We start from the raw sequence: 115,343 nt of genomic DNA on the forward strand, positions 1-115,343 counted from the left end.
CACTCTCCACCTAAGCAAAATCCGGTTTCTAAGCAAAGTCCTTGACTACACAGTAGTAACAACTCGCCCCCAAACTATAGAAAATTCTGCAGAAAGTACAGCAATGTGGACTCTGAACACTTATATCCCCCTATCGCCCGTGAGAGTGATAGGGGGGATATAAGTGTTTGATGTTTTCTGGTGTTTTAAGGCATTACAATCCAAAAGCCTGACGGTACTTTACGGGGGACATCCCCTCGAACGTTCTGAACACTTTAATGAAATAGCTGGACTGGGCAAAACCGGACTGAGTCGCAACCTGAGCAATGGAGAGTCCAGTAGAAACCAGTAGAAGCTTGGCTCTGGCCAGACGACAATCCGTTAAATAACGGTTTGGTGTTTTGCCCATAACCATTCGAAACAGCCGTAGAAAATGATAACTGCTGTACCCGGTTAGTCTTGCCATCGACTCCAGTGACCAAGGGCGGGCACATTCGACATGAATGATATCTGCGGCACTGCGGATAGACTGCCTGACCTCGTGCGGTACTGAGCCGTGAAGCGGTTCGGAGTTCTGCAGCAATTTCACTAGAAGCTCGTACAGAAGCGCGGATAGTCTTGGCTCACTACGTGTTACATAGGAAGCGCTCAGCAAATACATTTCCTCGAATAGCTCATCCAGCTTAGCGTCCAAATCAAAAGTGAACAGGTATGCACTAGACTGGTCCACTTCTTCTAATAAGGGGAGTACAATTTGAGTGCTAAAATGAACCCAACGAACATCCCAAGGCTCTCCGGGATCAGAGCCGTACTGCTGGTAGGCGCCTTTAGGGTAAAGAAATCCTCGTCCTCTGCTCATTGGAATACGTTCGCCCTCATGGAATACATAACCCTCCCCACCAAAGATTAAATGCAGGTTATAGCTTCCCAGGAATCCTTCACTTCTTCTCTCGGTATGCTGTGGAAAGTGACTGTAGTGTCCCAAAAATTCAGGATAACAGACATATTTTGAAAAAGCTGGTGTCGGCAAATACCATTGTTTCTTCATGTTATATGGCACTCATTTCTGTCGCGCATCAGAGCGCTAGTTGGATTGAGGTAATTAACGCAAGATAGTTATATGATCGCAATATTTTGTTATATAAGCCTTGTTAATACTGATACTACAATAGAATTATAAAATACTAAAAGCATATTTTTAATACTTTGGAGGTAATCATGAAGAAACCTGTCGCAACAGAAAAATTCGAGCTTGGCGTCTGTTATTATCCGGAACACTGGCCGGAAAGCATGTGGGAGGACGATTATCGCCGAATGCGAGAACTAGGCTTTACAATCATTCGGATCGGGGAGTTTGCTTGGTCTATTTTTGAACCTGTCCAGGGTGAATTTCAGTTCGGGCTCTTTGATCGGGCGATTGATTTAGCTCATAAACATGGTCTTCAGGTTGTGCTCGGTACGCCGACGGCAACACCTCCAGCTTGGCTGACCCATAAGTATCCAGAAGTATTAAACGTGACGTATGAAGGCGTTACCCTTCAGCATGGTATGCGCCGTCATTATAATTACAGTAGCCCCAAATACCGTGAGCTGTGTGCTCGGATTACGGAACAGATGGCTGAACATTATGGCAATCATCCAGGTGTGGTCGGTTGGCAAATTGATAATGAGCTCAACTGCGAGATCAGTGAATTTTATTCAGAGAGTGACCATAAGGCTTTCCGGGAATGGCTGCAGCAGAAATATGTCACGCTTGAACGGTTAAACGAGGCTTGGGGGGCTGTTTTTTGGAATCAAAGTTATAGTGATTGGTCTCAGGTGTATCTTCCGCGTCCTACCCCATCACCCAAGCAGCCCAATCCCCATCAGGCTTTGGATGAAAAGCGGTTTATATCGGACAATACGATTTCTTTTGCCAAAAACCAAGCGGACATCATCCGTAAACTTGCCCCTAAGCAGTGGGTAACAACGAACGGTCTGTTCGGGCATCTCGACAGCCATGAATTGACAGATGAATTACTAGATTTCTTCAGCTATGATTCCTATCCGCAGTTCTCGACTATTTTTTATGATCCGAATGAGCGGAATCCGCTGAATGACAGAGGCTGGGGACTTTCATTATCTGTTGTCCGTTCTATTTCCCCCAATTTCTGTATTATGGAGCAGCAGTCGGGACCAGGTGGCTGGGTGAACCGGATGGATATGCCTTCTCCGAAGCCTGGACAGATGCGGTTATGGACCTATCAATCGATCGCTCATGGCGCAGATATGGTGCTGTATTTCCGCTGGCGGACAGCCACGATGGGCAATGAAATTTATTGGCATGGCATTAACGATTACCATAACCAGCCGAATCGAAGAGTACGGGAAGCGGGACAGATCGGTCAAGAGCTGGCGGGGGCAGGGCAAGCACTTATCGGCACCCGTAATCAGGCTAACGTTGCTATTGTTCGTGATTATGCTAATGAGTGGGATGGAGAGTATGATGTATGGCATGGTCCATTTATGTGGAAGAGCAATAAGGAGTGGTACAAGGCACTCCAGCGGAAGCATATCCCGAATGACGTACTCTATTTACGCAAAAAGACGACGCTGGAAGAGCTCGCACGGTACGATGTGCTTATCTATCCTCACCCGGCAATTATGACAGATGAGACAGCGTCGCTTCTGGATGAATATGTTCAGCAAGGTGGAAAACTGATCTTCGGATGCAGAACCGGCTATAAGGATGAACGCGGCCAATGCTATATGCGTCCTTTCCCAGGTGCTGCTAGGGATCTATGCGGGATCACAGTCGAAGAATTCACAATGGTTAAAGGTAGTCGTCAGCCAACGACGATTAGCTGGTCGGGTGCGGCAGAAGTGGTTACTAGGGCAGATGATTTTAATGATATTCTCCAGATTGAGGATGATTCGGTCGAAGTCATGGCGGTCTATGCCTCGGACTATTATGCAGGAAAACCGGCGGTTACAAGAAATCGTCGCGGCAAAGGCGAGGTTTGGTATTACGGAGCAGTTTTTAATGAACAAGCAGCGTCCATAATCATAGATCAAGTTGGCCTGCAGTCGCCAGTAGATTGGCTGGTGCTCCCTGAAGATGTAGAGCTGCAAGTTCGTAACGGGACTTCTTCCAGTTACACTTTTTTACTTAATTATAGTGAAGTGCCTGCCTCCATACATCTGCATGAGACCAAAACAGATTTACTGAGCGGAACAACATTATCGGGTGAGGTTACTCTGGAAGGCTTCGGTGTATTGGTATTGCATTAATGGAATGAATAAAAGCTAATGAAATAAGTAGAGTTACGTATTAGAGATCTAATATGTAACTCTATTTTGTTATAGGAGCTATTCAACAGGATACTTTTTAAATATAGTTATTAATTCCAACAAAATACAACGAGCAACAGGTACAATATAAAGAATATTCTAGATTTGAAGGAGGGAAGTCTTATGATCATTGAAGCTGAGAAAGTATTGTTGCAGTATTCGTTCATCGATCCAATCATTGAATTCATTAGACATAATGAGAATATTACATTTAAAGTGACCGACAAAACGGATAACAAAAATTATTTGTTACGCATACATAAACCAATATCTGAAGGGTTCTCAGGCTTACAACATACTCGAGATGGATTACAGGCAGAAATGTTTTTTCTGCGAGAAATCGATCAGAAGAACATACTGAAAGTTCAAAGACCTGTTGTAAATCAAAAAGGGGAATTGGTTACTGAATATAGTTCGGAGCAATTTGGGACTAGTTTGGCCACTCTTTTAGAATGGATCGAAGGCTCGACGCTAACCCAAGATGAAGATAACATTGAACAGATTGTTTATAGATTAGGTAGAAATCTTGCCAGTTTACATGAATTCTCACGAACGCTAATGCCCTTGGAGTTACATAGACCTGTATACAATGTCACAAAGATTGATGAAACTTTAATAGAACTTGGAAAGGGAACAGACAATGGAGCCCTTAATCAGGAGGATTACGAAGTTATTAGTAGCGTTCTACTCGTAGTAAAAGAACAATTAGCAGAGCTAGACGCTAGGGACAACTCATGGGGATTCATTCATGCTGATTTTCAACTGGGGAATGTCGTTGTGTCAGAACAAAATCCTATCTTAATAGATTATTGTTTATTTGGTTATGGTTACTACCTGTTTGATTTGGGCTCTGCATCCTCCATGCTGAAAAGTGAGCTCCGTAAAACGCTTTTGGAGGGTTATGCTTCTGAAACAAGCTTTTCGCTTGATGAGATTCGGTACATTGAAGGACAAATATTTATGGATATTTTTATTAGTTACGTATTTTTTATTCATGATCCTGAAAGAAACGGCTGGATAAAAGAGCACGCCTCCAAAATATGCAGCACCCTATGTCGCGATTTTCTTGAGGGGAAAGAGGTATATTATTCGTTTTAGAGATGATGTGATACTCTAATAGTGAATGATGAATGAAGGGACTGAACTATGCGCAGAGATCATTATTTTTAAACCAACTATTAAAATTTAATGGAGGTAAAAATAATGTTAACTACAGAGTTACACACAGAACGATTACATTTAAGAAAAATGAAGGTATCGGACTCGCCTTGTTTATTAAAAATTTGGTCTGATCCAGAGGTTACCAAGTTTATGAATATTGGTAATTTTACTGATGAAAATCAGGCAAAAGATATGATAAAACTTCTTGATGAATTTTCTCTAGATAACAAAGCTATTCGTTTCTCTATCATTGAAATGGAATCCAATGAAATCATAGGTTCTTGTGGTTTTAATTCCTTAGACTTTGAAAATGAGAAAGCGGAGATTGGATATGACATTGCTAGAGCATTTTGGGGAAGCGGATATGCTTCAGAAGCTATAAGTGCTTTGTTAGATTACGCATTCTCAACTTTGAAGCTGAATCGAATCGAAGCAAAAGTGGAACCCGAAAACGTGAATTCAGTAAAAGTCTTACAAAAGCTGAACTTTATGTTTGAGGGAACCTTAAGAAGGTATGAAAGAGTAAACGGAAAGTTTATAAATATCAATATGTATTCAAAATTAATAACAGATTGATGATTTAAGGCAGTTTTACGCAAAAACTTAAAATTTCCCAGAGGTTATATAGGTCTCCATAAGGAATAAAAACTTATACACTATAAATATAGGAGTTGACCAGATGGAGACAATTTTAACAGAGGGAATGATCTTGGATGACCTACTAAAAACATTTCATCGTTTATTCGGTTTGAATGTAATTGAAACTACTTCGATAAAACGAGGCTGGTTAAACTTAAAGTGGAAAGTTACGACGGATGCAGGGGAATTGTTACTTAAACAATACAATAAAGAAAGATATAAATTATATAAGTCAGAGGAGATATTGTTAGCACTCTCTCAACAGATTAGATTGTATGACCAAGGTCTAGCGTGCCCCAAAGTGCTATCACAGAATGAAAGTATTTTGCTTGAATCTGATCATGGAGAACGCTTCCTGGTGATGGAGTATTGCCAGGGAAAACTAATTTCACCAGGTAAAATCAATGTCCATCAAATATATGATTTAGGTCGAGCAACAGGAAAAATGCATCGATTGTTAAATGACGGGACACTTGGCATTAAAAATAGTCCGCAATTTATTCCTCCAAGTCGTGAGGAGCGTTTAGCACATTGGAACTCCGTTTGGGAAAAGACTAAGGGACTTGGTAAACCTCAGCTGCTTGCTGATATAGAAACTCAATTTAAAGCTACTGAAGAAATGAATATAGAACTACTCGAATTACTTCAAACAGGCTGGGCACATCGTGACCTTTGGGTAGATAATCTTTTATTTAATGATAACGGATTAGCTGCAATTCTAGATTTTGATCGACTAAAATATGACTATCCGCAGCTTGATGTAGCTCGTGCTGTGATGTCATGTGCCTTAGATGATAATTTAGATGTCTCCCTGGCTTCGGCGTTTATGGAAGGGTACAGTGAGGAACGCGACGTGGTAGAGGGCTATTTAACACATTCATTACAGTTGTTGTGGTATATGGAAAGCACATGGTGGATTAATGCTAACATGGATCAACATAGTGTGCCGCCAGCTCGCTTTGCGAAGGAAATGATTTGGCTTGCGGAAAATCAAAAAAATATGTCCGCTTTGTTAGGAAATCTTTAGACAGCGTAAAATTAACCACTATTCGTTAAGCTAACGGGTAACTATAGCTCAACTAAACAGCGACAGTCTAGGGCTTTGTCTCCACGTCCATGACTGCCGCTGTTTCTATTATTGAGGTAATTCGATAAGAACAAGACCTTTTTCCCCATAATCTACGTTGACTTGGGTTTGTCTCACCCCTATGATGATTATTAATATAAAATAAATGCACATTGAGGAGCGAAACATCATGGCTTTGGAGATCGAACGCAAGTTTCTGCTGCCGGAATTTCCGGAGCGGCTTATTCAAGAAGGCGAATTGAAGATTGTCACCCGGCATAATATCGATCAGACGTATCTGGCAATAGACGGCGGACAAGAGCTGCGTGTGCGTAAAATTACGGATCTGGACTCAGGTGAGGTAACGTATACACACACGTTTAAGGATGGCAAAGGGATCAAACGCGAAGAGATCGAATATTTTATCTCAGAGGGTTTATATCATCAGATGATTGAGGCAGTAAATGCGGTAGCCTTGGTCAAAGAGCGGATTACGGCAGTGTGGAATGACACAACGGTTGAGATCGACGTCTATTCTCAGCTGAAACTGTCCGTTCTGGAGGTTGAATTTGAATCTTTGGAGGAAGCGGAAAGCTTCAAGGCGCCGGAATGGTTCGGCAAGGATGTCAGCACAGAACGGCAGTACAGCAACAAAACCGTCTGGAAAGAGCTACAAAATAAGACAAAGAATTAACGGACTTTAGCGCGTAAACGTGGTAGTATATAGGGAAAACAGGCAACTATAAAGTGAAACTTATATTTATATATATTATATATAGAGGGGTTCAGGAGGATGAGCATGAAGTATATAAGCACAAGAGGCAATGTGGAACCTAAAGGCTTTATCGATACGGTGTTGATGGGACTTGCCGATGACGGCGGATTGATGGTTCCTTCCGAGATTCCTGTCGTTTCAGCAGCTACTTTGGAGGAGTGGAGAAGTCTTAGCTACCAGGAATTGTTCCTGAAGATTTTCGCCTATTACACTAATGATGAGATTCCTTTAGAAGATTTGCAGGACATGGTCAACACTAGTTATGGCAATTTCCGCACGCCGGAAGTAACGCCTATTCACCAAGTGAATGATTCCCTGTATGTATTGGAATTGTTCCATGGCCCTACTTTTGCCTTCAAAGATGTAGCACTGCAGTTTATGGGTGAGCTGTACTCGTATATTTCCAAAAAGCAGAACAAAATCATCCACATCCTCGGAGCAACCTCGGGGGACACTGGGGCGGCTGCGATTCAGGGCGTTCGCGGTAAAGAAGGAATCAAGATCTGTATTCTTCATCCGCATGGTAAGGTTAGTAAAGTGCAGGAGCTGCAGATGACTACAGTTGATGACAGCAATGTACTGAACCTGTCTGTTCATGGTAACTTTGATGATTGCCAAAAGGTGATCAAGGATCTGTTCGCGGATCTCGACTTTAAGAGTCGCTATCATCTGCGTGCGATCAACTCCATTAACTTTGTACGTATTCTGGCGCAGACTGTCTATTATTTCTATGCGTATTTGCATGTCGATGGCAGCAGCGAGAAGAAGATTAACATCAGCGTGCCTTCCGGCAATTTCGGTAATATTTTCTCCGGATATTTGGCGAAGCAAATGGGATTACCAATTAACAAACTGATTATTGCTACGAATGAAAATAACATCTTGGAGCGTTTCGTGAACACGGGTGAATACAAACCGGGCAGCTTCACAAGCACATACAGTCCTTCGATGGATATCCAAGTGGCGAGCAATTTTGAGCGGTATCTGTATTATTTGGTAGGCGAGGATTCCGAGAAACTATCCGCGTATATGTCCAAGCTGCAAACCGAAGGCAAGATTACGGTTGAAAGCGAGGCACTTCAGCAGGTGCAGAAGGACTTTGCAGCGCTTGGCGTGAAGAATGACCAATGCTTGAATACAATTGCTAAGTATCAAAAAGAATATAGCTACCTACTTGATCCGCATACTGCATGTGGAATCGCAGCTTACGAAGCTTTTAATGGCTCGGATGAGATAGGGATTACTTTTGCGACCGCACATCCAGCTAAGTTTGATGAGGCGATTACTCTGATTGACATTAAGCAGGAATTCCCGGCACAAATTAAAGCGTTGTTCGAGATGCCACAACACCAAACCGTAGTGGATCATGACAAGGATGAAATTGTGCGTCAATTGCAGGCTTTTTATAAATAAGTTGTAAATCCATATGGCTCAGCAGGCTCCTGTTCTTAAGTTAAGAATGGGAGCCTTTTTTAACGTTTCAGAAAATATATTTGGGGTCCCCGCAAAGTACCTGATTATGCATCGAAGCAAAGGCCCACTTTGTGGGGATGTTTTACTGCATCTTTCGACAAATAATGTCGCTGTTTACTATGAATAGTTTGATATCGACAAAAGATGAAGGAGTGGTGATTTTTTTCACAAGGTAGATCTATCGGAATTTGTCGGAAATTTGTCCTGAAAAGTAGACATGACTACCCAGAGAGTGAGAAAATAGCATATAGAGCTTTAGTAAGAACTAAAAAGGACGGGATTATCATGACAATTCGTTTCGGGGTCATTGGAACAAACTTTATTACAGACCGCTTCGTGCAAGCCGGCTTGGAGAATGAGGAGTTTATCCTGACAGCCGTGTACTCCCGCACAATGGAGAAAGGTCAGGCCTTTGCTGCAAAATATGCTGGAGCTACAATTTATACGAATTTGGAAGATATGGTTTCCAGTAAAGATGTCGATGCTATTTACATTGCAAGCCCGAACTCCATGCATGCTGAGCAGGCGATTATGTGCTTAAATCATGGCAAACATGTGCTCTGTGAGAAACCAGCGGCCTCAAACAGTGCGGAGCTTAGAGCAATGATTGAAGCCGCTCAGAACAATGATGTGTTGTTGGTAGAAGCAATGAAATCGACCTTCATGCCGAATTTCGGAGTGATCAGAGACAATTTGTATAAAATCGGCCAAGTTCGCCGTTATTTCGCGAGCTATTGTCAATACTCATCGAGATATGACGCCTATAGACAGGGAACGGTATTAAATGCTTTTAACCCAGCCTTCTCTAATGGCTCGTTGATGGATCTTGGTGTTTACTGCCTGTATCCTATGGTAGTGTTGTTCGGGAAACCGAAGTCTGTAAAGGCCGTGGGTCTAATGCTCTCTTCTGGAGTGGATGGAGAAGGAAGTATTGTCATGCAATATGATGATATGGATGCAGTTGTGATGCATTCCAAGATCGCTGATTCCTATTTGCCAGCCGAGATTCAAGGGGAAAGTGGTACAATGGTGATCGATAAGATCAACCAACCTTACCAAGTGAAGATTCATTATCGCGACGGAACCGTCGAGGAGCTTACGCAGCCTCAGGTATTCGAGTCTATGTATTATGAGGTTGAGGAATTTATCAACTTAATTAAGAATGGTGAACGGGAAAGCAGAGTTAATACACATGCGAATTCCTTGGCAGTAGCAGAAGTTATGGAGGAAGCCAGAGCACAGATCGGCCTCCGCTATGCCGCAGATCTATAAATAGAATGGGGAGCAGCACTTGAAGACTTTTAAAAAGGTATACATTGAGATAACAAGCGTCTGCAACCTGGCCTGCAGCTTTTGTCCACCAACCGCCCGAACGAAGAACTTTATGAAGCTCGATACTTTTAATACGATATTAGATGAAATTAAGCCACATAGTAATCATATTTACCTTCACGTAAAAGGTGAGCCATTGCTGCATCCCAAGATTGGTGAGCTGCTGGATGCAGCACATGCCAAAGGGTTCAAGGTCAATATTACTACGAATGGTACGTTAATTCATAAGGCTGGCCCTAAGATTCTCGGCAAACCTGCACTACGACAGATGAACTTCTCTCTGCATAGCTTTGATGGGCATGAGGGATCTGAGAACCGCGAAGGGTATTTGTCGGAGATTATTTCTTTTGTACGGGAAGCCTCCGCGCAAGGGGTCATTATATCCTTCCGGCTGTGGAATTTGACGGAGGATAATCTGACCAATCTGGAGAAGAATCGGAACCGTGAGACCCTTGCTGTGCTGGAGGAAGCCTTTAACCTTGATTTCAAGATCGAAGAAAAGGTTGTACCTGGCAGCGGCGTCAAGGTTGCCCCACGGGTATATCTCAATCAGGACCATGAGTTCCGTTGGCCTGCACTGAATGAGCCGGAAGATGACGGAAAAGGGTTCTGCCATGCACTACGCAGCCAAGCGGCAATCCTTGTGGATGGTACTGTTGTACCGTGCTGTCTGGATGGTGAAGGAGTCATTAACCTCGGAAACATTCATGAGACTCCTTTCTCAGAAATCGTAGAGGGTGAGCGAGCGAACAATCTGTTTTACGGGTTCTCTCGTAGAGAGGCAGTAGAAGAGCTGTGCCGCAAGTGCGGATATCGGCAACGGTTCGGGACTTGAGGATTGGAATATAAACAGAACCGGGACATGGCAATTTCATGAATCCTGGTTCTGTTTTTTAATTAACGGGAGTGTATATATAATAATAAGTCTTTATAGTCTCCACTTTGGAGCGAAGGAGGAGTATATGCTGAAATCGTTGGAAGCCATCACCTTATACCGTGAAGGAATACAAGATCATTTGGAGGATAACCTCTGGCTGAAGCTTATTGTCCAAGCCGAGGAGCAGATTGTAAATCTGGAGCGTGTGGAATCTCTGGAGGAGTTGGACCGCAGGAATCCCGTGCTGGATTATGTGGAACGCAGTTTGCAGCTTCTAGACCAGCTTCCCTGTTCGATTTGGATCAAAGAGCTTGTGGAAGAAACATTAATCTGGTCAGAAGCAGCTAAGGGTGGCACATTGAAGGAGAGGTTACTTTGGCAGGAGGAAGGCATTAACTGTTTTGTACATAACATTGGCTCCGCACAGTTATACGGGAAATATTTGAGCGGTAAGGTCTCTGACAAAAGCGCACTGGTTCATCAGCTTATTGAAACCCATGGACTGATAGGACAGCAAATCCGTGGGGAGGTGCCTCCGGAAGTAAATAAGCCGCTTCGTGATCTTGTGGAGGAACAGTTACTGACTGCCGAGGAACTTGAACGCTTGCTAACCGTACTCAATCATTGCATCATCGGAGCTGTATCCCCCGAGCTATGGCTGAATGTGGAGCATGAAGTGAAACAGCTTATTACTCTGATTGCATCCGGTGAACTTGCTAGTCCAATGCCGATGAAAGAAAGACTGCGCAGAATGCGGCTAGGTCCGATCTCTAGAGGAGAGGATTTCACTACGGAATGGGCAAAGCTGACACAGGAAGGCTTCCATGCGGAACGGTTGGAGTCTTTAAGTAACACTATCTTCTGGTATGTGGAATCTGCAATGCAGACGTTCTCGTTGGAGCAATTTCTGAAGGTGATGTTGTTTGCAGCTCAGAGGGCTCAGAATGAACCCCTACGCCATATCAGCTTCGAGCAGGTTATGAACAGCATTTACTATGACTACAAGGGTGTTAAGAAGATCAATGTTTATAAGAAACGGATTATAGAAAAATATTTATCGGAGCTTACATGGGAGGATATTGAAAAAGGGACTTTACCTGATGAGAATCCTCATCTAATGCTTCGTCCATATGCTAAGGAACATCTGCCAGACACAGTGTTTTTTCAGTTCCAATTCTCGGCAGCGGCAGAGAAGCTGATCGAATTCTGTATGGAAGCTGAAAAATCGCCCTTGTATGAACGTGCTGTGTTGCTGTTATTCGACTTGTTCGAGCTACGTAGAGACGCCTTCGACCGTTTTCATAATGAAGATACCTACTTAAGTCAAATGAATAATACCGCAGATTATAAGGCGGTGATTCTGGAGCATGTCATTGGGAAAAAAGTGCTGGATATCGGCCCTGGCGGCGGTGTGCTGCTGGATTTGCTGGAAGAGCGGATGCCAGAGGTTACCCCTATCGGCATTGATATATCGAGCAATGTAGTGGAAGCTCTGCGGCAGCGCAAGCAACGGGAAGGGCGTCAGTGGGAAGTCCTGCAGGGAGATGCGTTGAACCTTGAAGATTTCGTAGAGGCTGGAACGGTGGGTACGGTAATCTTTTCTTCGATTTTGCATGAGCTATATTCTTATGTGCCGCTTAATGGTAAAAAGTTCAATCATGACACCGTCTCGGCCGCCCTGCGAAGTGCTTTTGATGTATTGTCAGTGGGCGGGGCTATCATTATTCGCGATGGGATTATGACCGAACCCACAGCATTGCTGCGGAAAGTTCGCTTTCTGGAGGAGGACGGTATGGCGTGGCTGGAGCGTTATGCGAAGGATTTTGCCGGACGTCAGCTTCAGTATCAGAGATTAGGGGAAGAAGAAGTACTCATGCCTGTTAATGATGCCATGGAGTTTTTATATACGTATACCTGGGGCGAGGAGGCCTACATTCATGAGGTCCAAGAACAGTTTGGTTATTTTACCCCTACGGAGTTTGCCTCATTTATTGAACAGACTTTAGGAAAGCGGGCGAAGATTGAAGTCTTCCGGCATTACTTGCAAGAAGGTTATACCGAAGCGCTGCGCGATAGAGTAAGGTTCATGGATGAGAGCGGACAGGAAGTGGCCTTGCCAGACAGCACCTGCTTTATCGTGATTCGGAAGGAATAGTTGAAAGATAACATCATCTGCATATAAAAAAGCAATCGGCAACCCCTTTGATGTGGTAGAGGTCCGATTGCTTTTTCTATATAGAGATTTTGTCTTTGTTAGATTAGTATTTCTAGCTGCGACTTATCAGAATCTTCGGCTAAACGCTGAATTTCTTGGTAGGTGGCTAATTTCTCCGTCCGTTCCTGATCTTTAATTTTTTCTCCGGTGTCTTTTATGGTATCGCCTAACGTTTCATTCATTTCCGATATTCTATCTTCGATTTTGGATAACTGCTCACGTTTGGCTGTTGCAGAATGAGTAGAACGAGCTTCATCCGATTCGATTTCCTTGGTCAGAACTCTTGCCTCGCCATGCATCTTAGAATGGGTAGAAGAAACTACCTCCATTTGTGAAACATTTTGGCTTATAGCAACAATCGTATTCAATCTTTCGTTTTGTATCTCTTGCTCGGTTTTAGGTTCATCCGATAGATCTTCTTTTTGAGCTTTTTCTAAGTTCTTTTGTTGCTCTTCAAAGGTGTACTTCGCAATTTGTTGATCAATCGTTTGGAGCTGTTTATCGAATTCCTTAAGTTGATCTTGAATAGAATCAAGGTTATGTGAGTTTTTGGTGGTTCTTTCAATTAGGCTGTTCTTGCTATCGATGATACTCTGTTTTTGTTTAAGTAGAGGATCAACCATTCCGCTCATTTTAGATTGATTTTGAAAAGCTGCTTTTGCAGATTTACTTATCGATAAGTGGTCTCCGCTACCACTTGTCTTGCTGTTTGAATTTATGGTTTTATCGTTAGTTTGGTGACTAACAGCTACATTAAGTCTCGTTCCCATAGCAGAGGTCATTTTCGTTATATGCATAGCTCATTCTCCTCCTACGACGATAAGATCTATCTATAATATATCGGTAGATGAACAGGAAGAATTAACAAAGAAAGCCGTTAGCTAAGTCGAACAGCAAGATGTCAACGGGACCCCTTCCTAAACTCCGAAGGCGAGCATTTCATCGCTCTGCGAAACACTTTAATAAAATAGCTCACATTATCAAATCCGACCTCGAATGCGATGTCGGATATTTTTCTGTTGCTTTGTTGCAGTAGATCGGCGGCTTGGCGAATTCGGTAAGAGTTAATGTAATCTACTGGAGTCTTACGGGTCATTTCTTTGAAAAAGCGGCAGAACTGTCCTTCACTCATGGGGATAAGGTCGGAGAGGTCTCGAGTTCGAATCGGCTCCTGATAGTTATCCTGAATATAGAGAATAATCTTCTTAAGTCGATTGATCTTAGTAGTATCAGCGTCATCCAGCTGGCTGCGGTTTACAAAACGATCCTCTGGAGCAATCAGCGAGAGCATGATGAGTAACGTGCCTTTAATAAAAGCTTCAAACCCGGGAGATTGCGCAGCGTAGGTGTCCATCATGCGTTCTAAGTGCCCGAGAAGTTCATGCTGCCATTTCACAGCCGGTGTTAGGTGGCGAGGAAAGCTTTGTCTTTTCTCCTGAAGGGGTAAGATGGTGTTCTGCTGGATCGTATCATATTGGGCACTAGCGAGAAGATCAGGAAGAAACACGAGCGCACAAAATTTGCAAGGTGTATCTTCGTTCAGTACATAGGCAGCGTGAATATCACCGGACTCGATAAATACAGCCTCACCGGCTTTAAGTGGGAAATATTCGGTATCCACCTGAAACAGAATTTCTCCTTCGAGCAGCATAAAAAACTCCGCTTCTTCATGCCAATGGGTATCGAGGACATGTGTTCCAGCCGGTAATTCTATCCAATAAGCTGCAAGCGGAAACATGCTATCGCCATGCACTCTGTCTTCTTTTAGCAAACTCTGGGTTGTACGGTCCATAAATGCCGCTCCTTTCGGATAAAACATCAAAATAGTGTTATAAATGAGCTATATAGTATTAGTTTTGTTTATTTTTTATCGGTATAATGCAACTATAAACACCAAATTGAAAGGTGGCAAGTACACAATGAAATTTACTGATGGTCTCTGGCTGGTGCGTGATGGTATCACGATTAACGGTGCAGTTCAAAATTATGTTGTAGAAAAGACTCCAGATGGATTAACAGCAATTACTCAAACAACTCCAATCACAGGGCGTTCAGCGACGCTGAATTCAACCCTGCTAACTGTAAAATTTCATTCCCCGCTTCCAGGTGTGGTAGGGGTTAAGATTATTCATCATGATGGTGTACAAGAACGCGGTCCAGTCTTCGAACTCACGAAAGGTACTGGAGATCACGTTAAGATTGAAGAAAACGATTCCGAAACTGTGCTGATCAGCGGAGGACTTCGTGTAGTGATTCGAAAAGGCCAACAATGGGCTGTGGATTTCTATCGTGGAGACGAGAGAATTACAGGCAGCGGTTTCAAGTCCATGGCTTATATCACGGATCAAGACGGCAACACGTATATGCGTGAAGAGCTGGATCTCGGTGTAGGTGAATTCGTATATGGTTTGGGTGAGCGTTTTACCGCTTTTGTAAAGAATGGACAGACCGTAGATCTTTGGAACAAAGACGGTGGTACTAGCTCCGAGCAAGCTTATAAGAACGTTCCTTTCTATGTAAGCAGCAAAGGCTATGGCGTATTTGTTAACCATCCTGAGTTGGTTTCTTATGAGATCGCTTCGGAAAAGGTGAAAAAAGCGCAATTCAGCGTAGCTGGAGAAAGCTTAGAGTACTTCGTGATTGATGGTCCTACCATCAAAGAAGTTATCAGCAACTACACATCACTTACTGGCAAACCTGCACTTCCGCCAGCTTGGACATTCGGCCTGTGGCTGACGACCTCTTTCACTACCGACTACGATGAAGCAACCGTAAACTCCTTCGTAGATGGTATGGCAGAGCGCGATCTGCCGCTGAGCGTATTCCACTTCGATTGTTTCTGGATGCGTGAATATCAATGGACCGATTTCCAGTGGGATGAGCGTGTATTCCCTGACCCAGTAGGCATGCTGAAACGCCTGAAAGATAAAGGGCTGAAGATCTGCGTATGGATCAACTCTTATATCGGGCAACGTTCCCGCTTGTTTGAAGAAGGTAAGAAGAATGGTTATCTGCTCAAAAAACCTAACGGTGACGTTTATCAATGTGATTTGTGGCAAGCAGGTATGGCACTGGTGGACTTCACCAATCCTGCGGCTTGTGAATGGTATGCCGGCTACCTGCGTGATTTGGTAGACATGGGCGTAGATAGCTTCAAGACAGACTTCGGCGAGCGTATTCCTACAGATGTAGTTTACTTCGACGGATCTGATCCGATGAAAATGCACAACTACTACACTCAATTGTACAACAAGGTTGTATTTGAAGTGTTAGAAGAGAAGCTTGGTAAAAATGAAGCGGCATTGTTCGCACGTTCTGCAACTGCCGGTGGCCAACAGTTCCCAGTTCACTGGGGCGGTGACTGCTACGCAGATTATGAATCCATGGCAGAGAGCCTTCGAGGTGGATTGTCTCTAGGATTGTCTGGGTTCGGTTTCTGGAGTCATGATATCGGTGGCTTTGAGAACACGGCTCCGGCACATGTATTCAAACGCTGGTTGGCGTTTGGACTATTGTCCAGTCACAGCCGTTTGCATGGTAGTACTTCGTACCGTGTGCCTTGGGCTTATGATGATGAAGCTTGTGATGTTACCCGTTTCTTCACCAAACTCAAATGTAGCTTGATGCCTTATCTGTATGATGTAGCAGGACAGGCTCATGAACATGGCTGGGCTTCTATGCGGGCTATGGTTATGGAGTTCCCGGAAGATCCTACTTGCGAGGTGTTGGATCGTCAATACATGCTAGGTGAATCCTTGCTTGTATCCCCAATCTTCCAAGAAAACGGCGAAGCGAAGTACTACTTGCCGGCTGGTCGCTGGACTCACCTGCTTACTGGTGAAACCGTACAGGGTGGATCATGGCGCAAAGAGAAATATGATTTCTTTAGCCTGCCACTATTCGTTCGCCAGAATTCCTTACTGGCAATCGGCAGTGTGGATAACAAACCGGATTACGACTATGCGAATGGCGTGAAATTCGGCTTATATTCACTTGAAGATGGCACTACGACTTCTGCAACCGTTCGTGATCTCAAAGGTGCTCCTGAATTGACTGTGAAGGCTGACCGTAAAGGCAGTACGGTAACAGTTACTGCGGAAGGTAGCGGTAAAGAATTCTCGCTTTCACTTAAAGATCTGGGAGCTATCGCTTCTGTAGAAGGTGCAGAGCAAGTAGATGAAACTACAGTAAAAGTAAACGCAGGTGCAAAATCCGTATCGTTTACAATTACACTGAAATAAGCTCGTTTCTCAAAGCATATTGATATAGCCATAACCTCTCTTGTAAACTGGGTGGACGATCTGTTCCCTTGGTTTATTGGAGAGGTTTTAGTGTTACAATCTTACTGAATAACGGGGGAAACATTATGAATGCTAATTTAACTAAGGGAAGTGGAGTATTGAACCAGACGGATTATACCTCAGCAACGGTTCTTTCAACCGCAGCGAATTTTATAATGAATAGGCAAGAACCGTTTACACATACCTTCAGGACATATATTCGTTTGAGGGAAAATGGTTCGTTGAAGCTAAAATTCTGGCATAGTAACGCGGTCGATTCTACATGGGATCAAGGGCAAGAAGCTGTAGGCAGTGAACCTGGAGGTGACTGGGTGATAGAGACAGCTTCTATCGCTGACGGTGGAACCGTACCAGACGGAACGATAACTGAAAATACACAGCATGCGCTTACCTTTGAGGGTAAAGCCTCAAAATCCGTTGCGGCTGGCGAATGTTTCTGGAGTGATGAGACGAGCATTGTTCTGCCGGAGGGTCATTACTTGGCGTTTACGTGGACGATTAAGACACTCACTGCAGGTAAATCGATTCCTTTCAATGTTGAAGGGATGCTGGTTTCAGCATATGACGCGCCCGGAAATCTTGCCGCACAACAATCAGCGGATGGTTTTACAGCGTCTGATAATCTTTTGGTACTGCCAAGCTTCATTGGGTATAAGAAATCTGTTACCAAGAAACTAGTATTCTTGGGGGATTCGATTACTCAAGGTGTGCGGACATTAAAGGATGAGTATGAATATTGGGTCGCGGGAATTGCGGAAGGCCTTGGCACGGATATTGGTGTATGGAATCTTGGCTCTGGCTGGGCTAGAGCTTATGATGTCGCCGCGGATGGTCCATGGCTAAACAAAACTAAGCAAAGTGATGAAGTGATGATCGTACTCGGAGTAAATGATATTGATATTGGTTGCCGTTCGGCGGACGAGCTTCTTGGTGACTTGCAGACCATTATTTCTAAGATCAAGGGGGCAAATGCTGAAGCTAATATTATTCTAAGTACGGTGCCACCGTTCAATTTTCAGGGTGAAAGAGAAGAAACTTGGCGCAAGGTGAATCGTGAGATTTTGTCTAATCCGCCTATAGGTGTGAGCCGGGTGTTTGATATAGCAAGCCTATTGTCATTGCCTGCACCAGACGATCACCGGATCAGACCAGAGTTTATGAGTGGAACAGACGACCCGCATCCGAACGGCATAGCCGGTAAGACGGTCGCAGATGCCTTTTTAAAAATATAAGAAAATATAAGTTTCACGCCATACATTATCTTTTTGTTTCTACGAGAAACGGTTGTCTTCCATAAAGGAGACAACCGTTTTCTCGTAGCGTGGTATTAATTAAATATTAAACTGGTTTCGATAGTCCTTGGGTGATACACCAACCTGTTTCTTGAATACCTTGCTAAAATACTTCACATCATGAAAACCCACCATTTCGGAAATTTGCGACAGCTTTAGACGTGGGTTCTGCATAAGCAATTTAGCTTTATCTATCCGGACGTTAACAATGAAATCGGAGAAATTAATGCCGTATTCCTGTTTGAATCGGCGTGAAATATATTCGCGGCTAACAAAGAACTTTCCGGCAATCTCCTGTAAGGATAGATCAGAGGCATAATTGAGTTCGATATATTTCACGATATCATGCATAGGATTGCTTTCTTTAGCTTGTTTAGCGGCTATCACTTTTGATATTCGCTCCATCAGATCAAATGACCAGTCACGCCAAGCAAATAAGGAGAACGAGTAACCATTCGTATAAGGAGCTGGGTGAAGCTGGTCGGCCTGTTCTAACTCGGCTAGTGCGCTATCGGCATCAGGACCTAACGTTTCCCGTACCAACTGGGAACGAAATAAGAGTGCATCATTCTTCCACGAGTTTAGAATCTCCGGTGTAACAATTCCGCATCGGCTAAGCTCGTCCACCCAGTGCTGTGCTGCCGCGGACAATACATCAGTGCTTCCGCTGATGACCGCCATTTTCCAATCTTCCTTCACATGTGCGAAGATCGTCGGTGATGCATGTCCTTGAATTTCTGTCTTTGCGGTTTCATTGCGCTCTTTAAACTCTTCGGAGGAAGTAGAAAAATGGCAGTAATCCTCATGAATTAATAAATTTCTACGCTGTAAGGCCTCAGCCACCTCTGCACGCTGATAAGATAATTGCTTAGGCAGGCTGCCGATGCAGCTAATTCCGAAATGCATTCGTACCTGCAAAGTAGAGTAGATACCCTGATTAATTCTCCCTATAAGCTCGACAACAGACGTTTGGATATCCCATAGAATGATGGCAATCTCCGAAGGACCTCCCCAGTAACGAAAAGCCACACCCTTATGCTGACCTTGCAAAAATTCATTACAAATATTGACGATAGCGTAGTTCAGGAGACCGGTGTCTCCTCCAAAACGGTTAAGTAGGAGATTATTTCCTGTATCTGTCTGCACCAGTATTAGGCGCGAAGAGAGGACGTTTTCCGGGATAATGCCATCGCTTCGCAATCTTCGAAGAGATAATTCCGAGTTGATCGGATCATCGATTAGCGCGGATAGCAGTTTTTCTCCGTAGATGGGCTTGAACTCATTAAGCTGAATGTTCTGCTTCTGTCGTTCTCTACGATCAGCTTCCTCTGAACGCCAAGCAGCCACTGCCTTAGCGATTGCTACATTGATTGCCTCCGCTTCAATGGGCTTAAGGATATAATCAATTCCACCATGACGAACAGTCTGGCGCACGAACTCGAAATCATTATGTCCGCTGACCACAATGAATTTGATGTTGCCGGCAAATTCGTTAACCCATGTCATTAATTCTACGCCATTACCGGATTCCATCATCATGTCCATAATGACTAAGGCTGGCTTCGCTTGCCGAATGATCTCAATAGCTTCATTTCCGTTTCCGGCTTCCAGAATTTCATCTATTTGATGTGCGTCCCAGTCGACAAGAAGTCTAACAGCTTTTCTAACTCTCGCCTCATCATCAACAATTAACGCCTTCATATCGTCTCACGCTCCGCTATAATGTCTATTTCCAGTCTTACCACCACTCCGCCTGCTCTGAGGTTGTCCACCGTCAAGATGGCGCTATCTCCGCATACGAGCTTGAGCCGAGCCAGAACGTTCGGCAGACCAATACCAGATCCTGTAGCTTCTTTGTCTTGCTCTGTATTTCTTAATAAATCTATATCTGTTCTAGTGGAATGTTGAAGCTTCTGCCGCAAAAGATCCAGTTTCGCTGAAGGGATAGCATTTCCGTTGTTTTGAATACAGATTTCCATTCGCATGTCGCCCAATTTGGCCGCGGTGATCTCAACAAATCCGTCTGAGCGGGAATGGTTAAAACCGTGTTTGAAATAGTTTTCTACAATAGGCTGCAGAATCATCTTAGGCATAAATGTCTCTAAAAGAGCTTCCTCCATATCGTAACGGAAACTGAATTTATTTTCAAAACGTTCCTTCTGTAGTTCGATGTAAGCTTTGACATGATCCAGTTCATCCTTAACCGTGACAATCTTCTCCTCATTGTACATGCTGTAGCGCATCATTTTCGCTAGTGCAGAAAGAAGAGAGTAGATTTGGGGTACTTTAAGCTCCAAGGCAAGCGTACCGATGATCTGCAAGGTATTGTTAAGGAAATGCGGGTTGATTTGCGCTTGCAAAGCCCGCAATTCATTCGTTTTATTAGTTAATTCCAGCTTGTATTCTCTCAGGATCAGATTGTTGATCGTATCCATCATACTGCGGAACCGTTCTGTAACGACACCGATCTCGTCTTTGCCCATGGGGCGGATATCGATATCAAGCTTCCCGGTCTGGACCTGATTCATATAGCGGGTCAACTGCTTAATCGGGGCGGTGATTCGAAAAGAGATTAGGATCGTTAACGTTGTAATTGTAATCAGCAGCAGGACCATCAGTGCTATATTGATCGTTGCCGCCTCATTGGCTTCTCGGAAAAGATAAGATACGGGAATCTGCTTCACCAGCGTCCAATTTAACCCTGGGCCTTCTATATTCTGGTAAATAAACATAGCTTTGTCCTCTTCAAAGTATCCTTGTGAGTTTTGCTTGTCCCTGATATTCGTATCGTACCAAGCTGTATTCAGTTTCTTGCCGTATTCTTCACTATTGTCCCCGTAGACAATGTTTCCGTTGCCATCCAGCAGCCAGATTTTCTCCTGCTTCTGATCATATAACTGACTGATGATGTCGGTTAGAGCCGTCAGCTTGACATCAATCGACAGGTAGCCAAGCGCTTTTGTGGTAGGGACTCTTTCGATTCTTCTGTGTAAGGTAAACACTGGCTCCGGTATAAATTGCGGGATCGGTGCCGTTAGGCCGTAGCTATGACTTAAATGCGTACTCTGTAAGGATACCGCAGAATCGGTAGTGATCTTGGAGTCAGAATAAGGTGGAACACCCTGCCAACGTTTCGGTGTATTTTGGGTGAGCAGAGTGGCTTTGCTGTCCTTGACACCGTATAAATAGACCTGAGATATGTCAGGCATAGATGATGAAATGTAATTTAGAGAAGAATAAATTCGTGCATTTGCTAGCATATCCTCGTATCCAGCTTCGAGAGATCTGTAGAATTCTGAATCTGAATAGACGATAAGGGAGAGTCGATTGATTTCCTGAATCAGACTTTCAATGTTTCTAGTACCTTGAAAGAGAAGGTTCGTATTCTCATCTACTGCTCTTGTTCTTAAGGATTGAGTACTAAAGTGGTAGCTTATAAACATCGTGGCCATAATACAAATTAGTGTTGGAAGTAGGATGAAAATGATCATTTTTGTGCGAATCGTGTTCCATTTCATCGAAATTTGTCACATCCGATCAATATTTTACACCTGAAAGATCACTTCCGTAGGTGTGAGGTGCGCTCAAAAAAACAGATAATATGTGTATAAAGCATAAACAAGTAAGTGAGCAAAAGAAAGGGGGGGACAATAAATGCGCGGCACTAAGTTGTCCCAGTTAGGTCAACAGGTATTCTTCGTTGGTCCTGCAGTTTTGTTTTTTACCTTAATAACGATTATCCCATTTATCATGGGGATGTATTACTCCTTCACAGACTGGAACGGTGTATCCGGTAATGTAAGTTGGGTCGGATTTCAAAACTTCTCCACTATATTTACGAATGACCCCGACTTCTGGTCTTCCTTTTGGTTTACAGTAAGATTTACTGTGTTAGGTGTAATTTTGACTAATGTGGTAGGGTTTTTCCTAGCTTATCTGTTAACGAAACCATTAAAGACACGTAACATGCTTCGGACGATCTTCTTTATGCCGAACGTTATTGGGGGATTGTTGCTCGGGTTCATCTGGCAATTTATCTTCATCAAAGGGTTCGCAACAATGGGAGAACTCACAGGCTGGTCGTTCTTTAATCTTCCTTGGCTGGGTGATGCAACAACCGGCTTCTGGGCGATTGTAATGGTTTTTGTTTGGCAGTCTTCCGGTTATCTGATGGTTATCTACATCGCTTCTCTCAGTAACGTATCGAAAGAAGTCCTGGAAGCGGCTGATATTGATGGTGCCTCCCGTTGGCAGGTACTAGGCAACATTGTAGTTCCATTAATAATGCCTGCTGTAACTATTGGTTTGTTCTTGGCCATTTCTTGGTCCTTCAAAATGTTCGACCTTAACCTTTCCTTAACGAAAGGTGGACCGTTCAAATCTACTGAATCGGTTGCTATGAATATTTACAATGAAGCCTTCCTGAACAATCGTTACGGTCTGGGTACTGCTAAAGCGCTGCTGTTCTTCGTTATCGTGGCGATTATCACCCTGATTCAAGTCCGTATTACGAAGAGCAAGGAGGTAGAAGCTTAATGAACGCCAAGACAAAAAGCAGATGGAATATCGGCGTGGAAGTGTTGATGATTCTTCTGGCCCTGCTCTTTCTTTCTCCATTTTATTTCTTGCTAGCAAACTCAGTGAAATCCTTCGGTGAAATTCTGAGTGATGCTGCAAGCTGGCCACAGACATTTATGTGGTCGAACTATACAAGTGCTTGGAAATTGGCACGTTTCGGTGAAGCTTTCCGGAATTCGGTTATCATAACTGTTATCAGTGTTATTCTAATCTCTCTGTTTAGTGCGATGGCTTCTTATCGTATGGTTCGGGCAAATACGAAATTTAATCAGTTTTTGTTACTGTTGTTCGTAGCTGCAATGGTTGTTCCGTTTCAAACGATCATGATTCCAATCTTGAAAGTTGTAAATGTAATGGGAGTAAACAACTCCTTCCTGGGTTTGATTATCACGAATCTAGGGATCAGTGTTCCAATGGCAATCTTTCTATTCCACGGCTTTATCAAGTCCGTTCCGCTTGAAATTGAAGAGGCGGCTACAGTTGATGGATGTAATCCAATTACCGTATTCTTCCGTATAGTACTTCCTTTGCTGAAGCCAATGGTAATGACAACGATCGTGCTTAATGCACTTGGGATATGGAATGACTATCTGCTGCCTTCCTTGATTCTTCAGGCACCAGAACTTCGGACCATTCCACTGGCGACCTTCTCCTTCTTTGGTCAATACACCAAACAATGGGATATGGCGCTTCCGGCTCTCGTAATCGGGATTGCTCCAATTATCATCTTCTATCTGTTCATGCAGCGTTACATTGTTGAGGGAATAGCGGCTGGCTCGGTGAAAGGTTAACACCGAGCCCTCCGTTCCAAATATTTCATAAGTAGTCCACTATCTTAAGGGGGAAAATATAATGAATAAGAAACGCTCGGCAGTTGCACTTTCGGCAGTAATGGCTATGAGTTTAGCATTAACAGCATGCGGTGGAGGCAATAACGCTTCTAGTAACTCACAAAATGGAAGCGCTGGCACAGATAAAGGTGAAGTAAAGACGGTTAAGATCTTTCAATTCAAAACTGAAATCGTTGAAGGTCTTAATGAGCTTAAGGTTGAATTTGAAAAAGAACACCCTAACATTAAGCTGGATATTCAAACCGTTGGTGGTGGTGCCGATTACGCTGCAGCACTGAAGACTAAGTTTGCTTCCGGCGACGCGCCTGACATTTTCTCAAATGGCGGATATGCTGAAATGGAGCTTTGGGGAGATAAGATGGAAGATCTGTCCGATCAACCTTGGGTGAAAGATCTGATTCCTATGGCAGCAGAGCCAATGACTAAAGACGGTAAAGTGTACGGTATGCCAATGAACCTTGAAGGAATTGGTTTTGTATATAACAAAGACCTGTTCGAAAAAGCAGGCATCACTGAGACTCCTAAAACATTGTCACAACTAGAAGATGCAGCTAAGAAATTGCAAGCGATTGGCGTAACTCCTTTTGGTAATGCGTATCAAGAATGGTGGCTCCTTGGTAACCAAGGGATCAGCGTAGCATTTGCTCAACAAGATGATGTAAATGGCTTCATTAAGAGCTTGAATGAGGGTACGGGTACAATCGTAGGTAACAAAGTATTTGAAGATTGGAGCAACTTGCTCAACTTGACTTTGAAATACGGACAAAAAAATCCGTTGACTACGGACGCTAACACTCACTTGGCTATGTTTGCTAAAGGTGAAACTGCAATGATGCAAGAAGGTAACTGGGCACAAACCCTTGTTGATAACATTACACCTGACATGAACATCGGTATGTTCCCTATGCCAATCAATGAAGATGCTGCAAAGAATGACAAAATGACTGTAGGTATTCCTGCAAATCTTGTTATCAACAAAGATTCCGGATCTAAAGAAGAAGCTAAAACATTCTTGAACTGGTTGGTAACTTCAGATATGGGTAAAGAGTACATCGTTAAAAAATGGAAATTCATCCCTGCTTTGTCCACCATCGAGGCAACTCCTGAAGATATTGGTAAGCTTGGATCTGACGTTTGGAACTATGTAAAAGAAGACAAAGTGTATGGTTTGCAATCCTCTAAATTCCCTGATGGTGTAACTCAAGAATTTGCTAGTGTGATTCAACAGATGATTGCTGGCAAGGTTGATGTAAATGGCTGGATGACAGGCATGCAAGCAGCTTGGGACAAGCTTAAGAAATAAGTGAAGCTCGTTCATAAAGAAGATTAAAAATGGATTAGTGGTTAACAAAGGCGTTCTCCGTACACCTCATCATTATGAGACGGGGAGCGCCTTTTATTTTGATGATAACAAGATAGGGGGAGAGGGCGCCGATGAAACGATATGATCTTATTCAGATAGGTGTGGACTATTACCCGGAGCATTGGGAAGAATCCATGTGGGAACCAGATATCAAATTAATGAAGGAAACAGGTGTCAAGGTAGTTCGAGTCGCCGAGTTTGCATGGAGCCGGTTAGAGATAGCGGAGGGCAATTACCAGTTCGGTTGGCTGGACCGCGCGCTGGATCTTTTTCATAAGTATGGATTACAGGTTGTGATTGGTACGCCCACAGCTACACCTCCTAGATGGTTAACTACGAAATTTCCGGACGTGCTGCCGCTATTTGCGAAGGGAGAGACCTTTCATCCGGGGGTACGCGGACATCGCTGCTATAATAGTACATCTTTGCGCGAATACGGAAGCCGTATCATCCAGCGTCTTGCGGAGCATTATAGTGAGCATCCGGCCGTAATTGGTTGGCAGACGGATAATGAATTCAGCATGCTAGATTGCCATTGTGAGGGTTGCAATATTGCGTTTCGGTCTTGGGTAAAAGCCAAATATGGCAACCTTGAGCGAGTGAATACAGAGTGGGGAACGGTTGTATGGAGTGGGGAATACAGCGATTGGAATGAGCTTACCGTTCCGCTGGGCGGATCACCACATCAAAATCCATCATTCCTGCTAGATTATCAGCGGTTTCAGTGGGATTCGGTGGTAGCATTCCAGAAGACCCAGATTGATATCTTGCGGTCTGTTTGTCCGCAGCATTTGATCACTCATAACTTTCATAGCTATCCACAGCGTCTGGATATGTACGCAGTCGGTGCTGATCTGGATGTCGCTGCATTTGACTATTATCCGAATACTTCTCCAACTAAACAAGCGACAACACCATATAGCGGAGCACTTTCATTAGATGTAACCCGTGGTATTAAACGTCAAAACTTTTGGATCATGGAGCAGCTAAGTGGTTCACCAGGTTGTTGGATGCCGATGTGGAGAACGCCGTATCCTGGGATGATTCGTACTTATGCGTGGCAGACGATAGCCAGAGGTGCGGATACCGTCGTTCATTTCCGCTGGCGTAGTGCAGTCGCGGGAGCAGAGCAATTCTGGCACGGACTGATTGATCACAGCAATGTCCCAGGACGCAGGTTTGCGGAGTTCACTCAGTTATGCTATGAGGTTAATACACTCGGGGAGAAGCTGACTGGAACGACGCTAAAGAATGAAGTAGCTATACTCCATTCTCATGAAGAGAAAGCCGCTCTGGATATTCAGCCTCAGGCTGAAGGATTCGATTATTATGAGAATATTAAACAGATACACCGTGCGGTGACGAAGCTCGGTATGGGTTGCGATGTTATCGATCTTAGACAATCGCTGGATGGTTATAAAGTAGTGATTGCTCCGAATTTATATTTGCTGGATGAGGAGATCGTACGTAGTTTAGAGGATTTTGCACTAGCTGGCGGAACTTTGCTTATTACCAATCGAAGTGGCGTGAAAACTACAAATAACATCGCAGTCATGCAGCCACTTCCGGGGCTACTGAGCTATTGCACAGGGGTTGAAGTGCTGGAGTATGATCCAATAGGTGCTGAAACCCATAAGGTCGTTGATGCTGAGGGGAACCAATATGAATGCACGCAGTGGTGCGACATCCTGAGACCTGTTGTGGCATGGCCGATTGCGTGGTATGGCGATGATTTCTATAGTGGAACGCCGGCTGTAACCGTCAATGCTTTTGGAAAGGGTCAGGTTTATTACTTTGGGACTCATATGGAAGAGAGATTCTGGTCAGTTTTATTGGAGCGCCTTTCTAAACAGCAGGGGCTGTTTAGATTGGAGGGATTGCCGGATGGAGTACAGGCCTCTGTGCGTTCGGGAGATCAAGGAAGCTTCTTATTCTTGCTTAATTTGAGCCGGGAGTCTGTGACGATCCCGTTGCCACAGGCGTATAACAGTCTGCTGAATCAATCGATTTGTTCAGGAGAGCTGCAGCTTGAGCCGTATGGTGTGGAAATTCTGGAGATGTAAAAGATTCTAAGTAATTGCTGATGGGGAGAGGGCTTTATCTCCTTAGGGGTTAACCCTTGTGATTGACATTGAGATTGAGATGAGATTGAGATTTGTGATTGCACTCTGTGCAATAGAATTCTCGAAATGAGACAAAAAGGCAAATTCTATTGCACGAAGTGCAATTAAATGTACTCCTTGGGCCGGGAGAGCTGTCGAGACAAGCCAGTTAGTGGAGTGAAGAATGCTGCGTTTGGAGTGGAGGGTGAGTTTGTACGGTGCGGAATAGCTGCACTTTCTACACTTATTTTGTGCTCTCGGGCTATGAAATGGTTTTAGTTGTATTCTGTGCAGCTATAATGCGAAATATCGCGGTTCACAGCCCAATGCTGAGAATATAACTGCACAGAATACACTTATATGGATATTTTGTGCTGAACAGACTGATTTAAGTGTACAAAATGCAGTGACTCTGACACACATGCCATACTAATGAGATCTACACAGCGATGAACTCTGTCATACGAAACCATATGTAGCATTTCACTACTCAGGAGGCGATTAAGCTGTACACCTTAGAGTATTAGTGAAGTCGTCTAAACTGCTCCGGTGTAGTCCCTGACTGCTTGCGAAAGGTGGCAACATAATGGCTAACATCACGGAAGCCTACTCTCTGCGAGATGATTTTTACAGTAAGATCCGGCTGGCTTACGAGCATTTCTTTGCTTTTACGGATACGTAGCCGTACGAAATAGGCATAAGGAGATAGCCCAAAGGTTTGTATGAATAGATTGTTGAGATATCGCCCTGAGACGCCGAGCTGATCGGCTAGATCGTTAAGTCCGAGATCAGGATCACCATAATGGCTGTCCATCCATTTCAGAAGCGGCTGCAGCTTATCCACATTGCGGGATATCGTTGTGTTGTTATGTAGTTGCCCATATTTGCTTAAAGTAAGCAGAAAGCGATAAGCATCGGTGGAGGCAGTCAGACCAAACATGTCCTGTGAGGCATCATATTGATCAAGTATTTCTCTTAGCAGCTTGGAGAGAGGCGCCTCTTTTTCCCAGCGGTAAAAAGAATTCATATTCATCCCCAGCGTCTCCAAAATAGACCCTGCAGAGCTGCCTCCGAACGTTAAATAAGAGGTGCTCCAGTTAGCAGCCGAAGCTTCATAGCGATGTGGAGTATAGGGGAGAAGTAATACACCACTGCCTGCGGGAAGGGAGAAGCTTTTATTCTCAAAATGAATCACCCCTTCACCAGACGCCGTTTGGAGCCAATGATAGGTTTCGTAGCCATCTAAGCGGGATACTTTTTCCTGTTGATGATTGTGACCGATACTATCTAATGTGATAGGTAGATCCTGTCCACCCTCATGGGGGAACACAATTCTACGATGCACGATTCCCTTCAATGACTCCATCTCCTCTTAGTTCCATATTCTTATATGCTGGGAAGATTATTTTATATTTATAGCGTCAGGTTAACCGATTACAATATATATATAATTATACTATAAAGGATGTGCGAAGTGTGATTAACGATAAATTACCTAAGATTTGGTACGGTGGAGATTACAATCCAGAGCAATGGGATGCGCCTGTATGGGCAGAGGATGAGCGTATGTTTAAGCTGGCAGGAATTGATGTTGCCACAATTAATGTATTTTCTTGGGCGCTGATCCAACCTTCCGAAGACATCTATGATTTCTCATCACTAGATGAATTAATGGATAGACTATATAAAAATGGAACTTACGTATGTCTGGCAACAGGTACAGGAGCACACCCAGCTTGGATGGCTCATCGTTATCCTGAAGTTACTCGTGTTGATGTGAAGGGCAGAAAACGCAAGTTCGGTGGACGTCATAATTCGAATCCAAACAGTCCGGTTTACCGCAAGTTTGCAGCGAAGCTGGCAGGAAAGCTGGCTGAGCGTTATAAGGATCATCCGGCGCTTGTAGCTTGGCACATTTCGAATGAGTTCAGTAACTATGATTATTCTGATTTATCTGAAGCGGCGTTCCGTGTCTGGTTGAAGGATCGTTATGGTTCTCTGGATGCATTAAACAAAGCGTGGAATACACGTTTTTGGGGACATACGTTTTATGATTGGGAAGAAATTGTACTGCCTAGTGAGCTGAGTGAAGAATGGGATGGCAACCGTACCAACTTCCAAGGCATTTCATTAGATTTCCGTAGATTTATGTCTCATAGCTTGCTGGAATGCTACAAAATTGAGAGCGATGCGATTAAGGAGCACAGTCCTAACGTACCTGTTACCACTAACTTGATGGGCTTTTATGATGAATTGGACTATTTTGAGTGGGCTAAACATATGGATGTCATTTCTTGGGATAACTATCCTTCACTCGATACTCCGGTCAGCTTTACAGCCATGGCGCATGATCTCATGCGTGGATTGAAGAATGGACAACCTTTCATGCTGATGGAGCAAACGCCAAGCCAGCAGAACTGGCAGCCCTATAACTCTTTGAAACGTCCAGGGGTTATGCGCTTGTGGAGTTATCAGGCTGTTGCGCGTGGTGCAGACACTGTTCTGTTCTTCCAGCTGCGTCGTTCGATTGGTGCATGTGAGAAGTATCATGGAGCTGTTATTGAGCATGTGGGACATGAGCATACGCGTGTATTCCGTGAATGCGCTGAACTAGGTAAAGAGCTGGGACAGCTTGGAGATCAGCTATTGGATGCGCGTAGTGCAGCTAAAGTAGGGATTATTTATGACTGGGAAAACCGCTGGGCTATCAACCTTTCAAGCGGACCATCCGTAGCTTTGGATTATGTGAATGAGATTCATAAATATTATGATGCACTCTACCAACAAAATATCGAAGCCGATATGATCGGTGTAGAAGAGAATCTGTTCAAATATGAGATTGTAATCGCACCTGTGATGTATATGGTTAAGCCGGGTTTTGCTGAGAAGGTTGAAGCTTTTGTAAAAGCAGGCGGTACATTCATTACGACTTATTTCAGCGGAATTGTTAATGAGAACGACCTCGTAACCGTAGGTGGCTACCCTGGGGAACTGCGCAACGTACTCGGGATCTGGGCTGAGGAAATTGATGCGCTGCTGCCAGGGATGAGCAATGAGATTGTGATGGACAAAGCGTGGGGTAATTTGAGTGGTTCTTACAAATGTGATCTGCTCTGCGATCTGATTCATGCCGAAGGCGCTGAGGTTTTGGCAGAGTACGGATCTGATTTCTATAAAGGAATGCCAGCCTTGACTGTGAATAACTTTGGTGAAGGTAAAGCGTATTACGTGGCTACCAGCCCAGAAGCGGGATTCTTGAAAGGATTCTTAGCCAATCTGTGTGCCGACAAGAACATTCAACCGCTAGTAACTGCACCGGAAGGTATCGAATCTGTGCAACGTGTGAAGGAAGGCGTATCCTACCTATTCTTGCTGAACCACACCACTGGTGATTTGAGTGCGGATATTGGTGCTACTGAGCGTACGGATCTTCTGACTGGCAATAAGGTTAGCGGTTCTGCTGTTGTGCCAGCCCGTGGAGTATTGATTTTGTCGGATAAGAACTAATTCGTAGTATATATAAAAAGATCTCCAGGGAACCAGATTGTCCCCGGAGATCTTTTTTTTGTGGTGCAGCATATCATTAGCTGCTGCTCGTGCTGTCATCTGGAGTAGCTCCACCCGGATTGCCATTACTTAATGTAATGCTCTCCGCCACCTTCCGGCATTTCCCCTTGTGGCATCCCACCCTCGGGCGCAGCGCCATTTCCTGTACTTTGATCGCCATCAGGTCTTTCTGGTGGGGTACCGCCTTGACTGTTCTGCCCGTCACCTTCTCCAGCACCTTGTCGGGGCATAGACATGTCCGATTTATAGATGGTAAGGGTAGTATCGCTTACACTCTTAATCTTACCGAAATTCATGGACATATTAGGTCCGCCATTCTGTTGATCGCCGTTTGCTTGTGGCTGCTGTGCTGATGAACTATCAGACTGCGCAGAATCTGTTTTCTCAGAATCCGAGCTGCAGCCGGCTAACAATAGAGAAGCAAGAAGGCTTCCTGAGATCATAAAAGGGATGAATCTCCTCATTTTTTCTCCTCCTAAAAGTTTTGTAAGGCTTGCTACTTCGAATTACTTCGTACAAAACTAGCTTCGAAAGCATAAACCTAAGTTTTGTAAGGCTTGCTACTTCGAATTACTTCGTACAAAACTAGCTTCGAAAGCGCAAACCTAAGTCGTTTAAAAAATGGTTTAGAAGAAATATAACAAACGGTTCTGAAAGATTGCTTAATATTAGCTGAAAGTTTGCCTAAAGAAATGAAGTGTGCAAATGTTATATAATGAACAAATATGTAGATTTAAAGGATAAGCCAACGACCAGGAAAGAGGCAGCACATGAAGACTTTACTAGTAACGGGGTATCGTGCGCACGAGCTCGGTATTTTTGACAATAAGCATCTAGGGATTCCTTATATCAAAAAGGCGCTAGCTAACCGATTAAAACCTTTGATTGAAGAAGGCGTGGAATGGGTGATTACGCCCGGTCAGTATGGTGTGGATCTGTGGGCATGCGAAGTGGTGAGCGAACTTAAGCTGCAATATCCGGACTTAAAGCTTGGGATCATTACAGCGCATACTGGACAAGAAGAGAAATGGAAAGAAGAAAAGCAGAACGAGTATCGGCGTATTATTGCGGGTGCGGATTTCTTCGGGGCGGTCAGTAATGCTCCTTATGACGGTAGCTGGCAGTTTCGGGCTAGAGACGATTTATTGTTCCGCAAAAGTGACGGAATATTGCTCTTTTATGATGAGGATGCGGCGGAGGGGAGTCCGAAGTTTTTTAAAGAGCGGGCGCTGAAGCTGCATGCTGAAGGAGAGTATGAGTTGTTTCTAATTCACTCTGATGAAATTCAGAATATTGCCGATGAAGAGAATCAACGTGACTATGAGTAAGTATATGTAGATTTTGGAAAAGTAAAGGCCCGTAAACAGTGAATGAGACCATCAACGTTTACGGGCTTTTTGATATAAGAATTGATCAGATAAAACTCTTTAGTGATGGTGCTTTTCGCACCTTGTAGTTTTGTTCATAAGCATAGGCGAGCTTGATGAGTGTAGGCTCCTGATAAGCTTTCGCTGAGAAAGTTACACCGAAGGGGGCGCCGGCTGATGTATAACCGGAAGGCACAACGATGGACGGATATCCTGCTCTGGAGGTAATTCTGGCGCCGAAATCGGCGGGGAACAGCAGGGCATCCAGATTGTGCTCCTTCATGGTGGCGTCGATGCCTTCTTCCTTACATAGTTTTAGGTCAGTCGCACGGTGCAGCAAATACTTTGTTTCAGTTTGTGTGCCGGAAGAGGTATATTCCGCATCTATTAACGTAGCTTGACCATATCTTAAAGTCTCCACAGGATGTGCATGGTTAAAATCTATAATATCCTTTAAGGTTCGCATCGGTGCCCCAGGGCCCAAACGAGATAAATAAGCGTTCAAAGCTGTTTTGAATTCATTCAATACCACAGAAGAATAACTAATTTCCCGGGCGGTCTTAATATCTGCTGGATCAATAATAGTAGCTCCAAGCTCTCTCATTCTATCTACAGAAGCATTGAAGAGTGCAAGTTGTTCTTCTGTCAGCTCCTCGAAATAATAATCACGCGGGATACCTATTCGGGCGCCTTGCAAGCCATTCTCGTCAAGGAATACAGTGTAATCCTTGTGGGTTCTACCTATATTCGTTCCCATTGCTGCATCTTGAGTATCATTGCCGAGCATTGCGTTTAGCAGCAGAACGGCATCACGGACGGTTCTGGCCATAGGGCCAGCAGTATCTTGTGTGTTGGATAGCGGAAGGATTCCCGAACGGCTGAGCAGTCCAACGGTTGGCTTAATGCCAATAATGGAGCCCAAGTTACCGGGGTTAAGGATCGATCCCGAGGTTTCTGTGCCGACAGAGACTGTACAAAAGTTACAAGCGACAGCTACCGCAGAACCAGCACTGGAGCCACCTGTTGGTGTAGATATATTGTAGGGGTTAAGGACTTGTCCGCCGCGGGAGCTGTAGCCGGAGGGCATACCGGTTGTCATAAAATTGGCGAATTCGGTCATATTGGCTTTACCCATAATGATTGCTCCGGCTTCACGCAGTTGGGTAACTATAAACGCATCTTCCCCGGCAAAAGAATTCGCCAAAGCCAGCGAGCCAGCGCTAGTATGCATTTTATCCCCGGTATTGATGTTATCCTTCAATAACACAGGTATGCCGTGCAGGGGTCCCCGGGAGCCGTTGATCGTACGTTCAACATCTAGAGATTCTGCGATAAATAATGCATCAGGATTGATCTCCAGCACAGAGTTAATCGTCAGGCCATTTTTGTCATGATCAGCTATGCGTTCATAATACATGAGAACTAGTTGTTTTGACGTAAGTTCTCCGGCTTCTAATGCTGCTTGGATCTCCGGTATAGTGGCTTCTACGATTTCAAAACTCATGTGCGTTCACGCTTCTTTCCCTTTAGGATATAGCTTCTCCTTCATCTAACCATAATTTGGGTTTTAGTGGTAGTATTCTTTTTATCCTACAAATTATTGAATGATGGTCTCGGCAGTTAGAGGGGATATTAATGTTTTTTATTAGCGAAGTTATGGGTAGAGCTTGCAAGTGTACAACTGAAAAGAGGTGTCCAAATCGCCAGAACAAATGGCTGTTAGGACACCTCTTTTTATTTTTTTCTGATAGGAGTTATTATTACCCCTGCTTACTCCTGTGCTGTAAATCCCTCTTCTGCTAAATATTCTTTAGCTTCCTCAAGGGTCTCAAAGGCCATTTCTAGATTAAGGTCGGCATAGACATACCATAAATCATCCTCAAGTTTTAGAGTCAGTGTATGGCCCTCATCATTAGTCCAGAGTGAGTCGGCTGCTGCCGCAGCCTTTTTCTTTCTTTTGCTGGCTACAGGGGCGTCTGGAATGTAAATAGACAGTGAGGTGATGGAGGCATCCAACAGACTCCGCAGCTCGGATTCCGAGTAGTCGCGAATGTTCACAAAGCCCTTATCATCTGCCTCATAGCCCCGCAATAAGCCTGCGAACACATAACCATTCCCATTAGGATGCAGATGGTAAGCAACGGTTTTCTTATCATGCTGGCTTTCCTCGTAGTGATAGTTCACGCGCCCAAGGGATACGTTTTTACGTTCCAGTTGGGGGTAAGAGTCGAGAATCGCTAATTTTTGTTCAAAAGTAAGCATATACAGCCTCCGGTTTTCGGTGTGATTGTGCACATGATTATACCATGACGATGGCCCGCAGACTATTTTTTAGTGATCAAGCGGCAGAGACAGCACGAAGGTACAGCCTTCCTGGGAGTGGTTCTCAAGCACAAGGCTTCCGTTCATAGATTCGGCCAAAAGACGGCTGAAGGTGAGACCGAGTCCCAGACCCCGTAGTGTGCTCTGTTTGTCGCTACCTCGGAAAAAAGCCTCGAAGACATGCTCACTATGATTTGATGAGATGCCCAGCCCATTATCCTGAACACGAATCTCCGCCATGCCATGACCTTGCTGTTCAAGCAACTGTACTGTAAGCTGCACCATTCGGTCTGGGGCTTTGGCTTGTACACTGTTATTAAGTAAATTGACGATGATTTGTTGGATACGTAGCGGGTCCCCACACAAAAATAAGGGAGTTCTTGGCATATGGAGCATAGGCTCCGCAACTTCATCCGCTTGTGTCAGCTTCCATTGATACACGATTTCTGATAACAGTGGCACGGCATCCAGTCGATCGTGACGGACAGAGACGATTCCTGCAGTCAGTGCGTTGTAATCCAGAAGATCGGCAACCATCCGTTGCAATCGTCCAGCTTCCTGCAAAGCAATATCTAGAAATTCCACCGCCTCATCGTCTTCGACGACCCCTTCACGAACGGCATGGATTAGGCCTTTAATAGAGGTCACTGGTGTCTTTAGTTCATGAGATACGCCGGCTAACATAACCGCACGGGATTGCTCAAATTGTTGTAACTTGCCTGCCATCTCTTCAAAAGACAACATCAGTTCATAGATTTCTCGTTCTTTGGCATCCTTATCCAGAACGATATCATAACGGCCATGGCTGATTTGAGCGGCTGCTTTGGCTACTTTCTGGATCGGTTTTGCCAGTTTACGAGACAAGAGGTAAATGGTTAGCCAACTTAATATGATTAGAAATAGCAACAGAATGGAGAAAAAAATGATCTCCTCCTGCGGGATATGCCGCAGCGATTTCTTGGATTGAAGGACAATCACCTGTCCCAGCGTTTCCCCATCCGATTTTATGGACGCTACTGCAGCTTTGAACTCCGGACTGCGAGAGTCGTTAAGACTATCATTAAGTTTATGCCTCATCTCATCTTCAGTTAGTGGTGGCATAGAGAACAGCATCTGATCTTGCTGATCCGTAATGATTACACACATTTCTACGGTTAACTTGAAGAATCGTTTTCGGTCTTCAATGAGCATTCCAAGATTTTGGCTGATCTCTATTGAACCCTCACGATTTACGCTACGGTCGGCAATCTCCTGTGCTAATAATCCAGTAGTCTGCATCCGGTTACTCATAGCTTCTTGTTGGATCCACCAGAACGTCGTTAGTGCAGTTAGCAGGAGGCCAACACTAATGATGAGCAGGTAACGAATCGTCCAATAGGAGAGAATCGAAGTACGTTTGGGGCTGCTTTTCTTTAGGTTGTCCATAATTGATATCCTGTCCCTCTCAGGGTACGGATTTCCCCCTCATCTACTGGCCAATGCGACAGCGCTTGGCGAAGTCTTTTGATAGACAAGTCCACGGCTCGGTCACTTCCTTCGTAATCCATCTCCCAGACATGTTCTATTAATTGCTCGCGAGTACATATTTGATTAGGTCTTTCAGCCAGAAATAACATGACCGACATATCACGTGGACTAAGACTCATCTCAACCCCGTTTAAAAAGACAGCTCTTGCAGTAAAGTCGATAAACAAACTGCCATAATGCCGTTTGCGGCTGCCATCGGACCACTGCGAAGGACGGCGTAACACAGCATTAACGCGTGCCACCACTTCCTCAGGAATAAAGGGTTTAGACATATAATCATCCGCACCACCGTCGAGACCGGCTAGTCGGTCATTGATCCCGTCCCTTGCGGTGAGCATGATCACGGGACAGCTGCTTTTTTCACGGATCAGCTTTAGCAGTTCAAAGCCGTCCATGTTTGGCAGCATGATGTCGAGTAGTACTAATGAGGGAGGTGTTATAGCAAAAGACTCCAGCGCAGATCGTCCATCGGCTACACGGGTGACATGGAAGCCTGCTTTTTTCAGATAGGCACTGAGGACCCTGGAGATAGCTTCCTCATCTTCAACAATTAGAATGGATCTCATCATGTGGTGGTCCTCCAATCTATAAAATTACGACAAGTTTAACACATCATAGCTCGCTCTGCTCTGACTTCTTCCCGACTTATTGCTTTGTTAGAATGAGGGACGAGCTTGAGAATATACAGAATATTTTGAATATTGGAGGGAACAGGATGAAGAGAAAAAGAATAGCCTTGATCGCGGCCGGAGTCATTATCGTAGGAGTAGTCACAGGTTATACATTGCTGGATAAATCGCTGGGCAATAATGTACAGATCGAGTCCGTGATTCCAGGGCAAGCCACAACAGCCGGTAATGGAGAAAGCGCGACTAACACTGGAGCACCAGTAGGTATGGCGGTCACAGCCGACCAATTAAACGGTGATTGGACGGTTACGGATGCTTCTAAAGTATATTGGTCAGTAACTACCTCTAAAGAAACAGTAAACTTCGTGGATAACAAAGTTCAAGGTACCTGGAAAGTTAATATAGAAGATTCTACTTCGATGGTTGGAGAAGGGTCAGTAGATATGAGCGCTCTGGACTCTGGCAATGGTCAAAGAGATGAGCATGTAAAAGGGGAAGACTTTCTAGCCGTTACGGAATTCCCACAATCTACGTTTGTCGTTAAATCATTCTCGGAGCTGCCAACGGAATGGACCGAAGGAGCCACTGTGCCGGTTGAAATGCAAGGAACGCTTACAGTGAAGGGTGTAGAAAAGGATGTTACCTTCCTGTCGCAAGCAGCGTACAGTGGTGGACAGCTGATGCTGTCGGGTACAACAACAGTGGCTTTTTCTGATTTTGGCTTAAGCAATCCACACACCGTTGTGCTGGATACGGAGAACAATCTTGAGGTTCGACTAGAGCTTGTGCTGAAGAAATAGCAGCAGTCTTTCCTTAAGGAAGATGTTGCTGTGAATTTATAGAGAAACTGTACGGAAGAGACTTTCCCGGGCCTAATAGCTTTTGGGAGAGTCTCTTTGGTTTGGAATGAAATGTATGTTTTAATAGAAGTATCTGTCTAATGTATAGCAATAAAGGAGGTGTTCCTTGTGATCCAGGTGGCGGCAGCGATTATACATAATGAAGAAGGACAGATTCTTATTGCTCGGCGCAGGCAAGGTAAATCTCAGGCAGGTCTGTGGGAATTTCCTGGCGGCAAAATAGAGCAGGATGAAAGCATCGCAGATTGTCTGCAAAGAGAGCTTCAGGAGGAGATGGGGATAACAATCCTTCCCTATGAAAGCTTTGGCGTGAACGAGCACAACTATGGAAGTGTCGAGATCAGACTGTTTGCTTGGAAAGCCCGATATTTGGGAGGTGTAATTGAACTTGTCGATCACGATGAATATAGGTGGGTGTTTCCAATTGCACTCGGTCAGTTCACTTTTGCTCCTGCAGATATTCCTTTTGTAGTACGGCTAATGGTGGGGTCAGATCAAGTGTGAAGGCAGTCTGAACATCAAATAGAAAGGAAGAACTTAAGTGCCCGTATATGAAAAGCTAGTGCGTGACGGAATCCCTAACCTGATAGCTTCTCAAGGTAAAGACTTTAGAACAAGAATATTAGAGTCCAAAGAATACATAACTGAACTACGTAAAAAATTGAAAGAAGAGTCGGAGGAGTATTTACGGGCAGTGAGTAATGAAGAAGCTCTAGAGGAGCTTGCCGACATGCTGGAAGTAATTCAAGCGCTGGCGGAGACCCATGGAAGTAATAGCGCAGAGCTGGAGGAGCTTCGTGCGGAGAAAGCTGAACGTCGTGGTGGATTTAAGGAACGGATATTTTTGATTGAAGTGGAAGGAGAATAACTAGAGATTATTGTTCCGTATAAGGAGGTTATTAATGTTGTCCAAAACCAAACTGATGATGATCTTAAGCGGTGTGGTAGCCTTAATTCCTGTAGCTATTTATTTATTCCTATATTCCAAAATGCCTGATAGGGTCCCGATTCATTACGATGGGAACATGGCTGATAGATTTGTAAGTAAGTCTAGTCTGGAGGTTATTTTGCAAAGCGGGCTTGGATGTTTGGGATTTATAATCATGAAACTCTTGCAGTTCCTTTTGCAAAAAGCGTTTATTCAGAGCTCTAACGAGCATTCAGCAGCTTTGAGCAGGATCTGGAATATTGCTATTTTGGTGGTGACAGTGGTGTTTGCTGGCATCAGTTCCTATACATTTATTAGAATGGTCTGATAGAATTAAAGAGACTTAGCAGAAGGATTAGGAGGAACATGCAAATGAAAATGGATAACGCTTACAAGGTAAAATGGGGAATTCTCAGTACAGGCTGGATTGCCCATCAGTTTGTTACTGATTTAGCTCACGCCAGCAATGGCGTGGCATATGCCGTGGGTTCGCGTTCACAGGAAAGTGCAGATAAATTCGCGAGGGATCATGGAGTACCACATGCTTATGCTACTTATGAGGAATTGGTAAATGACCCGAATGTAGACGCGGTATATATTGGAACGCCACATCCTTTTCACAAAGAAAATGCATTATTGGCGCTACGTGCAGGCAAAGCCGTCCTATGTGAGAAGCCTTTTACCGTGAATAGCGGAGAATTGGAAGAAGTAGTGGCCTACGCTAGAGATCATAAGCTGTTCCTGATGGAGGCCATGTGGAGTCGTTACATCCCGGCGATTGTGAAGGTTAGAGAATGGATCGCCGAGGGTAGAATCGGTGAAGTTCGCTTGGTGAAGGCAGACTTAGGATTTCGCACCGACTGGAATCCGGAAAGCAGATTGCTGAATCCGAAGCTGGGCGGAGGCGCGCTGCTGGATGTTGGGATTTATCCGGTTTCTTTTGCCTCGATGGTGTTTGGACCTCATCCTGAATCTATCTCCAGTACGGTGCATATTGGTGAGACTGGAGTGGACGAGCATTTCTCCATGCTGCTGAATTATGGCAATGGAAAAACTGCTTCGTTGAACGGTGGTATTCGTCTTAATACGCTGGAGGAAGCGCATGTGTTTGGCACAGAAGGCCGTATTATTGTAGAGGGTACATTAGTGAACCCGAAATCGGCTGCGCTTTATATAGGAGATGAGAAGGTAGAGAGCTTTGTGGATGACCGTGCTTCTATTGGATATTGTTTTGAAGCGGAGGAAGTAGGACGTTGTCTTCAGGCAGAGCTTACAGAGAGTCCGGTGATGACATTGGATGAATCGTTAGCGATTCTGAAACTGCTGGATCAAGTGCGTGAGCAGTGGGGTCTTAAGTATCCTGGAGAGTAAATAAAATAAACAACACCCCTCGGTTTTTACACGCTACAAAGGTAGCTCCGAGGGGTGTTTGCTATATCGAACGATAGGTGGAAGTCTAGTTCTGACTATTCGCGTTTTTACTTTTGCCTGCTTGGACCCAGCCGGCCACTTCAACGGTGCGCTTCGCTTGATGAAAAACAGCATCACGGATCCGATCCTGCTCTTCGATCATTTTACCGTCTCCATCTACACTGACGCTTGTTCCGTACGGGTTGCCTCCCGCTCCAAATGTGACGGGATCTGTGTAGCCTGGAGCTGCGACAATCGCTCCCCAGTGATACATCGATGTGTAGAGTGCCAAGATCGTTGCTTCCTGTCCGCCATGTGGATTCTGTGCTGAGCTCATGGCGCTGACGACTTTGTTTACCGTGAGTCCTTTGCCCCAAATCCCTCCGGTTGTATCAATGAACTGCTTCATTTGAGAAGCAATGTTACCGTAACGGGTTGGAGAACTGAAAATAATCGCATCGGCCTCCACAATATCATCAGGTGTTGCAACGGGGATATCTTTTGTCTTCTCAGCCAGAGCTTTCATGGCCGGATTGGCCGCGATTTTATCCTCGGGAACCAGTTCCTGCACCTTCAGCAGCTTTACCTCAGCTCCCGCTTTCTCGGCGCTTTCCGCGGCCCATTGTGCTAGCTGGTAGTTAGTTCCTGTGGCACTGTAGTAGATGACGGCTAATTTAATTTTTGACATGCTGAGTCATTCCCTTCGAGTGTAGTTCCATACTATTAATTACCCCATTGATGCTTTTATAACCTAAATCGATAATTCTGCTCTAACTGGACAGACAGATGTCCACTTCCCTTGTGTATACTGAACTCAATTACAGGAAATGAGGGAGAATGATGAATACTTATTTTGCACAAAAACCGAAGATGACATTGGCTGGGGTTAGCATACGTACGACAAATGAAGTAGAAATGGGTCCCGATGGGGGGTTATCGCGGCTGTGGGAAACGTATTTTCAAAGTAATATTGCGGGGCAGATGGATACGGTTAAACCTGAGTATATCTATGCCTTGTATACAGATTATGAGAGTGATGCGTCAGGAGCTTATACCGTTGTGATTGGGCATGAAGTCGCTGGGGAGAGATATTTAGCGGATAGCGGCATCGTGAGTGCGGCTGTTCCGGAGAGCAAGTATATGGTTTTTACGACGAAAAAAGGTCCGGTATTTGAAGTGGTTTCGCAAGCATGGGGGGAGATTTGGGCTTATTTTAAGGGCTCTACAGAGGTAAGAACTTATACGGGCGATTTTGAAATTTACGATTCGCGGAATTTTGATCCTGCTAACACGCAGGTTGAGATTTATATTGCGATTGAGTAGATCTGGTGAAGGATACTTTAGCTAAAAGAAATGTTTCGTGGGGATTTGGGGGCTGCCGAGAGGCAGTTCCTTTTTTTGGTGATGAGCTGAATCCCTTGGGTGAGGGTGAAGGGTTACTCAACGATTAAAACGAATATATATCAATAGAAGGAATGAGTAAATACGCTTCATATTTAAATGCGGATGTGTTGTTAACCAGTAAACGGTAAAAATTTCGTACCATTCGCAGTGTTAGGCCGAAGTGGTGCAACAGAATGGTGAAAATCTCCCACATTAGCTGCGTCTAGCCGAGGTAGCAATCTTCAAGGGCAGAAATGCCCTACATTTACCCCAAAGAGCCCAAATAGCAAGAAAGAGGGGTAAAAATACCCTACATTTGCCCCAAAGAGCTCAAAAAGCAAGAAAGAGGGGTAAAAATACCCTACATTTACCGCAAAGAGCCAAATTAGCAAGAAAGAGGGGTAAAAATACCCTACATTTACCGCAAAGAGCCAAATTAGCAAGAAAGAGGAGTAAAAATACCCTACATTTGCCCCAAAGAGCTCAAAAAGCAAGAAAGAGGGGTAAAAACACCCTACATTTGCCCCAAAGAGCCCAAAAAGCAAGAAAGAAGGGTAAAAATACCCTACATTTACCCCAAAGAGCCCAAATAGCAAGAAAGAGGGGTAAAAACACCCTACATTTACCGCAAAGAGCCAAATTAGCAAGAAAGAGGGGTAAAAGTACTCCTCATTCACCCTAATGATGCTTCAAACCGATTGGAAGGAGATGGAGCAAGTAGAGTGTAATGAAAAACTTGTTGAGTGAATGAAGTGGATGAATTTTGATGGAGTTGAACTAAGGAAGTGTAGTTGAAGTAGCTAGTATATTTAATATGTTCGATGGAGCATGACAGTCCCATCAAACAAATCACACACAAACCAAACCAAAACGAAACGGAGAACACCAAATGGGAAAACAATTCACGGCTATATTACCTGCACATCAGGAGTTTATTCTTCGGCAGCATCTTTTTTTCGTAGGGTCGGCGCCGCTTTCTGAAGAGGGGCATGTTAATCTTTCACCTAAGGGTCATGATTGCTTGCGGATTTTGTCTCCTAATCAAGTAGCTTATCTCGATATGACCGGTAGTGGCAATGAGACGAGCGCACATCTGCTGGAAAATGGAAGAGTGACGGTTATGTTTTGTGCGTTTGAAGGACCGCCGAACATTCTGAGACTGTATGGAACAGGGACAGTAATCCTGCCTAGTTCATCAGAATGGGAAGCACTGTACCCTATTTTTACACCTCTGCCTGGAGCTAGACAGATCATTTTAATTGATGTTCATAAGGTACAGACTTCCTGCGGATTTTCAGTCCCATTCATGAGTTATGATGGTGAGCGAGATACGTTACAACGTTGGTCTATCCAAAAGGGCGAAGCAGGTCTGAAAGAATATAGACAAGAGAAGAACACCACAAGTATAGACGGGCTACCGACACCCCTTGGCCAAAAAAACTAAGCGGACATGGTGATCCTAGGTTCATGTATATATAAAGTTTCTCATTCGTCACGATGAGCGATCTCACAATTCGACTAAGCAGTTATCTCATATATTCTACTGTCCAAAACTCATACTACCCACGGATTCCACGACAAACACAGGCACATATTGCTCTCCCATGTCCGTTCCAACAAGCTGATAACCGTTCTGATATTGACCACTAACTAACGCGTTACCTGTAACGGAACCCAAGTCTCCTTGAAGCAAAATATAAACCCCATTCGAGTAAGCAAGCATATTACCGAAGTTATCTGCGACGATTTCACAGTGAAAAGATACCTTTTTAAAAGGATGAAACGTTACATCGGAAGCTGAAATTACTGCATACTCCTGAACAATCTCAGCAAATTGATAGCTGCCATCTGCTTTACGATAACGTGCCGTCTGTCCAACGACACCGTCTCCGAGATCCGCGTTAGATACGAGTAAGGAATTATCGGACTGCAGTTCGTAGCTATCTCCAGACATTGAAAACAACTGCGAAATACCATCCGATTTTATTTCATACGCTGTAAAAAGGGTACGTCCACCTTCGACCTCAGATTCAGCCAGAACCACGGGGGCACCAGAACCTGAAGAGGCAGTAAGCTGGTCATTAAAAGTTAGACTGCGCAGACTCTCGAATTTCGGTAAAATATTTCCAGTTAAAGTAATGACACTTTCGTCGCTATTCATTGCTGCATAATAGAGGACACCATTGCTATCCGTTCCAGCCACAATGACCTTCTTATCGTGTAGTCCCTTGCTGGAGATGACGTTCCCATATCTGCCTTGCTCTTCACCGCCCGGAAGGAGGCGTACAGGCTCGGCAATATTCCAAGCCAATCTTGTAGCGGCAATGATTGAAGAAGTATCCTCTAGCGGAGCAAGATCACTGTATAGCTGAATAGCTTCAGCATATTGACCTTTACTGGTCATGCGCTTGGCATTTTTAAGTAGTTTAGCTTTACTAGTATCTACTATGGTTAGTACTTTGGATGAGGTGATCCCTGCCGATCCTGCAAAATTACGATAAGCAACAGCATGCCCAGCAAAGGCGGTGATGTTATCGCTCTCTAGATCTTTGTTCAGGATGATCTTTCCGCTACTTTCTGCCTGCCCAAGTACCCATGGCGCTTCGTAACTATGCTGGCTGTAAGCATTCATCATGGTGAGGGTGCTCTCCAGCATGCCTGTAAAGTTTCCTGTGCCTGCTAAGGCTTTTAGTTTAGCTGTATCATGACTTTTGAACTTGGAGGCTAGCAACTCCTCCTTGGATGCAGCGCTTCCGTAATAAGCATCGGGAATCTGCAACAGATTCCATTTAAAAGTGTCTTCTTCACTCTTGTTTCCAACTTGGCTCTGAGCAAGTTCGGTAAGAAACTGCTCCTTAAATTCTCGGAAGTAGGTTGTGAACTGGTCAGAAATGCCTGAATCGGTCGATAACTGGCGATAATAGGATTCATAAGGACCACCGGGCTTCATATATGTAGCTTTTAAGCTGAGGAGAGTATCATAACTTTTCATAAATCCGGTGAAATCTTTAGTCACAGCTTGTGCTTTAGCGGAAGATACCAAGGCATTCAAACCTTGGCGGATGGCCGTGATTGGTGACAGATCATCAAGTCGCTTCGCAACCTTTTCTTCCATATAAAGAATGGAATGGTTTGCCGCCGCTAGGCGATACTGATTCTCTGCACTTATCAGATCGCCAGCAGCATAGAGACGGTCGGCTTCCTTGGTTATTTGTATTTTGTCGGCGATGAGAAAAACCTTCTGTCCAAGCATCACAAACATGCTTATACACAAAATGATCATAAAGTTTCGCAGGGTTATTAATTGTTTGAACGTCATATAGAGTAGCCTCTTTTTTCAAAATATAAGAAACCATAGCTTCACATCATTCTTTATTCTTATATTTCACCGAGAAACGATTGTCATCCATAACAGATGCCAATGCCGTTTCTTCTTGAAATATAAGAAACCATAGCTTCACTTTATTCTTTATCCTTATATTTCACCGAGAAACAATTGCCATCAATAAGATGCCAATGCCGTTTCTTCTTGAAATATAAGAATGTCTATTGAACTTCGGGGTCCCAGCGGTATTTGGCTTCACGAATGTCTGCTACTCTTTGGTCCAAGCCGTTCCACGGTTCATGGGGATTCGCAGCAATGAGTTTGGATAACCGCATAAAGCGATCTTTAGGCAGATCTTGCACGTATCGGCCGATCATACTGGAGTAGAGCAGGGCATAACGCTTCATTCTTACTGCAGCTCCGGCAACTCCCGTAAGGATGGTCATACCATTATTCATATGACGAATTTCTACTTCATAGTTCTTTACGTATCGCAGTGTACGATCTTTGATCAGATCAGGACGGACTTTAGCGATTTCGCCGATATATTCGGCTAGTAGCGGCTCGAAATCCTTAAGAAGAAGCTGCTCCAGTTCTAGATCCATATCCTTGCGAAGCAAAAATCCATGCAGCAAGGCGATACGCTGCCGTGCGATCCTGTCACCACGAAGCAGGATGGAGAGTTCGCGTAGCTTCTCGTAGGCAAGCACATCATCCTCACGGAGTACGGAGACAGCCTCCTGACGATTGATCTCCAGTCCCTCTTTGATGATGCCAATTCCTCGTCCAAGTAGCTCGTTAAGAGAACGGAGATTCTCGTTCTGCCGTGCTTTTCGCTGCGTATAGTACAATAGTCCAGCGAGGAGAATCCCTCCGGCACCGCATAACATCATCTGCTCTATGCTATTCCCAAAATAGACGGAAGCTAGTGTAAGCAGTAAGATGAATAGAAGGCGCGTATGCATTTTTCTTCCTGCAATGGATGCAGCTTGCTTCTCTACAGTAATAAGTGAGTCTTTAGCGCATTTGGTGCATCGATCTTCACCGAGAGCGGTGTATTGTCCGCAGTGGCGACAAATGCGCAGCTTGTCATAAGCGTAACGAGGAGCCTTGAAAGGGCGAAAGGTAACAGGTCTTTTCTTATTCACGGCCTTTATCGCCTCCGTTCAAAGCGGCCAGTAGGCGGTCGTTAATATCATCTCGAGTTAGTGGTTTACGTTGGCGTGCAGCATAGATGGAAATCTGAATTACGACAATTAGGAACGTAATCCCAAGAATGACGTATGAAATCATGGAACAGTCCTTTCTCATAGACGCCTCGCAGTCTGGATGGCTCATAGAATGATCACTCTATGCATCATTGCTACTTTGGTCCGGCGGTCCTAAAGTTGAAGTTTACAAGGTTTAATTATATCATAATGGCATACTATTTACAGATTTTAGCGATAGTGCTGAACCTGTCATATGTGCCTAATATAACACAAGAGGAGCCCTATTTATGCTTCGTAAATATCAAAGTAACAGAACAACTAAGACATTTATTCAACGTATCTTCCCGGCATTACTGCTGGCGCTATGTCTTGCTGCTTCACCATTTGGAGCGGTTCAGGCCTATGCGGCAACATCGGCGCAATCTCACATTGATGCGGTGCTTCTTATCGATGTCAGTAACTCCATGAAGACTAGTGACAAGAACAAGGTCGCGAACGAAGCGATGAAAATGTTCATAGATATGCTATCTACCCAAGGTGATAAAGTAGGTATTGTTGCCTATACCGACAAAGTGCAGCGGGAGAAGGCCCTGCTGGAAATTAATTCAGAGACAGATAAACAGGATTTGAAGGATTTTATTGATGGACTGGACCGTGGAGCTTATACCGACATTGCTGTCGGTGTGGAAGAAGCTGTGAAGGTGCTCCAGAATGGTAGCGATCCGAAACATGAGCCAATCATCGTAATGCTAGCTGACGGCAATAACGATTTCAACAAATCATCAGGCCGGACGCAAAGCGAATCGGATAAAGAACTGAATGCAGCCGTGGAAGTCGCTAAAAAGAATGGCTATCCCATTTATACGATTGGTCTTAACGCAGACGGCAAGCTGAATAAACAGAAACTCGCTGATCTGTCCACTGAGACAGGTGGTAAAGCATTTTCGACGGACTCCGCAGATGATCTTCCTCAAATACTTAGTGAAATTTTTGCGAGTCATCTGAAGCTAAAGGTAGTACCTGTGCAGTCGATCACTGCAAATGGGGATTATCAGGATGTGACCGTCAACGTGCCTAACGGCAGTGTTTTGGAAGCCAATATCTCAATTATGTCGTCACAGCCTGTGACCGCGAAGCTAACTGATCCTTCAGGAAATGCTGTCGCCATCCCGTCCAAGGATGTTGTGCTGTCGAAGTCTTCTACTTATAGCTTGATCAAGCTGTTGTCACCGCAAGAAGGAGATTGGAAGCTTCAGGTCAAAGGTGTGCCAAAGGATAAAATTGATATTAATCTAGTTTTTAACTACGATTTGGAGCTTAAGATCGATGCTTTGCCATCAGCAACCTATAAAAAAGGTGATAAAATTGATATTACCTCTCACCTGTTCAGCAATGGTACTCAGGTAACGCTCAGTAGTTTGTATCAAGATATGAAGGCGGTACTGCTTGCTACAGATATCGATACAGGTGATGTACAGGAAATCGAACTGGATAACTCCGGGGATGTTTTTAAGGGCACCTTCGAGGTAAAAGAAAGCCATGACTATGAGCTGAAGGTTCGTGCAGAGGAAAGCAGTTTCTATCGTGAAAGTGCTCCTGTAAAAATCAGCGCGAAGGCAGGTGGCGCTGCAACTACCAGTCCTTCGACAGGAACGGGCAAAGAAGAACCTCTGAAAAAAGCTTCGTCCAATACCTTGTATTATATTATTGGTGGTATTCTTCTGGTGTTGGCAGCCGCTGCCGCATGGTATGTGCTGAATAAGAAATCGGCACGTGGTTTTGTTGGACAGCTGGTAATTGAGGTTAAAGACGGCAATACGGGTGAGAAGACCTACCCACAATATAAGAAACTTGCTGGATTCAGAGGCAAGTTCACCCTTCATCAGCTGCTGCAATTAGCGCCTGAGCTGAAGGAAAGCGAGAGCATTATTTTCACACCAGCTAAGAATGACCGATTGCTGTTACGCAGTGGAGAAGGTATTACTGTAGAGAGATCCGGGCGTGCTGCGGATGCCTCGCGTGGTCTTGAGCTGAAGAGTGGTGACCGCGTTTCAGTGTCCCTGCACACGGTAGATAAGACGATTTATCTCGAATATTTAGTATAGAATTGGTTTTGCAAGAAATCTGAAGTACAGCTTCCGCAAAACTTTTAGGAGGATAAAGCATATGAAACCAGTAGTAAGAGAGCATATACAGCAATTGGATGTATCACTAGGCGGCGGGATTGTCAGCGATAAGATCAGGGTGGATACGATTGATAATCCGATTCTGATTATTGGACTAGGCGGCACGGGCATTGATGCCCTGCTGCGTCTTAAATATCAGATTAACCGCCGCTTTAAGCTGCCGGAAGATCCAATATCGAAGAAGAAGCGGGACAAGCCGGATAATGTAGAGTTTCTAGCTTTTGAAACGAATGAACAGGATCGCGGAAAGAAATACAAAGGAATCGGACTCGATCCACAGAATGAATTTGTATTGCTGGCGAATGCTGAAATCGGCGGATTGCTGCAGAACCGCAGTATCCTTGATTCGTATATAACGGATTGGCTGTCACCGGAGCTGAGTATCACAGATGGTATGAACGGTGCCGCTGGTGTGCGGCAGGCTGGACGCCTGCTCTTGTTCACCAAGATTAATCAGGTTGTAGGAGCGATTGATAAGAAGATCAAGACCTTATCCGTAGGCACGAACAAAAAGCTGATGGTCTTCCTTTTGACAGGTCTATCAGGGGGGACAGGTAGTGGAGCGTTCCTTGATATTGCCTATATCGTACGCGGTATTATTGAACGTGATTATGGATCAGCCGGTATTGACCGTGTGAACACACTGGGTTATCTATTTACACCGGACGTGAATCTGTCTAACAAAAGTTTAAGCGAGCACACGCGTGAATATATTCGCAAGAACGGTTATGCGGCGCTTAAAGAGCTGGACTACTGGATGAATGTGGACAGCCGCGGGGAGCGATTCCAGCAGCAATACGGAAATATTTTGACGGTAAATTCACCGTTGGCTCCATTTAATTTATGCCATTTGATCTCTGCAACGAATACCGAAGGTAAACTGCTAGAGAATGCGTATGATTACTGTATGAACGTAACAGCTGAGAACATCACGAACTTTATGGCGAGTGAAGAAAAAGCGTCTGGCGAAGAATTCGCTATTCATGACTATATTAGTAATATCCGCACCAATATTGCGCAGATGAACAAGACTTATCCAGCGAACTATGAGTACAACATTATCGGCGCCTCGTCTGCCGTGCTTCCGATTGAGGAAATGACGACTTATCTGGCCTTCCGCTTGTTTGATAAAATGGAAAAAATGTTCCAGCAGGCGCCTGGTCAAGAGGATGTAGAGAAATTCGCACGTAAGCTTGGGATTGATCTAGACAGTATGATTAAAACTTTTGAATCCCGTGTGCCTGAGCCGTTGCCAGGCTACGAGAACAGTGAACGTCTGAGTCATGCCAATGTAGTCAAGAATCAAGTGGTAAGTATGGATACAGAGCTGGAGCAGAACTTCCTGGCTCGTGCCCGTGAGGAATATATTAAATCGAAAAAGCAGCTGCCTGGCGAAATTGTTGGACGTTTCAGTGAAGAGCTGGAGCGCATCTTCCTGCACCCAGAGCAAGGGCCGTTCTACGTATCCCGCCTGCTGTACACAGAGAAGGGCTTCTGTATTTTGAAGCTGATTCAGTCTTATATTGAGGCTTTACGTGAAAGCTTGCTGCGTCTGCCACGCGATATTGAGACGGCGCAGGACAGTGCGGATGAGAAGCTGAGCGATGCACGCAGTGCTTTTGTATCCAAAGAGAAGAAGAAAAATGCCTATATTGACGCTAAAATCAATGAGTATTGGCTGCATGCCGATGTAGAACGTACTGAGCAAATGATTCAATTTTATGAGGACTTATACGAGCTCTTAAACGATGAAAACAGCCGGATTTATGGTGTGTTTACGGAGATTCTTAGTGCGCTTAGCTCGATTTTTGCCAAGAATGGGGACATCCTTATCAATGGTGAAGAGCAAGCGGATTATAAAGGAAACAAAACTTATTATTGGAACATTGTTAACGTGCCGGATATTTCGGCGACGATCTCCAAAATGATGGATCAGAAGGACGGCGACGACCTGATTCGCGACTTCACCCGTGAAATGCTGAAGCATTCCGGACGTTGGGTTAAGGAACAGGAGATTGATATCGTTCGCTCGATTTCAGAGTTCCTTAGTGATAAGTTCGGGGATCTGATCACCCGTTCGATGGAAGATTTCCTTGTGATGAAATTCGGTCATGAAGAGCCGCTGGATAAGTTCGTAGAGCGGATTATTGCCGGTAAATTGGACGAAGAGGCTGTGCCTACCTTCCACCTTAGCAACAGCTCGGGCAGCTTGCATTTCCCATCATGGGGCTTCGTTTCCGTGCCTGTTAAAGCACCTGGCATCCTGAAAGGGATTCGTAATTATCAGAATAATGCGCTTGGCAAGTCGCAATTTACGATCAAAGAAAGCCAAGTGAAAAACCGTATTTTCTGGCTTAACACCCGCAACGGTGTGCCACTCTTCGTATACACGCCGCTGCGGGTGTTTGAAGAGAACTATGAGCGGACCATTCTCGATAAGGAAGGGATCGGCCGCCATCTGGTGATGACGGATAAGAACAACTGGACGTATCTGCCTTCTCCGATTCCGGAAAAATCATGGGGTGACACCTACGTCAATTCTCGTGTACGTGATTATAACGCACGTGTGCGTGCAGACTTTGCAAAAGCGTTGGCAAGCGGAGTGATCATCGAAAAAGGTGTAGACGAGAACACAAGCAACAGATACTCCGTTGTGTTCACGAAACCATTTGATATGGATGCTCTATTGAGTGGATTTGATATGCAGTTAAATTCTTCACGTCCGAATCTCGGAGAAGTGAAGAAGGCGGCTGATGAACTTAAGAATCTGCGCGAGAAGGGCTTGGAACGCGAAGGCATTAAAGATATTTTTGGGAGCATTAACAAAGATATGGCACAGGAGAATCTAATTCGTTCACCGCAATTGATTTCTCGAGTTCGTGTTGAGCTAGCCAAATATGCTGAACTGACTGCAAAAGCAACGGAGCTTGAAGGCCTGCTCCATCAATATCTGGACGAAGACAAGTGGATGGATCAATTTATCGAGGCGTTGTACACGGACAGCATTATCAAGAAAGGCGCACTCTACGTTTATGATCGTGATGAAGAAGAGGACGCTTGGGAGCCGTTTGCCAACTTGATGAAAGAACGTAGCTACGTGGAATATGCCGTGTACCGTCATTTCCGGGAGCTGGATGAGAAGAGCCGCAGCGTTCTGCTGCGTAAGGCAGCTCGTCGTGCGAGTGAAATGACTGCCGCTGAAGACGTAACCCCATTGCTCTATAAGCTGGAAGGGCTGTATGTATCCTTCCTTGAAGCACGCGACAGCTTGGAGTATGAACGGGTAGAGTATGAGAGCGGCGATGAGATGTATAGCTTCTACAAGAGTATGACTAGCAAACTCGGCAGCATCCGCAGAAAGTTGAAATAGGCCTATGATCAAAACACTGGCATTATCTTATGGTGAACAATATGCGGTACAGGAAGAGGCACAGCGCAGTAAAGGGGATGGACGCAGCAGCATCCATTACCCTGCCCTGTTTCTGTTCGTAGGCGACAAGGTTGCTCCGGCCATCGGTCCGGTGCTGGATAGCTGCGAACGAAAATGGGATAACGCCGGCGGTGTTATGGCATTACATGCTGTGTCAGGCACGAAGAGTGAGGACACAGACAGAAGTAAGAAGGGCTCTGATGCAGGTGGAAAAGAACGGGTGCTGGCCATGGCCTTGCCGGATATGGCAGGGTCAGATCCACGCACTGTGCGTCATGAACTTTACCGCAAGTTTCATGAGGATACACGTTATCTTGCTGAAATGAATAAAGTTATTCGGCGGCTGAGCAACAGTATAGCGGATTATGGACGGCTATATTCATCTTTTGACGTGATCCATCTCTCTATCATTACGCGGGTCGATGACCCGCTTAATGTATTGTTGCCAGAAATTACACTGCTGACTCGAGCAATACTCAGCCAGTCCTTTAAGTCGGTACAGACGGATCTCTACGCTTTAATCAATGAGCGGGAGCAAGGGGATAATTTTGGATATTCCAGCTCAGTAGGGCTGGCTTTTCTGCGTGAATTGGACAGAATGCAAGCTACGGACTATACGTTTAATGCACCGCTGCTTGTAACCGAGGATGGTCTGTCGATTCCAGTGAGTCATGGTCCTTCCGCTTTATTTGACCTTGTGTATCTGCTCTCCGATAAGAATGAGCGCGGCATGATGTCGGCTCACGGCATGGATGATAACTATGAGATCATCTCCCATATTAGCCTACTTAAGAATCGTGTCCGCCCGACTTCTGATCAAGCTACAGGACACGGTGGTTATAACAATATGACCTTCAAAAGCGGTATTAGAGGTAGCACAGGAAGACAAGGCTACGCCTCCGCAGGCTTTTCTGGCGTGAGAAGGCCTAATGTCCAAATTGCCTTGGCCGTGCTGTATCACGCCTTCCGGCGTCTTGCAGCGGATATGCGTGAGGGTAGTCCATGGACTATGCGCGAGCGTCAATCTCTATTAGGGCTGGATCCTGACCGTTTGCGGGAGCATAGGGCGCAGCTAGTCCCGGAGAAAGACGGCCTTAGTGAAATGACGGGGCTAATGAGCCATGGACGTCCGTCCTACAATGAGCTGAAGCAGTTATCACTTCGTGAAGCTGAACAGCAGCTGTTCGGTGATGGGGGCGAAGCTTATTTCCGTAATAATTTTGTCGCAGAGTCTAACCGGAGAGTAGAGGGTATTCATCCTCTTCGTGGATGGCGCACCCTATTGGCGGCACAGGAAACAGCTACGCCAGCAGTAACATTCTATCAGCTTGCGGAGTGGACAGCTGATCGCGATGAGGGTGGCAGTGTGCTGCATGCTTTGCGTCAGCATATGACAGGATTGCGTTCAGCACTTGTCTCTGCACAGGATGAGCTTGAGGATCTTTATGCGGAAAGTGTGGAGCGCCAACCGTTCCAGCGTGTGCCGCTTTTTGACAAACGGACGGTACGCAACTTCATTTATTACTTATTCTCTGCGGTATATGGCAAAAAATATGAGCTATTATGTATGGAAAGTGAGCTTGCGCTATGCAGTCGTTTGGAATCTGCGCTTGAGCAGCTTCACGTGGAATGTGTGGCCCGTGTGAAAGCTATGGAGACGCTCGAAGAAGAGTTACGTATTACTGTGATGGACAGCGTTGGGCGGACGAACGAAACGACTGGCCAGAACGTGATGGAATACTATCGAGTTGTCACAGAAGAAGTAATGAAAGAGATCGAGACCCGGCGTGGGTCAGGAATATTCTTTAGTGACAAGTACATGGGTAGCATTTCTAAGCTTTTAGAGCAAGGCAAAGAAGCGGTAGCGGAGCGTTTGATTGGCATTTGTCAGCGGGAAATATTAACGGCTGATCCGTTTGCTCTATCTTTCGAAGAAGAATTGCTGCGGCGTGCAAATGTTGCGGCTGCTTATGAGAACCGTCAGGTTCTATCCAAGGAAGAGTTGTTCAAGCGTCTGTACCATAATCTGGAGGATAGCGCGACGATCAATGTTCGTCTGTTCGAATACACACAAGAGCATCGTCATGAGGAAAAATATTTCTTCGGAGACAGCGCATCTGAATTCCTGCGCTATGCATTTGGTGTGGATGAGACGACCCGCATCTATCGCTTAGGCTTCGTGCATGAACAGCGCAGGAGCGGAGTGGAGAAATTAAATCTGATGGGTGGTTTCCATCTAGAAGACCTGCTCTATTACCGTAATGGTAAGGTTTATTATGAAACCTATGCTCAGAATGGCTATCAGCTTCATGGGGTGAGTGAAGAGCAGCTTCCCGAGATGCGCTGATGGCGTAATAGATGGGTACCCTCACTTTGAGTCTCTTTATTGCACTTTGTGCAATAGATTCATCGGATATAACCTTTAATTAGAGTTCTGTTGTATTTGATACAATTAGTTTAAGTAGATTTCTGGAATAGGGACATTTCTCCTTATTTCCAATGCACATTATGCAATAGAATAGAAATAGATGTTTCTTTTATTCCATTCTATTGCACAAAGTGCAATCTGGGGGATGATTACACATCCGGGCAGCCCGTTAATCGGGCTACATAACCCCCAACAATGTTAAGGCCATAAGAGTATAATTCAGGTTTCTCCCGGAAAGGAAGTATAACGATGCAGAGAAAAATCAATCTGCTCCTGCTCTTCTTCAGTCTGATCGGCGGCGGGGTCGCCTTTCTTTTTGGCGAGTGGCTGCTAAGCTGGTACAACGATCTGCCTTCCATCTTGCTCGTTGGCATTTATTTTGCCATAGTAGCACTCGGTATCGGCATCGGTTGTCTGCTTGCAGAAATGATCTCGCCACGGCTGAACGGAGCCTCGTGGAAGCAGCGCTACCTAGGTTTATCCTGGAAGCTCCTGCCTCTGATGATTGTCCTTGCACTTGGAGTTGGAGCATTAACAGAATTCGTTTATGAGCTGAATTTTGGCGGTGCTAAACCAGTTAAAAATGTTGTAATGGCTATCGATGACTCTGGCAGTATGGCGCAGAGTGATCCTGATAACAGCCGTTATTCAGCCGCTAAGGCGTTAATTGCGAGAATGGACAATGACAATCAGGTATCGGTAGTGACATTTAACCACGAAGCTGTAGTCGTCCAGCCGTTAACACCACTCTCGGATTCGCAGAATCGTGAGAAGGTGTTGACTGCCATTGATAATCTGCAACCAACTGAGGGTGGGACGAACATTAGTGGTGCGATCTCGGAAGCACTTAAGGAGATAGACAGTGACGGCAGAAAAAATCAAGGCGCTATGGTCATCTTGCTGTCGGACGGAGTGAGTAATTTCGACACCTCACGAGAATTACAGACCTATATAGATCGTGGCATTGCCGTAAATACCATTGGTCTGGGGATGCAGGATCCTGCCGGTACCCAGTTGCTGCAGGATATTGCGAAAATAACGGGCGGTCACTATTATGATGTGACAGATACGGCTCTTTTGGGTGATGTATTCCAGCAAATCTATGATCGTTTGGGAGATCGGACATTGCTTACGGTGCGTAGTGATGCTACGGCAGATAGTCCATACTATGCTGCAGTTCGTATTTTGTCGCTGATGCTAATCGGTGCTGCACTTGGACTCGGTCTTGGTATTATGTTTGATAACCGTCATTTAGCAAAAAGCTTCGGGATTGGCGGCGTAATCTCAGGGTTGTTCGCAGGGCTTATTCTGGAATTTGGACTTAGCGGGCACAATTTCACTGACGGCCTAATTCGCCTCCTTGCTGTTCTTATATTGGCTGCAATCATCTCATTATTTACAGGTGTCATTCCGGTAGGTGAAGGACGTATTTACCGTAATAGAAGAAATAATGCAGCTCCTAATCCACCGTCAGAAGGTTTTCCTGATCGACGGAGAAATCGGAATAGCAAAGGATTCTAGTAGTTGAAAGGGGTTTACAGTGATGAGGTACGCCGAGGATAATGCTTCCGCTCTGGTAATAACGGATGTGACATCTCAAGTGGATGAACGGTTCTGTACGTTGAGATGGCGCTGGCCGGACGGCGTGCAGGCGGTGTACATCCATAAGACCTCCGCAGAAGAGGCTTCCATTGGCACCGGGGATATTCCTCCGGTCGGAATGAAGCTCTACACTCGTGAGGAATACAAATCTAACAATGGATACCGTGATCGATTGGATGAGATCGGCCTAGTCTCCTATACCATATACGCTCGCCTTGCTGAGAATGGAGAGACGCTGCTGGTGAGGCAAAGTGACGGTGCGAACCGTGTGCTGGTCAGTGCAGGCAAAGCCAGAATCTATTATTCCATTCAACAAAAAAGAGGATTATTCGGAAAACAAAAGACCGTACATATGGCGATTACGGCAGAAGTTCCAGTGGCTCGAGATGTCCTCTGTTATGTTAAGAAACGGGGAGGACATCCGGCAGGGAAAGAGGATGGTATTCTCTTTCCCTTTGTACAGGATTTCGCCCCTGGACGCAATGTACTCCCGCCGATTGAGATCGGTAAGGATGATTTTGTACGCATCTTTTTCACCGACGGTCCTAAGTATGGGCTTTATTACGAGCTGGTGCCGGAGTAAGATCAGTCTATGCGTACAAGCGAGGGTTGGACAATGCCTGTCCATAGCAAGATACGCAGATACAACTTTTGGGAGGATGAGTAGATGTCTTTTTTTAGCCGTTTTATGAAAAAGAATCAGCCGGAGCCAAGGCCGCTTTTTTATGATATTGTGTGTCCGTATTGCTTCACTAAGTTCTCTCCGGAGGATGTAGTCTTTCGGGCTATGCATAGCCGAGAGGACGATGAGAATTACGCGCTGGGCGAGGATGATGCCTTGAATAAATACCGTGAGCGCTTTGGGCTCGATACGGTGGATGACATAGAAGCAATCATTAATCCGGCGGATATTCCAGAAGAATACCATCATTATACCGATCATGTGTTAACAGGGCTTACGGATCGTTATGGAGTGCTTACACGCAGACGGCTATGTCCATCCTGCCATAACGAGCTGCCTGTGACTGCAGGTAAGGTTCCAAGTAACATTATCTCGATTATCGGAGCTTCCCAAGTCGGGAAGTCGGTATACATGACCGCGCTGATTCATACCTTGCAGCATACGACAGCAGGTCATTTCGATGCCGCTTGTATGCCGCTCAACGCGGAGATTAGCCGTAAGTTCCGTACGCTCTATGAAGAACCGCTGTTTGAACGCGGGGATCTGCTAGCTTCCACACAGAAGGAGAAAATGCAGGAGCCGTTTATCTTTCAATTTGTTTTTAAGGATGAAGAAAAGCCGCCGCTGACACTTGTGTTCTTTGATGTAGCGGGTGAGGGCATGGTGGATCAGGATTATCTCGGACTACACGGTCAACATATTAAGAACTCTGCCGGTATTCTGTTTATGGTCGATCCGCTGCAAATCCGTTCGATCCGTGAGAAGATTCATATTAACATCGGTGATCGCCCGGGCGAATGGGTCTCGCAATATGACGAGCCGCGTGATGTTGTGCTGACGATGTTCGGTGATTTTATCGCTTATCAGGAAAAGAGCAAAACTGACATTCCAACAGCAGTCGTTCTTGCGAAAAGTGATATGCTGCATTCACTGAAGGATGAGGATGGCGATTACATCAAGTCCAACAGTAATGTGTTCAATAACTATGTCCATCGCAAAACATTGAATATGGATGAATTCCATAACATCGACGGAGAAATCCGCAGATTTATTGGTAAGGTGGACAGACCTTTTAAAGATACGATGGATGTGTACTTCTCAAATACGGGCTATTTTGCAGTATCTGCGTTGGGCAGTAATCCTGTGAATCAGAAGATTGAGGGTGTAGTAAGCCCGATTCGTGTAGACGAGCCATTTATTTGGCTGCTGCATAAGCTGAAGTATATTGAGGGGAGCGACGGCCCGTGAATGTTTTCTCAGGGTCTAAGATCGCCCAACAAATGTATACCCGCGAACGCCGCGGATTATTTCGTGCCACTGAAGGTTTTGATACAGTAGCGAAATCGGACAGTCTGGACAATAATTTTATCAAAAAAACACTGCATCCCTTCTGTCTCTACGATGCTCCAGCAGAGCTGGCCGCGCGTGGGGAGAAGGATGAGTCTCTATATCCTAGTGCGCTGCACCTGTTCCATGCAGAGAATGGCGACACGGTTATTGGGACGAGTCGATATCAAGCAACGGATTTTACGGGCCAGCGCAGCGCTTTTTTTGCACATAACTTTATAGTTCCTGCCTCACGTTCAGAGGAGATTATTCAGAACTACGGGGACTATCTGCATGCTGATTTCGCAAACAGTTATGAAGGAGAGCTGGGCGGAACCTTGCCGGAGCTGTCAGCTATTCCAGTTATACGTACGGATCGTCGCCCTGATCCTATAGCGGGTTTACGCTTGTTAGGGATTAATGAAGGGATATTTAAGGCATTGCTGCAAGCGGTGATGCTCTCTGTGGCAGGTAAGAAAAAAATCTATATCGCTCTAAATGTACCAATTACAGAGGTGTCCGCACGTGCGGTGGAGCTTACAGAAATTTTATATAGCGTACTGCCGTATGAATTCCGCCGCAGATTAGGCGTGATTACGTATGCGAACGAGCCGCAAAGCCGTAAATATATTCATCTTAGCTTTGTAGAAAAAGGTTCGCTCCGTCCCGGTGATCGCAGCATCGAGAAGGACTTCACATTCGATTTGGTTTCAGGTCGGATGGGGAATGTAGATTTTGGCGAGTCCCGTCAGCCGTATGCTGATCTGGCTTGGAAGCTTTTACTTCTGAATCCAGGGGATCTCGACGATTTTGTAAGTTTTGCCGATCAGATCCTGCGTGGAGAAAGTCCTGAGCATAAACTATCGCTCGCTCTCTATAATGAGTTAGCCGTATTTTATGAGATTGAGCAGGGGAATGAGCACTTATATACAGAGAACAAGAGCGCGGTGCTGAGTGGTTTGCTCTCTTATCTTAAAGCGGAGGGTGCGATTCATTCCAGAATCCGACTGAATGATATTTTCTTGGAGCGGTTCGACAGAGAATTTGATTTAGTCCGGCAAAGGAATGTCCCGGATCCTGCAATTATGGAGTGCTTTAAGGATTATTTTGTGCTCAAGGATCATAATTACAAAGTCAGAATCGTTGATTATTTCATTAATGGTATGCTTCATAGCGTGGAAGCGGGACGCAAAGATGTTCTCAATGCAGCTTACGGTATTATTGAGAGTAATGATGAGCTAAGTGTTGCTTTTTTTCAACGGGTAATGTCTGAATCGTATTTCCGTAAGCAGCTATTAGAGCCTTATATGGAATCAAGACTAGTTGCTGCATCTAGATCTGTGGATATTTTGAATTTCGTACTCCATTGGGGCCGTTTTCTACCGGCTGCATTAGAGCAACCTTTTGCTCAGGATGCAGTAAGGGATTACTTGCTAGAAAAGCTACAACTGGAAACTGATCCGGTTGCTGCGGTGGCGGAACTTCATGGCACTGTAGATAAAGCGGAAAAAGATCGACGTAGAGGGACAGGCGTATCTCCTAAAGTACTCTCGCTCATGCAGGATCTGGCAGCATCTGCAGACAGATTCTTGCTGAACCGGCTGTCCCTTACTGAAATGACGCAGGAGGACTTACTGGAGGTTGTTTTCTTACGTTATGGCAATGTCGTGAATTGGCAGCCGCCACTAGATAGAATTAGCAAGCAGAAAGAAAATGCACTCCGCGCTGCTTATCGCTGGTTTGGTGAAGAGAAGCCGAATGAAGAGATTTTTGCAGGCTTATCTCCTAAGGAATTGGATGATGTACAACTGCTCGGTCGCCGTTTACTGAAGGAAGCTCGAGTGCTAGAGCCTTTTGAACGTCTGCCTCTAGCTTTCTACTACACCAGCCAGCGCGAGGGTGGTCCACTGGATTATGACGCACTCTTGGAATTAGTAAAGCATAAAGCCGGTACCGATAAGGATGTTATCTATCGATTCTTTGCATGGTCTCAAGGAAATTCTTTATTTACGATATCGAATAAAAAGCTTTATCCGGGTTACCGCCGGGCGATTCTGAAGTATTTCCAGAGCAGTGACCGCGAAGCCTTCAAGAATCGTGAGTTCCGTAAAAGCTATGTTGCTACAGCACGGCCTGCTCTTCAAAATGTGTACAATGAAGCTCGCTCCCTGCTCGCTTCCCCGCTGGCGCGCTGGATCAGCCGCAGTCGATTTCGACTTCTGATCTCCGGTTCCATCACGGGCATTCTAGTAATTATCGCAATTATCGTATTCAGTATGCTGCGTCCGGATGATTCAAAGACAGCTCTGCCGGGGACAAGCCCTGAGCCGACACCCGTTCAGAGTGCAGGCAATGAGCTCCCTCCGGCTTCAGTATACTTGAAGGATCAGAGCGTTGAAGGAGATAAGGGGAGCAGCATACTGGTGTTCATGTTTGCCAAAGCTGATGATTGTGTGCAATTTAATCCGACGGAGATTAGTCTGATGACTTCATCCAATGTGGTGGATAAGAGCTTTAAAGTCGCTGCTAGCCATGGAACTTGTCCAGTTCCGTCAGCGGTTGCCACAGGCACTACTTCTGAAACGGCTGAAGGTGCGGACGCTGCTAACGCAGGAGCCGATGCCACACCGTCTCCAACACCTTCATCTGATGCGGAGAATAACACAGTTGATCCATCTGCGACAGCTGTCACAGAAGGGGTACAGCCATCCTATCAGGTGGAGGTTACCTTAGAACCGGGAGCGACCATCGTAGAGAAAAGTATGATCAAGGCGGGAAGATTTACATTGATTGTAGATCCCGCTCCAAAGGATACACTGGGTGTTAATTCAAGTGCTGAACCTTCTCCTACTGCAAGTCCGGAAGGAACAGCTGAATAAAGGAATTTCTGAACAGCAGGACAATACCGAAAGGTTGGTTCTGCTGTTCTTTTTTTGTTACTCATACAAAGCTTTTCTATAGACATGCTATGTATTAATAGATATGATTATGAAAATAAGGTTATACCGCCCTTTATAGGGGCGGTCTTTATGTTGTGCGCTCTTATTTTATGTAGTATCCATTCCTTTATAGAAAGAGGTTGAACAATGAAGAAAATAGTCACCTCCAAGTTTTTTGTACTTGGACTGGCCATATTCATGGTCATTTCAATTTTAGGAACATCCCTTGCTCCGGCAGGAACCATCTTCGCAGAGGCAGGTGTTAACACCGGACTAGATGAATCTAGCGATGCAGCTGCTCCGGCGGAGCGAATTAATGTTGCGGATGCGACCTATACAGCTGCAGAATTTATTCTAAAGGGTGGCGTGCAGTCGGATTGGCAAGCGATTGGGCTGGCTCAAGCGGGATACAAACTGCCAGCAGGTTACCGTCTTGCTCTTGAGAAAAAGGTGAAAGATGCAGAGGGGAATTTCGCGAACGTAACGGATTATGCGAGAATCGTACTCGCAGTAAGAGCGGTAGGTGCTGATCCTACCAACTTTGCTGGAAGCGGAACAACATCTGGCTATAACTTAATAGAGAAGATCTATAACCATGACAAAATCAGTGGACAGACACTTAATCATCCAGTATATGCTTTGCTCGCACTGGACTCTGGTAAATATAACATTCCATATAACGCGAAATGGACAGCGGATAAGCTCATTGCTGAGATTCTCTCCAAGCAAAATCAAGATGGCGGCTTTGCCTTAACGACAGGCGCTAGTGAGCCAGATATTACAGCGATAGCTTTGACCGCTTTAGCGGCACATAAGCGTAATCCAGAGGCTTACACAGCAGGGCTACAAGCCGTATCTTGGCTATCTGATGCTCAGGATAGTCATGGAGGTTACGGAGATAGTGCTGAGAGCGCTGCACAAGCTATTCTAGGTCTCACATCCTTCGGTGTAGATCCAAGTGGATTAGAATATACCAAGAATAAAGTGAATCTGATCGGTAACCTGCTGAGCTACCGTCTAGCTGACGGAAGCTTCGCTCATAGCCGTGGCGGAAGCAGTAATATTCTAGCTACTGAGCAGGGCCTTCAGGCGCTTGTAGCCTACAATTTACTCTATAAAGGCAGTAACAGTAAGTTATACGATTTTTCTAAGTCATCCGTTCAGAATGCCTTAATCTATGCACCTGTTACTGTAGAGGGTCCTACGAGTACTTTAGCACAGGGATATGGATATGCTAGCAACGTGCTTGGTGCATTAGACAAATTGGCTCTTCAGACGAATTTGCCGATCACGAATCCTTCCGGTGCATATGTTACAGGAATTGGAAATATTCCCGCCGGAAGCTACGGAGGCTATGACGGATGGATGTATGCCGTATCCCGTAACGGTCAATGGATCAACCCTGATGTTGGAATGAGTGATTTTGCGCTTAAAGATTCAGATCAGGTTCTGGTTTATTATGCTGGAGATGATACTAAACTTGTAGATTCGGTAACGGTGTCCAAAGCAAGCCTTAAAGAGGGCGATTCTTTTACTGTAGTAGTGACTAGTAAGACATGGAAATGGGACGCTGTAACGAATACGTCCTCCCCGGTAACTGCCAAAGCTTCTGGCGTTCAGGTCCAAATTGGAAATCGCATCGTAACAACAAATGCTAAAGGCGAGGCGCTATTCTCAGGGAATGTTCCAGCAGGTGATTACAAGCTGACTGTAACAGGCTATCGTGAAGGAAAAGCGCCATCGATTGCTAAATATACTCAAGACCTAAAGGTAATTCCTAAGAATGTAACGGCTTCACTTACCGTTGAGGGTCCGCAAGGAATGATCGGTGAGGGGACTTTAAAGGCTTCCAATGCGTTTGAAGCTTTGCAGCAATTGGGGTTATCCAATGTTTTTAAAGTAGATATCACGAAATCGTCGTATGGTAATTTTGTATCGGGCATTCATGGAGTTACTCAAGGCCTTTATGATGGCTGGTGGAGCTTTGTAGTATGGCGTAGCGGTGAGTGGATCTATCCAAGTGTGGGTATGGACGCTTTTGAATTACAGGAATCCGACCGTGTTCTTGTATATTATGCCGGAGAAACGACACAGGTTGTTGATACTGCGGTTGTATCCTCTGCACAGCCGAAGCCGGGTGAAGCCTTCACAGTAACAGTTTCTCAGAAAAAATGGGTGTGGAATAAGGATACCTTTACTTCCGACCCAGTGACTTCTCCAGCCGCTGGCGTGCAGGTCTTGATCGGTGATCAGAAGGCGATCACAAATGCTAAAGGTGTAGCTGCATTTGACCAAGGTCTACCAGCGAATACCTATACGATCATTGTTACCGGATATGCTAAAGATAGTGTGCCTAGTGTGGCGCGTTATACTCAGTCACTAAACATTGCATCAGATGTTATTGCGCCTGTTAAAGCTACGGCTACCCTTTCAGTCGTTGGGGATAACAAGAAGGGTACGATTCTGAACAGTACAACAGTATCGCTAAAAGAGGGTGAAACGGCTTATAGCTTATTGATTAGTCAATTGGGCGATAAGGTAGTATCATCCGGGAACGCTGGAAGTAAATACGTGAAATCTATAGATGGTTTGTCCGAATTTGATGACGGACCTAGCAGTGGATGGAAGTATAAGACGAATAGAGATGCTGATCCAAGTATCAGCGCGGACAGCTACATTTTAGAGAACGGTGATATATTGTATTGGTACTATTCATCGGGTGAATAAGTACGATTGATTATTGTTAGGCGGACACTACGATTCGGAGTATTAGCGGATCGAGTGTCCGTTTTTTTGTTTTCGTTCGTTGCATTATTTGACAACAGAAACTTTTTTTCGACATTTTATTCATGTTTTTATTTAAAAATCATCACACTATTCGCCTTTCTTACCGATAAAAGTAGATAGTTAGTAAGATCATGTGAAGGCGGAATGCAGATGAAGAATATGAAAGTGAAATTCAAAATTGGGATTCTATTGGTATTTTCTGTAGTCATGTTGAACATTGTGGGGGTAACTGGCTTTATCACCATGGACAAAATGGCCCAAAAAACAACAGAAACGTATAATGAAAACTTATTGCCTGTTTCTTACGTGGGACAAATGCGTACAAACAATCGGGCCATTGAAGCTTTTCTCTTGGAGCGCATGATTAGCGTCGATGTAAACAAGAACAAACAACTGAAAGAGAGTATTACGAAGAAAGTTCAGGAAAATAATAATCTTTTGAACAAGTTGAAGACCGTCCAGTACAATGATAGTGCGGTAGTGAGTAAAATAAAGGACTATGAGTCTTCCTTAACAGACTATCGTGCACAAAGGGATAATATTATTCAGGTTGCGGATAGCAAAGGTAGCAAAGAGGCCTTTCAAATATTCACAGGTGAGTTTAGTAATTCTCGTGAGAAAATGATCAATATGCTTAAAGGAATAAGCGATTCGCTGCTAAAGGGAGCTGAAGATCATAATTCAGAGTCTACGGCCACCGCTAAGAGTATGAAGACTAAAAGTATAGTGTTGATATCGTTCTCTTGGATTATTTGTATCGTGCTTAGTGTTGCAATCATTCGACTGATTACGAAACCTCTTAAGGAACTGCAAGGTTTAATGAAGCGGGCGGAAAATGGGGATTTAACCGTGATAGCAACGTATACCGCCAAGGATGAAATCGGCCAAATTAATAGCTCTTTTAACAATATGCTGGAGAGCTTACGGAAGATGATGCAAGGCATTGCGGAGAGTGCAGAATTGTTATCAGCCTCATCGCAGGAGATGAGCGCTAGCGCTGAGCAGACCTCGTTGGCTTCGCAAATGATCGCCGAAGCTTCTGGAGAGATTGCAGCGGGGTTTGATGAACAGACGGAAAGCATTAATCGTACTTCTCAGTCTATACAAGCTATGACCAATAATATTTCGGCTGTAGAAAGCAGCAGTTTTGAAATGTCCGACCTTATGGGAGTCGCTTCTGGTTCAACAGATCAAGGGGTAATCGCCGTAGATAACATCATTGAACAGATGAAGGAAATCGACTCTGGCGTAACTCAGAGCCAAGAGATTATCAGTAACCTTGGGCAGCTGTCTCAGGATATAAATACAATTATTACTACGATTAACGGAATTGCAACACAAACGAACCTGCTGGCGCTTAATGCTTCTATTGAAGCAGCGAGAGCTGGAGAACATGGACGTGGCTTTGCTGTAGTTGCTGGAGAAATTCGGGGCCTTGCAGAAGCGACGCGAAACAGTTCACTGAAAGTAACAGATATTATTACGCATATTCAAAAGCAAACTGAAAAGGCAGTAGAATCAATGGCTTTCGGCTCTGAGCTAGTCTCTATCGGCGTAGCTCAAAGTCAGCTCGTATCTCAAGCGTTTCATGAGATTCAAAGTTCTATTAAAGAAGCTACGCTGCAAACGGAAGAGATTAGAGAGGCGGTTGCGCATGTCTCCCTAGAGTCACAAGGTGTAGCGGCAGCAATGGAACAGGTCAATGCAATATCCAATAAAGGGGCAGTAGGTGTTCAGGACACCAGCGCAGCTAGTCAGCAGCAATTGTCTGCTATGGAGGAAATGTCCGCATCAGCTCAGTATTTAGCAGTGCTGGCGGAAGATCTGCAGAAGACTCTAGCACGATTTAGATTATAACGTGAAATGAAAAAAAAGGACGTTCCAGAGCCATTTAGGCTTTGGAACGTCCTTTTGTGTATTACTGAATGGAGTTAAGCATACCAGCCCCATACGAAGATGAAGAGCGTACCAAAGATCGTAACTAAGCCAACGAATAAGGCATAGGCGATATTGATGTAGAGTTCTTTCTTGGTATCAGCTGATTCTCCAATATGCATGAACAGGAAGAGCTGCAGGGAAGCCTGAATGAGCGCTGTAATAAGCAGGATAGCCATGTTCGCACTATTAGATAGATCAAGGTAGATTACAGCAAGTGCAGCCACAGAAAGGACAAGAGAGGCTAAGAAACCCATCACATGGCGAATTGGAAACAGTTGCTTCATCATGCTACATCAGTCCTTTCAGATAGACGAAGCTGAAAATAAAGATCCAGACAACGTCCAAGAAATGCCAGTACAGCGAGAAGATAAAGGATTTATTGGCCGTAGCCGGAGTAATACCTTGACGCTTCAACTGGATTAAGATAGCCGCACCCCACAGGAACCCGAACGATACGTGAGCTCCGTGTGTTCCCAGCAGTACAAAGAGACTGGAAAGGAATCCGCTGGTTTGAAGTGTAGCCCCTTCGTGAACATAAGTGACAAACTCCATGATTTCAATACCAAGGAAGCCAAGACCCATTAGTAGGGTTAGTCCGAAAAAGACCATCATAGCTTTCTGGAAACCATGCCGCATAGCATGAACTGCAAGACCGATCGTAAATGAGCTTGTCAACAGCAGTAATGTTTCGATCATCACTGGACCAATTTCAAAAAGGTCCGGCCCGCTAGGGCCGCTGGCGAAACGGTCTACCATTACAAAGTAAACAGTGAACAACGTAGCGAACAGTGCAATCTCTGCTCCTAGAAAGACCCAGAAGCCAAAGATTTTATTACTATTCTCTTCTGTTGAGTATTCAAGCGGCTTAGACGCATCTATTTTCATATTGTCTCACCCCGCAATTTCTTTTCAGTAGCAATAACTTCTTCTGCAGGGATGTAGAATCCGTGATCCCGATCGAAGGACATAGCAGCTAGAACGATGAGGATACCTACTCCAGAGAGGATGGCTGGAATCCAGAGACTGAATACCAGAGAGAATCCTGCAATGAAGAAGATAACACCCAGAATAAATGGTTTGCCTGAATTGCTAGGCATATGAATCTTAGTAATCTTGTCTTCGTATAGAGGTACATTGTCTTGTTTAGAGAACCAGTAGGCATCGCGTGTTTTTACGGTTGGAACTACTGCGAAGTTGTAAGCTGGAATCGGACTTTTCGTTGCCCACTCCAGTGTACGTGCATCCCATGGATCTCCATTTGTATCTCTTGGTTCATAACGTGTACTCCAGTAGATGTTATACACGAGAATTACAAATCCGACTGTAAGACCTATCGCCCCTATGAACGAGACCATACTGAGCGGACCAAATCCGGTATCCGCAGAATAAGTGTATTGTCGACGTGTCATTCCCTTAAGTCCGAGAAGGAACAATGGGAAGAACGATACGTTAAAGGAAATAATAATCCACCAGAAGGCATGTTTACCAAGACGTTCGTTCAAACGGAAGCCGAATACTTTAGGGAACCAGTAGTGGAAACCTGCGATAACGGCGAATACTGCACCTGGAATGAGAACGTAGTGGAAATGCGCTACCAGGAACATTGTATTATGGTACTGATAATCGGCGCTGGCCATAGCCAGCATGACACCTGTTACCCCACCAATTGTAAAGATCGGGATAAAGGCTAGCGAATATAGCATCGGCGTCGTAAATGATATTCGCCCTTTTCGTAAGGTGAATAGCCAGTTAAATATTTTCACACCTGTTGGAACGGCAATGGCCATAGTAGTAATCGAGAAGAAACTGTTAACCATAGCGCCTTGACCCATTGTATAGAAATGGTGAGCCCATACTAAGAAGGACAAGAGGGAGATGATCAACATACTAAAGACCATGGATGTATATCCATACAGGTTCTTTTTGGAGAAGGTGGCGATAATTTCACTATAAATACCGAAGGCAGGTAGTACAACGATATATACTTCTGGATGTCCCCATACCCAGAAAAGGTTGGCCCATAACATATCCATACCGCCGTTGGCCATCGTGAAGAATTGAGAGCCGAATAACCGGTCGAACATCATCAAAGCGAGCGCAACCGTAAGTACTGGGAAAGCGAATACGATAATTACGTTCGTGATTAGCACGGACCATGTAAACATTGGCATTTTCATCAGCTTCATACCAGGAGCACGCATCTTCAGAATCGTTACAATAAAGTTAACGCCTGTGAGGAGTGTACCGATCCCCGATATTTGTAGCGCGAGCGAGTAGTAGTTGTTACCCACCGTTGGGCTGAACTCTATACTTGCTAGTGGGAAGTATGCAGACCAACCAGCATCTGGTGATCCCCCGATAACAAACGAAATGTTAAGCAGCATTGCTCCGAAGAAGAAGAGCCAGAAGCTGACAGCGTTAAGACGCGGGAAGGCAACGTCTCTGGCACCGATTTGTAGCGGTACGATAACGTTCATCAGACCGATAATAAACGGCATGGCCATAAAGAGGATCATGATCAAGCCGTGTGTTGTAAATACCTCGTTGTAATGCTGTGCGTCAAGAAATTTCATGTCTGGGGCTGCGGTTTGCAGCTTCATCATAATAGCGTCAACGCCGCCGCGGAAAAGCATTAGTAGCGCAGCAAGGATATACATAACCCCGATACGTTTGTGGTCAACGGTAGTTAACCATTCGCGCCATAAATATCCCCATTTTTTAAAATAGGTTAGGCCGACGATAATCCCGATTGTAGCTAAAACAATACTTGCCATAGCCCCGTAAATCAGGGGTTCGCCATGGACCTTAAATTTATCCCAATCCATTAGGAAACGCTCCTTTCAAGTTGCTCAATTAACATGGACTAATGTCCTTCATGTGTAGTGCTCTGTTCATCCAGTTCTGGATTAGGTTCACTGTTAAATTCTGTCTCGCTAGATGGTGCAGGAGACGGATGAATTTCTTTATTATCCTGATGTTCCATAGTTCCATTATCCATATCCATTTCTTTACCATTATTACTCATATGGTCGCCATGGTCTCCTGGAGGAGGGCTAAAGGATAAGTGAGTGTTAGTGTATGTTTTGCGTCCGACATATTCCATTTTCAAAAGATTTTTGAATTCGTCTTCTGTTAATGGACCTGCTGTTTCTTTAACGTCTTTTACCCATTCTTGATAGTCCTTATCAGTCATCGCAAGGGCTTCGAACTCCATGTGGGCAAAACCCTTACCATTAAAGTTCGCATTTCTTCCAGTATAAGAACCTACAGTATCCGCTGAAAGATGCAGAGTGGTAAGCATGTCACTCATCGCATATTTCTGTCCTCCCAATTGAGGGATCCACAGACTTGAGATCGTACCGAAAGAGTACAATCTGAACTCAACAGCGCGGTGAACTGGAATGTTCACGTAGTTTACGGTTTCAATACCTTCCTCTGGATAGCTGAAATGCCATTTCCAGTTGGAGGAGGAAGCGTAGATTACAAGCGGTTTCTGATCTTTATAATCCGCTGCAACGTTTTCTACATCTACTGTCGTTTTGACAGTGACCACGGAGAGGAATGCCACGATAATAATCGGGATTATAATCCAGATGGCCTCCAACCATTTGTTTCCTTCCTCGTGAGGAGGAATATAATCTTCGTTACTTTTCTTAGCGCGGTACTTCAAAAGTACAAAGACATATAAGATGTAGACAACTGCTAGAACACCGAGCATCATAACAATGGAGAGGATGATCGTGTCAGACAGAGTTCTCGCAGCCGGCCCCTTCGGATTCAGAACAGCGATTGAACTGCATCCTGGCAAGAGTAAAATTAGGCTGAGAAATAAAGCGTATAACGGTCCCTTTTTGTTCATGCTTAAGCTCCTTCCTTCAATACTTCTATTAATTAACCCTCATCATTACCTTCATATATAGTAAGAACTAATGAGAAAGAAAGCAAAAGACTTATTTTTCCATATGAGCCATAATAGACCTTAATAATGGCGATCAAGTTAAATATGTGTGATCAATTTGTTACAAGTTCCTAATGATATGATAAAGATCACTGTAGCCACGCTGTTTAATGGTTATTTATTTCTGTTCAAACTTTGTTCAATAATTTACTAAAGTTGCTAATTTGGACACATATATTTTGTGCAAAATGATTGGAATTTAACCATTTATTGTTGGTGTGGCAGGATTTGGCCGAAATTCGTGTTTGATGAATTTTGTCGAAATATCTGCAAGCCTTAAAAAGGGTAACAAATTATTCTGTATTAAGTTACAATCTCTCAAATTTCTATCTATTAATCTATGATAATGTTATAGGTAAATATACGAGATGGGAGATTTTTTGAGATGTTTAAAAAGAAAGTGTGGCTATTATTTATAGTATTATTCGTATGTACGGGTTTGGTACGAGAGATAGATACAGTGAATGCAGCGGGTGCGGCAGGATCCCTGAAATTAGGGGTGAACGATAAATTAACTAAAATTGATGCAGTGTCGATAAAGGATACATATTATGTTTCACTGCGTGATTTGTCCCTAGAACTGAATCTGAATCTTACCCCTCAGGGTGTTGGAATTCATGTTCAAGGGAATAACGGTTCCATCGAACTGCTGAATGATCACGCAACGGCTCTTCTCCCTAATGGAAAGACTATTCCGCTGAAAACATTTGTGGAAAATGGTAGAACGATGGTTCCTGTGAAGATGACCTCTCATCTTGGATTTTCAATTTCATTTAAGCCAGCTCAATCTTTATTAAGAGTATATAATTCCGGGGCTAAATTAGATGATGCTGCATTCGTAAATCAACATAAAAAGGCTTTGCAACAAAATGTACCTACAGGGACGACAGGTACAAAGGGGAAAGTCGTATATCTTAGCTTTGATGATGGCCCATCCGCTACAACCTCTCAACTACTTGATATTTTGGCGAAGTATGATGCGAAGGCAACCTTCTTCATGTTAGGAAATAACATGAACGCACACGCGTCTCAAGTGAAACGCTTAGTGAAAGATGGACATGCACCTGCTTTGCACGGCATGACACATGTGAAAGATAAATTTTATGCTTCTCCAGCTTCTGCGTTGAAAGAGATGAATGACGATAATGCAATTCTGAAGAAGATTACAGGTCAAAGTACAACGCTGATTCGTACACCTTATGGTAGTAAGCCTTATTTAACAAAAGCTTATAGAGATAAGATACTAACTCAAGGGTACCATCTGTGGGATTGGAACGTTGACTCTGAGGATTGGAGATATAAGAACGATAGTAATTCCATTTATAATACGGTTATGAGAGAAGTTCACGGTCTGAAGAAGAGCAGCCCAGTGATTCTAATGCATGATCAAAAGGCTACACTTAAAGTTCTTCCACGCATCCTAGAGGCGCTGAAGAAAGAAGGCTATGCGTTTCATATTATTACTTCAGATATGGAGCCTAACAATTTTTGGAACGATAAGCGTTAAATCTGATAGTGAAATTAAATCATTCATATTGTTGAGGCGGCAGATTTGATCTGTCGTCTTTTTTTTGTTGTCTGAAATCTTTGTAGATTTGACACATGTAGACTTCTCTAATCTATCGACGTAGTTAATTTGTCATGTTATCATGATACTCTGATAACGTATTAGCGAACTAAAGCACACAGCGCTGTGTCAACGATGGGGGATAAAAGAGATGAAGAAAAATGCACTTTTAGTTTTATTAATGATCATGGTTATTGCAGCCTTATCAGGCTGTTCGTCTTCTGGGAGCAAGGATGGGAAGCTGGTGATCGGGATTGATGATAAGTTCGCTCCGATGGGCTTTAGAGATGAGAACAATGAAATTGTTGGGTTTGATATCGACTATGCCGGAGCTGCAGCTGAGAAAATGGGCAAAGAAATCACTTTTCAGCCTATTGACTGGTCAGCTAAGGAGTCAGAATTGAATAGTGGACGCATTGATATGATTTGGAATGGTTATACCATCACAGATGAACGTAAGGAAAAGGTATTATTCACTAAGCCCTATCTTGAGAATAGTCAGGTTGTAGTCGTATTAGCGGATTCCTCTATTTCAAAGCTTGAGGATTTGGCTGGTAAAGAGGTAGGACTTCAAAGTTTATCCTCCGCTGCCGATGCATTAAATGCTAATCCGATTAAAGACCAAATTGCTAATCTGTCGGAATTTCCGGATAATGTGCTAGCGCTCACAGATTTGAAGACTAAGCGCCTGGACGGTGTAGTCATTGATGAAGTGGTAGCCAGATATTATATGTCAAAAGAGCCTAATACCTTTAAGCTACTAGATGAATCGCTTGCTCCTGAGCAGTACGGTATTGGAATCAAGAAAGGCAATGAGGCACTACTGGAAGAACTTCAAAAGGCTTTGGATGAAATGAACAACGACGGAACGGCTGAGAAGATCTCCACGAAGTGGTTTGGTGAGAATAAGGTATTGAAATAGAAGGTCAATATACAGAGTTTATTGGAGAAATGAAAATGGATTATATAATACAAATTTCCGGGCCGATGTTAGAAGGCGCGCGTACAACTATTTTATTGTTTCTTATTGTTATTTTGGTGTCGATTCCGCTCGGGTTCCTAGTCACTTTGATGGCGAAGAGTGTGATCAAGCCCGTGGCTTGGATTGCACATACCTATATCTATGTCATGCGGGGAACACCACTTTTACTGCAATTGTTATTTTTTTGCTTTGGTTTACCACAGATTCCGGTGATTGGGCAATATCTGGTCATGGACCGCTTCGTTGCGGCGAGTCTTGGATTTATTCTTAACTATGGGGCTTATTTCGCGGAGATCTTCCGTGGGGGTATGCTCTCCATTGATAAAGGGCAGCATGAAGCAGCCAAAGTACTCGGACTGAGTAAATGGCAAACGCTGCGCAAGGTAATTCTAGCTCAAATGTTTAGGGTAGCCTTGCCAGCTGTGGCCAATGAATCGATTTCCTTGGTCAAAGATACGGCTCTGCTGTATGCCGTTGCTGTACCTGAGCTACTGAACTATGCCAAAACAGCAGTGAATCGAGACTTTACTGTAACCCCCTTTGTAGTGGCGGGAGTGATTTACTTACTGATGACGCTGGTGCTTACTTTATTCTTCAAAGCACTGGAGAAACGTTTTAAATTCGAGTAGAGGGACTGTCTGAATATGAGTAACATGATAGAAGTAAGTGATTTACAGAAATCCTTCGGCAATTTGGATGTGTTGAAGAAGGTTAGTTTCAATATCCAGGCGGGAGAAGCCGTCGCTGTTATCGGGCCTTCAGGTTCAGGTAAGAGTACGATGCTGCGTAGTCTAGTACATCTAGAGGAAATTACGGATGGAAGCATCTTCATCCAAGGCAAGCCGCTCGTGGAGAATGGAAAATATGCTAGTGGAGCAAGTATTCGTGAGATCACGGCGTCCATGGGAATGGTGTTTCAACACTTTAATCTATTTCCACATTTAACGGTGCGAGGCAATCTAGAGCTAGCTCCAAGGATGTTGAAACGGGAGAGTGTGAAGGATATTACAGCTAGAAGTGAGAACTTACTTTCTAAGGTAGGACTTGCTGAAAAAGCGGATGTGTATCCTGCAAAGCTGTCGGGTGGACAAAAGCAACGGGTTGCTATTGCGAGAGCGTTAATGCTCAATCCTGATATTCTATTGTTCGATGAACCTACTTCCGCACTTGATCCTGAACTCACGGGTGAGGTACTACGCGTCATCCGTCAACTTGCTGAGGAGAATATGACGATGATTGTTGTCACTCATGAGATGAACTTTGCTCGTGATGTGGCTGATCGTGTGATTTTCATGGACAACGGTGAGATTATGGAGTCTGGAACACCAGAGCAGATTTTTGATCATCCACAGCAGGAGCGCACTCGAATTTTTCTGAATCAAGAGACGAGAGTATGAATAACGCCTCAGGCTAATAAAGTGTCTATTCATGAGAAAAAGTCCCCACAGTGTTTTTATAACTGTGGGGGTTTTTGCGTTGACATAAAGATTAAACTGTATTAATAATAGTAGTACAGTTAATACACATTATCATGGACTAAGGGAAGACAGTGAAAGGAGGATGGTTATGTTCGAATTGGACGTTCGCAGTCGCAAACCGATTTATGAGCAGCTGACCGATAAGGTCAAGGAGATGATTTTACATGGTATTTTGCAGACTGATGAACAACTGCCTTCGGTAAGGACATTATCCCAACAGCTAACCGTGAATCCCAATACGATTCAGAAGGCTTACCGTGAATTGGAACGTGAGGGGTATATCTATTCACTGCAGGGGAAAGGGAGTTTTGTAGCCCCAATGAAAAAAGAACAGAATGAGATTAAAAAAGCCGAAGTGCGTGCTGAGTTGCTTAGACTGATGGCGGAAGCGGTATACCTTGGGTTCACCGCAGCTGAAATTAGTTCATTGTATGAGCAAGTGGAGAAGCAGAGAGAAGGAGGGAAGAGTGATGATTGAGATTCGAGGCGTCAGTAAGTTTTTTCAAGGGGAGAAGGCAGTGGACGATATCTCTTTAACGGTACGTAAAGGGACGATTTATGGGCTGCTCGGCTCTAATGGCGCGGGTAAAACTACGCTGCTGAAGACCTTGGCAGGCATTTTTTCTCCAGATAAAGGGACCGTGAAGGTGGATGGTGAAGCGGTATTCGAACACCCGACGACTAAGCAACGGGTTATTTTTATGCCGGATTCTCCTTACTTTTTTCCGCAATCCACCATGCTGCAAATGGCAGCCTTCTATCGCTCGATCTATCCGAGCTGGAATCAGAAGCGTTTTGATGATTTGGGGACCGTGTTTCAGCTCGATAAAAAGCGTAAGCTTAGTCGTTTCTCCAAAGGGATGCAGCGGCAAGCGTTATTCTGGTTATGTTTAAGCTGTATGCCAGATGTGCTTATTATGGATGAGCCGATTGACGGGTTAGATCCGGTAATGCGACGCCAGATCAAAAACCTGCTATTTCAGGAGGTTGCTGAACGCGAGCTGACGGTAATCATTTCTTCACATAATCTTCGTGAGATCGAAGATCTGTGTGATCATGTTGGGATTATGCATGGTGGGAAGATGCTGATTGAGAAGGACCTGGATGATCTTAAGGCGGATACACATAAGATTCAAGTGGCCTTCCGAGATGAGCGGCATGAAATTCCGTTAGCAGCGAAGCTGCAAATATTACATCAAGAACGCCGGGGGAGCGTGAACCTGTACATAGTAAAAGGAGATCGTGAACGGATCAAAGCGGCTTTTCAGGTGTACGAGCCATACGTGTTCGATTTGCTTCCATTGACTTTAGAAGAGATCTTTATTTATGAAATGGGGGATGTCGGATATGACGCGCAGCCGATACTACTTTAATAGCAGTATTATTCGCCAGAACTTCCGCCAGCATGGCTGGATAGGGATTATATATGCACTTGGCCTAATGTTCGCACTTCCATTGCAGCTGTTCATGAGTATCGATCCAAATGCAAAACCGCAGGAAATCGATCATTTATTCCGCATCTCTGGTAATGTGCAAGCATTGTTCATTATTACGATCCCTGTTGCTGCTGGACTCTTTTTATTCCGATACCTTCAGGCAAAATCTCCATCAGATCTATGGCATAGCCTGCCTTTACGCAGAGAGCATTTATTTACGGCTCATCTGACGAGTGGACTTACCTTACTGTTGATACCGGTTTGGTTAACTGCAGGGGTGGTTGCGGTTGTTAAGCGATGGAGTGGTAATTTTTATATTTTTCAGGGCGCAGATATTTGGCAATGGTGTATCACAGTTAGTATTCTGACTTTGTTCCTCTTCTGCTTTAGTGTTTTTGTGGGAATATGCACGGGCCAATCTATTCTTCAGGGAATTATCATTTATATATTGCTTATTCTTCCTGTTGTACTGATCTCATTAATCAATAGCCATTTAGTCATGTATCTCTATGGTTATGCAAATGCAAATGTAAACTTCCGTGATTCTAGTTTGCAGATGTGGTCTCCGTTTGTTCATATCGTGTATTATTTTACCGGCAAACCATTTACCAATACAGAATTGTGGATTTATGGAGTATTGTCCCTTTTATTTATTGGATTATCCTACCTGTTATACCGTAAACGTAATACGGAAAAAGCGGGTCAGGCTATTGCTTTTGGATATTTCAACCCGCTGTTTAAAGCAGGGGTTATGTTATGTACTATGCTTATTTCCGGGAATTATTTTGCACAAATGAAGCAACAGCAAATGGGCTGGGTAATTAGTGGATATGCCATTGGAGCCATTATCGGCTATGTTGCTGCGGAAATGATTATCCGGAAAACATGGCAGATTATGACGCGTAAAGTGTTAGCAGAGTTTGCGGTTTATGCAGTAACGCTGGGGTTACTTCTGTATATCCCGGTATCAAGTGTTACCGGGTATGAAGCTAGAGTACCTTCCGGTGATAAGATTAGTGGTGTGTATATGGGATCTAACTACCGTTGGTATACCCCCACGGATGATTTGTACACTACTACACCCTATATGGGGCAGGACCCTTTTTCCGATGATAAAGATTATATAGAAGCTGTCCGTAAACTTCATCAAGCGGTAATTGCGGTACGTCCAGAACATACCTCACAACAATACGCTTATGAATATTTTACCATCGCTTATCAATTGGAGAATGGTCACAAGCTAGTGAGAGAATACTGGATTCCTAATAAGGGGTTTGAATCAGAGCTCAAGGTGGTTAAGGATACCGAAGCTTACAAGTATGAAAAATATAATTTAGCTCTCTTAGACAAAGACCTGGATTATATGTGGGTTACTAACAGGAATAAAAAAGTAGCCATCTCTGATCCTCAGGAAATTTCAGAGCTAAAAGAGATTATCAAACGCGAAATTTCGAATATGTCCTACGAAGTACAGATAGATAAGGACGGTATTCCAGATGTGGCTACTATCCAAACAGAGGTAAAGGTAAAAGAGGAAAGTGATCGGCCATCTTCAAGTTACGGTTATTATTATCCTTGGAAATCATCTTTTTATGAGTTGGAGAAGTGGATGAACGAAAAAGGCTATGCCGATAAAATACGAATAACTGCTGAAGATATCCAATCGGCAGAGATTGTAAAAGACGACTTTATGGATAAGCAAACACCTAAGAATCCTACGAGTCCTGAACAAAGAGTAGTGCTTGCACGTGAAAAGAATCGTACAGTTGTTACGAAGGATAAGGCACTATTAACGGATATTTTAGATCATCGTTTCAATTATGGCGTTGAGAATGGCAACTACATTGTGAAGTTGCTGTATAAGGAAGGTTATAGCGATTTCGTAATGTTAAAAGCATCGGATATGACGCCTGAACTGAAGGTATTACTGAAATAAGGTAAGAATAAGGAGCGTAGAAGATTACAGAGGAAGACTACTGGTTGACAGAAACTGGATAGTTGGATTATGCTTTTGGAGATATGTTAAGGATGAAATGGTACTGAATAAAATATAATTTGACTTGGGGGTAAGGACAGATGAATAACAATATGAATCATCAGCCATCGTATAATGCTTATCCATATTTGCGTCCATCTGTTACCTTGGCTTACAGGTCAGCCTTAGAATCAGTGTATTCATTTCCGGTGAATCAACAACGCTATATTAACCGGTAAGGAGTTCTGTATTTAGGTGAAGCCCGGCCATGGACGATGGAGTCCATGGTCTTTTTTGCATATTTAGAAGGTTTAAGGGAGGGATTAATATGTCGGAAATACATCGATCGATCATTCAGCAGCTTCGGACCATTGAATCTGAAGAACAAGTCCGCATTTTGTATGCGTGTGAATCGGGGAGCCGGGCTTGGGGATTTCCATCCAAAGATAGTGATTATGATGTTAGATTCCTATACATACGGAGACCTGAGGCGTATTTATCTATTTTTGAGCACAGGGATGTAATAGAGCGGCCGATCAGTGACATGCTTGATATTAACGGTTGGGACTTGAAGAAGGGGCTTAATCTATTTCGGAAATCTAATCCGCCTCTGCTGGAATGGTTAGAATCACCGATTCGCTATGAAGAAAAATACGCTGTAGCCGAAAGTATCCGTGAACTCTCGCCACAAAGCTTTTCGCCAAAATCATGCATTTACCACTATTTGAACATGGCGCGAGGAAATTACCGGGATTATCTGCAAGGCAGCGAGGTTAAAATTAAGAAATATTTTTACGTATTAAGACCACTCTTAGCATGCGCTTGGATTGAAAAATATAACGAAGTGCCACCGCTCGATTTTAATGTTCTTGTACAGGATCTGATTCCACAGGGTTCTGAACTACAGGAAGCTGTGCAGAATCTGTTATCTCGTAAAATGTCTGGTGATGAACTAAATCTGGAGCCACGCTTGGATGTGATCAACATGTACTTGGAGGAACGGATTGCTCATTACGAGGCGGTTGCTTCTGCTTTTGAACAGAGTGTTGGTGTTATGGATGAAGCGTTAGATATCTTGTTCCGGTCAGCACTGATAGAGGTCTGGGGAGAAACGGGGCAATGGAGCTGGTAAATCCGCAGTTCAATAATGGTTAAGGAGAGATGAAGATATGCATTTAATTATCAAGGCAACGGGTTCAGGGGCGGGGATGTTGTCCCATCTACTGGCCAAAAATCCGCATAATTTATATGACAGGAGCGATAAAGAAGCTAGAGTGCGCATTGTGTTCACTGCAGCTTCCGACGAAGAGACAGAGGCCGTTATCTATGTCACACCAGATCCAATAGCTCTAGTTAAAGGAAATACAGCTCATAATGACATCACACAATATATTAACGATCGGGAGTTTGTTACGAGCAGCCGATTCTGCTCTTATATCCGTCCAGCGCTAGGTACAGCTCTTAATGGAAAGCCTAAGGAAGTATTTTTGCCTTGGGTAGATCACAAATTTCAATTGGAGCTGTCCTTTGGCCCAGTAGCATCGAACCTACCTGATCACACGATTGAGGAACTGTTTCATGCACTTGGCTACGAGCTTGAGCTTGAAAGAGGAGATGCAGTGTATTCTTTTGATTTAAAAAGCCGCAGTTCTGCACGATACATTAGGCTGCGGGGAGAACAGACTCTGCAAACGGCCCTTCGTCAACTGTTCATTCTGATTCCGGCATTAGATGATGATAAGCATTATTTTATCAGTGATGATGAGATTGAAAAAATCAGGCGTTATGGCGAAGGCTGGTTGGATAGTCATCCGTTGCTTGCGTTAATTCTCAAGCGGTCACTACGATTTGCTAATCTTATTAAACAATTTGATGGAGAGGAATCCTCCCCTTCTTCTGAAAAAGTGGCCATTACTCCTGCTGAGATTTCAGTTGAGCCTAAAATTAGATTAAATGATCTGCGTTATGCGGCGATTGCAGAAACAGTAGAAGGGTTGGCTTTCAATAGTAGTATTGTTGACTTTGGTTCCGGTGAAGGAAAACTTTCGGCAAGACTCGGAAGTGTGCCGGGCGTCAAGCAGATCTGGGCGGTTGAGCCTTCGGCAAACTCACAGTTACGCGCAATCGATCGCTTCTCGAAGCTTGAAGACCGAGAAGGAGTTACGGTGCCGACGCCTGTTACAGGTTCTTTGTTCTATTTCGATGAAACGCTGCGGAACAAGGATATTATGGTTTTATGTGAGGTTATTGAGCATATCGACGAGCATAGGCTGGCTCGAGTGATGGAGACTATTCTGTCGGAATATAGTCCTAAGGTATTGATCCTGACTACACCGAACAAGGAGTATAACGAGGTGTATGAGATGGAATCGGAAGAAATGCGGCATAGTGATCACCGTTTTGAATGGGGACGAGCAGAGTTCTCCGAATGGTGTATACGCTGGACGAGCTCCTTTGATTATTCGGTTGATTTTAAAGGAATTGGCGAGGGTTCTGACGCTTTTGGATACCCGACGCAGATGGCGATATTTAGTAAGGAGGGAGCATTGTAATGACTACAGAAGAGCAAAAAGAAAAGCAGCGAACCATTCTTTTTCCGCATGCAGGAATTATTGTATTGGTGGGTCCCTCCAATAGCGGCAAAAGCACTTTACTGCGTAGATTAGTAGATGAAGGGACGTTGTTGCAGACAGAAATCGTCTCATCGGATGATTTCCGTAGCATGCTTGGCGACACTGATTTTATGAATTGGAAGAATCGCCCCCGCGAAGAAGCAGATATTATTTTTAATGATTATCAGTTGCTCTCAAGCCTAGCCTTTGAAGCAATGAATTCAGTCATTGCCATGCGCTGCCGACTTGGAAAACTGACGGTGGTGGATGCTACACATCTGCAAGAGGAATACCGTAAGCAATATTTAGATTTAGCAGATAAGTATAATGTTCCATGTATGGCTTGGGTGCTCGATGTTCCAGAGGAAACGCTGCTGGAGCGGGATGTACAGCGTGAGCATCCACGAGGACGCCAGCGGGTCAAGCAACAATATGGACAGTTCAAGCGTTCGCTACGGAGTGTTAAGGACGAGGGCTTTGCTTCGACTTATTTTTTGAAAAAGACGGAGTCAGTACTTTTTGAACGTAAGCAGAACCCGCTTTGGGTTGAAATCGATAAAGGACTTGATATCATCGGCGACATTCATGGTTGTTATGAAGAGATGATCGAGCTACTCGAAAGATTGGAGTATAAGGAAGATGAGAAAGGGTTGTACAAACACCCCGAGGGTAGGCAGTTAATTTCTGTGGGGGATGTGATGAGCCGGGGCCCAGAATCGCTGAAGACGATGAGGTTTTGGAAAAAGCATGTAGATGCTGGAATCGCCCGCATGATCGACAGCAACCATGGCTGGAAAATCGCCCGCTACCTGGATGGTCGCAAAGTTACATTAAGTCACGGAGACGAGAATATCGCCGCTGAGCTGGAGGCATTTGCGCTAGAAGCAGGCGATGAGGAGGCAAAAAGGCTTAGGGATGAACTTAAACAGTTTCTGTTGTCCGCGCCTAGCCACTTGTTGTTTGGCTGCAATGGCGTGCGGCGGGTCATAGTTACCCATGCCGGAATTCGTGATGAATTTATCGGCAAGCAGTCCAAACGGATTCAGGATTTCTGCCGGTATGGGGACACTGATGGAATGGATGGCAAGGGTGCTCCTGTAAGGAAAGAATGGTATGTCGAACACGAATCTGGGGAGATCATCGTCTGGGGGCATGATCCTAGACCTTTCCCAACCGTGGTAAAAAATACAGTGAACATCGACCAGGGTGCTGTATTTGGTGGATCTTTAACTGCGTACCGTTACCCTGAAGGGAAGTTTGTTAGTGTTAAAGCGAAACACGATTATGCAGGTGATCCGGATAGTCCGTTAATACGTTGGGAGCGGGGGAGATTCTCACCACCTAACCTGCGTAAATTCGTGGAAGGCTACTCAGTCCAGACTGACCTTTATGGTGAAATAACTGTGCGCGGAGAATTCGTTAAAGCGGCCATAGACACGGTCTCCCACTTTACGGTTCCACTTGAGGAACTGGTATATATCCCGCCGACCATGAGTCCGCCGCCTTCAGTGTCTATAGATGAGAACTATCTGGAGCATCCGCGTGAAGCTTTTGCTTATTTCCGCGCACAAGGTGTGAAGACAATGATCGCGGAGAAAAAGCATATGGGCAGCCGGGCCATCCTATTGTTATTCCGGGATGAAGAGGCGGCATTACCGTATGTGGGCAGGCCGTCGTTAGGCACGATTTATACACGTACTGGCCGAGCTTTTTTTGACAGGGATACTGAATCTGAAGTGTTACGTAGGCTGAACGCGGATCTCGTGCAGGCGAATTATTTTGCGAAAAATAACACGGATTTGCTGCTCCTAGATGCGGAGATCGTACCATGGAACTTGAAAGCGCGTGAGCTGATTTCCTCCCAATATGCACATGTGGCTGAAGCTGCACTGTTAGATCGGGAGCATCTTTTGGAGAAGCTGCGTGAAGCTGAAAGATCAGGGCGAGATGTTACCTCGTGGATACAGGAAATGGAGGAGAAGCTCCAGAATGCTCATCTTTTTAAGGAAGCTTTTCAAAAGTATTGCTGGGACGTAAGTGGATTAGAGGGGATTAAGATTGCTCCCTTCCACACGCTTGCGCATAGCGGACAAACTTTCTTTGAGCACAGCCATCTTTGGCATATGGAGCATAATCGTGAACTAGCGGAGTTGTCACCTTTATTTATGGAGACTGAATACCGCACGGTTTGTAATGAAGCGGACGAGGAACAGATCATCCGTTGGTGGGAAGAGATGACGGAGGATGGGCATGAAGGGATTGTTATCAAACCGGAAACATTTATAACACGTAATGGAGATAAACTGGTTCAGCCTGCACTCAAGGTGAGAGGGCGTAAATATCTGCATATTATCTATGGAATAGATTATTTACAGCCGGATAATCTTGTACGCCTCAAGCAGCGCAAAACAAGTAAAAAAGAGCGAAATGCCTTAATGGAATGTGCGCTTAGCCGGGAATCGGTGGAACGTTTTATTCGTAAGGAGCCGATAGAACGCGTACATGAATGTGTGCTTGCTGCGCTGTCTTTGGAGTCTGATCCTGTAGATCCACGGCTGTAGAGAATAGAATAGAAATGAGTTATGAATTGAGGTAGAAATATAATGTTAAGCAATGCTACAGAAGTGTCGTTAAGTAAATTTATGACTAAATTGCTCCGGCATACTCCAGAGCAGTATGGCCTTATTTTGGACCCTGAGGATGGTTCCTGTACGTTGGATGATTTGTTGTCTGTGCTGGTGAAAGCTCCTAGATGGTCTGAGGTGACTGTGGGAGATATTCAGCAAGTGGTTGCAGGCTGCGAGAAGCAACGATTTGAAATCAATGGAGATCGAATCAAAGCTCGGTACGGGCATAGTCATACCAAAATTTCCTATGATCCGGGAACTCCGCCATCTACGCTTTATCACGGAACTCATACTGGCGTTCTTTCAGTTATTTTGGAAGAGGGACTCCAATCAATGGGACGCCAATATGTTCATTTATCCGAAGGGACACATTTTGCCAGTCTGGCCGGAAGCCGCAGAGGGAAATTGATTCTACTGACTGTTGATACGATTAGCGCTGGTCAAATGGGTGTAACTTTTTATTGTGCGGGTAATGAGGTATGGCTGGCGGACCCAATTCCGGCTTCCTGTCTTAATGTGTATACCCCATTGTAGAATTAGAACATCGTTTGGTTAGGAGGCATACTCACATGAATGGAATTTCAGATCACCTAGATCACGGATTGCAGATTGTATTTATTGGTTTTAACCCGAGTATTCGTTCAGGTGAGGTAGGGCACCATTACGCGAATCCACGAAATAATTTCTGGAGAATCTTGCACAATTCAGGACTTACTCCTCGGCTATACGACGCGTCTGAGGACGGGGAACTACTTAAGCTGGGGTATGGTTTTACAAATATTGTTTCCAGGCCTACACGCGGAATCGACGATATTACCCGTGAGGAATATAATGAGGGCCGAGAATTGCTTCGCTCCAAGCTGGAATTGTATCGCCCACAGGTCGCCTGTTTTGTAGGAAAAGGTGTATATACAGAGTTTAGTCGTAGGACTAAAGCAAACTGGGGATTTCAAGGGGATGTACCTCCGAAGGTAGACGGTGTACGTGAATTTGTAGCTCCCTCTTCCAGTGGATTAGTGAGGATGCCTATGGAGGAGATCGTAGGGATTTACCGTAGGTTAGCTGAGTTTACGCAAGAGAGCGACAGATGAGATGATGTGTTTGGTTGCAGAGTTATGGGCTTGAAGAAGTATGAACTTCAAACAAAAAACGAGCAAGTTTCCAGATTGGAAACTTGCTCGTTTTTATTACTTTAATGGACTAGCCGATTCGATTGTTCTTGTACGATACTAATCCGCAAATAATACATCAAGTCTCAATCAACAAAAGGATGATAGAGGATAAGGATAGACAAACGCTGATCAAGCATAACACGGCAACGACTTGCTTCTGGCTCAAACCTGCACGAAGCAGGCGGTAATGAGCCTGGGTAGCGTCGGCCTGATAAATGGACTTGCCTTGGATAAAGCGTTTGACGACGACAAAAATATTGTCGAAGATCGGAACGCCCAGCGCCAGAATCGGAATGAACAGCGACAGGGCCGTAGCTTGCTTAAACGCACCGTCGAGTGCGATTACCGCAAGGATGAAACCTAGAAAGGTAGCCCCGGCGTCGCCCATAAAGATTTTGGCAGGCGGTTTGTTATAGCGTAGATAAGCAATGGTGACACCGACGAGTGCAATCGCCATAATCGCTGAAGAGGATTGCCCCTTAGTTAAGGCGACAATAAATAGTGTTATGGCCGAAATAGCAGTTAAGGCGCCAGCTAAACCATCCATACCATCCGAGAAATTAATGACGGTGGTTACGCCGAAGATCCAGATAATCGTCAATAGAAACTGTAATACCACGGGTAGAACGATATAATCCCCTGAGAAGGGGTTGTAGAAGCCCGTAAATGCATTGCCGGAAAGATAAACAAGAACAGCTGCACTAACCTGCACAATCATTTTGGGTAGTGCCGGGAAATCTTTACCCTTTGTTTTGTACCAGTCATCTATGGTACCTATGGTCAGCAGCAGCACACCCCCTGCAAACAGTGCGACAGTCTCCATGGAGAATTCACGGGCAAATACCAGATAGGTAATGAAGAATCCAATGAATATGGCGTAACTGGCCGTAAGCGGTATAGGCTCTCTATGAATTTTACGCTCAACGTCCTGACGAGGCTTGTCCACAAAATCAAGTCGGAAAGCAAGTCTGCCGAGCGGCGGAATTAGAAAGTAGACGATAGAAAAAGACATTAGAAACGATAAAACGTATAATATGACGCTCACCACCGTTTTCTTTTTAAAATAACACAATTCGCTTAAAACTACCTTAAAAAAGTAAATTTTTGTCGTCTGACTGATAAGTTGACTTGATTGTATCACTGTAGTACCTTTTTGAGAAAAGAGTTTTGGGGGATATTTATGAAATACGACGTTATTTTATTCGATGCTGACGATACACTGTTTGATTACGGAATGGCAGAAAGTCACGCGTTATCTAACGCATTTCTACATGTTGGGATGCCCACAGGTGCTGAGGATTATGCTGCCAGTTATCAGGAGATTAATCATGCGCTGTGGCGGGATTTGGAGCAGGGGAAGATTAGTTCTGCGGCATTACGGGTGGAACGGTTTAATAGGTTATTCGCTGCGAATGCGCTGGAGCTAGATCCTGAGGCGTTTAGTGAAGCGTATCTACGTTTCTTAGGCGAGGGAACCTTTCTGATCCAGGGAGCGATCGAGCTGTGCGAGGAGCTTGCCGGCTGTCGATTAGCGATCATTACGAACGGAATTAAAGAAGTGCAAACTTCCAGAATCCAAGGATCACCGCTTAGTGAAACATTTGAGCAGATCATTATTTCAGAGGAGGCTGGTTGTCAGAAGCCGGAGACAGGGATTTTTGATTATGCTTTTGCCAAATTGGGGATTTCGGATAAGGAAAAAGTACTGATTGTAGGGGACTCCTTAACCTCTGATATTCAAGGCGGAATTAATTATGGGATCGATACTTGCTGGTTTAACCCGCTTGGTAAAGAGAATACGTCGGGTATTCAACCGAAATACGAAATTCAAGATCTGTCGAAGCTCTTAGATATTGTAGGCAAGACAACGGATCTTCAATAAAAAATAAGGTGTGAGCGCATCAGCGACTCACACCTTTTATTAAGTGAGCTGAAGAATCTTATTGCCGAGTATCCAGCGGCTTCAGATAAGCTTCGATTTGCTGGCGTTTCGATTCCAGAAAGGGTGGTAGTGCAAGAGATTCGCCCAAACTTTCCATCGGCTCATCTGTTGCAAAGCCTGGTCCGTCTGTAGCTAGCTCAAAAAGAATGCCGTTAGGCTCACGGAAATAAAGGGAGCGGAAGTAGAAACGATCCACGAATCCGGAGTTAGGAAGCTGAGTTGTGTGTATATGCTCTACCCATTGCTTCAATTCCTCCTCGTTATCCACGCGGAATGCGACATGGTGCACACCACCTCGTCCCAAATGCTCCTGCTCTAGATCATTACGTTCCTCTAGGTGAACCTCTGCACCTGATCCGCCTTCTCCAGTCTCGAATACGATCACATCTGGCTGGCCCGCTACTGTTGAAGGATATGAGCCTTTGCGGCGGAAGCCAAGCAATTGCTCCAGTACAACCGCCGTATGCTCTGCACTTTCTACTGTAAGATGTGCGGGACCTAGGCCAACAATCCCATATTCAGCAGGTACCGGGCTTTTAGCCCAAGGAATGCCGCCGGCAACCCCCTTATCATTTTCGTCGGATACTAGAATGAAACGTTGCCCTTCGTGATCACGGAAGGCTAAAGTCTGGCGGCCACCAATTGTTTGAATTGTACCATGCTCTACGTTAAGCTCAGTGAAACGCTGCTCCCAATAGGTAAGTGAAGCATCGCTTGGCACTCGAAGGGAGAGCGCGGAGATGCTGTTATTGCCTTCACGGTTGCGGCCCGCCATCGGGAGTTCGAAGAAAGTTAATTCGGTTCCGGGATTACCCTTCTCATCACCATAGAATAAATGATACACTGAAATATCATCCTGATTGACTGTCTTTTTAATGAGACGCAGTCCAAGTACTTCAGTATAGAACTTGAAGTTTTCCTGTGCTTTACCTGTAATCGCGGATACGTGGTGTAGTCCTTTTAATGTTAAAGTCATGTGTAATTACCTCCGTGTAAATGCTAAATGTGAGCAAGTTGTATTGTGATCGACAGAATTTAGATGAGTATTATTAAGTTACTATAATTTTAATAGTGAAATACGATTTTTGCAAGTAGATGTTTATGCATCATAAAATCCAGTTCGTACATAAGGAGAGCGTAGAATGCACACAACAACTAGCTTGATGAATCAATTGCAGGAGCTAAAGCTTGATCCACACGGAACTATTCTGGTCCATTCCTCTTTAAAAAGCATTGGGGAAGTAGATGGAGGCGCGAACACAGTACTGGATGTACTCAGTGAATATATGAAGGACGGACTGCTCGTATTGCCAACTCATACATGGGCTTATATTAATGCAGACAATCCAAGGTTCTCTGTTCAAGATTCCCCATCTTGTGTAGGGATATTACCGGAGTTATTCCGTAAACGTCCAGGTGTTATTCGCTCTTGGCATCCGACACATTCTGTAGCGGCTTTAGGTGCAGATGCTGAGGAGTTCACTACAGGAGATGAACGCTGGGATACGCCGTGCGCCCGTGGTTCAGTGTGGGGCAAGCTACTTGATCGAAAGGCGGAAATTGTACTGCTGGGAGTCGATCTTCGGCGGAATACGTTCATTCATGGCATTGAAGAGTGGGTCGATATTCCAGGCAGAATGACGGATACCCATGAGGAGCTATATACGGTGACGCCGGGAGGAGATGAAATCATGGTGCCTTCTCGCAGACATTGTGGCCTCTCTTGGTCGGAGCATTTTTGGAAGGTGGAGCGTGAGCTTGAAGAGGGCGGTGCCATGCGCAAGGGTAACTTTGGAGACGCGTTAGTCAGGGTATGTGGGACAGTAGAAACGACGGATATTCTAAGTCAGATGCTGAAGGAAAACCCTGATCTTTTCTCAGATAATGAACCGCTACATGGTGAATCCAAGCCAGATCCGCTTCCAAAGACGAGGCGTGAGCAGCCTTAGATGAGGATGATAGAATTGCGATAAAGCATTTTTCAAACCACGCAATCTGGAAGCCGCTATCAATGTATGGTATATTAATCTCACTAAAACATAGTAAGGAGATTGGAAATGGAAAAAACATTGGTTTTTGGACACAAAAATCCGGATACGGATACCATTTGTTCTGCAATTGCTTATGCTGCACTCAAAAAGGAATTGGGCTGGGATGCTGAGGCCGTTCGTCTGGGCGAGGTTAGTGGTGAAACGCAATTTGCGCTTGATCATTTCGGAGTCGCTGCTCCTCGTCTGGTAGAGAACGTAGCTGGTGAAGCAAATCAGGTTATTCTTGTTGACCATAACGAACGCCAACAAAGTGCGAATGACATTGATCAAGTGCGCGTGGTTGAAGTTATCGACCATCACCGGATCGCAAACTTTGAGACTGCACATCCGTTATACTATCGTGCTGAGCCAGTAGGCTGTACAGCTACTATTCTTAACAAGTTGTATAAAGAAAACGGAGTTGCTATTCCTAAAGAAATCGCCGGATTGATGCTGTCTGCGATCATTTCTGATTCCTTGCTGTTTAAATCACCAACTTGCACTGCGGAAGATGTAGCTGCAGCACGTGAGCTTGCTGAAATCGCTGGTGTAGATGCTGAAAGCTACGGTCTCGACATGCTGAAAGCTGGAGCTGACCTTAGCGACAAGAGTATCGCTCAACTGATTTCCTTGGATGCAAAGGAATTCAAAATGGGTGTATACAAAGTTGAAATCGCTCAAGTGAATGCGGTGGATGTTAATGATGTTCTCTCCAAACAAGCTGAACTGGAAACTGCACTTACTTCCATTATTGCTGAAAAAGAATTGGATCTGTTCCTGTTCGTGGTTACAGATATCCTTAATAATGATTCCGTAGGTCTGGCTCTGGGTCGTGTTGCAGGTGCAGTTGAAACGGCGTACAATGTTAAGCTGGATGACAATAAAGCACTTCTCAGAGGTGTAGTATCCCGTAAATCACAAATCGTTCCTGTTCTTACAGAAACAATTGCTAAGCTGTAACGCATTTTGACAATTGCACTCTATCCGGTGCAGTAGCATTCATATAAGAGCCACGTCATCCATTGAAAGTTATAAGGGTGACGTGGTTCTTTTTGTTTTACGACACATTCTGCTACAATACTTTGAGAGGTAAGAGTAACAACCAACATCTGGAATATAACAAAGAGATAGGGGATATTAAGAATGGAATTGTTTGCAACACTGGAGCAGGACGATTACGAGGAACTGTTATTTTGTCAGGACAAAGCATCAGGATTAAAGGCAATCATCGCCATTCATGACACTACATTAGGGCCCGCACTGGGTGGAACACGGATGTGGACCTATGCTACAGAAGAGGAAGCGATTGTTGACGCGCTTCGATTAGCGAAAGGGATGACGTACAAAAATGCAGTATCCGGCCTAAATTTAGGCGGTGGGAAAACAGTAATTATAGGGGATCCCAAGAAGGATAAGAATGAAGCGATGTTCCGTGCTTTTGGAAGATACATACAGGGCTTGAATGGACGTTACATAACAGCCGAGGATGTTGGCACTACTGAAGAAGATATGAACATTATTTATCAGGAGACAGATTATGTTACAGGTACATCTCCTACTTATGGTTCATCGGGCAATCCGTCACCAGCGACGGCTTACGGCGTATACCAAGGGATGAAGGCAGCGGCCAAAGCAGCGTTTGGCAGTGATTCGCTCGAAGGAAAGACTGTAGCCGTTCAAGGCGTTGGGAATGTGGCTTTTTCGCTGTGTAAACATCTTCATGAAGAGGGCGCTCAGCTTATCGTAACCGATATTCATAAAGAAGCTGTGGCGCGCGCAGTAGAGGCTTACGGCGCCAAAGCAGTCGATCCCGCAGATATTATCAGTACAGACTGTGATATCTATGCCCCATGCGCACTCGGAGCAACGATCAATGATGAGTCCCTCCGGGTAATTAAGGCGAAGGTGATCGCAGGCGCAGCCAACAATCAGTTAAAAGAGGCCTATCATGGCGATACTCTGCACGAAATGGGCATTGTGTATGCTCCAGATTATGTGATTAATGCTGGTGGCGTTATTAATATTGCGGATGAACTGAATGGCTATAATAAGGAACGAGCGTATAAGCAGGTTTCAAAAATTTACGATAACATCACCCGCGTGCTGGAAATCTCACGTCTGAATGGAATTCCTACTTCTGTTGCGGCAAATCAGCTTGCAGAGGAGCGGATTTCCTTATTAAGAAATACCCGTAGTACTTTCTTGCTTAACGGCCAACATGCTCTTAGCAGAAGATCACTACGAGGATAAGTTGCATAGGTACTTAAATTAGTCTTTCACAAGTAAAAAACGCCCTCGGCGTCCACTAAGGAAACCGAAGGCGTTTTTGCTTGTTATTGTACCTTTTGTGGTTCTGGGTAAGTGACGCCCAGTGTGTCGACGGTTACTTTCTTCATCACTGGTGGCTCTTCTGGACGATCTGAACTGTCTGTTTTCAAGCCAACAATAGATTTAACCACGTCCATGCCTTCGGTAACTTTACCAAAAGCGGCATAGCTTCCATCTAGACTAGGATAAGCTGCATCCATAATAAAGAACTGGGAACCGGCAGAATCTGGAGCCTGTGATCTTGCCATGGACAGAACACCTTCCGTATGCAACAGGTTATTAGTAAACCCGTTTCCAGAGAATTCTCCAGCGATGCTATATCCTGGGCCACCCATACCGGTACCATCAGGGTCACCGCCCTGAATCATGAAGTCAGGGATCACTCTATGGAATATGGTGCCGTCATAAAATCCTTTTTGAATCAGTGAGATGAAGTTGTTCACAGTGTTAGGGGCAACTTCAGGATAAAGCTCGGCTTTGATGATGCCTCCGTTATCCATCTCAATGGTCACAATGGGGTGGCTTGCTGTAGCTGAAGGGAGTCCTTCGTTAGCGCCAGCATTTGTCTCGCTGCTTGCGTTATTTCCTGCTGCTCCACTGCTGCTTCCATTATTACTGCTGGCATTGTTATTGGTAGGCTTATTACCGCAACCTGCTGCAATAACCATCACCAGGCATAACATGACCATTAGGATAGCAGATCTTGCTCGTGTAGACTTCACTAATCAATCTCTCCTTTTTCTTAAATAATCTCGTAGGTACTTCTCATAATAACCTCTTTGTCCCTTTACATGCAAAGGTCAGTTGTGACATGTGGAATTGGCACATTATCAAAAGAGGTTTACAATAATAGGAATGTTTGCGCGAGAACATCAAGAAAGGATGTGTAGATCATGCGCTTTTCATGGAAACGGAACTTGATCGTGCTTTGGGTGGGTGTCTTTTTTTGTAGTACGGCGTATTCGATCTCTATTCCGTTCCTCTCTATTTTTTTGAGTGACGAGCTTGGGGTTACGAATCATTTGGAAATTTGGTCTGGGGTTAGCTTTGGCATAACCTTTCTAGCCAGCGCTTTAATTTCTCCCTACTGGGGTTCCCTCGCCGACAAATATGGTCGGAAGCCGATGCTTATTCGCTCGGGCTTCAGTTTGGCAGCCTTATATCTGATTAATTACTTCGTGCATGATCCTTACGTCTTTCTGCTCGTGCGCGTACTGCAAGGATTGCTTGCTGGATTTGTTCCGGCTGCGATAGCCATGGTGGCTACGAACACACCTGAGGATAAGACCGGTTATGCGCTGAGTATTATGTCTACAGCCGGAGCAACGGGCAGTATCATTGGTCCATTGATCGGCGGTGTAGTGAGCTTTTACACAAGCAATCGGGTTGCTTTTTTATTCTCAGCAGGTATTGTACTCGTTTCGGCACTTATCGCTACTTTTTTTGCTAAAGAAGAGAATTTTGACCGATCTGCTCCGAGGTCTCATGTAAGTGATGATATCAAGGAAGCGCGAAGCAATCGCGCATTTATGACTTTGCTATCGCTGGCGGGGATAAGCACCTTTTCTGTTATGATTCTGGAGCCGCTTATTCCGATACATCTGCTAGACATGGGAATCGCCAAGAGCAGTGCCTCGCTAAGCTCAGGAATTGTATTCTCCGCTGTGGGTATTGCTACTGTGCTAATGGCTCCGCAGTGGGGGAGAATCGGAAGCCGGAAGGGCTTCGGAATGATCCTGTTCATTGGATTAATCGGTGGAGGTATCGGTAATATTCTGCAATTCTTTGTTACAGGGTATGTGGAATTCGCCGTTCTTCGTTTTGCCTACGGCTTGTTCTATGCAGGTGTGCTTCCATCTGTAAATGCAATGATTGTTCAAGTGATTGAACCCGGGTTTCGCGGACGTGCTTTTGGCCTCAACCAAGCGGCATCTCAACTCGCGACAATGGCCGGTCCTATTATAGGCGGCTTACTTGGGGCTTTTATCCAGATTCGCTGGGTGTTTGTGATCAATGGGGTGATGCTGCTTGTAGCAGCGGTATTGGTTAAGACCCGCAAGCTGGATTCTCAAATTGCAGCAGCGCGTTCAGCAGAATAACGGGCAGCTCAAGAGTAACCCTTACTGAGGAAAGTGCTCATATTGAAAAACAAATAAAGCCGCCGGATTCTATCCCGGCGGCTTTATATAGTCTAATCTCCCAGTGATCCATTTAAGACGTCCGTTCCAGGCATGCCATCTACTGGTGGTGAAGCAGGGTCGATGATGGATCCCGGATACACCTCATCTGCATCAGGAATATCTTCCAGTGGCGGATCCTCCTCTTCCATCTCTAGCAGCTCCTCGTCCTCAGCATCATCTATATCGCTGCTTGTTAGTCCTGCCGTTTCAGCAGCCAGGAATGCATCGGATTCTAGTAAGTCATTTCTTTCGAGCGTTTCCTCAGGTTGGTTTAAACCAATATCCGCCGCCAAATATTTATCGCCAACCAACACGGGGTCGGCATCTTCATTGACAACATCTTCTTCATCAATATCGGCTTGTATATAGCGCTCATATACAAAATCGGCTTCAGTTTTATTAGGTGTATCTTCCATAGCCGTTCACTCCCTCAGTAGGATAAGTTTTGGACTTCTCATATGTATCTTTACCCGATTGCCTATGATCGAATCGTTTTATAAATAATAAGGGAAATAACGCCGATAAATAACGTCTTTTTTCGAGAAAATTTACAAGAATAGGCAGGAATAGTGCGAAGGTTGTCGAAATTAAGAATCATATATGATCATTTAAACAACTAATGAATTACTGAGGTGCTACGATGAAGTTGCCAAAACCAAAGATAGCGGCTACTTTGCTATTATTTCTATTGCTAACAGCAATAGTGCCTTACGGTGCGGCGATAGTGAGTGCTGGATCATCAGACTCTGCGCTGCCAAGTTGGGAGATTAGATTTGGAAATACTGAAGCAGAGACTGTCGAAGAAGCTGTAGCAGCTTCAGATGATGAATGGATTCGCGTAACGCCTCATAATAACAAACCAGAGATGCCAAAAGGTACATCCTCAGCGTGGCTCCGGTTTTCTTTGCCGCAAATAAGCGAGAAATCCGCGTTATTCATTAATAAGGTATATGGAAATACCGTCAAAGCTTATGTGAATAACGTGGTAGTATATGATTCTGAGAATAAATACAATTTCAACGGCAGCAAAATTCTAATTCCTTTATCCACAGAAGATGGAGGGAAGGAACTATACATATGGACACACGGAGGAAGCAAGGATTTAGGAATAGAAGGCGAAATAAGGGTAGATCGCTACAGTGAGCTGTTGTCCATTTATGTGAAGCAGGGCTTAATGGATATCATCATTGGGATGACGTTTATCTTTATAGCTATTGTTCTGTTTATTTGTTCACTATTCTTGAGAAAAGGATTTTTTACGGCCGGATTTTTGTTGGTGTTAATTCTCTTATCCATTGGAGTCATAGTGGTTACGTATTCTTCGTTTTTGCCGATCATCCTCGGGGATTATGGGAAAATCGTGCTTGTTTTCTTTGATTTAGCGTTGTACACCTTGTTGCCATCCGTAACCTTTTATTTTGAGAAAATATTCGGTTCAGGGAAAAAACAAATCGTCACCCGATTCCGTAAGTTTCAATTGGTTTATTCTATATTCTGTCTTTCACTAATGGTTATTAATATCCTTCTGTCGTATCAGTTGGAAGACTTTTATAGATTCATGACTGCTGATATTCTAGGCATCATTATGATTGTGCAATTTATATTATTGGTAAGCTTAGCGTTTATTCATACTTATCGCGGCAATAGGGATGCTATTGTTTTTACTACAGGTTTTACAATCTTTGCATTTATATCTCTTGTCGAATTGATCGTATACTACATATCCAGAGAATCCTATCAATTATATTGGTGGAAGTGGGGGATGATGGTTTTCGTATTATCCTTAATCGTCATTCTGGGGAGAAGGTTTACGAGAAACCATGAACAACTCGTTGAATATTCTCGTAAGCTTGAGACGTTTAATAATGATTTACAGCGTTCCGAGAAAATGGAGATTATAAGTGAATTGGCAGCTTCTGTAGCGCATGAGGTACGGAATCCTTTACAGGTAACCCGTGGTTTCCTTCAGATCCTAGGAGAACGCTCAGATTATAAGGAAAGGGAATATATGCAGATGGCTATCGCAGAACTGGATAGAGCTACGGTTATTATCTCAGACTTCCTTACCTTTGCTAAGCCAGGGCTAGAGACCATTGAGAGGCTTGATGTATCCGAGGAGTTACGACATGTGTCGGGTATTCTCGCTCCGCTTGCGAATTTGCAAGGGGGAGTCATTGAACTCAACCTGCAGTCGGAACTCTGCGTAATTGGATCATCTGCTAAATTTAAACAAGCATTTATTAATATTATAAAAAATAGCATCGAAGCTTTGCAGGATAATGGACTTATTAGAGTTACGGCCTGGAAATCCGAAGCCCATGTAATGATCAGTGTACGTGATAATGGAGAAGGGATGAATGGTAGTGAACTGGCCCGATTGGGTGAGCCCTATTACTCTAATAAAACAAAAGGAACAGGACTTGGACTTATGGTAACCTTCCGAATAATTGAGGCGATGGAAGGGACAACTGAGTTTCATAGTGAGAAGGGGGAAGGAACGGAGATTATCATTAAATTGCCAACGGCTAGAAAAAATTAGGAGAATTTAATGATTATTCCGTTTTTTAGAAGGAAAGGGTAGCATAGTGAGCGAAGTAGTAACACACAGAATATTGTTTCTGAAACTTCCTTCTGAGGTGCCTATATGCGCTTGATGGTTAGAATACTCCACATTACAATCACCCTTTCACTCCTCCTGATAGGTTGTGGCTCTATTATTGTATCGGCAGCGAACCCAAATCCATTCCAAGAAATTACAAAGTGGCAAATGAAATGGGGGGATGAAACAGGAAATCCAGGAAAAGAGATTCCGTGGAGTGAAGGCCAGCAAAGCTGGGTGAACGTAGATTCTAAGAAGGAACTCCCAGAGTTACCTTCAGGAGTATCCTCTTCTTGGACCCGCATTTCCTTACCCGATTTAAGTTATGTTTCTCCTTCGTTGTATATCGATACTTTATATGCTCTTCATGTGAGAGTGTATGTGGAGGATCGTTTGATCTTCGAGGAAAATCGTAAATATATCAAGGATAACTATTCTTTGCTGTTGCCTTTAAGTAAAGAAGATAACGGGAAAACACTATATATCTGGACAGAAACCATGCAGGACAGAATTGGAATTAAAAAAAGTGTAATGATCGGTGAACATAGTCAATTAATTAATGAATATATTGAGAATGGACTAAGTGATGTGATTTTGGGCTGCGCTTTTTTTCTGGTGGCTATCGTTCTATTTATAAGTGCTCTATACATAAACAGAGATTATTTCTCCAGTGTTGCCTCACTATCAGTGGTTATAGCGGCTACCGGAATCCTTTCTATAACCTACTCCCCCTTCATCTATACCTTTTACAATAAATTGGGGCCAATTAGTAACGTATGCTTAGACTTAGCCCTTTTTTCACTTCTCCCAGCGCTTACCTTTTTATTTGAGAAATTATTCGGGAGTGGTAAATTCAGTATCATTCGAAAATTCCGTCAATTTCAAGTGCTTTACTCTTCTTTTTGTTTGTTATGTCTTTTAATCAATCTCCTATCAAATAATCGCTATATTGAGTTCTATTATTTTATTTCTACCACCATTATAGGGGTTATCCTTATCCTCCAATTCATCCTGCTGATCGCATGTGTGGTTATGTTCTCTCTTAAAGGAAATAAAGATGCTATTGTGTTTGCTATTGGATTTGGAACCGCTGCGTTTACTGTAGTTGCAGAGCTATTATGGTATTACATCCAAAAAGGCAATTATGATTTGTTCTTGTGGAAGTGGGGGCTGGTTGCTTTCATTATTTCCTTGATCGTAATTCTGGAACGAAGATTAGCCTATAACCATCAACAGGTTGTTAATTACTCTAGAGAACTAGAGCGTTTTAACAATGAATTGGAGCGTTCGGAAAAAATGGAGATCATTAGCGAGCTTGCTGCATCCGTAGCTCATGAAGTAAGAAACCCACTACAAGTCACCCGGGGCTTTCTTCAGCTGCTTAGCGAGAAATCCGTTAACGAAGAGCAAATTTATATGTCAATGGCCCTTAGTGAACTAGATCGCGCATCCAATATTATTACAGATTTCTTAACCTTTGCTAAACCAGAATTTGAGACGATCTCTAGTCTGAATTTATATGATGAATTCAAGCATATTGAGAGTATTATGCAGCCCCTGTGTCACATCAATGGAGGGAAAATGATTCTGGATGTATCCGGACAATTATGGGTAAAAGGAAATTCCTCGAAATTTAAGCAGGCGTTCATTAACATTATCAAGAACAGCATTGAATCATTCAGTGAAGAAGGGTTCATTTATATGTCAGTGTATGGTGAAGATGATAAAGTGATTATTCACATCAAAGATAACGGGGAAGGAATGGACCCTGATGTTCTGCACCGACTCGGCGAACCATATTTCACCAAGAAAAATAAAGGAACAGGTTTAGGATTGATGGTCACCTTCCGCATCATTGAAGCTATGCAAGGTGAAGTAAGATTTACAAGCAAAAAAGGAGTAGGAACCGAATCCATTACTATACTGCCATTGGCAGAAGCTCCGGATGATTCCTACTCCCTATGAGGTTAATCCTGCTGTCTTACCAAGAACCGCGTGGTGCTGCGGTTGCTTTCAATACATCTGATGATGGACTTGGTGGGATTACAAGATAGAATTCATTTGAACCTTCTTCAACGGCTTTCAAGGTAACGCTGTCGGGAATGATTACGCCTAGCGCTTCTTGGAGAGCTGCTTTTGGATCTGCGAGTAGTCTTTGCTTAAAACTTGGATCTTCCCATGCCTTTTGAATGACTTGATTTCTAAGAACTGCTTCTGACATAATAATCACCCTTTCCAAAATGTATATATTTACCTTTAATAATATAACATAGCAATTGTGCTAATACTATTCTTTTTATTACAAAATAATATATTTATTGTATATTTTTTGACAAATAATAAAACAAGCCTCCACCTTGTAAAAGCTGCTTTTCTGCTTCGATAGAATCTGAGATCTGTTGTAAGTTCGTCACCAACATGGAGTGGAATGCTAGGAGATGAGGTACATCTAAGCTGGAAGCCATTACTTTGCGATGCGTATCCTGCGCTAGCTCAGCATAGGTACGTAGTCCGTTTGCTGTAAACAGGAAAAATTCGACCTCTTTTGATGTGAGTGTGGTTCCTTTATCAGTGGATAGATAGCTTCGTGTGAGTGAGAGGAGACAATTATAGCTGCCTTCTGATAAATCTTCGTTCCAGTCTTCATAGTCGTCAAGCATTTGCAGTGTAAGTAGAACAGAGTCGATCACTTCCTCAGACTGCGGTACAAGAGAATCCTTACCAGATAGCAGAAGGGCAGCGGTACTGGATAGTTTGAGCGGGCTGGCTTTATATGAAATCTTGATCCGATCATTAAGAAAATAATCACTGGTGGTTTCATTACTAACACTGTCTGCCCATTGAGCGATATAACGATTGAACGATGTCCAGAAAGAGGAGTCATTCGGAAATAAAAGTCTGTAGATATTCAAAAATTCAACATAGAGTAGGTTCGCTAAAGGTAATCTTTCGTATGTAGAGGATTCTTTGCTGTCCATCAGGTCATCCTGTATGAAAAAATATAGCATGAAGAAGACATTGCCCATCGACATTTGACGGGTAATTTCTGCTGAGAGCCCACAGCTTTTCTGAAGCCAAAAGGGCAATAGATAACATATGTAATTTTTGTGGCTTTCTGCATTGAATACGTTAAAATGTTCAAGATAGGACATGCCTTGTGAATTTAGAGGCTCAGGAAATTCGGAGATGATCTTTCTACTTTCTTGAAATACTAAGCGGAGTTCTTCTTCGTAATCATTTAGCCAATCCATTGCATCCCTCCTACAATAAAATTGCAAAAAACTGGTTCTTTCGCCCTGATTATATCCTTCTCTTTATTCCATTACAACTAAAATTTAGGAGGTTTAAGGACGAATGGAGTGTTATACTTTTGGACAAATGCTTATGACGATTCGAATGGGACAAAAGGCTGAAACGCCAGACGGCCGCATTGTGATGCGTACCTCTGCGGGACTTATTTGGACCAATGGGATATTGAATGGAAAAACAGTAGAAATCAAAGATTATTTGTTCTCTGATCTGTGGCAAATCTATGAGGATGAGGAAAGCATGAAAGAGGGAATTGGCAGAGAAAAGCATGAAAAGCGGGAGCGGGAAATGCTTGAAAATCAATATGAAGAGCTGCGCTTAGCGAGTCGGAAACGTTGAATTCAACGTTCGACTCGCCAAGTGCAGCTATGATAAGGAAATTACTTCGATTTCAATGCTTCGTATTGTCCTCTAAGACGTAGAAGTCTCCAAATACTTTGATCTAAGCCACCGAGTCGGTTGCGCTCGGTCCACAATAGACGATATTGATGAAGAAGAACATTCAAATCATTGATTTGTTCCGTAATCAGATTAGGGTCAATTGAATCTGGCGCGGATGCCAGCTGCAGTTTAATTCTTCCAAGCTGCACAGCGTGCTTCACAAAATGGATTCCGTTACTCAGTTCCTTAAGAACAAGATCAGCATCATCACATTGAAGATCAAGCCCCGAGAGACGTGCCTCTATAGAGAGCATGTATTCTTCGAGATTGTTGAAATGCTCTTCGGTAAGTTTCTCTACAATTAACAAATTGTCGAGATTAGTACGAAGAAGCAGGGACATTTCCGTATCATTTGAACGAATAATCTCGGATTCAAGCTGATAGTAATTGCCGAGATCGAGAAGTAATTGACCAATACCCTCGGAACGATCCGCGAAGATAAATGTATTTAAATATTTTGCAGTGTCTACATCTAGATTGTTATCTACATTCCAGGAAAGTGCAGCACCATAAACATATCCAGTGTAGCTGATTGGGAGATGCTGCCAATGCCCGTGATCACCCCAATCGGTAATGAGATAGCCGATAGAACCATTATTTTTGCCATGAATAGCTGCACTACGCAGATTGGCAAACATATTGTCGCTACGCCCTGTAATGGAGTTCCATGAACTGGTACCTGGGCAGACATAGAAAGGAATGCCTGCTTCACGGAATTTGAGGGTATCCGACTCAAAAGGATGCTCCGCACTGTAACCCCATTCCATAGCAATAATATCTTTAGGCAGGTGAGGGATCAGTTCGGGATGTTGGATAATAATATCGCCCCAGAATTGCATCGTCTTGCCGCGTTTCGTAACAAGCTCATAAATCTTCTGAAGAAAAGATAAATAGATCTGACCTTTGCCTTGTGATTCAGCCAGCGCTTTGCTTTTGCCAAGACCAAGCTCATACGTCTCATCACAGCCTACATTAAATTGATTAGAGGAGAAGTATGGAAGCAGATCGTCGAACATTTTTTCTAGCAGAGGGAGTACGGCAGGATCTTCGGTATCAAACGTACCGGGATGCATAAATAGTCCTTCTGGATATACATCCCCCATGTACAATTCCTTGGGAAGCATAAATCCCTCTGGAATTTCGGCTAAAGCATTGAATTCAGGACGGGAAAGCCAGCCTTCCATATGTCCAAAGCTGTTCTGGTTTGGAACAAGCTCAATATAACGCGCCTTACAGTAGGCATCTAGAAGCAAGATTTCCTCTCCTGTGATTGGAGTCTCAAGCTCCCACACTTGAGGGAAAGATTCGTACGCGAACGGCGTACCTTCTATATATAGCTGAAGCTGGTTCATCTTCAGATCGGCCATAAGGTCAATGATTCGGTACAAGGTTTCCTGCTTTGGAATTTTATTGCGGCTGATATCAACGGTTATCCCTCTAGCTCCAAAATCAGGTTCATCGCGAATATGCAGATGAGGAATAGATCTGCCGCTTTGTTCAATGATTTGTTTCAGAGTGGCTACTGCGTAGAAGGCACCGACAGGTGAGCTATAGGAGACAACGATACCGCTCTGATCAATAACTATTTCGTATGCCTGCTCAGATAATGACGGCACATAGCTAAAGATACAAGCGGATACAACCGTTGGACGTGTGCCAATAGATAAGGTCAAATGAAGATTTAAGGCTTGTTTAATCACAGCTTTCAGCTTTTGTGCAGCAGGCATTGAACTTTGCTCTCCCGTACTAGGAAGCACAATGCTTCCGCTTATTGGGAAACGGTATGAGCCTTGTGACAATGTGATTTCACGCGGATTAGGCAGAAGCAGTAGTGTAGAATGATTAAGCATAGCGTGGACACCTCTTATTCATGTAGAATATGATCAACTTCACAATAACCTTATCACTACTAAACAGAGGGGGGAATGTCTATAATGTCCAAGCGCATGGATTATATGATCAGTCCATATCCAATACGAATTATTGATCCGAAGGTTGAGTCCTCTAAGCTGAAGCTTAAAAATATTAGAGTAGGACAAGCCGGCCATTTGCCTGGAAGAACGTTATTCCGTTCAGGCGTAGTTTTTGAACACTGGGCTATTGTTTACATAGTATCAGGTGGTGGCACCTATATGGAGACTTCGGGGAAAGAACAGCCGGTGCGTGAAGGCAGTTTATTCTTTTTTCGCCCAGGATATAGTTACAATTTCGGTCCGCCACCTGGAGGGAGCTGGGATGAGTATTATATTAATTTTAATGGGACAAGAGTATCGGAATGGTTGGAATCAGGTCTAATCGCTGGTGGTAATGTGTTCCAAGCGAATTCGGTCAAGGGTCTTTCGGCCTTATTTGAAGAAGTGCTGAAACGAATGGAAAGTGGAGAACCGGCAGATGCGGATCGGGCCGCCCTACTCGTTGAAAGAATGCTATTGGAGTGTTCTTTTATAATAGAAGAAAAAAGTTGGAATGCTCAGGCAGATTATATGCGTCAGATTCGGGAGGACCTGAATTTATGCATTTATGGTGAAATGGACCTAGAGCAGATTGCGGCTAAACATCATATCTCAATGTCTACACTTCGTCGTCTTGTTCGGCGTAGTAGCGGGTATCCGCTTCATGAATATATTCACCGTCTTAAAATGGCAGAGGCCAAAAAGCTGCTTCTCAACACCTCATTACAAGTGAAAGAAATATCAGGTATGCTACATTATAATGATCCGTTCTATTTTTCACGTTTATTTAAAAAATATATGGGGATTGCACCACAGCTTTGTCGAAGTAACATATAAATCGACATCATACTACTAGAGTCCCAATGAGAATTGTTATAATTGTATAATTTTTGTCGTTTTATAAGATATGTTGAAAATTATGGATTTATATTACATAAAAACGTTAGTTCTTATTAACTATAGTGGATAAAATGACAAATTTTAGGTATAAAACCCCCTCGAAAAATAATAAATTTTTTGTAACTATTTTTCAAATGGAAGCGCAAACATGGGAAATGTCAACTTGTTATTGTGATTTTTCTCATGTATGATGCTTTTATCGAGCACAGTACAATCTCGCATTTTCCAAAAAAACTGGAGAATAGGGTGGTGGGATGAAAATCAAACCAACTGCAGAAGACAAACTGATTGAGTATTACAGGTACTTCTCTTTGTCCCTCACATCGCTCATGTATCTTCTAGATAAAACGGGACCTGCCGTAATTTATAAATTCCTTGTTATTGCCATACTCTTTCTGTTTGCACAAACGTTCTCATTTTTTTATCGGAGGTTACAAAGCAGGCCAAAGACTCTCGTCCTGGCTGTTAGTATAGAGATGGTGGGAATTATTGCATTGACCTTGTTTACCGGTGGGTACGAGAGTTCCTTTAGGCTCTATGTGCTAAACCCTGTATTGATTGCTGCAGGCTCATTGTCCATTTATTTTGGATGGTCGCTGCTTTTAAGTTACATCAGTATTTTTGCGGTGCTCTGTTATTTTTTTATCAATTCTGCGAACAAAACTTTTCTGGAAATTGTATTTGTAAATGGGAATCTGTTTCTAACACTGGTACTTACGGTTATAATAATGCAGATCGTTAATCGGATGAAGCGGCAACGTGAAGAATCGAATGCTCGCACGAAAGAGACGATGGAGCATATCAAATCGCTGTACCATATCGTGGAAACCTCAAGCCAACATGATTTCATGAATATCGGTCAAGTGATCACCGATTATGTTGTTAAGCTAACGAAGCTAGATAAGGCTTTGTTTTGGTTCGCCAAGAAAAGCGGAGAACCAGCACCGCAGAGCAGGCAGACCGGCTGGCAGCAGGAAGAGGAACAGTTCTTATTCTCAGAACTGGGAAAACATGAGCATGAATGGAGATTGCAGCGAGAGCCTATTTTTAGAAATCTTCCGGGATTAGGAGATTTCCTGCTGATGCCTGTACGGATGAGCACCCGATTTGTAGGGATGATTGGACTCAAGCTGGAGTCTACAGAGGGGCTGGAAGGCCGCAGATGGTATATTCAACAATTGATATTCTTATCTGAGCTAAGTGCGAATATTCTTGAAAGGCATGAGCTTGGTGTGATTGAGAACCGGTTGATCATCACGAACGAACAGAACCGGATTGCGGATGAAATGCACGACAGTGTATCCCAGAGCCTTTTTGGTATTGTGTATGCGACGCATTCGCTGAAGGAATCGTGGAAGAGAATGTCAGATCATGAGCTAGAAGAACAAATTGAGCTTATTCATGACTCTGCTACAAAGGTTGCTAAAGAACTGCGGATTACGATCTACAGTCTTAGCTCCAAGAAGAGTGGCGGGCCTACATGGCTCGGTATGGTAAGATCACATTTGAAGAGCTTATCCAGATTAAATGATGTTGATATTGAATTAAAAATAACGGGGGATGATTTTAGTCTCCCTTATCCTTACCACAAGGCGCTTTTTCGGATTATCTCTGAAGCCACTGGAAATGCCATCAGGCATGGTGCTGCCAGTCGAGTGGATGTAGAACTGTCTCTGAAGCCGACTTGGATCCGATTATTGATTTGTGACAATGGTGTTGGTTTTGATACTGATTTGTTATGGATTGAATCCGAAGATAGTGCAAGTGGGCTTGGTATGAAGAATATGCAATATTTGACGCAGTCGCTAGGTGGCGACTTCCAGCTGTCCAGTAATGAAAATATGGGAACGAGAATCTTGATTTCCATTCCTGTGGGTGTAGCTGAATTAAAGAATGCATAAACTTTAGGGCGGGAGGTCGTTTCTAATGAAAATCGTCATTGTAGATGATCATCCTCTAGTTAGAAGAGGGCTGGCATCCGTTATTTCGATGCAACCGAATGTGAAGTTTGCTGGAGAGGCGACGAACGGCCAAGAAGCGCTTCTTGTGATTGAGGAGACGCAGCCTGACCTTGTACTCATTGATCTTAAATTAGCGGATGAATCAGGACTTGATGTCATCAAGAAAGCGCGTGCTCGTGGAATCGTTAGTAAGTTTATTCTGCTGACATCATCTGCAAGCAGAGAGGATTTTCTGAAAGCTGAGGAAGTGCTGGTAGACGGATATGTATTGAAAGAGGCATTGCCAGAAGAGTTACTATTTGCTATCCAGTTGGTCCATAAAGGAAGAAAGTATTATGATCCTGGTCTGATGGAAGATAAGATGCGAATGAGTGAAGGCAGTCCGACAGATGAATTGACCCCGAAAGAGAAGGAAGTCTTAATCGAACTAGGACAGGGCGCTTGCAACAGAGAAATTGCCTCACGTCTTTTTATTAGTGAATTTACAGTGAAAAAGCATGTCAGTCAGATTTTGGCGAAATTACAGGTGGCAGATCGTACACAGGCAGCGCTTTACGCAAATGCTGTCGGATTGACCAAATATGAAATGTCTTATGAGTGAAAGTTGAACTAATTTATAAGCATTGTACATAAACACGGACTGGATGTCCGTGTTTTTTTGTGCGTAAAAACTTAAAGTAGCCCTAAATATGGCGCTAAAGTATACCTTACCCCCCTCTTAAGGAGTACAACGTCTTACTCCAAAGTGAAGAGGAAAGTGATGGTATGAGCCATGTGGCGAATGGTGTGGATTGATAGAATTAAAGCAACAACTGAAACTTTCATGAATGCTTTCAGAATGTAATTTTAGCGGAAGGAGGGTTACTGTGGAAAAGACGATTCTGGATTACATTAACCTGATTAAAAAAAGGTTTTGGCTCATCATGGTTTTCGTTTTTATCTCCTGTGCTACGACTTACTATGTTAGCAAAAACTTCGTTGAACCCGTCTATTCCGCTTCCGGACAGCTGCTTGTCAACAACATTGCCAAAGCTCCCGAGAGCAACAATCTTAACGATTTGAGCTTTAGCCTGAATTTAATTGAGAGTTACAAGGAAATTATGAAATCACCAACCATCATGAAAAGCGTAATAGAAAATCACCCGGAGTTTGGTCTGACGGCTGATGAACTAACTCAGAAGCTTGAGATTAAAACTTCAGAGAAGAGCCAGGTGATCAACCTCAATGTTCAGGATGAAAACTACACCAAAGCTGCTGGGATCGTAAATGCGGTTTCGCAGACATTCATTCGTGAATTGCCATCGCTGATGAGGGTAGACAATGTTACCTTGCTGACACCGGCCGATCCGACTGATGTTCCAGGGCCCTCGAACGGCGGGTTTGCGATGAATCTCATCATCAGCTTTGTTGTATCGCTTATGGCTGCCCTAGGAATTATTTTGCTGATGGAAACTCTTAACGGCACATTAAGGTCTGAAAAGGAAGCGGAATATGACCTTGGTCTACCGGTAATTGCTTCGATCGCAACCATTCGTAAACGCGATTTGGGTAAGGCAGCAGGCGGCAACACAAGAGTGAAGGAGGGTGCTTATGTTGCGGCTAAATAAGATTCTGGTTACGGACGTTAATCCATCCTCGCATATTTCGGAATCGTTCCGATCGCTACGCACATATATACGCCAGCTTGGAATAGCGCAGGGTAGCGGAGGAAAAGTGCTACTCTTTACGTCAGCAGAAGCTGGAGCAGGCAAGACGACGATTTTGTCAAATCTAGCGGTGTCTTTCGTCCAGGATGGCAAGAAGGTAGCGGTGGTGGACTGCAATCTGCGACATCCCGGTCTTCATACAGTGTTTGAAGTAGAGGGAAGTGACGGGCTTGCGGCTTATTTAAGTGGGCAAGAGGAAGCGGATAACATCGCTGTCCTCGGAAATTTGGCCAATCTTTCGGTCATCCCGGCGGGTAAAACGCATGTTAGTCCGCCGGATTTGCTGGGGAACCCCAAAATGACCGCTTTGCTTGAGGAACTAAAAGAAAACTACGATCTGATCCTGCTGGATTCTCCTTCGGCAGTCGATTTCAGTGATGCTCGTATATTGGCACCTCAAGCGGACGGTGTGATCCTGGTGGCCAGATACGGAAAGTCCAAACGGGAAACGATCCGCAAAGCGAAGACGCTACTTGAACAGACCGGCTCTAATCTAATCGGAATTGCCATGAACCAGGCTAAGTAAACGTTTATGCTTTCGAAGTGAGTTTTGTACGAAGTCAAATCATTGAAGTTAATGCTCACAAAACTTAAGTTTATGCTTTCGAAGTGAGTTTTGTACGAAGTCAAATCATTGAAGTTAATGCTCACAAAACTTAAGTTTATGCTTTCGAAGTAAGTTTTGTACGAAGTAAGATCGTTGAAGCTAATGCTCACAAAACTTTTAGGAGGTAAAGTGCGATGAAAAAGGTGAAAAAAGTAATTATACCCGCGGCAGGACTAGGTACGCGCTTTCTTCCTGCAACGAAGGCCATGCCTAAAGAAATGCTTCCGATTATCAATAAACCAACCATTCAATACATTGTGGAGGAAGCTATTGCTTCCGGTATTGAAGATATCATCATTGTTACTGGTAAAGGTAAAAGAGCCATTGAGGATCATTTTGACAATGCGTTTGAGCTGGAGTCTAGGCTTCTGGAAGATGGAAAGCTGGATCTGCTTAAAGAGGTTCAACGTTCAGCCAAGGTAGAAATTCACTATATCCGCCAGAAAGAACCGAAGGGACTGGGGCATGCCGTATGGTGTGCAAGACGGTTTATCGGAGATGAGCCATTCGGTGTCATGTTAGGCGATGATATCGTCACAGGAGCCGTACCTTGCCTTAAGCAGCTGATCGATCAATATGAAGAAACACAAAACTCGGTTATCGGAGTTCAAGAGATTCCTGATGAATTCACGAATCGCTACGGTATTATTGAACCTGATTTACAGGACGGTAAATTGTATCGGGTTAACAATTTTGTAGAGAAGCCGCCACTAGGTACGGCGCCTTCCAATCTGGCAATCATGGGCCGTTATGTGTTTACTCCGAAGATCTTTAAGTATCTTGATTTGATGGAAGAAGGCGCTGGCGGAGAAATCCAATTGACAGATGCCATTCAGAAACTGAATCAGAGCGAACGGGTATATGCCTATAATTTTGACGGAACAAGATATGATGTCGGCGAACGGCTTGGATATATTTTGACAACACTTGAATTTGCACTGCAGAGCGAAGATTTGCGCTATCCGGTGATGGATGCAATGTCGGAATGGCTGAATAAAATGGGACAAACCAGCTTGAGTAGTTAAGTTGAGTTCGCAAAATTTTAGATGAGGAGGATGAGCATGCAAAAACTGCCGGAAGACTACGAGGCGGTCCTGCCGAAACTTTACATGCTGCATACCGATGAGAGAAGGAAAGAAGCAGAGTCCTATTTGATAATGAAACGGATGATCGATATCTTTTTTTCCGCTCTTGGTCTTCTCGTGTTAATGCCATTATTTGTTGTCGTGGCGATTCTGATCAAGCTGGAGGATCCGAAAGGAAAGGTGTTCTTTCGGCAAAACCGGGTTGGGAAGAATGAAAAGCAATTCCCGATGTATAAGTTCAGATCCATGGTTAGTAACGCTGAGGAGTTAAAAGAAAACCTGATGGCCTATAACGAAGTGAGCGGTGCCATGTTCAAGATTAAGAACGATCCGCGGATCACACAGATAGGGAGATTCCTGCGCAAGACGAGCATCGATGAGCTGCCTCAGCTGTGGAATGTGCTGATAGGTCAAATGAGTCTGGTCGGTCCTCGTCCTCCGCTGCCAGAAGAGGTGGCTCAGTATACGGAATATGACAAACAGCGTTTGACGGTTACACCAGGCTGTACCGGATATTGGCAAGTGAATGCCCGAAACAGTGTCGGCTTCGACGAAATGGTACAGCTGGACTTAACCTACATCCATATTCGGAGCACCAAGCTGGATCTAAAAATCATTGCTAAAACCGGACTGATGTTACTCGGTTCAAAAGATGCTTATTAATAATGTGGAAATTAGGTGAATGCCGATGCGTGAATACGGAGACGTTCCTAAGCTTTCCATTATCATCTGTACCTACAACAGAGCACCTTTATTGATCAAGACGCTTCAGTCACTTTTAAAGCTGGATCACTTAGAGCAGGCGGAGATCATTGTTGTGGATAACTGTTCCAAGGATGATACTGAAGCTTGCGTCAAAAAGTTTATAGGAAAGCATGGAGCTGATGTGGATATCCGCTACATGATGGAGCCGATGCAGGGGCTTTCAGCGGCTAGAAACACAGGAATTCTGGCTTCCAAATCGCCGCTGATTGCCTTTCTCGATGATGATGCGATACCTTGCCAGCGTTGGATAATAACGATTGTCAGTACTTTCGAGAGTAAACCGGAGGTCATGGCTATGGGAGGCAAAATCGCTCCGATATTCGAAAGTAAACGTCCGGACTGGTTGATTAAACCCTTTGAGCTTCCGTATACGATTGTTGATTTAGGTAGCCGGATTAAGGAATATCCCAAGCAACTTCATCCTTGTGGGGCCAATATGGCGATGCGGAAGCTCGTATTCGACATCAGTCTTTTTCCCCTGGATCTCGGAAGAAAGGGTGATTCTCTACTCTCCGGTGAAGAGACCTGGTTATTCGGACAGATTCAAAAAGAAGGGCATTCCATCCTCTATCATCCGGAAATGGCGGTTGACCATTTCGTTCCGGCGGCCCGTTTGACGGAAGACTGGATTATGAGGCGCTATTATAGCCAAGGTATTTCTAACGCTATGAAAAGCGAAGGGTTAAAAGGCAAGCTAATTCTAGTGGGAAAGACAGCCGCTAAGCTCGTGTATATCCTGGCTGATTCTATTCTCTCAAGGAGCAAAGGAAGAAGGCTTTTGAACAAATGCAGGCTGGAGAGTATTCGTGGAACGCTTCATATGATTCTGGGTCGGGAAAGGCATTCCGCAGCGGGGTGAGGGATTAACATGACAAATTTTGAGTGGGGCTCCAAATTAAATGTTTTGCCATACGGGATGCTCTATCTCATGTCGGCCCTGTTCTTTGGAACGGCGGTCATCTACCAGCCGATGATTGCGATAGCTGCCGTGCTTCTGATTATTTTGCTGGGAATCTCGATTTCACGGCCTGAACTGATCAGTTATTTCGTTCTAATTACGACGGCAATATCGATTAACTTTTTATATGATGGCAGCATGTTCGGAATGGAGATACTGTCCCTTTATAAATTGGTTATCGTGATGCTGCTTGTTCCTTGTATTCTGGTCAATGGTTTGCGGTTTCGTCTGAGTCACCCCTTGTGGGCAATGGTAGCGCTGCTGGTGATTACCTTTGGATCTTCGATCTGGCTACCGGAAATGACCTCATCCATTGCAGTTAAAGCTTTTATCGGTCTATCGATTCCATTCGTATTTTTATTAATCAACTGGAAAAAGAATGTAGCCGAGCTGCAAATCAAAATTATCTGTATGCTTCCCCTTGTTAGTGTAGTGGTTGGTTTGTTGCTGCAGCTTGCGCATGTTCATAATTTTCTCAACATCGAGTATACAGGCGCTGTACGGATTCAGGGGGCTAATATTCCTGCGCATCTAGCGATGCTGGCCTTTATGGGAGTAGCGATTCCATTTATAGAGGTGAAGCGGAATCCGCAGCAAGCACGCTTTTTCTATATCATGTTAGTTCTAAATTTCTTTATCTTGATTGGAACAGGAACAAGAGGGCCTATATTGGCACTTGGACTTACCGTTCTCTATTACTTCTATGATATTCTTCGCCAATATTTGAAGGGCAGAACCTATCTGCTAATTCCGTTAATGGGTGCATTTTTCCTGATTATGGTCGCCGTCTTCTGGCAGCTCGATAATTTTGAGAAACGTTCCTTTGAGAGACAGACAGATACGGCTGTTGATTTATCAGGAAGGTCAGAGGCATGGGAGTATTTTTTAAATAAGGCTGCGGACTCTCCTTGGTCTGGTAGAGGGCTTGGAGCAGTGACGGTAGCAAATGATGGAACATTGTATAAGGGTTTTGTAGTTCCACACAACGAGTATATCCGCTTTTACTTCGATGGGGGATATATTGGCGCTATTCTGTTGATGTTCTCTTTATTGGCTGTATTTATTCTGGTGTACAGAGCATTGGCTACGCCGATCAAACCTTATTATCTGTTATTTATTGCAGCGTTTTTAATTTACTCATTCTCCGATAACACGCTGTCGACGGTCCAATTTATTATTCCGTTCTGTTGGTACCTGAACTGCCTGTATCGATCTTCACAGCCAACCGATTCCCCACAAAAAGAAGTGATACGATGAGTCAAGTGAATATGTTCGATGTCAATTTTGATAACTACGATTTTATGGATTTGCTTGATTACATTGATAAAACCATTCAGGAGAGGAATCAGTCTTATATCCTCACTTGCAATGTAGATCATGTGATCAAGCTTCGAAAGGATAAAGAATTTCAAACGGTATATTCGAAGGCAGGCGCAGTTGTTGCTGACGGAATGCCACTGATCTGGGCATCCAAAATGCTAGGCAAGCCGCTTAAGCAGAAGGTATCCGGCGCGGATCTATTTAATCGATTGGGCAACGCCTTTGAGCAAAGGAAGTACCGGCTGTTCTTCTTAGGCTCAGCTGAAGGCGTGGCGGAACAGGCAGCGATGAATTTGAAAACAGCGCATCCCGGAATAAATGTGGTTGGCTGTTATTCTCCATCCTATGGATTCGAGCACAATGAGGAGGAGAATGAACGCATTATAGAAATGCTGACAGAGTGCCAGCCAGATATCGTGTTTGTTGGTGTAGGAGCGCCTAAGCAGGAAAAGTGGATTTATCGCCACTATACCTCTTATCAAGCTCCGATATCGATCGGAGTGGGAGCGACCTTTGATTTTCTGTCAGGCTCAGTGAAACGAGCACCTAGCTTCATGCAAAAAACAGGGTTCGAATGGTTCTGGCGGCTTAGCCAGGAGCCGGGCCGGCTCTGGAAAAGATATCTTGTGGACGATGCACAATTTCTACTTTTATTACTTAAGGAACTGCGTAAGCGGGATAAGGTGAAGGAAGGAGGCTTGGAATGAGTGTATTTACGCCCCCATCACTTAGGTTCATCAAGACAGCTGGATTAATAGGGGGGACTGCTGCTATAGGTGTCTCTCTTCCGCTGATCATCGGCTTCTCCAGTGCGATGCTGAGTTCATCGAACAGTCTGCAGGGAGCCATTCTCTCAGCCATCCTATTCCCGGCTTTCTTGTTAGCCATACTTAGACCGAAAATGCTCGTTGCTTATACCTTGCTAATCTGGGCGGTAGCTCCAGAGCTGCGCCGCATTGCTGACTGGTCAGAAGGAGTGTATCACTCTGTATCCTTGCTGAGCTTAGCCCCCTTGTTAACCGGTGTAACCTTGATTATTCCGCTGCTGAAGGAGATTCATAATATTCAAAAAGCCTCCACGCGGATTATGTTAATGTTCGCAGTTGCGCTGGGTTATGGTGCTTTAATCGGTTTGGCTAAGAATGGCATGGGCTCAGTTTATGACTTAGCGAATTATATTGTGCCACTGCTGTTATTGCCGTACTTTGCCGTCACGAAGTTCAAGCCGAAGGATATCGATCGATTGCTTACCGCTTTTGCCAATATTGCAGTCCTAGTTGCCATTTACGGGATTGTTCAGTATTTGACGGTGCCACCTTGGGATGTGTTCTGGATGAAACATGCGGACATGATGTCCATCGGAAATCCCTATCCATTGGAAATCCGAGTGTTTTCTACGCTGAATTCGCCCGGACCGGCTGCAACATTCTTAGCGTTTGCTTTAGTTCCGATGATACTGGAGAAAAAATGGCGGGGAACATTGCGCTGGATCGGCGTGCTGCTAGTTGTAATCTGCCTGCTGACTACTTTAGTACGTGCGGCATGGCTGATACTTCTGGTGATGCTGCTCATGTACATCGGAACATCTCCCTCTAAGGGGAAATGGAAAACTTTGATCCAATTAGTTTTTGTGGCTGCTGCGTTGTTCTGGGTTGTGCCGAAATTGCCTGGCGCCGAAGGACTGGTTGCTCGGGTAGAGACACTTTCTTCTGTTCAGGAAGATCACTCTTATAATGAACGGCTAAGCTTATGGCAAAACATGCTGCCGATGGTCGCCGCCAATCCAGTAGGTCAGGGAATCGGTAGTGTAGGCCAAGGGACTAAGCTTGGTAATGACGGCGAGCTTGGAGAGTACGGAATTATGGATAACGGAGTTATCGCCTTACTGCTCACCTTTGGTATTCTGGGTGCTGTTTTCTTCTTCGGAGCTTTAGGCGCAGTTGTCAAACAGATATTCGCTAGAGTAATCAGCAGGGACCAATTGCAGCCATACGCCCGACTTGCTCTTGCTACTTGGACCGGTGCGATAGTCAGTTTGGTATCAGATAATGGGTTTCCCGGACTCAAGGGATACTTAATCTGGATGCTGATCGGTCTTGGCCTCAGCGCAAGGGAGATCACACAAAGTAGAAGGAAGGGAACACCGTATGCAGCAGTTGAATGCAAAATCTCTCCCCGCTAGAACAATCTGGTCATCTTTTAGATTGTTCGCGAAGAGTAAGGACAACAGCTCGGCAGCCGTGAAGACAATGTTTGTCAGTGTCATGATCCTACTGATTAACATGTTAACGGGAGTACTGACCGCCCGTTATCTTGGACCGACAGGGCGTGGGGAACAGACGGCAATGATTAACTGGTCACAGTTTCTGGCCTTTAGCATGAGCTTTGGGATTCCATCAGCTCTAATCTATAACGCTAAGAAAAACCCGGATGATGCCGGAGTGCTTTATCGTATGGCATTGCTGCTGGGTATCATTTTTGGGGTCATAGCGATGATTATTGGTATCGTGGTCTTGCCTTATTGGCTGAAATCCTTCAGTCCGGAGGTCGTGACCTTTGCTCAGTGGTCTATGATTCTGTGTCCGATTATAGTGATCTCTCAAATTAACAATGCAGCTTTTCAATTCAGAGGTGAATACAAGAGGTTTAATTGGATTCGCTATCTAGTGCCGTTGCTTACACTGACGATGATCGGGATATTGATCGCGCTGGATCAGATGAATCCATTTACAACTGCAGTTGCCTATCTCCTTCCTGGAGCGCCGCTATTTATCGGAATGACGATTTCCTTGCTTCGCACCTATAAGGTGAAGATGAGAGGGGCCTTTCAGAGTTTAAAAAGATTGTTTACTTACGGACTTGGTTCCTACGGCAATGATTTGCTTGGGAATTTCTCTACTTATATCGATCAGATCGTAATTGCCGGTTTGTTAAGACCTGCTGATCTGGGGCTGTATGTAGTGGCTGTGAGTCTATCGCGAATGGTTAATTTTTTCTCAAGCTCGATTACGATCGTCTTGTTTCCTAAGGCTTCTGAGCTGTCAAAAGAACAGGCCGTTGAGTTAACATTCAAAGCCTTTCGAATAAGTACGACTTTCACCATGCTTGGCGGAGTAGTCCTGATGCTCTTAGCCCCTTTAGTAATTCCGTTGATGTACGGCAAAGACTTCAATGCTGCATTAACCGTGTTTCGCTTATTGCTCCTTGAAGTGACCATTAGCGGAGGGACGATCATTCTGGCGCAGGCCTTTATGGCGCTAGGCAAGCCGAAAATTGTTTCGATGCTTCAAGGTTTTGGCTTACTCTTGGTTATCCCAATGTTGTTCCTGCTCATCCCTAAGTTTGGCTTACTCGGAGCAGGGATAGCGATGCTGTCATCAGCAATCCTGCGATTCTTCTTCATTGTTCTCAATATAAAGTACACCTTAAAAGTTAAACTACCCCGGCTGCTCATTACCCGGGAGGACATCCAGTGGATGAAGACGACGATGAATTCTTACATTCGCAAGAAACCGATGGATATGAATGGATAATGCGAAAGACAAAGGAGGAAACCTTCATGGATTCAGTAAAAAGCGTGGTAGGCGGCCAAAATAATTATCCAATATCGGCTGTCATCATCGCTCAGGATGACGAAGTTCGAATATCTAAGGCCATACAATCCTGCAGGTTATTCGCCGAAGAGGTGATTGTGATTGACGGAGGCAGCAAAGACGGGACAGTTCAGCTTTCCGAAAGCTTGAATTGTCGTGTATACGTCAACCCATGGCCCGGATATGCGAAACAGAGGGAGTTCGGAGTAGAACGCGCGGTTCATGATTGGGTCTTCCTTATTGATACTGACGAAGTGGTCAGCGACGAGTTGGCCGAAAGTATTCTTGAACTGAAACCGGGGCTTATGGATCAATCGATTGCCTATTCTATCTACCGGGTCGGTGATTTTATGGGCAGATGGCTGGATCGTGGCGAATATCTAGTGCGCCTTTACAACCGCAAAGCGTATGGAATTCGAAACAGCTTGGTGCACGAGATGCCCGAGGTCTCTGAAGAGCAAACCATACGTTTGACAGGAACCCTCTGGCATTATGGTTACCGCAGTATTAACGATCATGTGGCACGTTTCAATAAGTATACTGACTTAGAAGCTGAAAGTGCGTATGCCAAGGGCAAACGATTTCGGGTCAGTCATCTGCTGTTAAGACCGCCAGCCCGTTTCCTGCAAAAGTATTTCTTACACGGTTTGTTCAAGAAGGGAATGTCAGGTTTCGGTGTATCCGTATTCTGGGTCATGTATGAATTCATGGTCGGCTTCAAGCATTACGAATTAATTAGGTCGGGAAAGCTGACTCAGCACAATGCGAAGACGAGTCAGACCGAGAAGGAGAATAAAGGAGAGAGAAGCTATGCCGTACAGTGACGGATTGAACATTATGACGACTGGCCTTAGCTGGCCGTCGCTACAGCCGGGTGGGCTTAACACGTATTTCAAATCCGTTTGCGAGCAACTCTCCTCACGTAATCGGGTACATGCGCTGATTTGCAGTCAAGAAACGCCTGCTACCCCTGAGGAATTGATTATTCACAATGCCGGAGATCCAAAAGATGGGATCTGGAAACGTAAGGATGCTTTCCAGCGTAAGGCGGCCGATCTGATGGGAGAGGGCAGTGGCCGTATAGATATTTTATACACTCACTTTGCTCCTTATGGTATTGGTCCAGCCCTGGAAGCAAAGAAACGCGGGATTCCTGTAGTGATGACTTTTCATGGCCCATGGAATGAAGAAATGAAAATCGAAGGTCAAGGCATTAAGCACCGGGTCAAAACAACCATCGCCAAATCCATTGAACATAGAGCCTATAAACTAGCGGATAAGTTCATCGTGCTTAGTGAGACGTTCCGGGATATTCTCCATAAGCTGCACGGAGTGCCTCTACACAAAATTATAGTGATTCCAGGAGCAGCTAATGTGGAACGTTTTATTCCCGCTACCAATCGATTGGCGATTCGCCGAAGCTTAAATTTACCTGAGGGAGCAACAACCGTGCTGACTGTCCGGCGGTTGGTCAATCGGATGGGACTACTCCAGCTGCTTGAAGCCTGGAAGCAAGTTGCGGAGCGTTTCCCAAATGCAATTCTGCTGATTGGTGGTAAAGGGCCGTTGCGGGGGGAACTGGAAGAAAAGATCGCCGACTATGGCTTAAGCAACAAGGTAAGACTGCTAGGCTACATTCCTGATCATGAACTAGCCTCTTATTATCAGGCAGCGGATATGTTCGTGGTTCCCTCACAGGCATTGGAGGGCTTTGGTTTGATTACCGTTGAAGCTTTATCTTCAGGATTGCCAGTGATGGCTACACCGATTGGCGGCAATAAGGAAATTTTGCAAGGCTTCCGGCCGGAGTTGCTATTTAAGAGTTCAAGTAGTGACCACATGGCTGAAGGGATGATCCATATGCTCAGCAATCGAAAACTGCTTCCGAGCCGGGATGAATGTAGAGAGCATGTACTGGAGAGATATACCTGGGAGCATGTTACGGATCAAGTAGAATCCGTGTTCCTACAAGCCTTAGGAGAGGAGGTGACCACGTAATGCTAAGAGTGGCTTATATAGATCACACTGCTAAATGGAGTGGTGGAGAAGTTGCCCTGTTTAACATCCTTACCCATATTGGAGAACAGATCGATCCACTGGTAATCTTGGCTGAGGATGGTGCCCTGGCTGAACGGCTACGTGAAAAAGGGATGGATGTCCGTATTATTCCGCTGGATGAGAGCATCAGAAGTCGTGGTAGAAATGCAGTCAACTTGGGAGCACCTGCTGCAGCCTTCAAGCTATTGGCTTATGGCCGCAAGCTTGCGCCGCTCTTAAAAGCGGAGAAGGTAGATTGCGTGCACACCAATTCCCTGAAATCTGCATTATACGGAGCCATCGCTGCAAAAATAGCGGGCGTTCCATTGATTTGGCACATCCGGGATCATATTGGGGCCCCTTATTTAAAACCTATCGTTGCCAAAGGCATTCGTTTGCTGTCACGCCTGCTCCCCAATGGAGTCATCGCGAATTCACATTCTACACTGAATGCTTTGGAGCTGCCGCGATCGAAAAAAACGCTGGTCGTATACTCCGCATTCGCTAAAGCGATTGGTAATGGGATCGGTATGCGGGACCAGAAGGATTTCAACGTATTGCTAGTTGGTCGATTGGCGCATTGGAAGGGTCAGCATATTGTGCTGGAAGCCGCAAAAAGCTTTAAGAACGAACCTCGTGTGA

Annotated in this window: 94 protein-coding genes (1 of these 94 running past the window's edge); 68 read left to right on the plus strand and 26 right to left on the minus strand. The window is 44.3% G+C overall.

What is annotated here, in order from left to right:
* Positions 1-193: 193 nt before the first annotated feature.
* Positions 194-1,027 carry an AraC family transcriptional regulator gene (locus tag ACWNM1_RS01850; protein WP_449599421.1) on the minus strand — a complete coding sequence of 278 codons (834 nt, stop codon included), beginning with the start codon at positions 1,025-1,027 and terminating at the stop codon, positions 194-196.
* Positions 1,028-1,197: 170 nt separating this feature from the next.
* On the opposite strand from ACWNM1_RS01850, the gene ACWNM1_RS01855 reads away from it, so the two are divergent.
* The 9 genes from ACWNM1_RS01855 to ACWNM1_RS01895 all read left to right on the plus strand — a co-directional run bounded on the left by ACWNM1_RS01855 (position 1,198) and on the right by ACWNM1_RS01895 (position 12,787).
* Positions 1,198-3,249: a beta-galactosidase gene (locus ACWNM1_RS01855; protein WP_449599423.1), complete on the plus strand. Its 2,052-nt coding sequence runs from the start codon at positions 1,198-1,200 to the stop codon at positions 3,247-3,249.
* 183 nt (positions 3,250-3,432) lie between these two features.
* A complete protein-coding gene (locus tag ACWNM1_RS01860; protein ID WP_449599425.1) occupies positions 3,433-4,407 on the plus strand; it encodes a phosphotransferase enzyme family protein in 975 nt (324 codons plus the stop codon).
* 90 nt (positions 4,408-4,497) lie between these two features.
* A complete protein-coding gene (locus tag ACWNM1_RS01865; protein ID WP_449599427.1) occupies positions 4,498-5,046 on the plus strand; it encodes a GNAT family N-acetyltransferase in 549 nt (182 codons plus the stop codon).
* Between the two features lie 103 nt (positions 5,047-5,149).
* The gene (locus ACWNM1_RS01870; protein ID WP_449599428.1) at positions 5,150-6,136 is read left to right on the plus strand and encodes a phosphotransferase; all 987 of its coding nucleotides are present in this window, start codon (positions 5,150-5,152) and stop codon (positions 6,134-6,136) included.
* A gap of 229 nt (positions 6,137-6,365) precedes the next feature.
* Positions 6,366-6,869: a CYTH domain-containing protein gene (locus tag ACWNM1_RS01875; RefSeq protein WP_449599430.1), complete on the plus strand. Its 504-nt coding sequence runs from the start codon at positions 6,366-6,368 to the stop codon at positions 6,867-6,869.
* A 105-nt stretch (positions 6,870-6,974) separates the two neighbouring features.
* Positions 6,975-8,363 carry a threonine synthase gene (gene thrC / locus ACWNM1_RS01880; RefSeq protein ID WP_449599432.1) on the plus strand — a complete coding sequence of 463 codons (1,389 nt, stop codon included), beginning with the start codon at positions 6,975-6,977 and terminating at the stop codon, positions 8,361-8,363.
* A gap of 345 nt (positions 8,364-8,708) precedes the next feature.
* Positions 8,709-9,695 (plus strand): Gfo/Idh/MocA family protein, encoded by a 987-nt coding sequence (locus ACWNM1_RS01885; RefSeq protein WP_042185046.1) that lies wholly within the window; start codon positions 8,709-8,711, stop codon positions 9,693-9,695.
* 19 nt (positions 9,696-9,714) lie between these two features.
* Positions 9,715-10,590, plus strand: coding sequence for a radical SAM/SPASM domain-containing protein (locus ACWNM1_RS01890; protein WP_042124302.1), 876 nt, complete (start codon positions 9,715-9,717; stop codon positions 10,588-10,590).
* 127 nt (positions 10,591-10,717) lie between these two features.
* Positions 10,718-12,787 carry a class I SAM-dependent methyltransferase gene (locus tag ACWNM1_RS01895; protein WP_449599435.1) on the plus strand — a complete coding sequence of 690 codons (2,070 nt, stop codon included), beginning with the start codon at positions 10,718-10,720 and terminating at the stop codon, positions 12,785-12,787.
* A gap of 98 nt (positions 12,788-12,885) precedes the next feature.
* Here ACWNM1_RS01895 and ACWNM1_RS01900 read toward each other — a convergent pair whose 3' ends face one another.
* Both ACWNM1_RS01900 and ACWNM1_RS01905 read right to left on the minus strand, forming a co-directional pair.
* Positions 12,886-13,644 carry a hypothetical protein gene (locus tag ACWNM1_RS01900; protein WP_449599437.1) on the minus strand — a complete coding sequence of 253 codons (759 nt, stop codon included), beginning with the start codon at positions 13,642-13,644 and terminating at the stop codon, positions 12,886-12,888.
* A gap of 104 nt (positions 13,645-13,748) precedes the next feature.
* Complete coding sequence (locus ACWNM1_RS01905; protein WP_449599439.1) at positions 13,749-14,639, minus strand: AraC family transcriptional regulator; 891 nt, start codon at positions 14,637-14,639, stop codon at positions 13,749-13,751.
* A gap of 127 nt (positions 14,640-14,766) precedes the next feature.
* Here ACWNM1_RS01905 and yicI point away from each other — a divergent pair, with 127 nt between their 5' ends.
* The gene (gene yicI, locus ACWNM1_RS01910; RefSeq protein ID WP_449599441.1) at positions 14,767-17,088 is read left to right on the plus strand and encodes an alpha-xylosidase; all 2,322 of its coding nucleotides are present in this window, start codon (positions 14,767-14,769) and stop codon (positions 17,086-17,088) included.
* A gap of 125 nt (positions 17,089-17,213) precedes the next feature.
* A complete protein-coding gene (locus tag ACWNM1_RS01915; RefSeq protein WP_449599443.1) occupies positions 17,214-18,380 on the plus strand; it encodes an SGNH/GDSL hydrolase family protein in 1,167 nt (388 codons plus the stop codon).
* A gap of 99 nt (positions 18,381-18,479) precedes the next feature.
* Here ACWNM1_RS01915 and ACWNM1_RS01920 read toward each other — a convergent pair whose 3' ends face one another.
* Together ACWNM1_RS01920 and ACWNM1_RS01925 are read right to left on the minus strand one after the other, a co-directional pair.
* Entirely contained in the window at positions 18,480-20,141 is a 1,662-nt protein-coding gene (locus tag ACWNM1_RS01920) for a response regulator transcription factor (protein WP_449599445.1), read from the minus strand.
* Positions 20,138-21,958, minus strand: a complete 1,821-nt coding sequence (locus ACWNM1_RS01925; RefSeq protein WP_449599447.1) for a cache domain-containing sensor histidine kinase — start codon at positions 21,956-21,958, stop codon at positions 20,138-20,140. Before ACWNM1_RS01925 ends, ACWNM1_RS01920 begins: the two co-directional genes overlap by 4 nt.
* Positions 21,959-22,094: 136 nt before the next feature.
* On the opposite strand from ACWNM1_RS01925, the gene ACWNM1_RS01930 reads away from it, so the two are divergent.
* The 4 genes from ACWNM1_RS01930 (at position 22,095) to ACWNM1_RS01945 (ending at position 27,295) form a co-directional block, all read left to right on the plus strand.
* The gene (locus ACWNM1_RS01930; protein ID WP_449599449.1) at positions 22,095-22,976 is read left to right on the plus strand and encodes a carbohydrate ABC transporter permease; all 882 of its coding nucleotides are present in this window, start codon (positions 22,095-22,097) and stop codon (positions 22,974-22,976) included.
* Complete coding sequence (locus ACWNM1_RS01935; RefSeq protein ID WP_042185063.1) at positions 22,976-23,809, plus strand: carbohydrate ABC transporter permease; 834 nt, start codon at positions 22,976-22,978, stop codon at positions 23,807-23,809. Before ACWNM1_RS01930 ends, ACWNM1_RS01935 begins: the two co-directional genes overlap by 1 nt.
* Positions 23,810-23,870: 61 nt before the next feature.
* Positions 23,871-25,172 carry an ABC transporter substrate-binding protein gene (locus ACWNM1_RS01940; RefSeq protein WP_449599451.1) on the plus strand — a complete coding sequence of 434 codons (1,302 nt, stop codon included), beginning with the start codon at positions 23,871-23,873 and terminating at the stop codon, positions 25,170-25,172.
* Positions 25,173-25,303: 131 nt separating this feature from the next.
* Positions 25,304-27,295: a beta-galactosidase gene (locus ACWNM1_RS01945; RefSeq protein WP_449599453.1), complete on the plus strand. Its 1,992-nt coding sequence runs from the start codon at positions 25,304-25,306 to the stop codon at positions 27,293-27,295.
* A 562-nt stretch (positions 27,296-27,857) separates the two neighbouring features.
* Here the strand turns inward: ACWNM1_RS01945 and ACWNM1_RS01950 are convergent.
* Positions 27,858-28,691, minus strand: a complete 834-nt coding sequence (locus tag ACWNM1_RS01950) for an AraC family transcriptional regulator (protein WP_076283846.1) — start codon at positions 28,689-28,691, stop codon at positions 27,858-27,860.
* 119 nt (positions 28,692-28,810) lie between these two features.
* Here ACWNM1_RS01950 and ACWNM1_RS01955 point away from each other — a divergent pair, with 119 nt between their 5' ends.
* Entirely contained in the window at positions 28,811-30,841 is a 2,031-nt protein-coding gene (locus ACWNM1_RS01955) for a beta-galactosidase (RefSeq protein ID WP_449599455.1), read from the plus strand.
* 125 nt (positions 30,842-30,966) lie between these two features.
* Here ACWNM1_RS01955 and ACWNM1_RS01960 read toward each other — a convergent pair whose 3' ends face one another.
* Positions 30,967-31,365 carry a hypothetical protein gene (locus ACWNM1_RS01960; RefSeq protein ID WP_449599457.1) on the minus strand — a complete coding sequence of 133 codons (399 nt, stop codon included), beginning with the start codon at positions 31,363-31,365 and terminating at the stop codon, positions 30,967-30,969.
* Between the two features lie 306 nt (positions 31,366-31,671).
* Here ACWNM1_RS01960 and ACWNM1_RS01965 point away from each other — a divergent pair, with 306 nt between their 5' ends.
* The gene (locus tag ACWNM1_RS01965; protein WP_042185074.1) at positions 31,672-32,229 is read left to right on the plus strand and encodes a DUF1273 domain-containing protein; all 558 of its coding nucleotides are present in this window, start codon (positions 31,672-31,674) and stop codon (positions 32,227-32,229) included.
* A gap of 85 nt (positions 32,230-32,314) precedes the next feature.
* Here the strand turns inward: ACWNM1_RS01965 and ACWNM1_RS01970 are convergent, their stop codons facing one another.
* From ACWNM1_RS01970 to ACWNM1_RS01985, 4 genes are all read right to left on the minus strand, one after another.
* On the minus strand, positions 32,315-33,772 hold the full coding sequence (locus tag ACWNM1_RS01970) for an amidase family protein (RefSeq protein WP_449599459.1): 1,458 nt from the start codon (positions 33,770-33,772) through the stop codon (positions 32,315-32,317).
* A 266-nt stretch (positions 33,773-34,038) separates the two neighbouring features.
* Positions 34,039-34,530, minus strand: coding sequence for a hypothetical protein (locus tag ACWNM1_RS01975; RefSeq protein ID WP_149646426.1), 492 nt, complete (start codon positions 34,528-34,530; stop codon positions 34,039-34,041).
* Positions 34,531-34,599: 69 nt separating this feature from the next.
* Positions 34,600-36,015 carry an ATP-binding protein gene (locus ACWNM1_RS01980; RefSeq protein WP_449599461.1) on the minus strand — a complete coding sequence of 472 codons (1,416 nt, stop codon included), beginning with the start codon at positions 36,013-36,015 and terminating at the stop codon, positions 34,600-34,602.
* Positions 36,003-36,683, minus strand: coding sequence for a response regulator transcription factor (locus ACWNM1_RS01985; protein ID WP_449599640.1), 681 nt, complete (start codon positions 36,681-36,683; stop codon positions 36,003-36,005). The genes ACWNM1_RS01980 and ACWNM1_RS01985 overlap by 13 nt, the downstream gene beginning before the upstream one ends.
* A 149-nt stretch (positions 36,684-36,832) precedes the next feature.
* On the opposite strand from ACWNM1_RS01985, the gene ACWNM1_RS01990 reads away from it, so the two are divergent.
* The 5 genes from ACWNM1_RS01990 to ACWNM1_RS02010 all read left to right on the plus strand — a co-directional run bounded on the left by ACWNM1_RS01990 (position 36,833) and on the right by ACWNM1_RS02010 (position 39,905).
* Positions 36,833-37,546, plus strand: a complete 714-nt coding sequence (locus ACWNM1_RS01990) for a YceI family protein (protein WP_449599463.1) — start codon at positions 36,833-36,835, stop codon at positions 37,544-37,546.
* 168 nt (positions 37,547-37,714) lie between these two features.
* Complete coding sequence (mutT, locus tag ACWNM1_RS01995) at positions 37,715-38,110, plus strand: 8-oxo-dGTP diphosphatase MutT (protein ID WP_449599465.1); 396 nt, start codon at positions 37,715-37,717, stop codon at positions 38,108-38,110.
* Positions 38,111-38,147: 37 nt separating this feature from the next.
* Positions 38,148-38,474: a nucleoside triphosphate pyrophosphohydrolase gene (locus ACWNM1_RS02000; protein ID WP_449599467.1), complete on the plus strand. Its 327-nt coding sequence runs from the start codon at positions 38,148-38,150 to the stop codon at positions 38,472-38,474.
* A 34-nt stretch (positions 38,475-38,508) separates the two neighbouring features.
* Positions 38,509-38,862: a DUF1648 domain-containing protein gene (locus ACWNM1_RS02005; protein WP_339800679.1), complete on the plus strand. Its 354-nt coding sequence runs from the start codon at positions 38,509-38,511 to the stop codon at positions 38,860-38,862.
* 44 nt (positions 38,863-38,906) lie between these two features.
* Positions 38,907-39,905 carry a Gfo/Idh/MocA family protein gene (locus tag ACWNM1_RS02010; RefSeq protein ID WP_449599469.1) on the plus strand — a complete coding sequence of 333 codons (999 nt, stop codon included), beginning with the start codon at positions 38,907-38,909 and terminating at the stop codon, positions 39,903-39,905.
* Between the two features lie 85 nt (positions 39,906-39,990).
* Here ACWNM1_RS02010 and wrbA read toward each other — a convergent pair whose 3' ends face one another.
* Entirely contained in the window at positions 39,991-40,632 is a 642-nt protein-coding gene (gene wrbA / locus ACWNM1_RS02015) for an NAD(P)H:quinone oxidoreductase type IV (protein WP_076299112.1), read from the minus strand.
* A gap of 149 nt (positions 40,633-40,781) precedes the next feature.
* Here wrbA and ACWNM1_RS02020 point away from each other — a divergent pair, with 149 nt between their 5' ends.
* Both ACWNM1_RS02020 and ACWNM1_RS02025 read left to right on the plus strand, forming a co-directional pair.
* On the plus strand, positions 40,782-41,267 hold the full coding sequence (locus ACWNM1_RS02020; protein WP_449599472.1) for a GyrI-like domain-containing protein: 486 nt from the start codon (positions 40,782-40,784) through the stop codon (positions 41,265-41,267).
* Between the two features lie 949 nt (positions 41,268-42,216).
* A complete protein-coding gene (locus tag ACWNM1_RS02025) occupies positions 42,217-42,771 on the plus strand; it encodes a pyridoxamine 5'-phosphate oxidase family protein (protein WP_449599474.1) in 555 nt (184 codons plus the stop codon).
* 96 nt (positions 42,772-42,867) lie between these two features.
* Here ACWNM1_RS02025 and ACWNM1_RS02030 read toward each other — a convergent pair whose 3' ends face one another.
* The 3 genes from ACWNM1_RS02030 to ACWNM1_RS02040 form a co-directional block, all read right to left on the minus strand.
* Positions 42,868-44,646 (minus strand): hypothetical protein, encoded by a 1,779-nt coding sequence (locus ACWNM1_RS02030; protein WP_449599476.1) that lies wholly within the window; start codon positions 44,644-44,646, stop codon positions 42,868-42,870.
* A 227-nt stretch (positions 44,647-44,873) separates the two neighbouring features.
* Positions 44,874-45,800 (minus strand): hypothetical protein, encoded by a 927-nt coding sequence (locus ACWNM1_RS02035; RefSeq protein ID WP_449599478.1) that lies wholly within the window; start codon positions 45,798-45,800, stop codon positions 44,874-44,876.
* A complete protein-coding gene (locus ACWNM1_RS02040; protein WP_156113055.1) occupies positions 45,793-45,963 on the minus strand; it encodes a hypothetical protein in 171 nt (56 codons plus the stop codon). Before ACWNM1_RS02040 ends, ACWNM1_RS02035 begins: the two co-directional genes overlap by 8 nt.
* Before the next feature lie 187 nt (positions 45,964-46,150).
* Here ACWNM1_RS02040 and ACWNM1_RS02045 point away from each other — a divergent pair, with 187 nt between their 5' ends.
* From ACWNM1_RS02045 to ACWNM1_RS02085, 9 genes are all read left to right on the plus strand, one after another.
* Entirely contained in the window at positions 46,151-47,968 is a 1,818-nt protein-coding gene (locus ACWNM1_RS02045; RefSeq protein ID WP_449599480.1) for a vWA domain-containing protein, read from the plus strand.
* A 61-nt stretch (positions 47,969-48,029) separates the two neighbouring features.
* Positions 48,030-51,419 (plus strand): tubulin-like doman-containing protein, encoded by a 3,390-nt coding sequence (locus ACWNM1_RS02050; RefSeq protein ID WP_449599482.1) that lies wholly within the window; start codon positions 48,030-48,032, stop codon positions 51,417-51,419.
* A gap of 4 nt (positions 51,420-51,423) precedes the next feature.
* Positions 51,424-53,826 carry a transcription initiation factor TFIID gene (locus ACWNM1_RS02055; protein ID WP_449599484.1) on the plus strand — a complete coding sequence of 801 codons (2,403 nt, stop codon included), beginning with the start codon at positions 51,424-51,426 and terminating at the stop codon, positions 53,824-53,826.
* 330 nt (positions 53,827-54,156) lie between these two features.
* Positions 54,157-55,428 carry a vWA domain-containing protein gene (locus tag ACWNM1_RS02060; protein WP_449599486.1) on the plus strand — a complete coding sequence of 424 codons (1,272 nt, stop codon included), beginning with the start codon at positions 54,157-54,159 and terminating at the stop codon, positions 55,426-55,428.
* Positions 55,429-55,450: 22 nt separating this feature from the next.
* The gene (locus tag ACWNM1_RS02065; RefSeq protein WP_449599488.1) at positions 55,451-56,092 is read left to right on the plus strand and encodes a beta-mannanase; all 642 of its coding nucleotides are present in this window, start codon (positions 55,451-55,453) and stop codon (positions 56,090-56,092) included.
* An 84-nt stretch (positions 56,093-56,176) separates the two neighbouring features.
* The gene (locus tag ACWNM1_RS02070; protein WP_042124368.1) at positions 56,177-57,439 is read left to right on the plus strand and encodes a TRAFAC clade GTPase domain-containing protein; all 1,263 of its coding nucleotides are present in this window, start codon (positions 56,177-56,179) and stop codon (positions 57,437-57,439) included.
* Positions 57,436-60,396 carry a GAP1-N2 domain-containing protein gene (locus ACWNM1_RS02075; RefSeq protein WP_449599489.1) on the plus strand — a complete coding sequence of 987 codons (2,961 nt, stop codon included), beginning with the start codon at positions 57,436-57,438 and terminating at the stop codon, positions 60,394-60,396. The genes ACWNM1_RS02070 and ACWNM1_RS02075 overlap by 4 nt, the downstream gene beginning before the upstream one ends.
* A 207-nt stretch (positions 60,397-60,603) precedes the next feature.
* Positions 60,604-63,183 (plus strand): DUF4430 domain-containing protein, encoded by a 2,580-nt coding sequence (locus tag ACWNM1_RS02080; protein ID WP_449599491.1) that lies wholly within the window; start codon positions 60,604-60,606, stop codon positions 63,181-63,183.
* A 210-nt stretch (positions 63,184-63,393) separates the two neighbouring features.
* Positions 63,394-65,100, plus strand: a complete 1,707-nt coding sequence (locus tag ACWNM1_RS02085; RefSeq protein ID WP_449599493.1) for a methyl-accepting chemotaxis protein — start codon at positions 63,394-63,396, stop codon at positions 65,098-65,100.
* A 74-nt stretch (positions 65,101-65,174) separates the two neighbouring features.
* Here the strand turns inward: ACWNM1_RS02085 and qoxD are convergent, their stop codons facing one another.
* The 4 genes from qoxD to qoxA are packed head-to-tail and all read right to left on the minus strand — an operon-like array spanning position 65,175 to position 69,040.
* Complete coding sequence (qoxD, locus tag ACWNM1_RS02090) at positions 65,175-65,468, minus strand: cytochrome aa3 quinol oxidase subunit IV (RefSeq protein ID WP_179281646.1); 294 nt, start codon at positions 65,466-65,468, stop codon at positions 65,175-65,177.
* A gap of 1 nt (position 65,469) precedes the next feature.
* Positions 65,470-66,066: a cytochrome aa3 quinol oxidase subunit III gene (gene qoxC, locus ACWNM1_RS02095; RefSeq protein WP_449599495.1), complete on the minus strand. Its 597-nt coding sequence runs from the start codon at positions 66,064-66,066 to the stop codon at positions 65,470-65,472.
* The gene (gene qoxB / locus ACWNM1_RS02100) at positions 66,063-68,006 is read right to left on the minus strand and encodes a cytochrome aa3 quinol oxidase subunit I (RefSeq protein WP_042185110.1); all 1,944 of its coding nucleotides are present in this window, start codon (positions 68,004-68,006) and stop codon (positions 66,063-66,065) included. Before qoxB ends, qoxC begins: the two co-directional genes overlap by 4 nt.
* A gap of 38 nt (positions 68,007-68,044) precedes the next feature.
* Positions 68,045-69,040, minus strand: coding sequence for a cytochrome aa3 quinol oxidase subunit II (gene qoxA / locus ACWNM1_RS02105; RefSeq protein WP_449599498.1), 996 nt, complete (start codon positions 69,038-69,040; stop codon positions 68,045-68,047).
* A 484-nt stretch (positions 69,041-69,524) separates the two neighbouring features.
* On the opposite strand from qoxA, the gene ACWNM1_RS02110 reads away from it, so the two are divergent.
* From ACWNM1_RS02110 to ACWNM1_RS02165, 12 genes are all read left to right on the plus strand, one after another.
* Positions 69,525-70,646, plus strand: a complete 1,122-nt coding sequence (locus ACWNM1_RS02110) for a polysaccharide deacetylase family protein (protein WP_449599500.1) — start codon at positions 69,525-69,527, stop codon at positions 70,644-70,646.
* A 211-nt stretch (positions 70,647-70,857) separates the two neighbouring features.
* Complete coding sequence (locus tag ACWNM1_RS02115; protein WP_449599502.1) at positions 70,858-71,628, plus strand: amino acid ABC transporter substrate-binding protein; 771 nt, start codon at positions 70,858-70,860, stop codon at positions 71,626-71,628.
* 29 nt (positions 71,629-71,657) lie between these two features.
* On the plus strand, positions 71,658-72,317 hold the full coding sequence (locus ACWNM1_RS02120; RefSeq protein WP_149646444.1) for an amino acid ABC transporter permease: 660 nt from the start codon (positions 71,658-71,660) through the stop codon (positions 72,315-72,317).
* A 15-nt stretch (positions 72,318-72,332) separates the two neighbouring features.
* The gene (locus tag ACWNM1_RS02125; RefSeq protein ID WP_449599504.1) at positions 72,333-73,085 is read left to right on the plus strand and encodes an amino acid ABC transporter ATP-binding protein; all 753 of its coding nucleotides are present in this window, start codon (positions 72,333-72,335) and stop codon (positions 73,083-73,085) included.
* A 169-nt stretch (positions 73,086-73,254) separates the two neighbouring features.
* On the plus strand, positions 73,255-73,644 hold the full coding sequence (locus ACWNM1_RS02130; protein WP_076283874.1) for a GntR family transcriptional regulator: 390 nt from the start codon (positions 73,255-73,257) through the stop codon (positions 73,642-73,644).
* Complete coding sequence (locus ACWNM1_RS02135; protein ID WP_449599507.1) at positions 73,637-74,539, plus strand: ABC transporter ATP-binding protein; 903 nt, start codon at positions 73,637-73,639, stop codon at positions 74,537-74,539. Before ACWNM1_RS02130 ends, ACWNM1_RS02135 begins: the two co-directional genes overlap by 8 nt.
* The gene (locus tag ACWNM1_RS02140; RefSeq protein WP_449599509.1) at positions 74,514-76,538 is read left to right on the plus strand and encodes a hypothetical protein; all 2,025 of its coding nucleotides are present in this window, start codon (positions 74,514-74,516) and stop codon (positions 76,536-76,538) included. The genes ACWNM1_RS02135 and ACWNM1_RS02140 overlap by 26 nt, the downstream gene beginning before the upstream one ends.
* 367 nt (positions 76,539-76,905) lie before the next feature.
* Positions 76,906-77,709, plus strand: a complete 804-nt coding sequence (locus ACWNM1_RS02145; RefSeq protein ID WP_449599511.1) for a nucleotidyltransferase domain-containing protein — start codon at positions 76,906-76,908, stop codon at positions 77,707-77,709.
* A gap of 37 nt (positions 77,710-77,746) precedes the next feature.
* A complete protein-coding gene (locus tag ACWNM1_RS02150; protein ID WP_449599513.1) occupies positions 77,747-79,129 on the plus strand; it encodes a 3' terminal RNA ribose 2'-O-methyltransferase Hen1 in 1,383 nt (460 codons plus the stop codon).
* Complete coding sequence (locus ACWNM1_RS02155) at positions 79,129-81,750, plus strand: polynucleotide kinase-phosphatase (RefSeq protein ID WP_449599515.1); 2,622 nt, start codon at positions 79,129-79,131, stop codon at positions 81,748-81,750. The genes ACWNM1_RS02150 and ACWNM1_RS02155 overlap by 1 nt, the downstream gene beginning before the upstream one ends.
* Positions 81,751-81,792: 42 nt before the next feature.
* A complete protein-coding gene (locus ACWNM1_RS02160) occupies positions 81,793-82,350 on the plus strand; it encodes an RNA 2'-phosphotransferase (protein WP_340974255.1) in 558 nt (185 codons plus the stop codon).
* 35 nt (positions 82,351-82,385) lie between these two features.
* Positions 82,386-82,907 carry a mismatch-specific DNA-glycosylase gene (locus ACWNM1_RS02165; RefSeq protein ID WP_449599517.1) on the plus strand — a complete coding sequence of 174 codons (522 nt, stop codon included), beginning with the start codon at positions 82,386-82,388 and terminating at the stop codon, positions 82,905-82,907.
* A gap of 157 nt (positions 82,908-83,064) precedes the next feature.
* On the opposite strand, the gene ACWNM1_RS02170 is transcribed toward ACWNM1_RS02165, so the two are convergent.
* Entirely contained in the window at positions 83,065-84,000 is a 936-nt protein-coding gene (locus tag ACWNM1_RS02170; protein WP_042124401.1) for an MraY family glycosyltransferase, read from the minus strand.
* 168 nt (positions 84,001-84,168) lie between these two features.
* On the opposite strand from ACWNM1_RS02170, the gene ACWNM1_RS02175 reads away from it, so the two are divergent.
* Positions 84,169-84,870 carry a YjjG family noncanonical pyrimidine nucleotidase gene (locus ACWNM1_RS02175; RefSeq protein WP_449599519.1) on the plus strand — a complete coding sequence of 234 codons (702 nt, stop codon included), beginning with the start codon at positions 84,169-84,171 and terminating at the stop codon, positions 84,868-84,870.
* Positions 84,871-84,928: 58 nt separating this feature from the next.
* Here ACWNM1_RS02175 and ACWNM1_RS02180 read toward each other — a convergent pair whose 3' ends face one another.
* Positions 84,929-85,906: a ring-cleaving dioxygenase gene (locus tag ACWNM1_RS02180; RefSeq protein ID WP_449599521.1), complete on the minus strand. Its 978-nt coding sequence runs from the start codon at positions 85,904-85,906 to the stop codon at positions 84,929-84,931.
* Positions 85,907-86,072: 166 nt separating this feature from the next.
* Here ACWNM1_RS02180 and ACWNM1_RS02185 point away from each other — a divergent pair, with 166 nt between their 5' ends.
* From ACWNM1_RS02185 to ACWNM1_RS02195, 3 genes are all read left to right on the plus strand, one after another.
* On the plus strand, positions 86,073-86,879 hold the full coding sequence (locus ACWNM1_RS02185; RefSeq protein WP_449599522.1) for an AAC(3) family N-acetyltransferase: 807 nt from the start codon (positions 86,073-86,075) through the stop codon (positions 86,877-86,879).
* 108 nt (positions 86,880-86,987) lie between these two features.
* Positions 86,988-87,920 carry a manganese-dependent inorganic pyrophosphatase gene (locus ACWNM1_RS02190; RefSeq protein ID WP_449599523.1) on the plus strand — a complete coding sequence of 311 codons (933 nt, stop codon included), beginning with the start codon at positions 86,988-86,990 and terminating at the stop codon, positions 87,918-87,920.
* 183 nt (positions 87,921-88,103) lie between these two features.
* The gene (locus ACWNM1_RS02195) at positions 88,104-89,210 is read left to right on the plus strand and encodes a Glu/Leu/Phe/Val family dehydrogenase (protein WP_449599525.1); all 1,107 of its coding nucleotides are present in this window, start codon (positions 88,104-88,106) and stop codon (positions 89,208-89,210) included.
* Positions 89,211-89,293: 83 nt separating this feature from the next.
* Here ACWNM1_RS02195 and ACWNM1_RS02200 read toward each other — a convergent pair whose 3' ends face one another.
* Positions 89,294-89,977, minus strand: a complete 684-nt coding sequence (locus ACWNM1_RS02200) for a peptidylprolyl isomerase (RefSeq protein ID WP_076299216.1) — start codon at positions 89,975-89,977, stop codon at positions 89,294-89,296.
* 204 nt (positions 89,978-90,181) lie between these two features.
* On the opposite strand from ACWNM1_RS02200, the gene ACWNM1_RS02205 reads away from it, so the two are divergent.
* Complete coding sequence (locus ACWNM1_RS02205) at positions 90,182-91,387, plus strand: MFS transporter (RefSeq protein WP_449599527.1); 1,206 nt, start codon at positions 90,182-90,184, stop codon at positions 91,385-91,387.
* A gap of 92 nt (positions 91,388-91,479) precedes the next feature.
* Here ACWNM1_RS02205 and ACWNM1_RS02210 read toward each other — a convergent pair whose 3' ends face one another.
* Positions 91,480-91,884, minus strand: a complete 405-nt coding sequence (locus ACWNM1_RS02210) for a hypothetical protein (RefSeq protein WP_449599528.1) — start codon at positions 91,882-91,884, stop codon at positions 91,480-91,482.
* A gap of 224 nt (positions 91,885-92,108) precedes the next feature.
* On the opposite strand from ACWNM1_RS02210, the gene ACWNM1_RS02215 reads away from it, so the two are divergent.
* Together ACWNM1_RS02215 and ACWNM1_RS02220 are read left to right on the plus strand one after the other, a co-directional pair.
* The gene (locus ACWNM1_RS02215; protein WP_449599530.1) at positions 92,109-94,007 is read left to right on the plus strand and encodes an ATP-binding protein; all 1,899 of its coding nucleotides are present in this window, start codon (positions 92,109-92,111) and stop codon (positions 94,005-94,007) included.
* Between the two features lie 114 nt (positions 94,008-94,121).
* Complete coding sequence (locus ACWNM1_RS02220; protein WP_449599642.1) at positions 94,122-96,032, plus strand: ATP-binding protein; 1,911 nt, start codon at positions 94,122-94,124, stop codon at positions 96,030-96,032.
* 16 nt (positions 96,033-96,048) lie between these two features.
* Here ACWNM1_RS02220 and ACWNM1_RS02225 read toward each other — a convergent pair whose 3' ends face one another.
* Together ACWNM1_RS02225 and ACWNM1_RS02230 are read right to left on the minus strand one after the other, a co-directional pair.
* Positions 96,049-96,288, minus strand: coding sequence for an NHLP leader peptide family RiPP precursor (locus ACWNM1_RS02225; RefSeq protein ID WP_170880314.1), 240 nt, complete (start codon positions 96,286-96,288; stop codon positions 96,049-96,051).
* 94 nt (positions 96,289-96,382) lie between these two features.
* The gene (locus tag ACWNM1_RS02230; protein ID WP_449599532.1) at positions 96,383-97,318 is read right to left on the minus strand and encodes a hypothetical protein; all 936 of its coding nucleotides are present in this window, start codon (positions 97,316-97,318) and stop codon (positions 96,383-96,385) included.
* 103 nt (positions 97,319-97,421) lie between these two features.
* On the opposite strand from ACWNM1_RS02230, the gene ACWNM1_RS02235 reads away from it, so the two are divergent.
* Positions 97,422-97,715 (plus strand): hypothetical protein, encoded by a 294-nt coding sequence (locus ACWNM1_RS02235; RefSeq protein WP_076283892.1) that lies wholly within the window; start codon positions 97,422-97,424, stop codon positions 97,713-97,715.
* Positions 97,716-97,756: 41 nt separating this feature from the next.
* Here ACWNM1_RS02235 and ACWNM1_RS02240 read toward each other — a convergent pair whose 3' ends face one another.
* Entirely contained in the window at positions 97,757-99,667 is a 1,911-nt protein-coding gene (locus ACWNM1_RS02240; protein ID WP_449599534.1) for a family 20 glycosylhydrolase, read from the minus strand.
* 84 nt (positions 99,668-99,751) lie between these two features.
* On the opposite strand from ACWNM1_RS02240, the gene ACWNM1_RS02245 reads away from it, so the two are divergent.
* The 15 genes from ACWNM1_RS02245 to ACWNM1_RS02315 all read left to right on the plus strand — a co-directional run.
* The gene (locus ACWNM1_RS02245) at positions 99,752-100,606 is read left to right on the plus strand and encodes an AraC family transcriptional regulator (protein WP_449599536.1); all 855 of its coding nucleotides are present in this window, start codon (positions 99,752-99,754) and stop codon (positions 100,604-100,606) included.
* Positions 100,607-100,923: 317 nt separating this feature from the next.
* The gene (locus ACWNM1_RS02250) at positions 100,924-102,570 is read left to right on the plus strand and encodes a sensor histidine kinase (protein ID WP_449599538.1); all 1,647 of its coding nucleotides are present in this window, start codon (positions 100,924-100,926) and stop codon (positions 102,568-102,570) included.
* Positions 102,571-102,595: 25 nt separating this feature from the next.
* On the plus strand, positions 102,596-103,231 hold the full coding sequence (locus ACWNM1_RS02255; protein ID WP_449599539.1) for a response regulator: 636 nt from the start codon (positions 102,596-102,598) through the stop codon (positions 103,229-103,231).
* A gap of 265 nt (positions 103,232-103,496) precedes the next feature.
* The gene (locus ACWNM1_RS02260; protein WP_449599541.1) at positions 103,497-104,237 is read left to right on the plus strand and encodes a YveK family protein; all 741 of its coding nucleotides are present in this window, start codon (positions 103,497-103,499) and stop codon (positions 104,235-104,237) included.
* Positions 104,221-104,862: a CpsD/CapB family tyrosine-protein kinase gene (locus ACWNM1_RS02265; RefSeq protein WP_449599543.1), complete on the plus strand. Its 642-nt coding sequence runs from the start codon at positions 104,221-104,223 to the stop codon at positions 104,860-104,862. The genes ACWNM1_RS02260 and ACWNM1_RS02265 overlap by 17 nt, the downstream gene beginning before the upstream one ends.
* A gap of 215 nt (positions 104,863-105,077) precedes the next feature.
* Positions 105,078-105,968 (plus strand): UTP--glucose-1-phosphate uridylyltransferase GalU, encoded by an 891-nt coding sequence (gene galU, locus ACWNM1_RS02270; protein WP_036676615.1) that lies wholly within the window; start codon positions 105,078-105,080, stop codon positions 105,966-105,968.
* A gap of 30 nt (positions 105,969-105,998) precedes the next feature.
* On the plus strand, positions 105,999-106,691 hold the full coding sequence (locus tag ACWNM1_RS02275) for a sugar transferase (protein ID WP_449599546.1): 693 nt from the start codon (positions 105,999-106,001) through the stop codon (positions 106,689-106,691).
* Between the two features lie 25 nt (positions 106,692-106,716).
* Entirely contained in the window at positions 106,717-107,652 is a 936-nt protein-coding gene (locus ACWNM1_RS02280) for a glycosyltransferase (protein WP_449599548.1), read from the plus strand.
* Positions 107,653-107,661: 9 nt separating this feature from the next.
* Complete coding sequence (locus ACWNM1_RS02285; RefSeq protein ID WP_449599550.1) at positions 107,662-109,008, plus strand: O-antigen ligase family protein; 1,347 nt, start codon at positions 107,662-107,664, stop codon at positions 109,006-109,008.
* Positions 109,005-109,778, plus strand: coding sequence for a WecB/TagA/CpsF family glycosyltransferase (locus ACWNM1_RS02290; RefSeq protein ID WP_449599551.1), 774 nt, complete (start codon positions 109,005-109,007; stop codon positions 109,776-109,778). The genes ACWNM1_RS02285 and ACWNM1_RS02290 overlap by 4 nt, the downstream gene beginning before the upstream one ends.
* A complete protein-coding gene (locus ACWNM1_RS02295; RefSeq protein WP_449599553.1) occupies positions 109,775-111,253 on the plus strand; it encodes an O-antigen ligase family protein in 1,479 nt (492 codons plus the stop codon). The genes ACWNM1_RS02290 and ACWNM1_RS02295 overlap by 4 nt, the downstream gene beginning before the upstream one ends.
* Entirely contained in the window at positions 111,219-112,604 is a 1,386-nt protein-coding gene (locus ACWNM1_RS02300; RefSeq protein WP_449599555.1) for an oligosaccharide flippase family protein, read from the plus strand. Before ACWNM1_RS02295 ends, ACWNM1_RS02300 begins: the two co-directional genes overlap by 35 nt.
* Positions 112,605-112,630: 26 nt before the next feature.
* On the plus strand, positions 112,631-113,488 hold the full coding sequence (locus ACWNM1_RS02305; protein WP_449599557.1) for a glycosyltransferase family 2 protein: 858 nt from the start codon (positions 112,631-112,633) through the stop codon (positions 113,486-113,488).
* Complete coding sequence (locus ACWNM1_RS02310) at positions 113,475-114,662, plus strand: glycosyltransferase family 4 protein (RefSeq protein ID WP_042185181.1); 1,188 nt, start codon at positions 113,475-113,477, stop codon at positions 114,660-114,662. The genes ACWNM1_RS02305 and ACWNM1_RS02310 overlap by 14 nt, the downstream gene beginning before the upstream one ends.
* Positions 114,662-115,343 carry the 5' portion of a glycosyltransferase family 4 protein gene (locus tag ACWNM1_RS02315; RefSeq protein WP_076283901.1) on the plus strand. The gene runs 458 nt beyond the window's last position, so only the first 682 of its 1,140 coding nucleotides appear in the window; its start codon is at positions 114,662-114,664; its stop codon lies beyond the right edge, outside the window. The genes ACWNM1_RS02310 and ACWNM1_RS02315 overlap by 1 nt, the downstream gene beginning before the upstream one ends.

It is taken from the genome of Paenibacillus sp. Marseille-Q9583 (assembly GCF_976954365.1).

Bases quoted from the DNA above. Each gene is read 5' to 3' on its own strand.
- ACWNM1_RS02255 (WP_449599539.1), top strand. From the start codon at position 102,596: ATGAAAATCGTCATTGTAGATGATCATCCTCTAGTTAGAAGAGGGCTG.
- ACWNM1_RS02170 (WP_042124401.1), bottom strand. From the start codon at position 84,000: ATGTCTTTTTCTATCGTCTACTTTCTAATTCCGCCGCTCGGCAGACTT.
- ACWNM1_RS01980 (WP_449599461.1), bottom strand. From the start codon at position 36,015: ATGGACAACCTAAAGAAAAGCAGCCCCAAACGTACTTCGATTCTCTCC.
- ACWNM1_RS01985 (WP_449599640.1), bottom strand. From the start codon at position 36,683: ATGAGATCCATTCTAATTGTTGAAGATGAGGAAGCTATCTCCAGGGTC.
- ACWNM1_RS01855 (WP_449599423.1), top strand. From the start codon at position 1,198: ATGAAGAAACCTGTCGCAACAGAAAAATTCGAGCTTGGCGTCTGTTAT.
- ACWNM1_RS02080 (WP_449599491.1), top strand. From the start codon at position 60,604: ATGAAGAAAATAGTCACCTCCAAGTTTTTTGTACTTGGACTGGCCATA.
- ACWNM1_RS01970 (WP_449599459.1), bottom strand. From the start codon at position 33,772: ATGAGTTTTGAAATCGTAGAAGCCACTATACCGGAGATCCAAGCAGCA.
- ACWNM1_RS02285 (WP_449599550.1), top strand. From the start codon at position 107,662: ATGACAAATTTTGAGTGGGGCTCCAAATTAAATGTTTTGCCATACGGG.
- ACWNM1_RS02305 (WP_449599557.1), top strand. From the start codon at position 112,631: ATGGATTCAGTAAAAAGCGTGGTAGGCGGCCAAAATAATTATCCAATA.
- ACWNM1_RS02165 (WP_449599517.1), top strand. From the start codon at position 82,386: ATGAATGGAATTTCAGATCACCTAGATCACGGATTGCAGATTGTATTT.
- ACWNM1_RS01920 (WP_449599445.1), bottom strand. From the start codon at position 20,141: ATGAAGGCGTTAATTGTTGATGATGAGGCGAGAGTTAGAAAAGCTGTT.
- ACWNM1_RS01895 (WP_449599435.1), top strand. From the start codon at position 10,718: ATGCTGAAATCGTTGGAAGCCATCACCTTATACCGTGAAGGAATACAA.
- ACWNM1_RS02010 (WP_449599469.1), top strand. From the start codon at position 38,907: ATGAAAATGGATAACGCTTACAAGGTAAAATGGGGAATTCTCAGTACA.
- ACWNM1_RS02055 (WP_449599484.1), top strand. From the start codon at position 51,424: ATGATCAAAACACTGGCATTATCTTATGGTGAACAATATGCGGTACAG.
- ACWNM1_RS01975 (WP_149646426.1), bottom strand. From the start codon at position 34,530: ATGCTTACTTTTGAACAAAAATTAGCGATTCTCGACTCTTACCCCCAA.
- galU (WP_036676615.1), top strand. From the start codon at position 105,078: ATGAAAAAGGTGAAAAAAGTAATTATACCCGCGGCAGGACTAGGTACG.
- ACWNM1_RS01860 (WP_449599425.1), top strand. From the start codon at position 3,433: ATGATCATTGAAGCTGAGAAAGTATTGTTGCAGTATTCGTTCATCGAT.
- ACWNM1_RS02065 (WP_449599488.1), top strand. From the start codon at position 55,451: ATGAGGTACGCCGAGGATAATGCTTCCGCTCTGGTAATAACGGATGTG.
- ACWNM1_RS01870 (WP_449599428.1), top strand. From the start codon at position 5,150: ATGGAGACAATTTTAACAGAGGGAATGATCTTGGATGACCTACTAAAA.
- qoxA (WP_449599498.1), bottom strand. From the start codon at position 69,040: ATGAACAAAAAGGGACCGTTATACGCTTTATTTCTCAGCCTAATTTTA.
- thrC (WP_449599432.1), top strand. From the start codon at position 6,975: ATGAAGTATATAAGCACAAGAGGCAATGTGGAACCTAAAGGCTTTATC.
- ACWNM1_RS02300 (WP_449599555.1), top strand. From the start codon at position 111,219: ATGCAGCAGTTGAATGCAAAATCTCTCCCCGCTAGAACAATCTGGTCA.
- ACWNM1_RS02180 (WP_449599521.1), bottom strand. From the start codon at position 85,906: ATGACTTTAACATTAAAAGGACTACACCACGTATCCGCGATTACAGGT.
- ACWNM1_RS02290 (WP_449599551.1), top strand. From the start codon at position 109,005: ATGAGTCAAGTGAATATGTTCGATGTCAATTTTGATAACTACGATTTT.
- qoxB (WP_042185110.1), bottom strand. From the start codon at position 68,006: ATGGATTGGGATAAATTTAAGGTCCATGGCGAACCCCTGATTTACGGG.
- ACWNM1_RS02230 (WP_449599532.1), bottom strand. From the start codon at position 97,318: ATGGATTGGCTAAATGATTACGAAGAAGAACTCCGCTTAGTATTTCAA.
- ACWNM1_RS02045 (WP_449599480.1), top strand. From the start codon at position 46,151: ATGCTTCGTAAATATCAAAGTAACAGAACAACTAAGACATTTATTCAA.
- ACWNM1_RS01865 (WP_449599427.1), top strand. From the start codon at position 4,498: ATGGAGGTAAAAATAATGTTAACTACAGAGTTACACACAGAACGATTA.
- ACWNM1_RS02190 (WP_449599523.1), top strand. From the start codon at position 86,988: ATGGAAAAAACATTGGTTTTTGGACACAAAAATCCGGATACGGATACC.
- ACWNM1_RS02155 (WP_449599515.1), top strand. From the start codon at position 79,129: ATGACTACAGAAGAGCAAAAAGAAAAGCAGCGAACCATTCTTTTTCCG.
- ACWNM1_RS01930 (WP_449599449.1), top strand. From the start codon at position 22,095: ATGCGCGGCACTAAGTTGTCCCAGTTAGGTCAACAGGTATTCTTCGTT.
- ACWNM1_RS02250 (WP_449599538.1), top strand. From the start codon at position 100,924: ATGAAAATCAAACCAACTGCAGAAGACAAACTGATTGAGTATTACAGG.
- ACWNM1_RS01960 (WP_449599457.1), bottom strand. From the start codon at position 31,365: ATGAGGAGATTCATCCCTTTTATGATCTCAGGAAGCCTTCTTGCTTCT.
- ACWNM1_RS01905 (WP_449599439.1), bottom strand. From the start codon at position 14,639: ATGGACCGTACAACCCAGAGTTTGCTAAAAGAAGACAGAGTGCATGGC.
- ACWNM1_RS02200 (WP_076299216.1), bottom strand. From the start codon at position 89,977: ATGGTCATGTTATGCCTGGTGATGGTTATTGCAGCAGGTTGCGGTAAT.
- ACWNM1_RS02060 (WP_449599486.1), top strand. From the start codon at position 54,157: ATGCAGAGAAAAATCAATCTGCTCCTGCTCTTCTTCAGTCTGATCGGC.
- ACWNM1_RS02220 (WP_449599642.1), top strand. From the start codon at position 94,122: ATGGTTAGAATACTCCACATTACAATCACCCTTTCACTCCTCCTGATA.
- ACWNM1_RS02205 (WP_449599527.1), top strand. From the start codon at position 90,182: ATGCGCTTTTCATGGAAACGGAACTTGATCGTGCTTTGGGTGGGTGTC.
- ACWNM1_RS01900 (WP_449599437.1), bottom strand. From the start codon at position 13,644: ATGCATATAACGAAAATGACCTCTGCTATGGGAACGAGACTTAATGTA.
- qoxD (WP_179281646.1), bottom strand. From the start codon at position 65,468: ATGATGAAGCAACTGTTTCCAATTCGCCATGTGATGGGTTTCTTAGCC.
- ACWNM1_RS02275 (WP_449599546.1), top strand. From the start codon at position 105,999: ATGAGCATGCAAAAACTGCCGGAAGACTACGAGGCGGTCCTGCCGAAA.
- ACWNM1_RS01940 (WP_449599451.1), top strand. From the start codon at position 23,871: ATGAATAAGAAACGCTCGGCAGTTGCACTTTCGGCAGTAATGGCTATG.
- ACWNM1_RS02245 (WP_449599536.1), top strand. From the start codon at position 99,752: ATGTCCAAGCGCATGGATTATATGATCAGTCCATATCCAATACGAATT.
- qoxC (WP_449599495.1), bottom strand. From the start codon at position 66,066: ATGAAAATAGATGCGTCTAAGCCGCTTGAATACTCAACAGAAGAGAAT.
- ACWNM1_RS02050 (WP_449599482.1), top strand. From the start codon at position 48,030: ATGAAACCAGTAGTAAGAGAGCATATACAGCAATTGGATGTATCACTA.
- ACWNM1_RS02140 (WP_449599509.1), top strand. From the start codon at position 74,514: ATGACGCGCAGCCGATACTACTTTAATAGCAGTATTATTCGCCAGAAC.
- ACWNM1_RS02110 (WP_449599500.1), top strand. From the start codon at position 69,525: ATGTTTAAAAAGAAAGTGTGGCTATTATTTATAGTATTATTCGTATGT.
- ACWNM1_RS02125 (WP_449599504.1), top strand. From the start codon at position 72,333: ATGAGTAACATGATAGAAGTAAGTGATTTACAGAAATCCTTCGGCAAT.
- ACWNM1_RS02175 (WP_449599519.1), top strand. From the start codon at position 84,169: ATGAAATACGACGTTATTTTATTCGATGCTGACGATACACTGTTTGAT.
- ACWNM1_RS02240 (WP_449599534.1), bottom strand. From the start codon at position 99,667: ATGCTTAATCATTCTACACTACTGCTTCTGCCTAATCCGCGTGAAATC.
- ACWNM1_RS02295 (WP_449599553.1), top strand. From the start codon at position 109,775: ATGAGTGTATTTACGCCCCCATCACTTAGGTTCATCAAGACAGCTGGA.
- ACWNM1_RS02005 (WP_339800679.1), top strand. From the start codon at position 38,509: ATGTTGTCCAAAACCAAACTGATGATGATCTTAAGCGGTGTGGTAGCC.
- ACWNM1_RS02120 (WP_149646444.1), top strand. From the start codon at position 71,658: ATGAAAATGGATTATATAATACAAATTTCCGGGCCGATGTTAGAAGGC.
- ACWNM1_RS02070 (WP_042124368.1), top strand. From the start codon at position 56,177: ATGTCTTTTTTTAGCCGTTTTATGAAAAAGAATCAGCCGGAGCCAAGG.
- ACWNM1_RS01935 (WP_042185063.1), top strand. From the start codon at position 22,976: ATGAACGCCAAGACAAAAAGCAGATGGAATATCGGCGTGGAAGTGTTG.
- ACWNM1_RS02115 (WP_449599502.1), top strand. From the start codon at position 70,858: ATGAAGAAAAATGCACTTTTAGTTTTATTAATGATCATGGTTATTGCA.
- ACWNM1_RS01925 (WP_449599447.1), bottom strand. From the start codon at position 21,958: ATGAAATGGAACACGATTCGCACAAAAATGATCATTTTCATCCTACTT.
- ACWNM1_RS02225 (WP_170880314.1), bottom strand. From the start codon at position 96,288: ATGTCAGAAGCAGTTCTTAGAAATCAAGTCATTCAAAAGGCATGGGAA.
- ACWNM1_RS01885 (WP_042185046.1), top strand. From the start codon at position 8,709: ATGACAATTCGTTTCGGGGTCATTGGAACAAACTTTATTACAGACCGC.
- ACWNM1_RS02085 (WP_449599493.1), top strand. From the start codon at position 63,394: ATGAAGAATATGAAAGTGAAATTCAAAATTGGGATTCTATTGGTATTT.
- ACWNM1_RS02215 (WP_449599530.1), top strand. From the start codon at position 92,109: ATGAAGTTGCCAAAACCAAAGATAGCGGCTACTTTGCTATTATTTCTA.
- ACWNM1_RS01945 (WP_449599453.1), top strand. From the start codon at position 25,304: ATGAAACGATATGATCTTATTCAGATAGGTGTGGACTATTACCCGGAG.
- ACWNM1_RS02040 (WP_156113055.1), bottom strand. From the start codon at position 45,963: ATGAGAAAGGACTGTTCCATGATTTCATACGTCATTCTTGGGATTACG.
- ACWNM1_RS01850 (WP_449599421.1), bottom strand. From the start codon at position 1,027: ATGAAGAAACAATGGTATTTGCCGACACCAGCTTTTTCAAAATATGTC.
- ACWNM1_RS02135 (WP_449599507.1), top strand. From the start codon at position 73,637: ATGATTGAGATTCGAGGCGTCAGTAAGTTTTTTCAAGGGGAGAAGGCA.
- ACWNM1_RS02265 (WP_449599543.1), top strand. From the start codon at position 104,221: ATGTTGCGGCTAAATAAGATTCTGGTTACGGACGTTAATCCATCCTCG.
- ACWNM1_RS02310 (WP_042185181.1), top strand. From the start codon at position 113,475: ATGCCGTACAGTGACGGATTGAACATTATGACGACTGGCCTTAGCTGG.
- ACWNM1_RS02145 (WP_449599511.1), top strand. From the start codon at position 76,906: ATGTCGGAAATACATCGATCGATCATTCAGCAGCTTCGGACCATTGAA.
- ACWNM1_RS02210 (WP_449599528.1), bottom strand. From the start codon at position 91,884: ATGGAAGATACACCTAATAAAACTGAAGCCGATTTTGTATATGAGCGC.
- ACWNM1_RS02030 (WP_449599476.1), bottom strand. From the start codon at position 44,646: ATGACGTTCAAACAATTAATAACCCTGCGAAACTTTATGATCATTTTG.
- ACWNM1_RS02235 (WP_076283892.1), top strand. From the start codon at position 97,422: ATGGAGTGTTATACTTTTGGACAAATGCTTATGACGATTCGAATGGGA.
- yicI (WP_449599441.1), top strand. From the start codon at position 14,767: ATGAAATTTACTGATGGTCTCTGGCTGGTGCGTGATGGTATCACGATT.
- ACWNM1_RS01990 (WP_449599463.1), top strand. From the start codon at position 36,833: ATGAAGAGAAAAAGAATAGCCTTGATCGCGGCCGGAGTCATTATCGTA.
- wrbA (WP_076299112.1), bottom strand. From the start codon at position 40,632: ATGTCAAAAATTAAATTAGCCGTCATCTACTACAGTGCCACAGGAACT.
- ACWNM1_RS02185 (WP_449599522.1), top strand. From the start codon at position 86,073: ATGCACACAACAACTAGCTTGATGAATCAATTGCAGGAGCTAAAGCTT.
- ACWNM1_RS01875 (WP_449599430.1), top strand. From the start codon at position 6,366: ATGGCTTTGGAGATCGAACGCAAGTTTCTGCTGCCGGAATTTCCGGAG.
- ACWNM1_RS02280 (WP_449599548.1), top strand. From the start codon at position 106,717: ATGCGTGAATACGGAGACGTTCCTAAGCTTTCCATTATCATCTGTACC.
- ACWNM1_RS01915 (WP_449599443.1), top strand. From the start codon at position 17,214: ATGAATGCTAATTTAACTAAGGGAAGTGGAGTATTGAACCAGACGGAT.
- ACWNM1_RS02160 (WP_340974255.1), top strand. From the start codon at position 81,793: ATGTTAAGCAATGCTACAGAAGTGTCGTTAAGTAAATTTATGACTAAA.
- ACWNM1_RS02025 (WP_449599474.1), top strand. From the start codon at position 42,217: ATGGGAAAACAATTCACGGCTATATTACCTGCACATCAGGAGTTTATT.
- ACWNM1_RS02130 (WP_076283874.1), top strand. From the start codon at position 73,255: ATGTTCGAATTGGACGTTCGCAGTCGCAAACCGATTTATGAGCAGCTG.
- ACWNM1_RS01965 (WP_042185074.1), top strand. From the start codon at position 31,672: ATGAAGACTTTACTAGTAACGGGGTATCGTGCGCACGAGCTCGGTATT.
- ACWNM1_RS02020 (WP_449599472.1), top strand. From the start codon at position 40,782: ATGATGAATACTTATTTTGCACAAAAACCGAAGATGACATTGGCTGGG.
- ACWNM1_RS02195 (WP_449599525.1), top strand. From the start codon at position 88,104: ATGGAATTGTTTGCAACACTGGAGCAGGACGATTACGAGGAACTGTTA.
- ACWNM1_RS02150 (WP_449599513.1), top strand. From the start codon at position 77,747: ATGCATTTAATTATCAAGGCAACGGGTTCAGGGGCGGGGATGTTGTCC.